Origin of the sequence: Salinibacterium sp. PAMC 21357, assembly GCF_000247645.1 — a bacterium.
In the GTDB taxonomy this organism is placed as follows: Bacteria; Actinomycetota; Actinomycetes; order Actinomycetales; family Microbacteriaceae; genus Rhodoglobus.
This window is the reverse complement of record NZ_AHWA01000002.1, coordinates 57,672-171,056: the sequence shown is the minus strand read 5'-3', so window position 1 is coordinate 171,056 and position 113,385 is coordinate 57,672. Positions and strand designations below refer to the sequence as shown.

Genomic DNA, 113,385 nt, shown 5'->3' with positions numbered 1-113,385 from the left:
GCATCCCACTGATCTGCGTCGTGGAGTGTTCCGCTCGTCTCGCCGTAGAAGTCGATCCCGGTTTTCTGCCCAAGACCGAATGCTTGCAAGTAATCGTGACGGGCAGAAGCGTTGAGCAAGTCGGTGTACTGCGCGATGGCGGTATTGGATGATTCGACCAGAGCACCCGCGAGGGTTAATCGTTGATCGGCGTGGTAAAACGAATCACTAATCACTCCGCCGCCATTGGACAGCTGCAGTGCGTACGGTGAAACCACTTGAGTGCGCTGGTTCGCGCTGCCGGAATCGATGAGAGATGCCGCTGTGAGGGCCTTAATCGTTGACCCTGGCTCATAGGGGGTGCTGAAGGCACGGGATCCGAGGTCGCCGACATCCGAGAGGTTGACGTTGTTCGGATCGACGGTGGGCCAGTCGCTGACGGCAAGCAAGTGTCCGTCGCTGACACGCATGACGACACCCGTTGCCCATGTTGCCCCTAATGCCTCGGCGGTCTGCGCCATCCGCTGTTGCACATAGAACTGAAGATCGCGGTCGATCGTCAGCTTCAGCGTTCCGCCGTCTACTTGCTCAAGGAGGTCGACGGAACTTCCGGGCAGAGCCACACCATCTTCACCACGGGCGTAACTCGCTTCACCATCTTGGCTAGCAAGGCATTCGTCTTCAGAAAGTTCGATGCCCGCTTGGGGGCCATCCGTACCGATAAATCCGACAAGGTTTCCGGCAATCTCGCCATTGGGGTAGCTGCGTTCTGGGCGAAGTTCGTAATAGAGCCAGGCGATGTCTAGCTTCAGAACAGTCTGGTAGTCCTCGAGGGTTATCCCCTTGGCTAAGTACTCAAAATCTGATTCCGGGTTCTCCAAGATCATCGAGAGCATGGCGTTCGGATCTCCACCGATAACTTCCGTGATCTTGGTGAGGTCCTCGAGGACGACAACGGACGCATTTTCTCGAAGCAGCGTCACGCGCGGAGAAATAACAATATCGAACCGTTCGACGCTATCCGCGAGAACCGCGCCTCGTGTGTCGACGATGTCGCCGCGGGTGCCGTACGTCACTTGAGTGAGAGTGCGCTTGGTATCGGCCTCGGCCGTGAGCGCTTCAGCTTGCACCACTTGCAGGTCGATAAGGCGAACGATGAATACTGCCGTCAACGCCAGAATGGTGAACACCACGAAGGCGACCCTGGCGCGGGTAGAGCGTGGCTTCATCGGTTCTCCCCTTGGTAGCTCAGTTCAATCATCGCGTCACAGGCGCGGGAATTGCGTTATTCGCTACCTCTGGCGCGGCGGTCGACGCAGAAACACTCGTCTCAGTGCCGGCGGATGCTGCGGTCGCGGCGGCAGCGGTGGCTGCCGCTTCTTGAGCTGCGGCAGCTTCCGCGCTGACGAGCGGCATGCCCGTCAGAAGCGTGTTTCCGACCAGACCACATACCCCACCGCAACCGGTCGGATCTGCACTGCCAGGAAGCTGAAAGACTGAGCCATCGGCCACGTTGAGAGAATAAGGGCTGGAATTGGGCACCATACCGAACCCTGCGGCCTGCGTGGCGAGGTTTTGAGACGACGACTGCAGTGCGAGCGACTCGAGTAGATTCTGCTCGGTGCGGTTCAAGAGCTTCTGTTCGCCTTGCAAAGAATCGATCTGGTACGCGCCCTGAGTGACCACAATGCTCAGTAGTAGCTGCGCTGCCAGAATGACAAACATGCTCGCCACAGTAACGACGGCATAGAGCGCCTTCGGACGAGCCTTTCGCTGTGCTCGTGTCGTGACGATCTCGATATGAGACGGTCGCTGTGCCGGAGTTTGCAGCGGCTGTGGCTGCGCATAAGCGAGGTTAGTGCTCATGAGATGACTCGCATTCGTTCAATTGCTCGCAGCCGGACGGGCTTGGCGCGGGGGTTGGTTAGTTGTTCTGCATCGCTTGCTTGCTCAGAGCCTCGAACGAGTAGTTTCAGCTCGGGCTTGTGTTCGGGAAGCTCCACGGGGAGCCCTGCCGGAGCAGTCGATCGTGACCGGCGCTGCAATTCGCGTTTGACGATGCGATCTTCCAGAGATTGGTAGGCCAGAACGACCATTCGTCCACCGACCTCCAAAGAGTTGATCGCAGCCGGGATCGCACGCTCGAGAACCGCAAGCTCTTGGTTCACTTCGATACGAAGTGCTTGAAAAACGCGCTTTGCTGGGTGGCCAGCTCGTTGAGCCGCCGCCGGTGTCGCCGCGATGATCAGTTCGACCAACTGCGCCGAGGTCGTCAGGGGCTGCTGTTCACGAAACTGCACGATGCGACTGGCGAATCGTGGCGCCAACTTCTCATCCCCGTAGGCATAAAAGATGCGGCGCAGTTCTAGTTCGCTATAGGTAGCGAGGATGTGCTCGGCAGTGACAGGAGTCGAGGCATCCATCCGCATATCTAGTGGAGCGTTTTGAGAATAGGAGAATCCGCGCTCAACGCGGTCGAGCTGGAGGGAAGAAACACCGAGATCGAAGAAGATTCCCTGAGCGTTCGGGAAGCCCAGCGAAGCGAGCGCTTTCGGAATTTCATCATAAACAGCATGAACAAAGTGCGTGCGGCTAGCGAAAGACTCAAGCCGGCGTCGAGCGATAGCAAGAGCGTCCTCGTCTCTGTCAATCCCCACGAGAGTGAGGTCGGGGAACCGCTGAAGAAATGCCTCAGCGTGGCCAGCCATGCCGAGCGTGCCGTCAACGAGAACGGCTCCAGGGGCATTGAGCGCTGGAGCGAGCAGTTCGATCGAACGCTCCAGGAGCACTGGGGTGTGGATGGTGTTGTCAGCCATGATGTTAGGGGCTAGTTCTCGGATGCTGATCCCCATCCGATGCGACCTGATATCGGGGAAGAAAATCAGGGCGTTCGGCTGGGAGTCAGCGTCGAAGAGCTAGAAGAGTCCCGGAATCACCTCCTCCGTGGTGTTGATGTAGTCGGCCTCGCTGGCCGCGTAGTAGTTGTTCCAAGCTTCGGTGTCCCAGATTTCAGCGCGATTTCCCGCACCGATGACGGTGAGGTCTCGCCCTAGTCCGGCGTACTCGCGCAGCCCGGCAGGAATAGTGACCCGGTGCTGCTTGTCTGGCGTCTCTTGGTTCGCCCCTGAGAGGAACAGACGGAGAAAGTCGCGCCCCTGCTTGCTTGTTACCGGCGCCTTGCGAATCGCTTCGTGCATGACTTCGAACTCGCGTTGGCTGAACACATAGAGGCACCGCTCCTGGCCACGAGTGACGACAACGCCGGAAGCGAGTTCCTCACGGAACTTTGCCGGAAGGATGATGCGTCCCTTGTCGTCGAGCTTGGGGGCGTAGGTGCCGAGAAACATGGCGCCCTCCCCTCATTCTCCGGCCCGGATTCTGGTTACCTCCACTTTACTCCACTTTCAACCACATATCTAAGGTTTACGAGCATTTATTTTCAGAATCAACAAAAAAGCCCAATAAACATAAGAGAAAATGGGGTGGAGGAAAATGGAGTGAAATCCCAATTTTGGGACCAGATCACCCCGTTTAGGGCACAAAAAAAGGACCAGCCCGAAGGCTGGTCCTAAAAGTGGAGGAAGTTGAGGTTTATCCGCGGCCGTCCTGGCGGCGATCCCAACGATCGTTAATGGTGTCCATGAATGATGGGCCACGCTTGCCTGATCGCGAAGATGAAGCGGCCGGAGCTGCTGCGTCTTCGACCGAACCAATCGCGCGCGAAGGAGACACGAACAACAGCACGCCAACGAACATCACGACGAAACCGAGCACACCTATAAGGGGCTGTTGGATGATGACACCCGTGAGAAGCGCGATGATGCCTGCCACTGCGACGAGAACACCAACAACCATCATTCGATAGTTGGGCTTGCCCCGATGAGGGTTGACGGTACTGACGAAATCGGCATCGTTTTGATAGAGACTGCGCTCCATCTCATCGAGGGCCCGCTGCTCTTGCTCTGAAAGCGGCATTTCGTTCCCCTCTCCTTGGGATTCACGGCTATTACTCCATAGTACGCCCCGTTTCAGTCGCTAGGGTAGACGAGTGCCTGAGAGTAACCAGTTAGTTGACCTTGTCCAGCAGAATATCGACGATTTTCTCGCCGAAAAGCGCGCTGAGCTGAACGCCATCGCGCCCGAGCTAGCTGCCCTCGTGGATGTCGGCGGTGCGCTTCTTTCAGGCGGAAAGCGATTCCGCGCCCTGTTTTGCTACTGGGGCTGGCAGTCTGTCGCCGGAATACCGTCGTCAGAGAACCCCCTCAATGACGATGCCGTCGCTCGCGAGTTGCCAGGCGTTCTCATGTCAGCATCAGCCTTGGAACTTTTTCACGCCGCGGCTCTCGTCCACGACGACATAATGGATCGCTCGGATACTCGCCGCGGCGCTCCCGCCGCACACCGTCGATTCGAACAGATGCACGTAGACGGAAACTGGGCTGGCAATGCTGAGGCTTATGGCGAATCGGCGGCATTATTACTCGGCGATCTCCTCCTGGGCTGGAGTGATGAACTACTTGGTCGTGGCATAGCGCTACTCCCCCGCCCGGCAGCGCTTGCCGCCCGAAAAGAGTTCATGACGATGCGCACGGAGGTCATGGCCGGTCAGTTTCTGGATATTCACGACGAGAGCGCTTGGGCAAGCTACCCAGAGTCAGAAGCGCTCGACCGCGCCCAGCGCGTGCTTATTTACAAGTCAGCGAAATACAGCGTCGAAGCACCTCTCGCCTTGGGTGCGAGCCTTGGCGCCGGCAGCGACGATCAAATCGCCGCGTTGCGCGCGTTTGGGCTTCCGTTAGGCGTCGCCTTCCAGCTGCGCGACGACATCTTGGGCGTATTTGGCGATCCAGAACTAACGGGAAAGCCGGCCGGAGATGATCTGCGCGAAGGCAAACGCACCGCGATCATCGCAATTGCGCGCCAGAAACTCTCGACTAGCGCGAACTCGATTCTGGATGAACTGCTCGGAGATCCTGACCTGACGACAGATCAGGTCGACATGCTTCGCTCTACTTTGCAAGACTCTGGCGCAGTGGATCAGATCGAGAAGGTTATCGCCCGCAATCTGGAACGTGCGTGTGAGGCGGTCGAAAACTCGAATCTCGCGGCGACCGCACGAGCACGACTTCTCGAACTGGCAACCGCGGCCACTACTCGAACTTCATAGACGCGGAGGGCACCGTCTAGAAGGCTGTGGTGCAGGCGAAAAGAAGGCTAGAAGCCAAGCGCCTGAGCCACGCGACGCACTTCGGCTTTTCTACCGGCGCGCAAAGCATCAACCGGCGAGACGCCCAAACTCGGCTCGCTGTTGAGCAGCCAGCGCATCGCCTCTTCGGAGCTAAAGCCAGCATCACCGAGAACGATGACGGTGCCTCTGAGCTCTCGAAGCGGTGCGCCATCGACGATGAACGCATCAGGCACCTGCCAAACGCCGTCTACTTTGCTTGCCAGGAGAGCGCCCTCTTCGATGAGACGGCGAACTTGGCTGACCTTCAGTCCGAGCAGCTCGGTGAGGTCAGGAACGGTGAGCCAATTTGTGGCGGGTGATTCAGTCACCCCTTAAGAGTGCCACGCTCTGTAGCCGAAACCTGACAGTTCGCACCGCATACGCAGAAATTTCACGAGTCGACTCAAGTCACATCAGTCACATTAGTCACACCAGCCCCACTGATTGACACGAGACTCCTTCTGTGACAGATTTGACCGGTGATCTAGGTGATTACACACACACCTTCTCGGGGCCGGGAGAGGAAGAAAATATGACAAATTTCACAATGGACGACACGGACAGTGTCGCCAACACCGTATTTGCTGGGCTAGTTCCAGTAGCAGCAAACGCTGGAGAGCGCGCACGTCGCGTCGCGAATCAGCGAGCTCGCGCGAATCGCAGCATCATGAGCACCGTTCCCGTGATCCTTGTAGGAACATTGGCTGCCGCCACCTTCAATCTCACCGGACCAGTCGAGCCCGTCAACGCAAAGACTCCCAACGACCCTCGTCTCTCTACCGAGCGCGCTAACAAACCAACAACGCAGACCCTCGCCGCAGCAAGCACATCTGTCGCCACCGTGGTGAGCCCAGCACCTGCCAGCTACACCGTGAGCGCTGGCGACACCGTTAGCGACATTTCGGCTCGCTACGGACTCTCAACGGCATCCGTTCTCGCCCTCAACGGCCTGAGCTGGTCGTCAATGATCTTTCCTGGGCAAGAACTCAAACTCACCAAGGGCACCGCAGCGCCATTGCCCAGCGTGAGTCACACCAAGACCACAAACGGTCAGTACACAATCGTCGCTGGTGACACAGTCAGCGGAATCGCCAACAAATTCGGCGTGTCGACTATCTCAGTGATGTCAGCGAACGGCCTTGGCTGGTCGAGCATCATCTACCCTGGTCAAACAATCGTTATTCCCGGCAACCTGAGCGCGCCGTCCGAAGATACTCAAGAGTATGACTTCGCGAGTGACGACATTGCTGGTGAAACTCCGGATGCTGGCACTGCCGAATCGACTAACGACGCCGAGACAACCGCCCCGGCGCCAGTCGAAGCTGAAATTGCTCCCGTTGACATTGCGCCCGTCGAAGTTGCGCCCGCGCCCGTCGTCTCCGCACCTGTCGTCTCTGCGCCGGCACCCGCCCCCGTTCCTGCGCCCGTAGCGGGCAGCAGTTATCTCGTAGTCTCCGGCGACACTATCTCGGGCATCGCCAAACGCCTCGGGGTCACAACGCAAGCGCTCCTCACCGCCAATGGCCTGAGCCAATCAAGTGTCATCTACATTGGCGACAAGCTCACCGTTCCTTCTACCGGCTCCACACCAGCGAGCAGTGGCGGCACCGTTACCTACCTCACCGCTGAGATGAGAACTAACGCCCTCACAATCATTCAGGTGGGCCGCGAGCTTGGCGTCTCTGACTACGGAATCACCATCGCACTCGCTACAGCGATGCAAGAGTCAAGTCTGCGCAACCTCACCTGGGGCGACCGCGACTCCGTTGGACTGTTTCAGCAACGGCCCAGCTCGGGCTGGGGAACCGTCGCACAGCTCACAACACCAGCACATGCTGCCCGCCTTTTCTACGGCGGGCCCAGCAACCCCAACAAGGGAATTACGCACGGACTGCTCGAAATTTCTGGCTGGTCGAACATGACTCTGACACAAGCTGCTCAGGCCGTTCAAATCTCCGGGCACCCCGATGCATACGCAAAGTGGGAGACTTCTGCACGCTCATGGCTGCAAGAACTCAGCTAACCCGTCGAACAGCCGTGTCTAGCGGCACTCTTGAAGATCTGAACTTTAGACTCGCAGGGTGAGTGCGAACATTACAGATCCGATGATCGGCCGTCTTCTCGACGGTCGGTATCAGATCCGTTCTCGGATCGCCCGCGGTGGCATGGCCACCGTGTACCTCGCGACCGATTTGCGACTCGAACGCAAGGTCGCCATCAAGATAATGCACGGCCACCTTGCCGACGACAGCAAGTTTAAAGAACGGTTCGTTCAAGAAGCTAGATCATCCGCTCGTTTGGCTCATCCCAATGTCGTCAACGTCTTCGATCAAGGTCAAGACAGCGACATGGCATACCTCGTCATGGAGTATTTGCCGGGGATCACACTTCGAGACCTGCTACTCGAGCACCGAATCCTCACCACCGAGCAGACACTTGACATCATGGAGGCGGTACTCGCGGGCCTCGCCGCCGCGCATAAAGCCGGCATCGTTCACCGAGACCTCAAGCCCGAAAACGTTCTGCTCGCAGACGATGGCCGAATCAAAATTGGCGACTTCGGGTTGGCGCGTGCCGCAAGCGCAAACACGGCAACCGGAGCAGCACTACTCGGCACAATCGCCTACCTCTCCCCCGAACTCGTTACCCGCGGCGTAGCTGACACCCGAAGCGACATCTACGCCGTCGGAATCATGATGTACGAAATGCTTGTCGGCGAGCAGCCCTTCAAGGGTGAACAGCCGATGCAAATCGCCTACCAGCACGCCAATGATGCCGTACCGAGCCCAAGTTCTGCCAACCACTTGGTGCCGGCCGAACTCGACGATCTCGTGCTGTGGTCTACGGCCCGCGAACCGGACGACCGCCCGCGAGATGCGCGGGTGCTGCTCGACCAGCTCTACCAAACGCACAGTTCGCTCATGACGGCGCTTCCGCCGACAGCATCCACCGCTGTGCAGCGCACAATGGTCTTACCGACAGCCCCCGCCACAGAAGTATTAGGCTCCACGGCGGATACGCAAATCTTCGGTGCAGAGCTACAGCACGTAGCCGCGCCAGCTCCAACACAGGTCTCCGAGAACACCACAACGCTCTCGACGCGCGCTACGAAACGCAAGTCACGAGGCTGGTGGCTACTCGTTCTAATCGTGCTGCTTGTCGGCGGTGCTGCCGGTGCCGGTTGGTACTTTGGCTCCGGACCGGGTTCTCAAGTGACAATTCCCGAGAGTATTCAGAGCACGACCCCCGAAGAGGCGCGAGCCATCCTGGAAGACTTAGGTCTCACCGTGAGCGACGAACTGGGCGAAACATTCGATCCCGTTGTCGCGGTTGATCTGGTTGCTAATTCAACACCAGAAGTCGGCGCGACAGTGCCGAATGGTTCACCGATCACACTATTGATCTCCCGAGGCCCCCAGCCCTTAGCGGTCCCTGCGTTCGCCGGTATGACTGAGCAGGAAGCTCGCGATGCGATCCAGGCTGTGCCGTTCACGCTTGTAGAACCTGTGATCAAGCAGTTTGACGGGGAGATCGCCGCCGGACTCGTCATTGATGTTCTTGGCTTCGACGAAACTACGTCGATTCTTGGCGCCGAGACCTATGGTGAATTGCAAGATGTTCACCTCATCGTCTCTGCCGGGCCATTGCCCAACGTAGGATGCTCGACCTTCGAACAGGCATCACAAACCCTGGCCGGTGTCGGACTGAGCGCTGAGCGCGGTAGCGAAGTGTTCAACGACTGCCCGGAAGGCACGGTTGTGGGAATCGACCTCGCGGCAGATAGTGACGGCAATGCCCCCACCTTCCGTGAAGGCGATGCCGCAACACTCATCATTTCACGCGGTCCAGATTTGGTGCAGATGCCCGATGTCGTCGGTGACAACATCGCTGCGGCGAAGCGTGAACTTGAAGAAGCAGGATTCGTCGTCACTGTCGATACGTCGATTCAGCAAATCTTCTGGAGCTTCCCACCAGCGCAGGTCACCGATCAAGATCCTGCTGGCGGCGAGATGGTTAAACGAGGATCCGAAGTCACCATCTACGGTTAGCGTCCTGCGTCGGTGCGCTTAGCTTCCTTCGGACGGCCTTCTCACCGAGCGTGAATCAGCGTGAACATACACAAACGCTCGCCAGCGGCTCAAGCACCCAAGAGTGAAGAACTACTGGCGAGCGTTGTGATTGCTCGAAGCAAAGTCGTTTAGAAAGCGCGAAGCTCCTCAGCAACGAGGAACGCCAACTCGAGCGACTGCATGTGGTTGAGACGGGGATCGCAGAGTGACTCGTAACGAGTCGCGAGCGTGGCTTCGTCGATCTGCTCTGACCCACCTAGGCACTCCGTGACATCGTCACCGGTGAGCTCGATGTGGATGCCGCCGGGGTAGGTTCCCGCTGCTCTGTGCGCCTCAAAGAATCCCTTGACCTCATCAACAACGTCATCGAAACGACGCGTCTTGTAGCCAGTGGGCGTAGTAAGACCGTTGCCGTGCATGGGGTCAGAGACCCACAGCGGCGTTGCCTCCATCTCCTTGATGGCTTCAAGCAGGGGTGGAAGAGCATCACGGATTTTGCCAGCACCCATTCGAGTGATGAACGTCAAACGACCAGGCTCACGGTCTGGATCGAGCTTATCGATTAATTGCTTCATCGTCTCAGGAGTGGTCGACGGACCGAGCTTTACGCCGATCGGGTTGCGCACACGCGAGAAGTAGTCGATGTGAGCGCCGTCGAGGTCACGAGTACGCTCACCGATCCACAAGAAGTGCGCGCTCGTGTTGTACGGCGTTCCCGTGCGCGAATCAATTCGCGTCATGGGGCGCTCGTAGTCCATAAGCAAGCCCTCGTGGCTCGAGTAAAACTCGGTGCGCTTGAGCTCATCGAAATCAGCGCCGGCTGCTTCCATGAAGCGAACCGCCTTGTCGATCTCTTTTGCCAGGCTCTCGTACTGGCGATTAGCGGGGTTGGCAGCGAAGCCCTTGTTCCACGAGTGCACCTGACGGAGATCGGCAAAGCCACCCTGCGTGAACGCACGAATGAGGTTCAAAGTGGATGCCGCGGTGTGGTAGCCCTCAACCAGGCGAGCAGGGTCGGCCGTCCGCGACTCCGGTGTGAAGTCGAAGCCATTGACGATGTCACCACGGTAGGCCGGAAGAGTGACATCTCCGCGAGTCTCAAAGTCACTCGAGCGCGGCTTAGCAAACTGGCCAGCCATGCGCCCCATCTTAACGATGGGCTTTGATGCTCCATAAGTGAGAACTACCGCCATCTGCAGAATCGTCTTGACGCGGTCGCTAATCTGTTGGGCCGTAGCGCCAGCAAATGTCTCGGCACAGTCGCCGCCCTGGAGCAAGAATGCTTCACCTTGGGCTGCGCGTGCTAGACGAGTACGGAGACGATCTACTTCGCCCGCGAAGACGAGGGGCGGAAGGGAAGCGATCTTGCTCGACGCTTCTCCGACTGCATCAGCATCCGGCCACTGTGGCTGCTGCTTGATGGGGAGAGTGCGCCAGTTGTCGAGACCAGCAATTACGGCTGGATCAGCGAGCACAACTGGTTCTGACGGGTCGACCACAGGGAGATTCCTTTATACATTTACTACGAAGATGGGCGGGCTTGTGACCCTCTATCAGCCTACCGGCACATCCGAGCCCCAAAGTCACAGTCAACGACGGCCAGCAGCGGGGCGTTCCTTCACCGAAGTGGCATAGACGTCCACATACTCCTGACCGCTAATGCGGTTCAATTCGTACATGATTTCATCGGTGATTGAACGGAGGATGAAGCGGTCGCCCTCCATGCCTTCAAAGCGACTGAAGTCGAGAGGCTCGCCGAACACAATTCCGATGCGGCCCATCCGGGGAATTTTGGTGCCGATGGGCATGACCTTTTCTGTGTCGATCATCGCGACGGGAACGACCGGGACGTGGCCCTCTAAGATCATGCGGGCGACCCCGGTGCGACCGCGGTACATCTTGCCATCGGGGCTTCTCGTGCCCTCGGGGTAAATTCCGAGTACCTCGCCCCTAGCGAGCACCGCTAGGCCTGTATTGAGCGACGCTTCAGAGGCTTTACCTCCGGAACGATCGATCGGCAGCATCCCGGTGCCGTTAAAGAACGCCCGGGAAAAGAAACCCTTGATCCCACGGCCAGTGAAATAGTCACTTTTGGCGAGAAAAAATATGCGGCGGTCCATCACCAGCGGGAGAAATACAGAGTCGATAAACGACAAATGGTTGCTGGCGAGAATCACACCGCCCTTTCGCGGCAGGTTCTCTAGCCCCGACACCCACGGACGAAACACTGTCTTGAGGATCGGGCCGGCGACCAGATTCTTCATAAACCAATAGAACATGGTGCCTCTTTCTCCTGCTCGCGGGAGCTACTACTCTATCGCGCACCGGAACGTACCCCACAAACGGGTGCAAATCTGCTTCCGCGCCAATGCGCGCATGGCTTGGCCCGCTAGACCTAGCTAGAGTGGAGTAGACCACCTTACCGGTGCCAAAGGAGTTGCCGTGAAACAGTTTGATGTACCAGCCATTGTTAAGGCTGACCCGGAAGCGAACGCGACCGATCTGTTAATAGATCGTGTAGCGGCTACGCCAAATAACGCCCTATTTTCACTCCCCACTGCCGATGGCGGCTGGAGCGATGTCACCTCATCTGAGTTCCTAGCTCAAGTGAAAGCAGTTGCTAAGGGCCTTGTTGCCGCTGGCATTCAGCCTGGTGACAAAATCGGGCTCATGTGCAAAACGCGCTATGAGTGGACCCTTATCGACTTCGCGACGTGGTTCGCGGGCGCAGTTCTGGTTCCCATCTACGAGACCAGCTCCCCCAGCCAGATCAACTGGAACCTGATCGACTCTGGGGCCATCGCAATCATCACCGAAACGCCAGATCACTTTGCGCGCTTCGACGAGATACGTGCGGACGTTCCTGCTGTCGTCAACGTCTGGCAAATTGACCTCGGCGACGTCGACAAGCTCGCAGCCTCAGGAAAAGATGTCACCGACGAAGAAATTGAGCGTCGCCGCAACCTCGCAAAGGGTTCCGATCTCGCCACTCTCATTTACACGTCGGGCACCACAGGAAAACCCAAGGGTTGCGTCATCACGCATTCCAACTTCGTCGAGCTGTGCCGCAACTCACAGAAGGCCATCCCTGAAGTTGTGAACCCTAATTCGAGCACACTGCTGTTCATCACTACGGCACACATTTTCGCTCGTTTCATTTCGATTCTGTGCATCCACGGTGGAGTCAAAGTGGGTCACCAGCCCGACACGAAGCTGTTGCTGCCATCGATGGCCTCGTTCAAGCCGACCTTCCTCTTGGCCGTTCCTCGCGTGTTCGAGAAGGTTTACAACTCTTCTGAACAGAAGGCGGAAGCTGGCGGCAAAGGCAAGATCTTCCGCAAAGCCGCTGAAGTCGCGATCGCGCATTCGAAGGCGCTGGATGCCGGTCACGTACCCCTCGGCATGAAGATTCAGTTCGCTATCTTCGACCGCCTCGTGCTGTCGAAGATTCGTGCCGCACTCGGCGGACGTGTGCAATACGCCGTTTCAGGTTCTGCGCCGCTTGGCCTCCGACTTGGACACTTCTATCGCAGCCTGGGGCTGACCATTCTCGAAGGTTACGGCCTCACCGAGACAACAGCCCCCATCTCAGTCAACAAGCCATCGAACTTCAAAATTGGCAAGGTCGGGCCACCGCTTCCCGGTGTCTCGGTACGAATCGCTGAAGACGGCGAAATTCAGGCCAAGGGCGTCTGTGTCTTCGACGGGTACTGGAACAACCCTGAAGCGACGGCCGAAGTCTTCGACGGCGAATGGTTCAAGACCGGCGACATCGGCAAATTTGATGACGAAGGTTACCTTGAGATCACTGGCCGCAAGAAAGAGATCATCGTTACGGCCGGCGGAAAGAACGTAGCTCCGGCGGCACTCGAGGATCCCATCCGCGCAAATCCGATCATTGGGCAAGTGGTTGTCGTTGGCGAGCAGCGCCCGTTCATTTCGGCGCTTGTCACCCTCGATGACGAAATGCTGCCCGTCTGGCTGAACAACAACGGTCTCGATGCAACGTGGACCGTCGAACAAGCAGCCAAACATCCCGCAGTGCTCGCAGAGGTGCAGCGGGCAATCGACGTCGGTAACGCGAAAGTCTCGCGTGCAGAATCGATCCGTAAGTTCCACATTTTGGATTCGGACCTTACCGAAGCCAGCGGCCACTTGACGCCGAAATTGACGATCAAGCGCAACGTCATCCTCGCGGATTTTGCTGACGTAATCGATTCGCTCTACTCGAACTCACCGGCGACCGAAGGAATCTCGCTCAAATAGTCGCTAACGAGGAGCCATGCTCCCCGAGAAGAAACCCCCGCAGCGTGCGAACGCTGCGGGGGTTTCTCGATTCGTCAACGAACAGGGGCGTGATTAGTACCAGGGCGCCTTGCGGATCTCCCGCATGGCTTCGCGCTTGGTATCAGCTTCGAGGCCCTCAATATAGAGATGACCATCGAGGTGATCGGTTTCATGCTGAAGCGCCTGAGCCATCAGCCCATCACCGCTCAACTCCACAGGTTCACCTGCCAAATCGACTCCGGTTACCCGCGCGAACGGGTAACGACGACGCAGAAAGTAGAAGCCGGGGACAGACAGGCAGCCCTCATCCACTAGGTCTGGCTCGCCTGACACCTCAGCCAGTACTGGATTGATGATGTAGCCGACCACACCGTCGATGTTGTAGCTGAAAGCGCGCAGGCCCACACCGATCTGATTTGCGGCCAAACCGGCACGACCAGGCAGCTGCACAGTCTCGATCAAGTCATCGATGAGCAACGTGGCACGCGGGTCACCAACGGTGATCGGGTCGCACGCGGACCGAAGGACGGGATCGCCAAAAAGACGAATCTCACGAACAGCCATAGTTTCAGTCGGTCCGAACCTCGGGAAGGCCGTCCATGACGACGGCAGCAAGTTCGAGCGCGGCATTCTTAGTCAGCTTATTGAGGTCGCGATAGTGCACGACAGAACCAGTTGCGAGGCTCGGGTCATATGGAACCCGAACAATCTCCCGCACGCGAGACTTGAAGTGTGCCTCGATCTCTTCGAGCTTGACCAGATTGGTGCCCTGAGTTGCCGTGTTCAAGGCGACGACAGCGTTCTTGACGAGATCGGCATGACCATTCGATTCAAGCCACGTGAGCGTCTCCGATGCCAGCCGTGCCTCGTCAACGCTGCCGCCAGAAACGATAACGATTGAATCGGCTCGCTGAAGGGTGGCGCGCATCACCGAGTGAACGATGCCAGTACCGCAGTCGGTAATCGCCACTGAATAGAAACGCTCAGCCATATCGGCGACCACATTGTAGTCATTCTCGTCGAAAGCTTCAGAAACGTGCGGGTCAGTGTCCGAGGCAAGCACATCAAGTCGTGTCTCATCGCGGGAGACCACGGTCTGGAATTCACTAAAAGTATGAAGCGACTCTGAGCGCATGACGACATCGCGCACCGTGGCACGAGTCTGCTTGTCGATTCGTTCGGCCAACGTTCCGCGGTCAGGGTTGGCATCGATCGCAATAATTCGGTCTTCGCGAGTATCCGCCAACGCCATCCCCAGAAGCGCGGTGATCGTGGTCTTGCCAACGCCGCCCTTGCGAGTGAGCACCGGAACGAAGCGAGTACCGCCGACAAAAGTTTTCGTGATGCGAGCCTCGAGCGACTTACGTTCACGCACGCGGTACGAATCCCCCATATTGACGAGGTGGAAAGTCACCGCATAAACAAGTTCTTGCACGAACCCTTCCGGTGCGGGCCGACGGTTCTTCTTGCTCTGGTTGATGAGGCGTTCAGCCGTCAGCATTGTTGCTGGCTCCGGTGCGGTACGAACCTCAGTTCGCTGGCGGCCACGGCGAGTCGTAGCGTGATCGACCGGGGGAAGTTCAGGAATCGATGTAGCAACTGACGCAGTCTCGGGCGGCTGCGTGACTACAGATTCCGGCACGAAAGAAATCGTTGTCGTGGCCATTGATGCCGGGTCAACGTGATGCGCGTTCACCGCAACATCATCGATCGCCACCGCGGCTTCGTGCTCTGGCGTCTCGCGCACCTGAGTAGGCAGCGAGAGCGTGAAAGTCAGACTTTCCGTGCTCGGTGTCTCTTCGACCGTCGAATCTTTCGAGTCGTGGTCGGCCATCGAAGTTTTGTCGTCAGCAGACGACTTCACATCGGGTTCATCGCGCTTAATAGCCACTTGTCGATCCCTTTCAGAAAGCAAACACACAACTTTACCGCGTAAACGGCCCAAACGTGACCGCCGCCCTAACAGCGGCCACGTTAGTAGCCAACGAAAACGGGTCTAACTGGGATCGATTTCTACCAAAAGGTCACCAGCATCCACCTGCTGAGTCTTCGGGATTGCAAGCCGTTTGACGGTTCCCGCGACCGAAGCAGTAATCGCTGCTTCCATCTTCATCGCCTCGATCGAGGCAACGGGTTGGCCAACTTCGACCTTCGCGCCTTCCTCAACCTGAAGAGTGACCACGCCGGAGAACGGCGCTGCAACATGGCCAGGCTTAGAGGTATCCGCCTTTTCTGCTGCCATCGTGTCGACCTTGATGCTGAGATCGCGAACGAAGACCGGACGCAGCTGGCCGTTAAGCGTGGCCATAACGGTGCGCATCCCCTTTTCGTCAGCTTCACCAATCGCCTCAAGCCCAACGAAAAGCTGAACACCCTTGGCGATCTCGACCACGTGTTCATGCCCCTGCTGCAATCCGTACAGATAATCGGTACTGGCGAGCGGGGAAAGGTCGCCGTAGGTCTCACGAGCTTTTTCGAAGATCTGAGTCGGACCGGCGAACAGGAGCCGGTTAAGAGCAGAACGGCGATCACTGGCGTCACCGTCAAGCGCAGCCTGATCCTCCTTGCTTACCTCTTCGACACCGATCTTGACGTTACGACCCTTGAGCACCTTGGAGCGGAACGGCTCTGGCCAGCCACCAGGAAGTTCTCCCAACTCCCCCGCCATAAAGCCGATAACCGAATCAGGAATGTCGTACTTGTCAGGATTCTCTTCAAAATCGGCGGGATCAGCGTTAGCCGCAGCCAAAGCGAGCGCGAGATCGCCAACGACCTTCGACGACGGCGTGACCTTAGGCGGCCGACCGAGCATCTTGTTTGCCGCAGCATAGAGATTCTCGATGGTCTCAAAGTGATCTGCGAGACCCAACGCGATCGCCTGTTGGCGAAGGTTCGACAACTGGCCACCCGGGATTTCGTGGTGGTAGACACGCCCCGTAGGCCCAGGAAGCCCTGACTCGAATGGCGCGTACGTGTGACGTACGGCCTCCCAGTACGGTTCTAGATTCGACACCGCGTCGAGCGAAATTCCAGTATCTCGTGATGTGTGCGCGAGAGCCGCGACCAGCGCTGACATCGACGGCTGGCTTGTTGTTCCTGCCATCGGAGCGCTCGCGACATCCACAGCATCCGCACCGGCACGCGATGCGGCAAGCAACGTCGCCAGTTGACCACCAGCAGTGTCGTGGGTGTGGACGTGCACTGGAGCATCAAAACGCTCGCGCAGAGCCGTCACGAGCGTCTCAGCGGCTTCAGCACGCAACAGACCAGCCATGTCCTTGATGGCCAGCACATGGGCGCCGCTTTCGATGATCTGGTCGGCGAGCCTCAAGTAGTAGTCGAGCGTGTACAAATCTTCCGCCGGATCAAGCAAGTCGCCCGTGTAGCAGAGTGCAACCTCAGCAACAGCCGTTCCCGTGTTGAGAACAGCATCGATAGCGGGACGCATCTGCGACACGTCATTGAGCGCGTCGAAGATGCGGAAAATATCTACGCCGGTATCTGTGGCCTCACGAACAAAAGCATCCGTGACCTCGGTCGGATACGGCGTGTAGCCGACAGTGTTTCGACCACGAAGAAGCATTTGGATGGCCACGTTGGGCAGCGCTTCGCGCATCGACGCGAGGCGCTCCCACGGATCTTCAGCCAAGAAGCGCAAAGCGACGTCGTAGGTCGCACCACCCCAAGCCTCAACCGAAAGTAGTTGCGGCGTCATCCGCGCAACATGCGGCATGACAGCCACGAGATCGCGGGTGCGCACGCGCGTCGCCAAGAGTGACTGATGTGCGTCACGGAAAGTGGTCTCCGTGACAGCGAGAGCCTTTTGCTCGCGAAGGGCCGAGGCGAAACCAGCGGGACCAAGTTCGAGCAGGCGCTGGCGCGAGCCAGCCGGAGCTTCGGCCGACAGATCAACAGTGGGGAGCTTGAGCTGCGGGTTGATGATGCCAGCACCATCGCCGTTCGGCTGATTGACGGTAACCTCAGCCAACCACGTGAGAATTTTGGTGCCGCGGTCTTGCGAACGGTGGGAATTCGCGAGCCATGGTCGCTCGTCGATGAAGGCAGTGCTCAGGTCGCCAGCAATGAACTCGGGATCATCGAGCACACCCTGAAGGAACGGGATGTTGGTCGTGACTCCGCGAAGACGGAACTCGGCGAGGCCTCGACGTGCGCGACGCACAGCCGAGGCAAAGTCACGACCTCGGCACGTCATCTTGACGAGCATGGAGTCAAAGTGGGGCGAAATCTGCGAACCGGCAGAAACTGTTCCACCATCTAGACGGATGCCGGCACCACCTGGCGAACGGTACGTCGTGATTTTGCCGGTGTCGGGCCGAAACCCGCTGGCGGGGTCTTCGGTCGTGATGCGGCACTGGAGAGCCGCTCCGCGCAGCTTGAGCTCGTCTTGACGCAGGCCTAACTCTTCGAGCGACTCACCAAAAGCAATTCGCATCTGCGACTGCACGAGGTCGACGTCGGTGACTTCTTCAGTGACGGTGTGCTCAACCTGGATGCGCGGGTTCATCTCGATAAAGACATGCTCGCCTTTGCGCTCCCCCGCGGTGTCCAGCAAGAACTCGACGGTACCGGCGTTGACATAGTCGATCGATTTCGCAAAAGCTACGGCATCCCGGTACATCGCTTGACGGGTTGTTTCGTCAAGGTTCGGTGCCGGAGCGATCTCGACAACTTTTTGGTGACGGCGCTGAACTGAACAGTCACGCTCAAATAAGTGGATGATGTTGCCGTGCGCATCAGCAAGAATCTGCACTTCGATGTGGCGTGGGCGCACCACTGCTTGCTCAAGGAACATCGTCGAGTCGCCGAAAGCACTTTCGGCTTCGCGCATTGCCGCCACTAGGGCATCGCGAAGATCTTCCTTCTTCTCAACCCGACGCATTCCACGACCACCACCGCCAGCAACTGCTTTAGCGAAGATCGGGAAACCGATAGCGTCGGCACCAGCAAGAAGCTCATCGAGGTCGGTGCTTGCCGGCGTCGAAGCTAAGACAGGAACACCCGCGGCAATCGCGTGCTCCTTAGCCGTGACCTTGTTGCCAGCCATCTCGAGAACCTTCGTCGGCGGACCGATGAACGCGATTCCGGCATCGGCTGCGGCATGGGCGAGTTCCGGATTCTCGGAAAGGAAGCCATAGCCGGGGTAGATCGCGTCGGCTCCGCTCTCTTTAGCCACCCGAATAATTTCGGCAACATCCAGATAAGCGCGAACAGGATGACCCTCTTCGCCAATGAGATACGCCTCGTCCGCTTTCAGACGATGAACCGAGTTTCGATCCTCGTACGGAAAAACGGCAACGGTTCGAGCACCGAGTTCGACGGCCGCGCGCATGGCACGGATCGCGATTTCACCTCGGTTAGCAACGAGAATCTTCTTAAACATTCGGTCCTTCCCGACAAAAACCAAGCCTAGAGTGATTGAACTCTGGCAGTTTCCTCAAGGGTGCGCAAAAGTTGGTGGAGTTTTAGGTTTCTCAACTGTACTGAAGGTATCGTCGTTACTCGTGCACGTACTTAGCGTTAGTTCCCTCAAAGGGGGCGTAGGAAAGACGACTGTGACGCTTGGGCTCGCTTCGGCAGCTTTTGCTCGCGGTCTTCGAACTCTCGTCGTCGACCTTGATCCCCAGTCTGATGTGTCGACCGGAATGGACATCGACGTCACCGGTCACCTCAATGTTGCCGACGTGCTCGCTTCTCCCAAAGAGAAGATCGTGCGCGCGGCAATCGCCCCCAGCGGCTGGACAAAGGGCCGCCCCGGCAAAATAGACGTGCTCATCGGATCGCCATCAGCCATCAACTTCGATGGCCCGCACCCGAGCATCCGCGACATTTGGAAGCTAGAAGAAGCTCTCGCGAACGTAGAAGCTGATTACGATCTCGTTCTCATCGACTGCGCGCCGTCTCTTAACGCCCTCACGCGCACAGCGTGGGCAGCCAGCGACCGGGTGGCGATTGTTACGGAGCCTGGCCTCTTTTCTGTGGCCGCAGCAGATCGCGCGCTTCGAGCTATCGAAGAAATTCGCCGCGGGCTCTCCCCTCGACTTCAGCCTCTTGGCATTATCGTCAACCGTTTGCGTTCGCAATCGCTTGAGCACCAGTTCCGTATCAAAGAACTGCGCGATATGTTCGGCCCGCTCGTCCTCTCTCCCCAGCTGCCCGAGCGCACCTCGCTACAGCAGGCACAAGGAGCCGCAAAGCCCCTTCACGTGTGGCCAGGCGAAAGCGCTCAAGAAATGGCGCGTTACTTCGACCAACTACTTGACCGCGTCATGAGGGCAGCCCGGATGGGCGAGTACAACAGCTAGCTCAGCGAAGTAATTGAACAGGGCATGTTTGCGCATGCCCTGTTTTTTACGCTCTCAAGTGAACCGCACACAGAGCACTGGGCAGAATTCGCTAGACAGAGATCCCTTCGCCTAGCGCAGAGGGAGCAACGAACTGTGCGCAACGAACTGTGCGCAACGCGCCGACAACGATCGGGCGCTACTGCGAGGTTGGCTCTAGGAAGCGCGGGATGCGCGGCGCTTAGCCAGCTCATCCATGGGGTCTTCGCCCTTGATGGTGTCGAGTTCAATGAGGCTCGTCTCGACCTCACGGAGCACCTTGCCCACGGCGATGCCAAAGACCCCCTGGCCGCGGCTGACGAGGTCGATGACCTCATCGTTTGACGTGCACAAGTAAACGCTCGCACCGTCGCTCATGAGCGTGGTCTGAGCCAAGTCGTGGATGCCCGATTCACGAAGCTGATTGACAGCGATACGAATCTGCTGCAGAGAAATACCGGTGTCAAGAAGGCGCTTGACAAGTTTGAGAACGAGGATGTCGCGGAAACCATAGAGTCGCTGTGAACCTGAGCCTGCGGCACCGCGAACCGTTGGTTCAACGAGTTCGGTACGAGCCCAGTAATCGAGCTGACGATAGCTAATGCCGGCGGCACGAGCGGCAACTGCACCGCGGTAGCCGGAGGAGTCATCGAGGTCAGGCATTCCGTCAGTAAAGAGAAGGCCAAGATCGTAGCGTGATGTTTCGCTACGGTTCAATTCACTCATGGCATTGCCCCTCTAGATTCTGATTTGGCCAACACGATAAGCAAGCAACCTTCATGTTGAAGTTGACGCTTAGTGTTTCGTGTTACCCCACGGTAGTCACGCCCGCCGCATCGATCAACGACATTCGCAAAAACTCGGCGGCGTGTCGGAATCAGTCGGGAAAACTGTGCCAACTTGAGTCAATTGCGATCGGCCAAAGCCGAAAAAACGATCAACAGATCGACCGTACTACGAATCGAGGCGGCTGAGGGCGGATCGGATAATACTGCTGCGAACAATCTCTAGCTGCCCCGCGATCTCGCGGGCCATCTCTGCTGCACGAGCACGGCTGGACGCATCCTTGCGTCGCGCCACGGGCATCAAAGCGCTCTCAATGAGCCCCAGTTCGCGCTCGGCGGCCGCGCGGAACCCGCGTAGGTGCCTGGGTTCAATGCCGCTGCGCTGAAGCTCGACAAGAGACTTGAGCACGGCAAGCGAATCTTCACCGAAAACATCGGACGCCACAATGAGCGAGGACGAAATTGCATCGCCCAACAACATCGGGCTGGCGCCAGCCTCGCGAATCAGCTCGTCACGAGTGAGTCGACGCTCAGCAGAGAGCATGGACGCTGCTGCGACAGCGCCACCAGGCAGCTCGGGGGTGCGGCCCGCATCCATCTCTTCGAGGTAGCCGCGAATAACCTTGAGCGGAAGATAGTGATCGCGCTGCATCGACAACACGAAACGCAGGCGCTCCATATCGGCCGAGGAGAACTTGCGGTAACCAGAGGCCGTACGGGCCGGCGCCACAAGTTTGCGTTCCTCAAGAAACCGAAGCTTCGACGGAGTGAGATCGGGAAACTCAGGACTGAGTTTTGCGAGAACTTGCCCAATGCTGAGAAGCACCGGCGCGGGAGCATGACGCGTCTGACGCGCAACCGCGGCCACTAATTACCAGCCGCCGCAGGAAGATCGCGGCGCGAAGCGTAAAACGTGAGCCTGTACTTTCCTACCTGAACTTCAGCGCGGTCGCGAAGAACCGCCGTTGACTCGATACGGTCACCACCAAGGTAGGTGCCGTTGAGCGAGCCCAAATCTTTCACATCGAACGAGGTACCCTGACGCAAAAACTCGACATGGCGCCGTGACACTGTCACGTCATCGAGAAAAATATCTGCCTCCGGATGACGACCAACTGTCGTGATGTCGGCGTCCAAAAGAAAACGTGCCCCCACGTTAGGACCGCGGCGAACGATCAACAACGCTGAACCCGAAGGTAGCGCCGCAATCGCTGACTGCTCGTCAACCGAAACATCGGCACCCATAGCAGCAACCTGCGCTGCGAACTCATGGCTATACGTAGCAGTGGTGTCGATACGCTCGACAATAGGCTGCGCGGACGTCTCGTTCGCTGACTGTGTGTCGGCGCCGTGACCATTATTCATTGACTCAACCATCGCAAACCTCCCTGACTGACCAGCGTATCGGATCGGAGCACTCCTCAACCCCTCGATAGGCGAGAAATCCGGACCGATTGTGCAACATAAATGAAGCCGGCCCACCAATATAAGAATGCACCCCACAATGCGAAGGCCCAGCCGATCGGATCCGTGACCCACGCAACGGTCGGAAACGCTTGCCCGAGCATCAGAATCGGAAGCGCATAGAACAGTGCAGCCGTGGCAACTTTGCCCAAATGATGAACTGGAAGAGGGCCAAAACCATAGTTTGCCGAAATCAGCCCCAGAACTACCAGCATGATCTCGCGGGCGACGATCACGAAGAAAAGCCACCACGGAATAACATTCCGCGCCGCTAAGCCGATGAGCGCCGCAAAAATGAACAGCCGATCGGCAGCCGGGTCAAGTAATTGCCCAAGTCGAGTTATTTGATTGAACCGGCGCGCGATCACCCCGTCGAGGTAGTCGCTGAGACTCGAGACAATCAAAACCACGAGCGCAAGTGCATCCTGAGCCGAAATAATCAGGTAGAGAAACAGCGGAACGAGAGCGAGTCTGATGAAACTCAGCACATTGGGCACAGTCCAGACACGATTGCTGATCTCGGGTGAACTGCTGACTGCCACACCCAGAGTCTAGCCAGCATCCGCTCATGAAATGCCGCCGCTAAGGCGCCAGTTTGTCAGGCATCGGGCGTAGCCTTGAGCGCATGTCATGCATTCGCTTTAACACTCCGGCGCAGCGGGCCCAAATGAGGGCGATGGCGCCAGCGATGATCACCGCAGAGGAAGCCGCTGAGTTGCACCCGGCTCCAGAAGTCACCGAGAGCAAGATTGCGCGGATCCGGCTTCTCGCTGCAGACACGAACCCCAAGATTAGGGAGAGTGCAGCCAGCAACCACAACACCCCGGTCGACGTATTCGAGGCGCTAGCCAACGACCCCGACGACGGCGTTCGGGCCTGCGTCGCTCGCAACGAACATGCACCGTGTGATGTGCTGCGGATGCTCGCGCACGACCCCTCAGACACCGTTCGCGGCTTCCTTGCGATAAATTTCTATGTACCGGAGGATGCGATGAGCACCCTCTCAGCGGACGACAGCGCCACCGTGCAACGACTCGTGCGCTGGAAGCGCGAGCTCGCTAGCGCCTGATGAGTGCGGGATCAGTTCGCGTCGACAGTTGGCTGTGGGCGGTACGTGTCTACAAAACTCGATCGCAAGCAACCGCTGCGTGCCGAGCGGGACACGTCAAGATCGGTGGCGCAAGCGTAAAAGCGGCACAAGCCGTCAAGATCGGCGATCAAGTGCGCATTCGAATTGCGGGGTTTGATCGGATCCTCGTGGTGAAACAAACAATCGTCAAGCGAGTCTCGGCGGTGACCGCCGCCGAGAGCTTCATCGACGAGACTCCCCCGCCACCGTCGCGAGAAGAAGTTGCCTTGGCCCCACGCCGTGACCGGGGTGCTGGCCGCCCGACGAAACGCGAACGTCGTGAACTTGAGAAGCTCCGCGGCCGCGACGAATCAGGCTCGACTAGCTACGACGACTGACGGCGCGCTGCGCTGCGAGGTGCGCTCACTCACACACCCGCCGCGCCTAACACGGCAACGCGAGCACCATCACGAAAACCCGAGCGAGAAGGTCAGCCTGTGCGCCGGCCGACTACGCTCGCGGTTTCGTCGCGACCCCGTCGAGCCACAGCGTGTCGGACTCGTCACTGTGACTTCCTCCGGTAGCCACATGCTTGGCGTCGATCAGAGCACCCTTCTTAATGACGTGAACCATTGCCATGCCATGACCGCGGCCAAGCTCGTAATCGGACTTCAGCCACTCCAAGATCTCCCCTGCCTTCACCGAGTGACCAGCGAGACCTTTAGCGGCCGCAATGCCGACCAACTGACGCGGAGTGAGACCCGTTTTCTTCTCGACCGCATCCAAATATGCCTGAAAAGACATAGCCAATTCTCCTTTTAGGATTCGTCCAAAATTTGTTGGATTTGGCCGACTGCCAGACGCATGCCCTCTTGCATGCCCATCTTCGCCATCTCTTCCAGCTGCTCGACAGACTCAAAGCCAGAAACGATTGTCATGCGCGTGCCATGCTCAATCGGCTCGAAAGTGATGTGGGCGGTTGTGACCCCCAGATCTCCGGAGGGCTCGCCTTGCTCGTCAGCGAACCCATCCTCGATCGAGAGTTCGCGTGGCTCGGCTATGGACACGAATCTCCACCAGCCATGTATTTTCTCGCCGTCAGGGCCCTGCATGAAATAGTGAGCGCGCCCCGCGGTCTCGAAATCGAATCGCACGAAAGTGGCCGGCCACTCCGGTGGTCCCCACCAGCGCTCCAGCTTGCGTGGATCGCTGACGAGCTGCCAGGTTCGCTCCAACGACGCCGAGAGCTCGGCTGTTGTTGTGAGGGTTAGTTTGTCAACATCGGTCGTTGTCGTGACGTTCATTTTTCCACCGCTCTTTCAGTCGTCGTCATTGAGCACGTCGCCCATGCGAAGTGCCCGTTGCTTCCACACCTCTTCGAAGTGCGAAAGCAGATGTTGGATGCGGTGAATTGACGAGAGGTTGCCGCGCACGATTTGCTCGCGACCGTTTCGTTCTTTGGAAACGAGCCCTGCAGATTGCAACACGGCGACATGCTTTTGAACCGCCGCGAAACTCATTTCGTAGCTGGTGGCAAGGCGCGACACTGATATGCCCTCGTTCATCACGCGAGTAACAATGTCGCGACGTGTGGCATCGGCTAGCGCGCGAAACATCGCGTCTACCTCAGCGTCCGTCAATTCACATACAACCATTTGGTTGTATATTATTCCGACGTAGAATCCAGCGCAAGAGCTAGTGAGAAATTTTTATGACCGCGCGCTAAAGCTTGCGCAGTGTGAGAATTTGCTCCGCACGGCCGAACGGACCACTCACATCGTGAAGAACCGTCGACGTCAGACCAACACCGTCAGAACCAAAATTAACGGCGTTCTCAAGCCCAAGCCACTCCCCCGTCGGCACCCGGTACAAGTGGACCTGGAGGTCGACATTCGGAAACGCGTAGCCACCGTCACCCGGCTTCACGCGCGTGGCGATCCCGTTGCTCGTGTCGACCAGGCCCGTGAGACGAGCAAAGTCGCTGACCGGCTCGCCAGAAAGCAAAGGGTACGGAGTGCGCAACCAAACCCGGCCACTGCCGGCAAGGTGCTCTGGCAAGGCACGCGCCTCGATCGATTGAATGTAACCACCGGGCCATTGAGCGAGGTTTACGGGCGCCCCCGCGACCTCAACCGGGGGCAACTGTGCGTCAACAATTCCCTCAACGTCTGAAGTATCGGAGGTCTGGAGGCGCCACGCTGTCGCCCTGACCGCCACTCGACCGCCCGCGATAAGCTCGGCCTGCACTAGCTCGATAGTGCGGCCCGGACGAACCACCGACGCGATGATCTCGAACTCGCCATCAGGAATCAGCCCAAGAATCTCATAACTGATTCGGGCGATTCGAAGGCCCGCTCGCACCTCGAACCCTTCAAGCACATGCGCCAAAATGCCGGCGACCGGAGCCATGTGCTGCTCGTGCGGATTCCAAGCGCCCTGGGAATGAACTGTCGACTCGAAGTGGGTATCGTCGTGCCGCACGTAGTACGACTGCGCTTGAAGGATCACAGCACCAGCCTATCCAGCCAGCAGGCGCAAAGTTTGCGAATGAACAGACTGCCACATAAGAAATGCGGGCGAGGGCAGCACTGGCTAGAACAACATCGGCTGGGGCATTGCCCGAGCCGCCAGCTCGGGTGGGAGCTCTTCGGCAATAAGAGAGCGCTCACCGTTGCCGTCGCGGGTACGAGGATGAGCTCGCGAGCCCACGATGCCCGTGGCGGGATCGAGCGCTGTTCGCTGCAAACCATGGCGAAGGATGATGGGCTTCAGCTTGGCTGCAAGCCACTTGCGGTATTCCTTGGGCGCGTAGGTTCCATGGGCATACATCGAGAGATACTGGGGCATCAGCTCCGGATGCGCGCTTTCTAGCCATTGGAAATACCACTCTTTAGTGCCGGGTTTGAGATGCAACGCCGAGTAGGCGATGGACGTGCCGCCCGCCGCTTTCACTTGCGCCACTGCACGCTCGAGATGATCCCGAGTATCAGTGAGAAACGGCAGAATTGGCATCAAGAAAACGGCGCAATCGAGGCCAGCGTCTCTCACCGCGGTGACGGTCGTTAGTCGTGCTTGTGCCGTTGGGGTCCCCGGCTCAACTGACTGTTGCAACTCATCGTCGTAAATCGCGATCGACATCCCGATATCGACTGGCACACGCTGACTTGCCTCGGCCAAAAGGGCAAGATCTCGACGAAGCAATGTGCCCTTCGTCAGGATCGACAGCGGCGTGCCTGATCCGGCCAACCCAGCGATAATGCCGGGCATTAAGCGATAGCGCCCTTCGGCCCGCTGATAAGGATCCGTGTTCGTGCCCAGAGCAACCGGATGTCGACCCCAGCTGGGTTTACTGAGTTCTTTAGCCAGAACTTCGGCCACATTCACCTTTACGATGATCTGGGTGTCAAAATCTTTGCCCGCATCGAGATCGAGAAACTCGTGTGTCGGGCGCGCAAAGCAATACGTGCACTGGTGGAGACAGCCACGCATGGGATTGATCGTCCACCCGAAGGGCATGTCGCTAGTGGTGGGAACCTTATTGAGTGCGCTCTTGGCGAGAACTTCGTAGAAAGTGACGCCATCAAATTCTGGTGTTCGCATGGTTCGCACAAGATTGTTGAGGCGCGCGAGCCCTGGCAAAGCGTTTGGCGCTTCGCTGCTGACTTCTTGCCCACTCCATCGCATTGCTCTATTCGAACATATATTCGAATGTGTTGCAAGCGGCAGCTACTGTAGTGCCCACATTGCTATTGGGACGCAACCAGGGCGCGAACGAACTCCGCAATCTGGCGAACTCCCGCGCGCGGGCCAGCCAATTTCGCTGCCGTGAGGGCTCCGTCGTAAATTACCGTGACGTTAGACACGAGGGCTTCTCCGCCCACACCAGCCAGCAATCCCTCAATGTGGCCGTGCAGCATTATGCGATACCGCTCTATGGACGCCGTGACGTCAGGCATGGCCGGGCATTCGATGGCCGCGTTGGTGAACGGGCAGCCATAGAAGGTGCCGTCATCCACTTGGTCAGCCAGAGCGATAAACAGCAACGCAACTCGATCAGCAGCGGTCGCGGTCGCGTCGTCGACCGCGGTCACTCGAACCAGCCACGCGTCGGCTTCAGCGTCGAGGTAGGCGGCGATGAGCGCCTCCTTGCTCGGGAAGTGGTGATACATACTGCCCTTGGCCACGCCCGCCTGAGCGATAACAGTGTCGATGCCTGTTGCGTTAATGCCGCGTGAGTAAAACAATTCCGCTGCCGTGTTGAGTAATTTTGCGCGCGAGGTGAGGCGCGTTTCCTGAGACGTAGTAGGCATGTTTGCAATTCTAGACGAGTCCGTCTATGTTTACTAGACGGATCCGTCTAGAAACGCTGGATGGCCGACCTAAGGAGCTAACACATGTCAGATCTCAAAATCGCCGTCGTCATCCTCGAAACTCTCGAGAACAACAATGCCCGCGTATACCGCGGCCTCAAAACTGCCCTCGAATTCAAGGCCGCTGGCGATGATGTCGTTGTCATGTTTGACGGCTCTGGCGTGGAAACGCTCGCCAAGATCGCCGACCCCAGCCACCCCATGAACGGACTCGTCGGAGCACTCGGCGACACGATCATCGGTGCGTGCGAATTCTGCGCCAAGTCGCACAAAGTATTCGAGCCCATTCGTGACGGCGGATTCCCTTTGCTCTCGGACAACGGCGGAGAAGCGAGCGTTCGCAAGCTCGTCGTCGCCGGGTACCAGATCATGAACTACTAGGCACTACCCCTAGCCTCCGAACCGAAGCGGACCCCGCCCCAGCCAGCTCCAGTTTGGCCGGGCGTGGGTCCCTGAGGAGTTAGCGTCGCGGAGAAAGAACCCGAACCGCAACAACACCAAGAATTGCGCCGTAGATCAGATGACCCATCAGCGAAAGCAATGCTGGGACGTTGATGGCAAAGAGCGCACCACCCAGCATCATTGGCATGAGCACTAGCGGTCCGAGAACCCACCAGATCGCGCCATAGACAAGCCCAACGATCAAGCCACGCAGATAGCTGGTCAGCAGCCGCGAGCCGAACAACACGGTGAGACCTAGTCCGATCCCGATCGAGATCATCATGTGAATAAGGAAGCCCACAACCGGTGACTCCGAGCCAACCATCATGGCCAACGTGGGAAGCATGCCCATCATTGCCATCATCATCCCGAAGACGATGCCGCCGGCAACGCCACCGATGACTCCAGCCATGGCACGACGGGCAAGAGAAGTAGAGGTTGAGGTAGACGCTGTTGCCGGATTTAGTTTCGTATCCATGATTAAGCCTTCCGAAAGATCGTGCGTGGTATCCCGATGGTGCGTGGTTGCCACTGACGCTACGGATTAGCTCGCTAGGACTCTGCGATCTCGGTTACACAACCTGAACAAACCATTTTTGGCGCTAGATACCGGCCCTGTACCGCGATGCACGTTCGGAGGGCTTCCGCACGCTGATAACGTCATAGGCGTGTTTTCTAAAGTGACGGTCCCGACAGTTCCCAGACGCGCGATGGGGAGATGACTCTTCGGTACTCGCAATTAGGAGATATCGACACCATCCTTCAGCTATTGGCGGATGACCCTGTCAGCTCGCTTCGTGGCGATAACGCCCGCCCTGAGGATCGCCCAGCATACGAAAAAGCCTTCCATGCAATCGCGACGACGCCGGCAAACGCGTTGCTCGTGGTTGTCGCCGCCTCCGGCGAGGTTGTCGCAACGATGCAATTGACCGCGATTCCCGGAATGGCTCGACGCGGCTCGCACCGCCTCCAGGTGGAAGCTGTGCGCGTCGCCGCGAGCCAACGCTCGTCAGGCATCGGCGGCGCGATGATGCGCTGGGTAATCGAAACGGCAGCGCCAGCACTTGGTGCTTCGCTCATCCAGCTCACGTCGGATGAAGCGCGCACTGACGCCCACCGTTTCTACACGAAGCTTGGTTTCGAAGCTTCGCACATCGGTTTTAAATACACCATCAAGCTCTAGCTACACGCTCACTCCTGGTTCGCGGTGCGACGGAAGCGGGCGCCTGCATGCTCGTCAGGTAGACGATTTCCTCTGCCATGCAGCTTGTGGCGCAAAGTGCCTTCGACGTATTCCTCGGGATAGAGCCCGCGCTCACGCAATACAGGAATGACATGCTCGATCACGTCTTCAAAAGTTCCCGGCGTGACTGCGTAGGCAAGGTTAAACCCGTCGACGTCGGTCTCTTCGACCCACTGTTGCAATTCATCCGCAATCTCTTCGCCAGACCCAATGATGAACGGGCCAAGCCCGCCAATCGCGCCGAGCCGCGCAATGTCGCGAACCTTCCACTCGGTACCGTCATCATTCGCCTGTTGAAAGTTGGCAACCGTTGACTGAATAGCGTTGCTCTTGACGTTGCCAATGGGCTCGTCGAGGTCGTACTGCGCAAGATCGATACCCATCCAGCCCGACATGAATACGAGCGCGCCTTCTTCACTGGCATAGCTCAAATACTCCGCGTATTTGGCGTGGGCTTTTTCGCTCGTCTCATCAGTAATCACGGTCAACAGGGTGTAGATGCGTGCGGAATAGCGATCGCGGCCAGCTTCTTCGAGCGCATCTCGAATGCGGGAGACCGTCGCCTTCAACCCTGATTTGGTGGGAGAAGCGACGAAAATTGCTTCCGCATTTCCTGCAGCGAAGGTGATGCCCCGCGGTGACGCGCCCGCTTGGTAAATCACCGGGGTGCGCTGGGTCGACGGCTCTGACAGATGGATGCCCGGCACGCTGAAGTGCTTACCCTGATGATCAATATTGTGCACTTTGTTTGGATCGGTGAAGATGCCCGATTCGCGATCGCGGATGACGGCGTCGTCTTCCCACGAGCCTTCCCACAGTTTGTAGAGAACCTCAAGGTATTCGTCGGCGTGATCATAACGATCGTCGTGCTCGAGCTGGTCGTCATTGCCCATGTTTCGTGCGGCCGACGGTAGGTAGCCCGTGACGACGTTCCACCCCACGCGGCCCTTCGTGAGGTGGTCAAGGGTGGACATGCGGCGGGCGAAAGGGTACGGATGCTCGTAGGCCGTGCCGGCAGTGATGCCGAACCCCAGATGTTCGGTCACGTGCGCCATGGCCGATACCAGCAGGAGCGGGTCGTTGACGGGAACCTGAGCACCATGACGAATCGCCGCCTCATTGGATCCCGCATACACGTCATAGGTGCCAAGAACGTCGGCGATGAAGATGCCGTCGAAGGTGCCGCGTTCGAGCAACTGGGCAAGCTCGGTCCAGTAGTCGAGGTCTTTGTAGCGCCACGACTGGTCGTCAGGGTGACGCCACATTCCGGAGGACTGATGGGCGACGCAGTTCATGTCGAAGGCGTTGAAGCGAATTTGTCTAGGCATGCCACCATGGTGCGCCGAGCGGCCATTCACCGCACCTGACAGTGCAACAAACCGCGCAACACAGAGAAACAAACCGACACATTCTCGCTTCGCAGGCAGATGCGGCGCACTCTTGTTCGCATCCCCCAAACCTTCGGATGGACGAATGCAGACAATAGTGAAACACCAGACACTCGCTCACCACGCGACTGACGGTTCCGATGAGCGAGCCTCATCCACCACCGACATTAGTCGCGACGATTTTGCTCACGTCTTCCGTCAATACCCTGGCGGCGTGGCAGTAATAACCGCGGACTCCCCCGATGGCCCTGTTGCGCTCACCGCGACCTCAGTTGTCTCGGTGAGCGCGGAGCCACCGCTGCTGGCATTCTCGATTAGTCATCGCGCTTCGACGGCAGCCAGCATCCGGAGCGCCCATTCGTACGTGGTGCATTTTTTGGGAAAAGACCAACTTGATATCGCACAGCTGTGCGCCACCAGCGGAGTCGATCGATTCGCTGACACACGATTGTGGGCGCGATTGGACACCGGCGAGCCGTATTTTCCGAGCGCGCCAGCGTGGGTGGCGGGAACGCAGGTTGATCAACTAGATGCCGGCGCCGCATCGATCATTTTGCTCCGCGCTACCCAGTCTGCGGTCGCACCACACGCAGACGGCACCCCACCGCTCGTGTACTTCAATCGTGGCTGGCACCATCTCGGAGAACACTCACAAGTGAGCTAATCGGCTGTGGCCACGCTGGCGCTGTTCACACCAGGGCCGTTCACACGGGCGCGGATCACACGGGCAAGACGCCGGCGGGGGAAGCATCATCGTCAGGCTCTTCGTCACTCCATGTTTCAACAAGAGAGATTCGACCCCGTGAATCTTTCGTGGCAAGAACCAGCGCGATGATGGCGGTCGCAATGCCCACCACACCCAGCGGATTCGCGATGCCAATAGCGATCCCTAACGCTGGCTCATTCGGGCCACTGAGTATCGTTTGCAGACCCTGCGGCGTGGAATCGGGAATCGTGAGCCCTAAAAGGAATCCGCAGCTGCCAGTCGTGATGAGTAAAGCGTGGGTGATGCCCCGGGTCTCAAAACCACGACGGGACGTTCGTCGCACTGCAAGCCCAGCGAGAACCAACAACACCGCGAAGATCACTCCCAGTGTTGCCACGTAGGCAATCGTGAGGTCACCACCGATGCCAAACAGGTGCCTGCCGAAAGAAATCCATCCGGCTACGGCAATGCCCGCCGCGATCACCGCAATGCCAGCGCGACCTGCTTGCGGAGCCCCCGGAGTGGCACGGACCCTTATTGCGCTGTACGTCATCACTCGCCTCACTCATTCTGCTCGCCCAATCGTACCGACGATGGTGCGTTCGACAGGACACGATCGCGCGGCGTGTACTGGTAGCGTGAGTCGAAGAAGCCTCAGTAAAGCCCTGCGCGAGGTCCACTGTTCATACCCGGAGGCCACATGCCCATCTCTACAGAGGGCCGCGTGGCCGTCTACATCGACTTCGACAACATCGTCATTTCGCGCTACAACCAGAAACACGGCAACGGGCAGTTTCAGAAAGACAAAGCTCGGTGGCACAACCCGAGAGGCACCACTACGAGCGCTGCAGGCACCAAACTAGCCGAGGCCGAAGTGGATGTCGAAGCCATCCTCGATTACGCATCATCCTTCGGAACGGTTGCCTTTAGTCGCGCGTACGCCGATTGGTCAGTGCCCGTCAATGCGGGATACCAGAAACAGCTCATTAACCGCGCGGTGGAGCTGGTGCAGCTCTTTCCGCTGACCGCCCAGATGAAAAATGGTGCCGACATCCGTCTGGCCGTCGATGTGATGGAAGATCTCTTTCGACTGCCAGATCTTACCCACGTGGTGATTGTTGCTGGTGATTCTGACTATGTGGCTTTGGCGCAACGCGCGAAGACTTTAGGACGTTTCGTGGTCGGCGTCGGCGTGGCCGGCGGCACAAGCCAGGCTCTCACGTCGTCGTGCGACAAGTTCGCAGACTACGACTCGCTACCGGGAGTCGAATTTGGCGGCAATTCGGTAGCCGCACCTGCGCCTGCAACGACACCTGCACCCGTCTCGGCCGCTTTAGCACCAACGAATACCGCAGCAACGCCGGTCAAGAAAACGGTGGCAGCGATACCACCTAGCCCTGCGCCTAAGAGATCGGCCGTTGCAACGTCGAAGCAACCGACCACAGCAACCAACAAGGTCAGCTCGACTGCGACCAGCGCAGCCAAGGTCGCTCCCGATCCGCCCGCAACAAAAGTCAGCCCGCTCAAGCTATTAGTGCGAGCAATTCGACTCGTGCAGCAGAAAGAGGATTCCGACTGGCTGAACAGTTCGGCAGTCAAGAATCAAATGCTCCGCATTGATCCATCATTCGACGAGGCATCGTTGAAGTTTAAGACCTTCAGCGACTTTGTGACCTCGCTCAACTCGAACGTTGAAATGCGGGAACATGAAAGCGTCCGTGAGCTGAGGCTCCGCCCCACGCAACGAACCCCAAATAGCAAGAATGGCGAGCGCTCAGCCGTTAGCACGACTGGCGGTTTGGGCACTATGCGAGCAGTTGCTCGGCCAAGAGTTCTAGCGCGCGCACCCGCGCGGGCGACGTGTTTGCCGCATCCGCATCGTGTGCCGAGAGTCCTGGCGTCACCATGACTTCGTCGACGCCAAACTTGGTAGCCAGCGCCCGGATGCGGGCTGCTGCCGCCACCGGCTCGTCGATGACCCAGCGCTCGGCCATGTCATCCACCATCTGCTGTTGCGGAGCAGCAAGTTCGGTCGCTGCCGCCTGCTCGATTGTCGCGAGGGGGCCGAGCGGCATTCCGCTGAGCAGTCGCGCCATTTGTTGCAATTGCGGAAGCGCTGCGGCTCGAGCTTCGGCTGCCGTTGCGGCTACCGCGACGTTGAGCGTTAAGAAGGTGCGGGGTTTTTTCAGCTGCTCAGACGGCACAAAGTTCTCGCGGTACAGCCCCAAGATTCGCTCGGTTCCTTGCCCCGAGAAATGATGGGCGAAAACGTACGGCATGCCCTGCGCTGCCGCGAGGCGTGCCGAATAGTCGCTCGACCCGAGCAGCCACAGTTCGGCAACCGAGGCGGCGCGTGGCGTTGCGGTGAGCTCATAGACCTGGCCAGACGGTAACTGAAGCGATGCACCTTCAGGATGCATGAGGCTGCGGATGTCGGACACGTTGCGCGGGAACGCATCGACGTCGCTTGTCGTTCCCGTCATCCGCAAGTAAGAGGTGATGACGGGGTCGCTGCCCGGCGCACGCCCGATGCCAAGGTCGATTCGACCGGGGAACGCTGCCTCGAGAATGGCGAATTGTTCGGCGACAACGAGCGGGGCGTGATTGGGGAGCATCACTCCCCCGGAACCAACCCGGATGCGCTGGGTTTGTGCCGCGAGAATGCCAATGAGCACTGCGGGGTTAGTGGAGGCGACCGCTTTCATATTGTGGTGCTCGGCCACCCAATAGCGTGAGAAGCCGAGGTCATCGGCACGCTGCGCGAGGGCTGTCGTAGCCGCAAGGGCATCGGCGGAGGTCTGGTTGCTGCGCACAGGAATCAGGTCAAGAACAGAAAGACGAAGTGGTGTAGTCATCACTTCTATTCAACCGGGAAGCACCACAGATATTCCTGAACGCCGCTGATCGAACCCGCTAACGGCGCGGATTCTCTAGACTGGGCCGATGCATGCCGCTGAGTCGAATCCATCCGAACCGAGTTCGCCTCGCGCGCCAGCGTCACGCCCCACGTTGCTATCTCGCCGCGGTCGCATTGTGCGTGTTCTCCTGATTTCGCTTGCGTCGCTCATTGTGTTCGCTGCGATCGGAATTCTGGTGTGGGCCAATGTTGGCGTCATGCAAGCGGAGCCTGATCCGCTCGAAAAGGTGAGCGCTAACCCCGCGGTTTCCTTGCACGAGACCCCTGATTCCTTCATCCTCTCCCCCACCGATGGAGCATCCGGCGTCGGACTGGTGTTCATTCCAGGGGCAAAGGTGAACGCCGAGGCCTATCTCTACAAGCTTTCGGGCGCAGTCGTAGAGTCGGGCTTGACTGTTGTCGTCACCAAACCGATTCTTAATCTGGCATTCTTCGATCAGCGCCCGCTGACCACGTTCACGGATACCGCACCGGATATCGACAGCTGGTTTGTTGGTGGACATTCTCTGGGTGGCGTGCGTGCGTGCCAGTACGCGGCCCAACCTGATGTGAGTGGCTTGGTGCTCTTCGCCAGTTATTGCGCCAATGATCTCGCGGACGTGGGCACCCGCGTTTTGAGCCTCAGCGGCAGCAACGATCTCCTCAGCACGCCGGATAAAATAATGAATGCCGCACACCTACTGCCGACTAATACAACATTCTTTCCGATCGACGGCGCCAATCACGCCCGCTTCGGCGACTACGGCGTGCAGTCTGGTGATGGGGTTGCTGATCTCGACAGTTCCGTAGTGCGTGACGTGATCACCGCCGAAATCGATAGTTTTGTTCGCAATGGATAGCGGCGAAGAAGTAATGGAGATGACCAGCTGGGGTCTTGTGCTCATTCCGATACTCGCCGTAATGGCACCGCTGTTAGCGCGTGCGCTCGCGCCAATAGTTCGAATTTCAATTGTTGTTTTTGAGCTCCTTCTCGGCATCCTGATTGGGCCAAGCGTGCTCGGCTGGGTCGGTGATTCAGAGTTCGTGGAACAGCTCTCTGACTTCGGCCTTGCGATGCTGTTCTTTATGGCCGGAAATGAAATCCGGCTGAGTGCCATTCGCGGGCGCAATGGCCGGCGGGCGTCACTCGGATGGCTCATCGGGTTGGCTGCGGGAGTAGCCATTGGATTTCTCATCGAACCAAGCTTCGGCGCTGTCGTGATCGGTATCGCACTGTGCTCGACCGCGCTCGGTGCGATCATGCCGATCCTGCGCGATGCCGGCGAACTTCCCACTCGCTTTGGCGGCGCCGCTGTAGCGCTAGGAGCCGTCGGTGAATTTGGTCCGCTGATCGCTATCTCAATCTTTCTCGGAGCGAGTTCACTCGGTGTCTCGACTATCGTGTTGGGCATTTTCATCGCAATTGCGATGATTCTGCTGTTCCTCGCTGCCCGCATTGAGCACAGCGGTCTTCACCGGATTGTCACCGGCACTCTGCACACCTCCGGCCAGTTCGCGATCCGTGTTGTGATCTTCATCGTTGCCGCCCTCGTAGTGCTGAGCATCGTGCTCGATCTCGACATGCTTCTGGGCGCATTCGTCGCCGGGCTGCTATGGCAGGTCATGATGCGCCAAGCGCCCAAGCGTGACAGAGCTATGGTCGACTCCAAACTGGATGCGATCGCCTTCGGGTTTCTCGTTCCCATCTTCTACATCAACACGGGAGTGTCCTTCGATTTAGAAGCCCTCACAACAGACTCGAGCGTGGCCCTGCTTGTCCCCATCTTCCTCGTGCTGCTACTCATCGTGCGCGGCGTCCCGTCCATGCTTGCTGCCCCGAAGGGTTCCAGCACCCGCGACCGTGCCGCTCTCGGTCTTTTAGGGGCGACCGGGCTCCCCATCATCGTCGCGGTGACAGCGATCGGCCTTGACAGCGAATACATCGACGCGGGTACTGCCGCTGCGCTTGTCGGCGCCGGTTTGTTGTCAGTGCTTCTCTTCCCGGTTATCGCTATGACGCTGCGTGGTGACGCAGCACAATTGCAGGCCAATAGCACCGGGGAGACCAAAGACGATCTGCCGAACGAGCCGCACATCGTCGAAGAAGCGTAGCGAGCCGTAGGCGACCGGGAAGCCGCAGCGAAAACCCGCGCTTCTAGGCGAGGATCGGAATCGTGCCCGTCGCGGTGTAGCCCGCGGACTGCGGCAATGGCTCGCCCAGAACATCTGACGTGTCGTGCGTAACCAGCGCCTCTTCGGCGCGGGTTTCGCCGTGGGTATGAATGATGGGAATCGATTCGGTGAGCGCGATCAGTCCGTCGCTAATCGTGACGAAAGGATCAGCATCCGTGCTGGAGAAAATGGGGAACGAGCGACCTTCATCAGGCAGTCTGCGGCCTCGACGAATGACGACGATCGTGGCTGCCGCAAGCGGAATAGCGATCACGCTCGGCGCCGCAACCCACAGTGATGCGCTGAGCATGCCATAAGCGCCCCAGACGCTATAACCGAGCACCAGCAACCACTGAGTGGTCTCAGAAATACCGGCAAGACGCACAGCATCGTTACGGCTCTGCCACGTGATTCTGGCCTGGGGAACCCACATCAAAAAGGAGAATGCGGTGCCCGCGAATCCGAGTGCGTTAATAGCGAAATCGGTGATGTTCATACCGAGTGCTCGTTCTTTCTGACGGCCCAAGGAAGAACTCCTGATTGGGCACAAATTGCTGGGCATCCACGCGATGTCTCGGTAATTCTAAACATAAAAAGGGTTGCGCGCCAGAATCTCTTTTACCCCCAGTTTTAGGCCAACATTCACGGGGTATTCGACGATCGGCGACAGCCCAAGTTTCGAGTTGCGCCACACACGATTTCGTGGAGTTTCCGCCAGCTGAGCCGTCTCCGCTAGTGCAGCGACTCATCTGCTTCCGTTTGGCGATACCCGGTAAAAGTGACGACGAGTCCAGCGCGGGTTGCACCACAGCAATACAGTCCAGCTTCGAGATTCACCTCGGGTGAAAAGTAGGCGAGGCGAACGAGCCGAAAATCTTCGTCGTCGACTCGCGCACGTACCGTGATCGCATCTCCTGTGCGACTCGCACGCATCGTAACCGTGCGTCCAGCCCACTCGGCGACCGGCGCAACCGACCAATCGGAGAAGCCGTGCGTGACAACGGCTCCCAGCTGGGGCGCACCATCCGAGACTTCGACGCCGGCTTTCATCCACTCGCTGTCAGAATTTCGTGCAAACAGACCCGCTTGGTCGAACGGCTCACTGAAATCGAGTAAGAAGCTCACTTCGATAGCGCTGTCGGCGGGCAGGGGCGAAATGAGCGCATGCTCTGTGTCGTGGACAAAGCCGTACGACGTTGTGCGCCACGCATCGCTGTTTTCAGCGGCCGTTACCCGCAGCGTTTCGTCACCGAACTCGACTGCAACAGGCTCGGTAGTCCACCGCGCGGTGCTCACCAAATGCTCGAGCGTCATACCGACTTCCACTTCCAATCAGCCACTGATGGCATATCTTCGCCGTGCTCCCGCGTGTACTGCTGCGCGTGAAGTCGAGTGTCATGCATCTCTTGCCAGAACGCGGCGTGCCGCGAGGTTAGACCAGGAACACGTTCAAGCACGTCGATAACCAGATGATACCGATCGAGGTCGTTGAGCATCACCATGTCGAACGGTGTCGTCGTTGTGCCCTCGTCTTTGTAGCCCCTCACGTGCAGGTTGGCATGGCCAGCGCGCTTGTAGGTGAGGCGATGAATCAACCAGGGGTAACCGTGGTGCGCAAAGATCACCGGTTTGTCGGTCGTGAAAATCGCATCGTATTCGGCATCGCTAAGACCGTGCGGATGCTCAGACTCGCTGTGCAACCGCATCAGGTCGATTACGTTGACGACTCGCACGCGCAACTCGGGGATCCGCTCGCGCAAGATTTGCGCGGCAGCCAGCACCTCTAAGGTCGGAACGTCGCCGGCACAGGCGAGCACGACATCCGGTTCCAGACCAACAACTTCGGTGCCTGCCCAGTCGAACAGGCCGATGCCGCGCGTGCAGTGCTCGATGGCCGCCGGCATATCGAGCCAGTTGTTTTCGGGATGCTTGCCGGCGATGACGACATTGATTTTGTCGACAGAGCGAAGGCAGTGGTCGTAGGTAGCAATCAGGGTGTTGGCATCACACGGTAGATAGGCGCGCACCACATCGGGCTTTTTGTTCATGACCAGGTCCAAGAAGCCGGGGTCTTGATGCGAGGCACCGTTGTGGTCTTGACGCCAGACGTGCGAGCTCAACAGATAGTTGAGCGACGCCACTGGTCGACGCCACGGAATCGCGTTTGCGCCTTCCAACCACTTGGCGTGCTGATTGAACATCGAGTCGACGATATGAATGAACGCCTCGTACGAATTGAACATGCCGTGGCGACCGGTGAGAAGATACCCCTCGAGCCAGCCCTGACACTGGTGTTCGCTGAGCATCTCCATTACGCGCCCCGCACGAGCAAGATGATTGTCGGAGTCGATTGGGAGAAATCCGGCATCCCACTGCTTATCGGTCACATCGAACACAGCACTCAGTCGATTGGATGCCGTGACGTCGGCCCCAAAGATACGGAAGTTGTCGGGATTGTCGCGCACCACATCGCGCAGCCACTCCCCCAGCGCGCCCGTTGCCGAGCTCGTTGTTTCACCAGGATTCGGAACGTCAACGGCGTAGTCCCGAAAGTCGGGCAGCCGCAGCGGTGCTCGCAGCAGACCACCATTGGTCACCGGGTTGGCGCTCATGCGGCGATCGCCCGTCGGCGCGAGCGCTGTGGTCAGCGCGCGCGGTGCACCGCTCTCGTCAAACAGTTCTTCGGGACGGTAGGACGCCATCCACTCCTCAAGCTGCCGCAAATGCTCCTCGGTGTCACGCACACTTGCGAGAGGCACCTGATGCGAACGCCAGTTATTTTCGACGGGATGGCCGTCGACCACTTGAGGTCCCGTCCAGCCCTTGGGCGTGCGCAAAATTAGCATCGGCCAGGCCGGGCGCTCCTCGAGCGTTCCTGCTGCTGCATCCGCTTTGATTCGCGCGATGTGATCGACGATGTCATCGAGAGTCGCGGCCATGCGCTCATGCACAGCGCGCGGGTCTTCATTGTCGAATCCGCCGGAGACGACGTAGGGCGTATGACCATAGCCACGCATGAGGTCGCACAGTTCGTCTTCGGGGATGCGCGACAGCACCGTGGGGTTGGCAATCTTGTAGCCGTTGAGGTGCAGAATCGGCAGAACAACACCATCACGCTCGGGATCGATGAATTTGTTCGAGTGCCAGCTCGTTGCTAGCGGCCCGGTTTCGGCCTCCCCATCGCCCACGACCGCCGCCACGAGAAGGTTCGGGTTATCAAACGCTGCACCGTAGGCGTGCGACAGCGCGTAGCCGAGCTCGCCACCCTCATGGATCGAACCCGGAGTTTCGGGGGCCGCGTGACTCGGAATACCGCCAGGAAAAGAGAACTGCCTAAAGAGCTTGCGGATGCCATCCGCGCTCTTATCGATGTCGCCGTACGTTTCGCTGTAGGTGCCATCGAGGTACGCGCTTGCGACGACCGCTGGCCCGCCATGCCCGGGCCCGGCGACGAAAATCGTGTCTGTGTCGCGCTCGCGAATGATGCGATTGAGGTGCGCCCAGACGAAGTTGAGGCCGGGTGTCGTGCCCCAGTGCCCCAAAAGTCGCGGTTTGGTGTGCTCGCGGCGGAGTGGCTCGCGCAGCAAGGGGTTATCGAGCAGATAAATCTGACCAACCGCAAGATAATTCGCTGCCCGCCACCACGCATCCAGCTGGTCGAAAGTCTCAGCCTCAATTTCATCCGTTCGGGGTGAGCACCAAGGGGTTCGGGGGGACGAAGGGGCAACAGTCACGAGGTTTCCTGTCTGTGATCGCGATGGATGGTGCTGGATGATCCGTACGTTGAGGTCGCGCTCGTCAAGGAGCTTGTTCGCTCAGTGTAGGAGCATTCACTGCATTGCCGTAGATCACAGCGCATCGATGGGTATGCCGTGGCCGAGCCAGCACGGTGCGCAGGTTACCCTCGGAGTATGAGTTCGCGACGCACACGCAGTGAAGGCGTCTTAGCATCGTGGAACGATGAACGCGGGTTCGGTTTCGTCACCCTCGATGACGGTGAGCGAATTTTCGCCCACATTTCAGCATTCCCTCCCCGTGACGCCCGCCCGGCGCCCGGTGAACGACTCAGCTTCGCCGTTGAACGCACGAACGAAGACAAAGTGCGGGCTCGCAACATTCGCTATCTCGCGGCCTCAGGCAGGCCGCTCCGCACGCGCAAAAGCCGCCCCGGAGGTATGAGCTACGTAGTCTTAGTGACCTTCGCCGTCGCGATCGGCATCGTCACCGCGATTGGTGCACTCCCGTGGTTATTTGCCGCGCTCTATCTGCTGATGAGCCTCATCACCTATGGCGCCTATGCCGCCGATAAAAAGGCTGCGCAGACAAAGCAATGGCGCGTGACAGAAAGCGCCCTGCTCGGCTTGGGACTCTTTGGCGGCTGGCCCGGAGCGCTTGTCGCCCAGCAACGCCTGCGCCACAAAACGCAGAAGGTTTCTTTTCGGCAAGCCTTCTGGGGCACCGTTGTGCTCAACATCTTGGTCTTCGCGATTCTCACCACAGCGCTACGCGGACCGATCCTCGAGCTCGCACGCCTCATCCTTGCTGCCAGCCCCTCCTAGCGATCACGCGAGAGACAGGAAGAGTTTCTCGATCTCCTCTGACTGAGGCGAGCCTTCAGCATCCGGGTTGATGAGGCATTCCCTCATCGCTTGAGAGATGACGAGGAACCCCGCCCGGTCTAGCGCTTTCGACACCGCGGACAGTTGGTGCACTACGTCACGGCATCCTGCACCGCTTTCTACCGTGGTGATGAGTGCCCCCAATTGTCCTTGTGCACGACGCAGGCGGTTCGCAATCTTCTTTTGCGTCTCAGCATCAGTGAGCATCGATGCTTCGGCTGCCTGGGGAACCATAGTTCTCTCGTTTCTCTCGTGTCTCGGGCGTCTTGGGTGTCTCGCGTGCGATTTGACAGTTTGGATACCCCGTGGGGTATAGTCTCATCATACCCCCTAGGGTATAAATTCGTACAGTCAGTCGATCGAAAGCAGAGTTATGTGCAGAGCAGTCACGTGCCGCGTATGCGGGAAAACAACGTGGGCCGGATGCGGAGACCACATCCAGTCCATCAAGCGCAGTGTGCCCGCATCCAACTGGTGCAACGGCAAACACACTCAGTCAGAGATTGACGCCGCCAAATCCAATAAAGGCGGCTTCTTTGCCCGCCTCTTCGGTCGTTAGGAGACCACATGTGCGCACAAGTCACCTGCCAGAACTGCGGTAAACCCACCTGGGCTGGCTGCGGAGAACATATCGAGGATGCCCTTGCGAACGTCGCCGAACGCGACCGTTGCACCTGCTAACTCAGCACCACCGCTAACCCAGCACCACCGCTACTTCGTCGCGCTGGGGACCCGACACCGTCGTTACCCCCCTTCCTCCCCCCGGACATAGCCTTCACTCAAAGGAGTAATAATGCTTCTCGAACGCATTTATGACACCGACCTCGCTCAGGCCAGCTACTTCATCGGTTGCCAAGCCAAGGGCGAAGCGATCGTCGTTGACCCCCGTCGCGACCTCGACATTTATCGTGAAATCGCTGCCAAAAACGGGATGACCATCACGGCCGTCACCGAAACGCACATTCACGCTGATTACCTGTCGGGCACGCGAGAACTTGCCGCCCGCACGGGTGCGCAGATTTTCGTATCCGACGAAGGTGGGCCCGACTGGACCTACGGCAGCGCCTTCGATGGCGCGGTGCGGATGAAGGACAATCACACCATCTCCCTCGGCAACATCACGCTGCGGGCCGTCCACACCCCCGGGCACACGCCCGAACACCTCTCCTTCCTCGTGACCGACGGCGCTCAGGCGGACGCTCCCGGCTTCATGCTCAGTGGCGACTTCGTCTTCGTTGGCGACGTTGGACGCCCCGACCTCCTCGATGAAGCAGCCGGCGGTGTCGATACTCGTTTTGACGGCGCCAAAGAGATCTTCGTGAGCCTGCGCGACCGGTTTCTCAGCCTTCCGGACTACGTGCAGGTGCTCCCGGCACACGGTGCCGGAAGCGCCTGCGGAAAAGCACTCGGCGCCATCCCGACCACTACGGTCGGCTACGAACGTGCGTTTGCGTGGTGGAGCCGCTACCTCGCGAACAACGACGAGCAGGGCTTCATCGACGAGCTGCTCAACGGTCAACCAGATGCACACGCCTACTTCGCCCGAATGAAAATTCAGAACCGTCAGGGCCCGCAGGTCATGGGCGCAGTCGCTGACCTACAGGAGTACACGACCGAAGAGGTCGCCGCGGCGCTCGACGCTGACAACGCGATCCTCATCGACACTCGCAACAACGCCGAGGTCCACCGTGGAACAGTGCCGCGATCACTCAATGTGCCCGGCCCCGAGAAAGCGGCAAGCTACGGTGCTTGGGTCTACAACCCCGAGACCGAGACGCGCCCCGTCATCCTGCTGGCAAGCGATCTCACGCACGCCGAGGAATTGCGCAACCACCTTGTGCGGGTCGGCATCGATACCGTCAGCGGATTCGTTCGTACCCTCGACGGCCTCAACCTCGTCGTGCCCGAGTTGGTATCCCCTGCCGAGCTCGATGATGTCGACCGAGTTATGCTCCTCGACGTTCGCAACAAGACAGAGTTCGCCGACGGCCACATCCCCGGGGCCCAACAGCTGAGCGGCGGCCGCGTCCTATGGTCGCTCGACCAACTGCCCAAGGAAGGGACCATCGTGACGTACTGCCAGAGCGGAGTGCGTAACAGCGTGGCCGCGAGTGCCCTACGTCGCGCTGGCTATCACGTTGCCGAACTCGACGGCTCCTACCTCAGTTGGCTCGCAACCCCTGGTGCCGTACCCGCGGTCTAGCGCGCCACCATGGAGCCGAATCTGATCATCGCGCTGTTCCTCGCCGTGCTCGTGGGCGTTTCCCTCGGGATGCTCGGCGGGGGCGGCTCGATTCTCACTGTGCCCATCCTGACCTACGTCGTCGGGATGGAGCCGCAGCAGGCAATCTCCGCCTCCCTCTTTGTCGTCGGAGTCACGAGCGCTGTGAGCGTGTTTCATCACGCCCGAGCCGGTCGAGTGCGCTGGCGCACTGGCCTGATCTTCGGTGTCGCCGGGATGGCGGGCGCGTTCACCGGAGGTATCGTCGGAGGCTTCATCCCCGGCACGATCCTCATGGTTCTCTTCGCGGCAATGATGGTTGCCACCGCAACCGCCATGATCCGCGGCCGCAGAAAGGTGCCAGCCGGATCGGTTGACGAGCCGGCGAAGCTTCCCGTCGTTCGAATTATTCGCGACGGCTTCTTCGTGGGAATTGCCGCAGGGCTCGTCGGCGCTGGAGGCGGATTCCTCATTGTTCCCGCACTAACCCTTCTTGGCGGACTCCCGGTTGCTGTCGCTATCGGCACCTCCCTACTCATCATCGCGATGCAGTCGTCGGCAGGTCTAGCCGCTCACCTTTTCACTGTTGAGCTGCCGTGGCCCACCATCCTCGCGTTTACGGCGATCGCCGTCGCGGGTTCCTTCGTCGGCGCAGCCCTCGCTGGCCGTATTCCCGAAACTGCTCTGCGCAAAGGATTCGGAATCTTCGTGCTCGTCATTGGTGCCTTCGTCCTTGTGCAAGAAATTCCGCAGTTGATCCCCCTCGCGACAGGAGGGTGATCGTTGGTACCGGCAACGCCGACACCGCCCCAGTACTGCCCCGGCGATACCTGCCGGGCATCCGAATAACCACTCGATTCACAAGGAGAAAAAATGTTTCGTCCCCTCACCGCTCTCGCCGGATCCCTCGTCGTACTGGCGTCGATCGCCGGATGCTCGGCAGCGAGCGATCCGATCGAACTCAGTGCTGACACCATCCTCATTGACGTGCGCACTCCCGCAGAATATTCGCAAGGCCACCTTGATGGCGCCAATCTGCTCGACCTCACGGGTGGCCAATTTGCTGCAGCACTTCCTACTCTCGACCCGGATGCTGAATACGCGGTCTACTGCAAATCGGGCAACCGCTCAGGTCAGGCCGTCGCAATGATGCAAGACGCTGGCTTTGAGAATGTAATTGATCTCGGCTCGATCGGCGATGCGGCCTCCGCAACGCAGATTGAGGTCGTGCAGTAGCGCGAGTGATACGGGTTAGTGGCGGTATCGCGAGCAAACTGCGGGCGTGAGGGCTACGAACTACCGTGTGTGAACTCGACACACGCCTCCACTACCCGCTACCGCGCCGGGGACCCCAGCGACCTCGCCACCGTGGGCTTTTCGCGCGTGGTCGTGCCCACCGTGCTCGGCGATGTCATTGTGCACGTTAACCCCAACGCTGTCGGCGTTTCCGACACTGCAACGCTGTTGCTGCACGGTGCCGCTGGTTCCTGGACCACCTGGCTGCCACTCATCTGCGCCGCTCACGATGTTGGCGAACCGCTGCAGAACGTCGTTGCGGTCGACCTCCCCGGATGGGGAGAGAGCGGCACCATTCAGGACGGCACAACCGTCGAAGACATGGTGGATGCCGTCGCCCACATCACGAGAACTCTGGGCTTTGCGCGTTGGAATGTGTTCGGTCACTCACTCGGCGGCCACCTCGCGCTGAGCCTCGCGGCCCGGTATCCGGAGCGCACGCTCAGCGTGACGGGAATCTCTGCGACCGGACCGGGAGCGCTGTCGGTGCTGCGGCATCCGCTCCGTCGTTTCTCCGTTCTTCCCTTGTTGGCCGGAATGATGGGGGCAATGCGCTTCCTCTCAGCGATCGGCCCCGCGGGCAACTGGTTGGTGCGTGGCCTTCATCGTTTGGGAGCGCTCGGCCCGTTGAGTAGTCCACTATTCGCGAACTGGCATGACATCGATGCCTCCGTAATCGATTCGCTAGCATCCGAGCTGCGGCCGCGTTCATTCGTACGCGGTGCCCAGGCCGCCGGTCAGTACGATGAAAACCAGTGGGCGACAATTCAGTGCCCCGTCACGTTAGTACGAGGAAAACGGGACGTATTTGTGAGTGACCGCGATGATGCCTGGTTTGCGAACATGCTTCCGCACGCTCAGCAGCAAGTGGCCGCACGGGCTGGGCACTTTGCCCACATCGAAACAGTTAGTCCGTCGCAGCCGTTAGTCGCGGCGTGAAGGCCAGCGACTAACAGAGCAGCCCGCCGGTTACTCTAGGGGCATGCGCACGGAAATCAATACGGCGACAGAGCCCCGCCCTGACGCCGCAACCCCGGATGCCCCAACACTCGACGCCGCAACCCCGGATGCCGCAGCACTCGACGCCGCAACCCCGGATGCCGCAGCACTCGACGCCGCAATTGTCCCGGTGGGGCGTTGGGATGTCGTTTTAGCGGTCGGTCTGTTTGTTGGCACAGCGTTGAGCACCGTTCTCTATCGCATCGCTGGGTTCTATGACGAACCCGCCGAACCGGTGCTTACTCTGGTGTGGGCGGCACTAATCGCGCTGCCCCTGCTCTACCGCCGTAAGTGGCCAGTACTCGTAGCGATTATCGTGTCTGCCGTCTTCATTTTTGGCGCAACAATCCAGGTTCCTGAGATCACCTTCAACAATATTGCGCTCTTTATCGGTATCTACTCGGTAGGGGTCTGGGAGCCCCGTCGTCGCATCGCAACACTCATCAGAGTCATCATCATCGCCGCGATGTTTGTGTGGCTCGCGATCGCTATCGCTCGTTCGACGACAGATCCTGATGCGCTCAGCGGACTTTCGCGGGCCGGAGCATTTTCCCCGCTTCTCGCGTACCTTGTCATCCAACTGCTGACCAACGTTCTCTACTTCGGTGCCGCCTACTATTTCGGGGAGCGCGCTTACCATTCGCGACTCGAACGGCAAGCGCTCAAAGAACGCTCACTCGAGCTGGTGCGCGAACGTGAACTTATTGCGGCGCAAGCGGTAACGATCGAACGACTACGAATTGCGCGCGAGCTGCATGACGTTGTCGCCCACCACGTCTCCATCATGGGAGTGCAAGCGGCGGCAGCCCGCACTGTGCTGAGAACGGATGCGGATGCTGCCTCCCAATCGCTTGAGGCCGTTGAGAGCGGGTCACGGCAGGCAATCGATGAAATGCACCGCCTGCTGGGCACCCTGCGCGATGCCGACGCTCGCGAGACGGACACCGCTGCGGCATCGACCTTGGGCCTCCACAGTATTAGGGAGCTCATTAACTCCAGTCGCGCAGCCGGACTCCCGACCCAATTTCAGGAACTCGGCGACGCGCATCCGATTAGTGCCGCCACCTCCGTCACCCTCTATCGGATTGCCCAAGAGGCCCTCACCAACGCGCGCAAACATGCCGGCCCAGCGGGTACGGCGGATGTGCGATTGCGGTGGAGCGAGCACAGCGTCGAGATCGAAATCAGCAATACGGGGCGCTCGGCGAGCAGACGATCATCCACTGGCCTCGGTCTGATCGGCATGGCGGAACGCGTCAATGCCGTCGGAGGAACGTTGGAACTTCGCACCCTGTCGCGAGGCGGGTATCTAGTGCGCGCAGAACTTCCCACAGCGCGAGAAAAGGCAGATGCTGCGCATGAATGATTCACCAATCCGGGTTCTGCTCGCCGACGACCACGAGTTAGTGCGGGCGGGCTTTCGGGTGATCCTCAGTGCGCAGCCCGACTTTGAGATCGTGGGAGAGGCGCGCAACGGTCGCGAAGCCGTCGATCTGGCAGCCAAACTTCATCCTGATGTGATCTGCATGGACGTACAGATGCCCGAAATCAACGGAATTGACGCCACGCGGATGATCGTTGCTGATCCAACGGCCGATGCTGCAGTGCTCATCCTCACCACCTTTGACAACGAGGAACACCTCTTCAATGCCCTCGACGCCGGCGCGAGCGGTTTCTTGCTAAAAAACTCTTCGCCTGACGATTTGGCAGCGGCAATTCGCACCCTCGCGAGTGGTGACGCACTGCTCTCACCCGCCGTCACTCGACGGGTTCTCCAGAGGTTAACTCGCGCCGATCGCCGTTCGGCCCCTCAGCCGGATGCCGCAACAACGGCCGACCTCACCGCTCGCGAACGCGAAGTGCTCGTTCTTGTTGCCGAGGGACTGTCGAATGCCGAAATCGCCAGTGCGCTCTTTGTCGGCGAGGCGACGGTAAAGACCCATGTTTCGAAGATCCTCCATAAACTGCGGTTGCGCGATCGCATTCAGGCCATTGTCTTCGCCTACGAGAATGCCGTCGTTGTGCCCAGCAGCAATCGGGGGTAGTTCGCTACGGATCGTGCCCACGCGTGTTAGCGCGGCTCAGCGGCTCGCATTCGCTCTCACCTCCCCCGCAGGGTGGAGAGCACAAACCCACCTGCAGACTGATTTCCGCAGGCGTTGTTGCCCGTAGCGTTGTTCGCAGAGAGATTCATTGCGAACTAAGGCGGTATTTGTGCTCCAACTCGACAACATCACGAAGAGTTTTGGGGCGCGCCCCGCCCTCAACAGGGTTACCTTTGCGGTGCGTGACGGCCGCATGACGGGCTTCGTCGGCGGCAACGGTGCCGGCAAAACGACGGCCATGCGCATCCTGTTGGGCGTCCTCAATTCGGATGCCGGCGAGATTCACCTCGATGGCAAACCTCTCGGTGCAGAACAGCGACGTCGCTTCGGCTATATGCCCGAGGAACGTGGACTGTACCCGAAGATGAAGGTTCGGGAACAACTCGTGTATCTCGCTCGGCTTCATGGGTTCACGTCGGCTGCAGCCGGTCGCAATGCCGACAGTCTGCTTGAGGAGCTTGGCCTCGGTGAACGTCGCGATTCCACCCTCGAGAGCCTCTCCCTCGGAAACCAGCAGCGTGCCCAAATCGCCGCGTCACTTGTTCACGATCCTGAGGTGCTGGTTCTCGACGAGCCATTCTCGGGGCTCGATCCTCTCGCCGTCGATACCGTGGTGGAGGCTCTCAAACAGCGGGCCGCGGCCGGAGCATCCGTGTTGTTCTCCTCTCACCAGCTCGAAATCGTTGAACGGCTGTGCGACGATCTTGTGATCATTGCGGAGGGCAGCATCCGAGCATCCGGAGAACGGGAAGCCCTGCGCGCTCAGCATTCCGCCCCGCGCTATGCGATCGAGTGCAGCACCGACCTCGGGTGGTTGCGCGCCGAACCCGACATCACCGTGGTCGAGTTTGATGGCGGCCATGCCACCTTCGATGCCGTGGAGCCCGCCGCAGCACAGCGAGTTTTGCGACGAGCTGTGAGTGATGGAGACGTCACCTCATTCGCACCGCAACGCGCGTCCCTCGCCCAAATCTTTCGAGAGGTCATCTAATGAACGCCAACACCACTGCTCGCCGCTCCCCCAGTTTCACGCAATCTGTTGCCCTCGTGGCAGAACGGGAAATCACCACCCGGCTGCGTTCCAAAAGCTTTCTCATCACTACCGGTATTCTTCTGCTGCTCGTTCTCGGCGGCGTAATCGCTGGTGGAATCATGTCGAAAAACGTCTCGACCACACCGGTGGCCGTCGTCAGTTCACTCGAATCTGAACTCTCGAACATCGACGGGCTCGAAATTACCATCGTGGAGAACCGTGCAGAGGCTGAAGACCTCGTCACCGCGGGAACGGTGGAGGCTGCGGTCGTTCCGTCTGCGGACGGCGCCACGGTCCCGGTAACCGTTATCGCCGAGAGCGAAGCGCCTTCGTCGCTCATGCAGGGACTCAGCGTAAGCCCGGAGCTTGTGTTGCTCGATCCCAGCGATACAAGTTTTCTTTTGAGCTATCTGGCTGCTTTTGGATTCGGCATCATCTTCTTCGCCTCGGGAATGACCTTTGGTCCAATGATTGCGCAGAGCGTTGTTGAAGAAAAACAGACACGCATCGTTGAAATTCTCATGTCGGCAGTGCCCGTTTCGGCTCTCATGGCCGGAAAAGTAATCGGCAACTCGCTACTGGCCTTCGCTCAGATCATCGCGATCGCGGTGCTTGCCATAGTGGGGTTGTCGGTCACAGGACAGGCCGAGCTTCTTACGCTGCTCGGCGCGCCACTGCTCTGGTTCGTCGGATTCTTCATCATCGGCTTCATCCTTCTGGCCGCACTTTTCGCCGCTGTCGGTGCGATGGTTTCCCGTCAAGAAGACTTGGGATCAACAATGACTCCGGTGACAATGCTCATCATGTTGCCGTACTTCGCGATTATCTTTCTCCACGACAACCCGGTTGCGCTCGCGATCATGTCGTACGTTCCGTTCTCGGCGCCGGTCGGAATGCCGATGCGGCTCTTCCTCGGCACCGCGGCGTGGTGGGAGCCCTTGATCTCCCTGGTGCTACTGCTCATCACCGCCGGGCTCGCCGTCCTACTCGGCGCCCGCATCTACAACAACTCACTACTGAAGGTCGGCAGCCGCGTGAGCTGGTCGCAAGCGCTCAAAGGCTAACGGACGGTGATGTGCTCATTGTCCGCGGGCATCGCGTCGCGCTCTTCTGATTCCTCGTCGACTGTCACGGATCCGAAAACTATCGGCATTCGTGCCCGGTCCAGGGCGAGGCTCGATCCATCAGTTGAGCGTGCACGTGGGGCTCGCTGGAGTTGCCTGAGTTTCCGCAGGCGCCAATGGTCTGACCCGCCGTGACCCTGTCGCCAACACGCACGATCGCCGATCGCTGCTTCACGTGGGCAACAAGAGCAAACACACCGTCGTCGCCACGGATCGTGATGTAATTTCCCACGATGAAGCGCGGACCGCCAAACTCTCTAATCGTGCCCTCGACCATCATGTAACCGAAACCAACGAGTGATGCACGGGCGCGGTGGTCTCGCTGAGAGTCAGTGACACGCACTACGACACCGTCGATCATGGCCCGCACCGGCTCACCAAACGCCGGATAGTCGGTCGGATAACGCAGCACGATGCCCGTGCCGAATTCAGGCCGTACACGATCTTCGGGGTCGAAAACGAGATCAACAGCATGCGTCTGGCCGTAGGCACGAACACCGTGGCTCGGCACACGCGTCGCGGGACTGTTCAACGCCATCCACCGACCGGTGATCGGTGGCGTCACCGTCAGTGGTTGCCACTGGGGCAGGAGTTTCACTCCGGGAATGACCACGGCGAGAACGAGCAACATTCCCAGAATGCCGACCACGGGCAGCACCGATAGCACCCTCATTAAAGGCACAAACGGAACAAACTGGGCACCAATTGTGCCCGTAAAGATCGCGATAATCGACACGAAGAGCAACACGCCCCGCCCACGATAAATCGCTCTGATGAGACGGTTCACAATTCCGTTAGGGTCGCTCGCCACTCCTAGTCCTCAACAACAGGCTGCGGCGGCAACTTGCGCACCTTTGCGCGACGGCGACGACGCGCCGGGATCATGGCGCGCATCTCTTCGAGCTTGCCAAAGCAGAGAAGGCGATCGTTCGCTTCGAGGACGGTGCGACGGTTCGGGTTCGGGACGACGCTCGAGCCACGGTGCAGCGTCAGCACCGAGATGTCTTTCTCGCCAAGCCCCGATTCGCCCAGCTGCTTGCCCACAAAATCCGCATCGCTGCCCACAACAATTTCAGCAACGCCATAGCCAGTCGACACGCTGAGGCGTTGGCGCACATCGATCTCGGGGAATGCCACCTGGTTGGCGATGTAGTCGATGATGGCGCCCGCGACATCCAGCCCAGTAGCGCGCTCAATGCCTTCAAGCCCTGGCGACGAGTTGACCTCCATCACGAGGGGGCCGTCTTTGCCCTCCAACATGTCAACGCCAGCAACCCGCAAGCCCATGATTTGTGCGGCCTTCACGGCGGCACGGTGGTATTCGGGCGTGAGCTCCACCGCTTCAACGTTGCCACCACGGTGCACGTTAGAACGGAACTCATCACCGACGGCAACCCGACGCATCGCCGCAACAACGCGGTCTCCAACAACGAGGGCGCGGATGTCGCGGCCCTTGCTCTCAGAGATGAAGCTCTGAATCAGCACGTTCTGCTTCGTTGAATGCAGCGTCTCGATGATCGCTTTAGCGACTTGAGTATCTGGCGCCAAAATGACACCGATTCCCTGGGTTCCTTCGAGCAACTTGATGACGACCGGCGCACCGCCAACGCGCTCAATCGCCATCTCAACATCAGCTCGATTGTGCACGAACGTGGTGGCGGGCATAGCGATGTCGTGGCGAGAAAGAATTTGGGTAGCCCGCAACTTGTCTCGCGAGTTCGTGATTCCGCTCGAAGTGTTAGGCGTGTACACATCCATTTGTTCAAATTGTCGAACAACAGCCGTGCCGAAGTAGGTGATGGAATTGCCGATACGCGGCAGGATGGCGTCGTAATCCGAGAGCAACTTGCCACGATATTGCAGGTCAGGTTCGTCACCCGTGAGGTCGATCGCGAAGCGCAGAGTATTGAGAATCCGGACCTGATGCCCACGTTCTTGCGCAGCTGCTTGCAGTCGTATTGTGGAATACGCCTGCGGGGCGCGCGAGAGAATAGCAAGTTTCATCGGAGGTCCTGCCAAGATAGGGGGGTGATAGAACCTACCCATTCAAACACTATTCTGGGCTGGCGTGAATGGGTTGCCCTCCGGAGCATTGGTGTGCCGTGGATCAAGGCAAAGATCGACAGCGGCGCTCAGAGTTCTGCCCTGCACGCCGACCACATCGAAGAATATGTGGGAGCCGACGGCAACGAATGGGTTCGTTTTCACGTAAAACCTTGGCAGAACTCGGATGCAGATTCCGTCGTCGTCGAACGCGTCATTCACGACCGCCGCGCAGTGCGCAGTTCCTCTGGCCACAGTGAAGATCGCATCGTCGTGACCATCGATGTCGAGCTTGCCGGCCGCACGGTCGCTGCCGAAACCAGTCTCACAAATCGTGACGAGATGGGATTCCGGATGCTCATTGGCCGCGAAGCTCTCAGCCAAGGCTTTCTCGTCGATTCCGACAAATCGTTCCTCGGCGGTCGAGCCCCGCGTGTTATTCGTCGACGCAATCAGGGACGTCGCTGATCGGCCTTACACGCCCAAACCCGATCAGAACCGAATAGACCCGATTAGAAGAATTTTCGTCGAGCACCACGCACAACATCGTTGTTCGCCCCGTCGATCTTGCTATTAGTGAGTCCACTCTTTGAGGCGACGAAGTCGTTAGCTTCCTGCATGTTGAACATGGCCGATTCCGTCTCGGACTCGTGATTGTGCCGCTTGTCAACATTCCGATACCGCACATAGATCACTGCATAGAAGATAAAGCCAGAAAGCAAAAAAACGAGTCCGAAGCCGCCAAATCCGTCATCGGAAGAACTGGCAGCAATGATCTGGCTGCTCTCCGCCATTCGAACAAAATCTGTCACCATCAGAATCCCACCACCACGAGCACTAGGCCGATAACAGTACCGACAAGCTGTACGGCTCCCGCTACGAGTAACAATTTGCTCTGGTTCAACGGGATGCTTCCCATCGTCTCCCCTGTCCGAGCATTTACAGCAACATAGTGCAGGAAAGATTTCCCACTCGAATTTCGCTGCTGGTAGCTATAGAGCCACACCGGGAGATAGGCCGAAACCCAGCGCTGACCGCGCACATCAACTTCTTCGGCAGTCCACCGTACGCCGCGGTCATAAAACGTGAGGGAATCATTGACGCGATGACGTGTGATGTCGCCGGCCTGTGTATGCGCGATCGGAGAGAGCTGATCGAGGTTGCTGTCGCGACGTTCTGAAGTGAACCCTGCGAGATAGTTTGAGTCGTATCGAACTGAGTTTTCAACGTCGAACGGCATGATCGTGTTGATGATGTTGTTCGAGTTCTGCGAAGTGTTCTGATCGAGTCGATCGCTTGACGATTCCACAGTGAGGTCGTTCACCTGGATGTCAAACTCTCGCACCACGTTGTAGACGTCGGCGTCGTAGCGTTGTTGCTCTTTGTCGCCGACCTTGACCGTGTATGAGCGAGTCTGGTGTTCGCCCTCTCCCGTCAATCGAGCGTGAGCATTGATATCAACGACCATATAGGGGAGGTAAACGCCCATCACGTTCTCGGCGTTGAACTCTGCCCTAAATTTCGGGTGCGCGAAGAACTTGCGCTTGCCGACGAAGCTTGCAATTTTTTCTACTGCTGTCGACTTCTCGACTCTAAACGGCAGGATCATGTCGGGAACGGCACCATTGGCGACCTGTTGGTTCATCGAAAGGGTGTTGCGGCACCAATGGCAGCGAGCCTGAGTGCTGTTGTTGGTGTCGATAACGACCTCAGCACCACAAGCGCTGCACTTGAAAGTAAGAATTTCTTCGGTCGAAGGAACAATATCGCTTGACCCCGACCCGACCAGAATCCCAGTGAGTCCACTGATGTCGCCATTGAGATTGAAAGCCTCAATCGCGTTTTCGGTTGCCCATTCGAAGCGACAAAAACCGCAGCGCAGATTTCCGGTGGCCACGTTGAGCGAGATCTCGGTCGCGCCACAACGGGCACACTTGGCAAGTCCGTCCTGTGCCCCTTCATCAGTGCGGAACACGTCAGGCGTGTTCTGGGGGCTCGCCTGCTGGTGAGCATCTGGCTCGACATTGTCCATCGGCATGACCGGCTACAGTCCGAGAACTTTAGCTTTAGCTGCCTCGTAGTCGGCTTCGGTGATCAGACCTTGGTCAAGCATCGTTTTGAATTGTTGCAATTTTGCCATGGGGTCGTCAGCTGCGGGCGCAGCAGCCGGTGCCGCGGCGGGCGCAGTGGGCTGTTGGGGAGCTGCATTGGGTTGCTGGAACCCTGCCGCGGCGCCACCGGCCGCATTCATTCCCATTCCGAGGAACGCCATGCCTGCTCCTCCCCCGCCGCCACCTTCATTTGATCCGGCAGCTTCAAAGCCACGGGCAGCAGCTTGCTGCATGAACGAGTTTCCACGGGCACCCCCGAGAGCATCCGCCTTCTTGACATCGCTGAGCAGAGCACGGGTGTCTTCGTCATATTCGATGGACTGTAGAGCGACCTTTTCGATGGTGAGTCCACGGTCCTTGGTCCACTGGTAGCCATCATCCACCGCCGCGCTCAGCGACTGGGCGAAGCCGATCGCGTCGCTCTGGATGCGCGCGATGCGGTTTCCCTTGCTGGGGTCATTCGTGTAGTACGAGAAGGCTGCGGCAAGGGAGCCGACCACTTCGTTAAAGAGTTGACTTGCGGCGTCATTGTCGAGGTCCGAGAAGTCGAAGACTTTGGGAGACTGACCAAGGTACGTGAGGGGAACAAAGTTCTTCACCAAGAGGATGGGATCGACGATCTTGAGGGAGTAGCTTCCGCGAGTGATGGCGCCAACTTGCGCACCGAGATAGGCGTCATCCCAGTAGATCTCAGACTGAGTGCCGAACTTGTTGTTGGGGATCTCTTTGAGATTGACGTAGAACGCGAGCTGCTGGGAGCCAGGCTGGCCGCCAAATTTGAAGCGCTCCCACGACGTTTTCAGCGTGGAGCTGATGATTCCGTCGCCGGCGAAGAATGACTCGGCGTTCTGATCCTCGGAGGTGAAGATAAATCCACCGGGTTCACCAACAAAACCGGTGAGTTGTCCATCCTGGAACGTCATCAGTCCATAACCCTCGGGCACCACAATCCGGCTGCCGTTAGTGATGATGTGCTCGGAACCTTGCGTATTCGATCCACGACCGGCGTTCGTGCCCTGTGTTACCGCCGGGAAGATCGCTGCGGTAGGAGCCAGATGAGCTGGCGGGGTGAGGAAGTCTTTCCACTGGTCTGCGAACGTTCCGCCGATCGCCCCTGCGAAAGCTTTGATGAATCCCATGCGTCTAATCCCATCGACTCGTTGCTGGGTCGGCCGCTATCGAACAACTCTCGCGCGGGCGCTGTAGGCAGCGCCGTTGTGGGGTAAAGACTTCAGCGGGCGACAATCTCTCAACATCGTATCGGGTAGGCCACTCCCATCGCGAGCGAGTGGTCTAGTCGCGCTGACGGTGTCCCTGCGATAACCGCAGACTCCTCGCGCTCGGGCACCTCAAAGTGCGGAGCGTGCTGGTGTCGGTTTTCAGATCGTTGAACCGAAGCCCTTCGGGTTCGCGGCTCGACCCTCAGTGCTCAGAAGAACGATCACGGATTCGGTCGTGAGTCCGAGCGCGGCCCGGCGATCAGGGTGAGAGAGCACGGCGCGGGCACCCGCCAAGGTCGAGGCACCACACGGCCCAGAGTCGACGCCCTGCTGCGCAAGGTCGCGCACGGCATCCGCTGCGTCGGAGTCAGCAACAGTGACGGATGCATCAAGTCCAGCCTGCAGGATGGGCCACGCAAGGTCAGAAACGGTGCCGCAATTGAGGCCCGTCATTATGGTGTCTGCGGTGAACACCGACGTGAGCTGTCCGGCGTTCAACGAGCTCGTTACTGACGAAGCTGTGTCAGGTTCAACCGAGAGCACTGCAGGAACATGTTCGGTGGAACGATAATGTGCGACGACCGCCTGCGCAAATGACCCAACGCCCGAGGGAGCAACGACGAGATCGACATGGTCGATCCCTGCTTCCCGCAGTTGCTCATCAATTTCGGCGAACATCGTGTCGTAGCCGTCGACGATCCACTGCGGAATGTCTTCATATCCGCTCCACGCCGTATCTTGAATCAGCACAACGTCGCCGGTCGAAACACTCTTGGCGTGCTGCACGACATCGTCATAGGGCACGTCGAGCACGAACAGTGTTGCGCCCTCCCCGACAATTGCATGCTTTGCCGCTTGAGAGACTCCGTCGGGAACATAGATGGTGGCAGGCAGGCCGAGCAAGTTCGCGACGTGCGCTACTGCACGGCCGTGATTTCCGTCGGTCGCGGCAGCAAGCGAGAGCTTTGAGGAAGATCCCAGCCGATCACGCAACTCCTCGAGCGATAGAGCACGATCGGCGGCATCCAATCGAGCAGAAAGAGCGCGCGAGATTGCATACGACGCCCCCAATATCTTAAACGCTGGCAACCCGAGCCGCTGCGATTCATCCTTCACGAACACAGACCCCATGTTCACCGTCGCCGCGATCTCGGGCACAGCAACCAGCGGAGTCGGCGCATAGCCGGGCAGCGACCGGTGAAACTCACGAATTGTCGAATCTAGCGGACTCGTGCGCCACGAACGCGCCGCCGCATTCACATACCAACCTGCTGTGGAGTCCACTGGTTTCACGGTCATTGTCGTCTTTCCCTCGCTAAAAGCACTGCAGCGATTCGGGCAGTAGCCCACATGCAGACTTCATCGTCTCGCATCCGCACGCGCGAGCGATAGGGCTGATTGTCGAGCGCACGTGTGACGTGGTTGGGGTGCACAAAAATTTCTGATGCGTTAAAGCACGGCTGGGAGTATCGTCCCCTACACGGTGCTGTCGACATGGTCCGTTGGCCGAGCCAAACACAGTACAGAACGCGTCACAGGGTGAAGCCGGGGGCTGAGCAATGGAGCACTAATGGTCCAGGAAACGCCTAAGGCGATTATCGCCGTCACAGCGCGCACCCATGTAGCCGCGGTGTGGCACGAACTATGGAAGGCCGGACTAACAATCGGTTTGGCAAGTGCCGCATCAGTCCTTATAACTCCGACAATTCAGAGCATTCTGACGGAACCAAGTTGTGATGACCCTGGCGACCTGCGCTTAGTGAGTCGTTCAGAGCTGACAGCGGAAGCCTCCAGCGTGAATGGCGAAGAGGCGGGCGCTACCTATGAAGCCTCGCGTGCAATAGACGGTGACTCGAGCACCTCCTGGGTCGAAGGCAAACTCGATTCAGACGAAAACAAGTACGGCGAGGGCGAGTATCTGACCATTACGCTCGCCGAGCCTCGCAACGTGCAATTGGTGTGCGTAATTAACGGATTCGCGAGAACACAAGAGTTGTATCTTCATAACTCTCGAGTTCGTCAGTTCAGTGTCGTAACCGATGCGGGAACCACAGATTCCGTGCTCCCCGAGAAACCGCTTGAACTTTACGCGGGATACCAGTCGCTCAATATCGCGAAAGGACTCACTGCGAGCATCCGCTTGACGATTGGCACGGCGAGAGCCGGTCAAGATTCTCAGCAGGAGTCAGACACATCGATCAGTGAGGTCGAGATTTGGGCGACAAATAATTAGCGCCACACAACCCTTTCCCCGGCAGCGAATTATGAAACGCACGAATGCGGTGGTTGTGAACACTGATTGAATTTCCATCTAAGCGGAGTATCGTGCCGCCATGGGCATAGACATCCCTACTAGGGAAGGCTTCGTAGAACTGTCTCAACAGCGCAATGATGGCAGTGTTTCGCTCTATTTAGGCTCGGGGGCAGGTGACTCTAGTCCACCGATCGGCCGCGATTCCGACGTCGCCCGCCTCGCACTCCGCTCTGCGGCGACCGCAGCACTCGCGCAGCTCACTAAGATCGACCTAGACAGCGCCGAACGCCAAAAGATCAGCGAATCTCTTGAGTCCCTCGACAACGACCGCGATTTTTGGGAAACTCCCGCCCGTTCGATTGCGGTCTTCGTTTCGCCGGAAAACATGCGCGCCTTCCGGTTGCGAAACGAGCTACCCAACCACACCGCGGTTGGCGACAGGTTCGATATCGGTCCGCTCTTGCGGGCAACATCGTTCACGCACAGCGGTTACGTTCTGGCTGTTACTGAGGGTGACGTGCGGTTGCTTGCACTTCATCCGGATGCGTCTATCCATCTCGTTGATCTTCCGAACCTGCCCGCTGACGTCGCTGAGACTCTCGAAACGACGGATACAGATGGCAGGTTTGATCGCCGTCGCGCCACAGGTGCGCTAGGCCCGAAGGTTGAACAGCGCCGCTATTGCTCGGCTGTGCAGGATGCGGTGCTTGATCGAATTGGTGATTCCGCACTTCCGCTAGTTCTCGCAGCCTCGTCAGATCTTGAGGCTGCGTACCGTGAGGTGAATAGCTACCGGGGTCTGCTCGAGCACGGTATTGCGGCGAACCCCAGCTCACTTTCGGCCTCTGATCTAGAAAAGCGAGGTCGTGAAGCGGTGAAGAAGCACTTCGATGACGAACTCGCTTCGTGGCGTGAGTCGTTCGGAACAATGAGAGCCAACGGCCACGCTAGTTCGCAGTTGACCGATGTCGCACGGGCAGCATCCGCCGGCCTTGTTGATACCCTTCTGTTCGATCTCGCATCCGTTGAGGAAGGAAGTATTGACGAGAGCGGCGCTGTCACTTTCGCAGCTGAGCCTAGCCCTACTACCTATGGCCTCGTCGATGAGATCGCGGTGCGTGTTCTCCGTACTGGCGGCACGGTGCGGGCGGTACGCCTAGAGGATCTCCCGGACGACAAGCCGGTCGCCGCAATATTCCGCGGGGCACTGTAGATTGCGGATTCGAGCGTTGCGCGCCGGTGACAGCTATCGTCGATGTCCAGATCGGGCCGTCATTATCGGTGTTACCAGTTAGTTGTACCCGGGCCACCCTTAAACGGTCCAACAATACGAGAGGTGATCCACCCGCCGTAGAAGTCACCGGCTTGAGTGCTCACGCGTTCGCCGTCGATTTCGCATAAGTCCATTTGACTCGGGTAGAGCGCTACTCGTGTCGCCAATTCCGCAAATCCTCGGGTCGGATCGGGGTAGGTCCAACCCGCTCGATCACCGACTACTCCCCCGGAAACAAGATCGAAGTAGTGGGCTTCTCCTTTGAACTCGCAGAAGCTTGTGCCCGCTACTGGCATCAGAACGCCGTCGGGGAACGCGGCGATTGGCACGTAGTAGACGGGTGGATGACTCGTCTCAAGCACCCGCACGGAATCCGTTGTGTCGACGATCACTTGGCCGCCCAACCGCACGATTACACGTTCATGCCGGCGTTCCACTCGTGGAGGCCGCGGATAGTCCCATACCGACTCTTGACCGGCGCGAGGCTTGATCGGCTTGGGGCGGGGGCGTGATCGGGGAAAACCGGCGGCTGGCGTCATCCGTTCATTCTGCGACTGGCCGCTGGGATGCGGCTGCGAATGTCCACAGGCGGGAGCCGAGACACGCGCGGAAAACCGGCTACCCCGAGACGACCGAGTGCGCACCAGGAGCGACTCGTGCTGTTCGATACGTGTCAACGGCGATCACTGTGCCGAGAATGACCAGCGATAGTGCCATCGACGCGAGAACATCACTAGTCCAGTGGTACCCCAAATAGAGGCGGCTGAGAGCAGTAGCGATCACCAAGAGCGCTGCTGCTACATAAGAAATTGCCGCCAATTGGGGAGTATTGCGCCGCGAAAACACTAAGAAAGTCAGAATGAGAAAGAAGTCGGCAACCCCAAGAACATGTCCTGACGGGAACGAGAATGTCGTGTCTGGGCCATACAACATGAGGTCTTCAGGCGGTCGGCTTCTTCCGACAACGCGCGTGATGATCTGCACGATGATCACCCCAGTGAGCGTGCCTGCTGCCAGAAGAAACGGTCGCCATGAGCGGTCAGACCTGACACCCCAGATCACAACCACAGCCAGCACAATGATGGGGAGTGCAATGGGCCCAAACATCTCCGTGAAGACGATCATCACAACCGTCAATGTTGCTGTTTGGCGTTCCTCGAGCCACTGCTGAATCGCGGTGTCCATCGCGGTAAGAACGTCCGGTTGGAGCACAGACCACCACAGAACCGAAAGGCTGGTGATGCCAACGAAAATCAGGGAGGCCGCAATCACATAGAGCCGCACCTTTGTCGCGGCAGGCACCGTTCGAGCGTCAACAAAGAGCCTTCTACGGAGGCGGGAGCGCCGCGTATCCGTTGATGATGAGCCTGAACCGTTCGTGGTAGCACTCATGAGTGCGCAACCCGTCCGCGTTCCTCGTCGAGGTCGTACTCCGGGCGAGGCCAGTTCATATCCAGCTCTTTGAGTTTGCTCATGATGATTTCTTGCGAAGCAAGGCGGGCATACCATTTGTGGTTTGCCGGAATAACGTACCAGGGCGCTTCAGCCGTGGATGTTCGTTCCAGAGCGATTTGGTAGGCGTCTTGGAGCGCTGTCCAACGCTCACGGTCGTCGACGTCGCTTGGGTTATATTTCCACAACTTTGACTTGCGGTGAAGCCTGGCGACTAGCCGCTTTTTCTGCTGTTCTTCACCGATCTGAAGCATCAGTTTGACAATCACCGTGCCGTTAGCGATGGCCTCCTGCTCAAAGGCGATGATTGTGTCGTAACGCGCTTCGATGGTGTCTGGGTCAGCAAGGTTCTGAACCCGGGCGGCGAGAACATCCTCGTAGTGTGACCGATCGAAGACACTAACCATCCCCGGTGCGGGAAGATGCTTACGTATTCTCCAGAGAAAATCGTGGCGTAATTCCTCGTCAGTCGGCGCCGTAAAGCCGTGAACGACGACGCCTGACGAATTCATGGCCGAGAGCGCATGTTTAACGATGCCGCCTTTGCCGGAGGAGTCCATACCTTGCAAGACGATCAACAGTGATCGTTTGCCTCCCACGGTGCTGTCGGCGAAGAGCTTGCCTTGGAGTCGTGCTAGCGCACGTCGGTTTTTGCGCAGCAGTGCCGTTCCCGACTCTTTTGTGGCAACAATTCCGGGAGTTGCTTCGGGATCTACTTCGGCAAGTCGGAAGCCCTTGTCAACCCGAAGCAGCTCGCTTGGCTTGCCAGACCACTCAGATTTTTTCATAGGAGATAGTAACTCTTTGATGCGCTCGCTTACACTATTCGTCATGAATGATGCATCCGTGTCGGGCACAGCCCGCAGCGCAAAGAACAGCACTGCCCTCCGCGTTTTGGCGCGACTAGGTTTCGCCGTGAATGGTTTGGTGCACGTTCTCATCGGCGCCCTGGCGGTGGGTATTGCGACGGGCGGCGGGAGCACTGACGCAGACCAGTCAGGCGCATTCCAGCAACTCGCGTCTACGCCGGGCGGTGTGTTCCTCCTGTGGACGGTGGTCGTTGGCATGTTCGCGCTGGGACTGTGGCTCCTCATTTCGGCGTTCCTGATGCCAGGTGGCGATTCCAAACGCAGATGGGCACGTCGCGTCGCTGAAGCGGCCAAGGGCCTGACGTACATTGCCCTAGGAGCAACCGCAGTGCCGTTTGCTCTCGGAGGCTCAACAAGTTCGTCGGGCAGCTCGAGCAGCCTCAGCGCCACTCTGATGTCGTCCCCGGCCGGCGTCATTGTCTTGATTGTTGTCGGCGTTGCGGTGGTCGGGGTCGGTGTCTATTTCATACGAAAGGGCGTCACCCAGAAATTCACGGACGACATTTCGCTCCCCCGCGAACCGATGCGAAAGAGTGTTCTCGCCCTCGGCATTTCAGGCTACGTCGCAAAAGGTATCGCCATTGGCATTGCAGGAATTCTCGTCGTCGTAGCGGCGGTGACGCACGATCCCAGCAAATCCACGGGGCTAGATGGTGCACTGACAAGCTTGGCGGCACTTCCGTTTGGGGCCGTCATCTTGATCGTCATCGCAATCGGACTGATCGCCTACGGACTATATTGTTTCGTCCGAGCTCGCTTCGCTCGGCTGTAGGTCGCGCACCCGGCCAGAACTGGAGCGCTTGCGGATGCGGCGCTCACCGTCGATCTTTGCGGCTAGCGGTGCTGCGACCACAACGGCAATTCCGATGCCGAGCAGCAATGCGCCAACAGTGTCGGTGAGCCAGTGCGCCCCTAAATAGGTGCGGCTGAGCATCATGACAACCGTGTAGATACTCGCTGCAATCCACACCCATACGCGAGGAAACAGGATGGACAGCAGGAGGGCCATCACTGCTGCGTTCGCTACGTGCCCTGAAGGGAATGAACCGAAGTCGACGGTAACGAGAATGGTGTCCGGGCGTGTTCGAGCAAAGAGGTGCTTGAGTAGCTGCACCGATCCACCGGTAACGACTGTGGCAATCGTGAAGTACAGCGCACCCCAGGGTCGCTTGATGAGAAGCAGCGCAATGATTATCGCGCCGGGCACGATAAAGCTGGCGACGACCCCCGCGCCCAGGTAGTTCATCACTAGCGATACCGATTGCCAGAGCGGATTGCGGCTATCGGAGAGCACCTTCATCCAGAAGGTGTCCACGGCGAGGGGCATCCCGTGGTCACGAACCACGATGAGGGCTCCCAAAGCCACGACCAGCCCAAGGGCCACTAGTCCACTCAAAAGTGGCCAAAAGCGACGGACGCGCCGTGCCCGCTCGGTGGCGGCGACCTCCGGATGTTTCTTCACCATGAGGTAATGCTAAAACTTTCTTTGGGCGAAAGGTAAACATACAGAACACCTGCCGCGATCACCCGCTATAGTCATTTCACTATCGGCTTCCGCTGACAGAATCCCATCACATCCGCCCGGTTAGCTGACGGATGAAGCCCCGAAAGTCTGAGGTGGATAAATGACCAAATCACCCCGTGCCACTACGTCACCAGCCTTGATCGCTGCCGTGGTTTACAACCCCGTAAAGGTCGATCTTGAAGCGATCAAGAAGGCCGTTGCGGTGCACGAAGAGGCGGCTGGCTGGAGTCCCACCCAGTACTTTCCGACGAGCAAAGAAGATTCGGGGCAGGGTGTGACGCAGCAAGCTCTGGATGCCGGTGCCGACGTGGTCATCGTCGCAGGCGGCGACGGAACAGTGCGTGCAGTCGCCGAGATCGTGCACGACAGTGATGCAGCGTTGGCGCTGATGCCATCGGGAACGGGCAATCTCTTCGCCCGCAATCTTGATCTCCCTCTGGATGACATCGAGGGTTCGGTTCAGACAGCTTTTGAGGGCGAGGATCGCCTCGTCGACATCGGCCTGATCGATATTCGCGACGAGAACGAAAAACTGTCGAAGCACGCGTTCGTGGTCATGGCCGGTTTAGGGCTCGACGCAAAAATGTTGGTGAACACTGATGAGGATCTCAAGAAGAAGATCGGTTGGCTCGCGTATGTCGGCGCAATCGTCAAAGCTCTCACTGATCAGAGCGAGCTTCAGCTGAAATATCGAGTTGATGGTGGGCGATCTCGCTCCGCGCGTGCCCACACCATCATCGTCGGAAACTGCGGCTCGCTCACAGCCAATGTGCTTCTCCTTCCCGATGCCGCACCGGATGACGGGTTCTTTGACGTTGCCGTCATGCGGCCTCAGGGGGTCATCGGCTGGCTGCAGATCATGGGCAAGGTCTTCTGGGAAAACGGGGTTCTTCGCCGAATCAAGGGCGGGGAAGCACTAACGACCAAAGACGTGCGCGCGTTGAACTATGTGAAGGCGAAGCAGATGACCGTGCGCCTGAATCACGCCGAAGAAATTGAACTCGATGGAGACAGCTTCGGAAAGGCGATCGCGTTCAAGACTCGCATCAAGCCGGCCGGACTGCGGATGCGCGTGCCCCTGCCATAATTCGGCAGAGGCGCTGATCGGGTCTCCGGTTCGACCTACTCTGCGGTCTCCGTCTCCGTCTCGGAGTCGGGGCCGGGGTCGGGGTCTTCCTGTTTCGCGGTTTGTTCGGTGCGGTCGTTCAACGCTGCGAGGATCCGGGCGAGGTCCATGGCGATTGCTGCAGAAGCTCCCATCGTTGTTGCGGTCGCGGTGGATTGTCGTTCATCCAGCTCCGCGGTTAGCGACGCCAGGGCTTCAACTGCTGCGCTGTGGGCCGTTTCACGCTCCTCTTCTGACTCCCAATCGTGCAGCAGCGTCGACAGTGCTTTGAGCGCCTCGCTGAGCACCGGCCGCAGTTCGGGGCGAAGCTGGATTTTGATGGGGGTGCCCCAGACGGCGCCGGTGAGAACGTCGGTGATGTCTCGTACGTGGAAAGTGACATTTTCGAGGGCGGCGAGGTCGTCGTAGTCGGCGCGCAGATCACGCCGATAGCGCCGGGCTCGCGGGTTGGCCTTACGGCTTTCGTCGGCGAGCTGCACCGCTGCTCGAACTTCGCCGGACACGCTGACAAGAGTGTCTTTAGCGGATGCCCAACCGTCACGTTCTGGCGGCCAACTTTCGGCCAGTGCCTCGGCAATCTCTGACAGATGGTCAGAGAGAACTCGGCGAAAGTTGGAGAGTTGTTGGTCAACTTCGTTGTGGCTGAGCGCCGGAAAGATGAGCACGTTTACGAGTAAGCCGACGATTATGCCGAGGCTGACTTGCTCAAGGTATCCGATCGAATAGTCGTCAGCATCCGGACCACCAATGATGAGTACGAACAGGACGGTGACGGGGATATATTCGCGGTTGGCTCCGAACCAGCCGGTGGCGGCGATGAGCGCGCCGGCCCCAACGGCGAGAGACATGGTGAGAAGGCTCGGCGAACTGAAGATAATCACGGCGCCCGCGAGAACAATAGCGACCGTAAGACTTCCGAGAGTTTGCAGCGCGTTCTTCATCGACCCCATCAGGGTGGGGTACATGCTGACGATGGCGCCAAGCGGGGCGTAGTAGGGATAGTTATCGGCGACTCCGGGCAGGTAGGGCGCGAGCGTCCAGGCAATGCCGACGGCGAGGGCAGTCTTTGCTGCTTGCAATATCCGCAACCTGGTGATGTCTGACTTCATTCGCCATGCGGTTCTTCTTACTGGCCTGAGCGTGTTGTCGGCCAGTTCGCGTCGCCTCATGGACGTGCCATCAGATCTACGCCGCCGCCGGGTGCAGGTTCTGGATGCTCGATCCTGACGCGATCGGGGCGAAAGCCGTGTTCGATTCCCCACAGCACGGCGTTGGTTCTGCTGCTCACACCGATCGTTCGGTAGCAGCTTCGAATGTAGGTTTTGATGGAGTTGATCGAGAGGTGGGTTCGCTCAGCGATCTCGGTATTCGAGAGACCTTGGGTGATGAGCGCTAACACTTCGGCTTCGCGTTCTGTCAGTCCCTCTTCTCGTCCCGGCCAGTCACCGCCAATAACACCGGAAGTGCCCGTCGCTCCGAGGTGAACGCGCTCGCCTCCATTGCGAATTGCTTCGAGGGCGGCAACAAGTTGGGCAGCTGGCAACCCTTTAGAGACGTAGCCGCCAGCTCCGTGAGTAATCGCAGTATTCACGAGAGTCGGATCAAGATTCCACGAGTAGACAACTACCGCAGCAACGAGAGGGTTTGCTGCGAGCTCCCGAACGGCAGCGCGGTCTTCCCGAGTGGAGGCGAAGGTGTCGTAAAGGGCAATGTCAACGTGCTCATTGACCTGCTTATTGAGGTCAAGCTCGACCACGTGAATCCGGTTTCGATAGGAGCGCAGCATGCTAACGACGCCGCGGGCGACAACCTCATAATCGTTGACTAGGGCAACTCGCACTTCATTCATTCGTCAACAATATTGCTGCCTAGCTCGAAGAATGCATTTCTTCACCCTTTAGGGTGAAGCCACTCAGCCGATTTCCCGAATATTCTCAGGTTGTGGGCGTGGTTTTCGGCTGCGCTCATGGCTTCGCTAACCCCCGTTCGCGAGCCTCCCCCAAGAGTAGGAGCTCAATCGTGAGTGCATCAGACAAGATCGAAAACTCAGCTGAAGATCTCAAAGGCAAGACCAAGGAAGCCGCGGGAAAGGCGACCGACAACGAAGAACTCGTTGCTGAAGGCAAGACAGATCAAGCAAAAGCTGACCTCAAGAAGGCTGCCGAGAACGTCAAAGACGCCGTCTCAGAATAACCAGCACCGACTTCAGCACGCCCTTCCCTCATCCGTTCGAAAGGACCACTCTTTTATGAATACTCTTCTTATCGTCGTCGCCGTTATCGCCGTTATTCTGCTTCTCACCGGCGGCCTTGTTCAGTCGCTCAACTTCCTCCTCTGGGTAGGACTCGTGCTGGCTGTTCTCGCCGTCATCGTCTTTCTCGCTCGCAAGCTCACGGGTGGTCGAGTCTAATAACCTCCATCCGCTGACTTAGCAGAAGCGGTTCATCGCGGTATTCCCCTCGGAACCGGATGAACTGATCGAGGGGTGTTGGGCTCGCACGGCCCAGCGCCCCTCTCCTTAAACCATTGCCGACTCGGGTTGAGCACTACGCTCCCCTAGTCGCGACGTACACGGTGTTGGACGACACCCCACCCGTTAGCGCATTATCAAAGTCCACGGCATGTGCGATGGGATTCTCGAAGACCTGGCCTAAGCGTTCCATGAATTCTTCGTCAGACGGGTCATCCGACCAGAGCGCGAATACTCCGCCGTCGGTGAGATGAGCCCGCACGCGGCGCAGACCATCAACGGTATAGAGGTCGGCATGGCTAGGGTCGAGCTGGTGCCGGGGTGAGTGGTCGACATCCAGCAGGATCACGTCGTACGGCAAGGTCGGTTCGGCACGCATCACAGCAAAGAAGTCGGCGTGGGTGAGGGTCGTGCGGCTGTCGCCCGTGAGCTCTGCAGACTCCGGAAGGAGTCCACGATTGTGCCAGTCGATCACTGTGGGCAACGCGTCGATCACCTCGAGTGAGGTCACGCGCGGATCGGCTAGAGCAGCAACGGCTGTATAGCCGAGCCCGAGTCCCCCGTTTACGACGCGCAATTGGTCGCCGCTGGCGGCTGCAAGCCCGAGGTCGGAGAGGGCAATTTCGGCAACCGTGAAGAGGCTCGACATGAGGTATTCCTCGCCGAGTTTCACCTCATAAACATCAACGTCGAGCGTGGGCTCGCGTCGGCGTCGCAGAGTGAGCTCCCCCATCGGTGTTTCTTGAAAGTCGAGCTCTTCGAAGCGGGAGATAGCCATGGGTTGAGCCTACGTGCAGTGGATGCTTGCGCAATGCAGACGCGACGCGCAGCGTGCCTAGCCGAAGATCCACACCCCAATAAGGATCAGACCACCGACAGCAACCACGATTGATGCCGCCACGCTGCCGAAAGTGATTAGGGCGGTACGGGCCGAACGGCGCGCCACGGAGGGCAGTGCCGCCGGATTCTCGCGGGCAATCGCGGCACCCGTATCAATGTTCCCCGCCAATGGAGGCGACAGAATCTCTCGACTGGCGTAAGTCGCGATAGCACCAGGGCCAGCAGCCGGCACTGCCCGATCGAGCATCTCTACTGAGACTGGTGCTGGCCTCAGCGTTCCGCGACGCCGCGGTGGCGCCTTTTTGAGTGCTCGTTGGTTACCCCGATCGACGGCACGAGTCGCCTCAGGATCATCATCGGCGCCGTCGTCGTCGTCAGCAACGATGTCGGCCTCCGACTCCGTCAGCCGAGGTTTCGCCGCTACAACCACGGTTGCTTCGGGGTCTGGGGCGTGACGATTCACGACCACGGTAGATTCATCAGCCTCATCTCTGTGACGAGCTACAACGACGGTAGCCTCATCGACCTCGGAAGAAGAGCTGCTTCTGCGGTCGACAACTACCGTCGACTCGTCCACTTCGCTGACAGAGATATGCCGACGGTCGACAACGACAGTGGATTCGTCGACTTCGTTTAAGGAAGCATTCCTGCGGTCGACAACTACCGTCGACTCATCCACGGACTCGCCATAGTCGACAGCCTCAGTCACGCCCGGCCTGCTGATAGTGATTTCACTATCCTCGTCGTCGATCATCGGCGCCCCACGGGGATCGTAGTTTCGTCGTTTTCGTCCTCAGCGCTCAAACCCACACGCATCCAGCTGCCCGTCGAACCGTCCCGTGCCACATCTCCCCCACCAGAAATAACATCGATGACGATGACGGTGATGTTGTCTTTGCCACCAGCGCGCTTGGCAAGATCAACGAGTCCCCAGGCCACAGAATCAGGCACGCCGCCCATCGTGAGGCTGGCGCGAATGGTTTCATCCGCAACCTCCGACGTGAGCCCGTCGGAACAGATCAGTAGCCGTTCGCCGTTGACGATGGGTGTGATCCAGCTGTCGGCGGTTGAATCGGGGGCACCGATAGCCCGCGTGATCACATTGCGGTCGGGAAAAGACGCAAACTCTTCGGCCGTAAGCTCGCCAGCATCGAAAAGTTCCTGACCAAGGGAATGGTCAACAGTGATTTGCTGAAGCAAGCTTCCGATATTCCGGTAGACCCGTGAGTCACCGACGTTAAAAACCAGCCAACTGGGCACTCCATCGTGATCGACAATCGCTGCGCCAGTGACGGTCGAGCCTGCACCACGAGAAGTGGTTCCGGCTACAGCGGCGACGAGTTCATCGGCTCGTTCAAGGGCTGCCGAGATGAGCTCGACGGTGGCTACTGTATTGCCCCGCAGCACTGTCTCGAAGGCGTCGACGACCGCAGAACTTGCCCGATCCCCTGCCTCATAGCCGCCCATTCCATCAGCAACGACATAGATGGGGGCTTGGGCCACATAGCTATCTTCGTTGAGTTGACGTTTCATACCGACGTCGGTGACCACTCCCACTGAGAGCGTCACTCCACCGACTCGGTGAGTTCGGGTCACGCAGTCCTACCTTCGGCATCGAACTCGATTGAGAGACGCAACTCTCCGAGGATGAACGACAATGCGATCGGCGCACTCGCACCGGAGGCAAGCTCGGTCTCGACCCCGGACGCATCGATCACGACAACACCATTGGTGGCGTTGAGGTCGGTGATCGTCCACAAATCATCGGTTCGAGTGAGCCGTGCGTGCACTCGCGACAATGTTTTCGTGCTGTCGGGCACTGGCAAGGGTGTTCCGCCATCCGCGGCAGTAGGTTTACGCCCGAGCACAACGTTGTCACTCGCCAGCGGCAACCGTTGGCCCGTTGAGGTCACCAAGTTCCAGTGGATGATCGGCTTGCGGTTCACGACAACGGTACGTTCGTCTTCGTCGTCGTCGTCATCGAAGTCATCACCGGCAGGCTGGGGAGGCATCGACGTGGCTGCGTGCTGATCGCGGGCCCACGAATCTGCGGCGGGTGCGGCCGGCGCGCCTGAGAACGCCGGTGCGGCCGGTGCGGCCGGTGCGGCCGAGAATACGGGCGGCACTAATGGTGCAGGTGCCGCAGGTATCGCCGGTGCTGAAGGCATCTCGGGAGAAGCCTGTGCCGCGAATGGAGACGAAGGACTGTGCTGGGCCGGAGCTGCCGCTTCGGGGAATGACGTCGGCATCGGCATAATGAACCCCGAGCTTGGCGGCTGCACCGGCGGTGCTGGGGGTGCCGTGGGCCCGGACTGAAGTTGTTGCGCTGGCGCGGATCGTAGAGTCCCTAGCGGCGCTGGTTCCGGATACGGCTCTGGATCCGCTTCTGCTGCAGCGGGGTTTCCGGGTGATCCAAAAGGAGCGAATGATGCTGGAGCCGGAGCGTTGTTCGGTATGGCAGGCGATCCGCCGAAGGCGTTCGTCGAAGCCTGACCGGCGGGTGCTCTCATCTCTCGGTTTCCCGACATGAGGCCGGCAATTCGGCGGTCGGCCGAGCCCACCGGTTGCGCCTGGCCGAAGCCAAGAACTGTGGCCCAAATGGGAAAGGCGATCGCACCGAGAACGGTCATACCCGCTCCGAGGGCGAATCGTTCGTTGATGCGGTGAATCGAGATGATCAGCAAAACGACGCCGTACGCATTAAGCAAGGGGACGAAGAACCACACAATGTTCCACGCCTCATAGCCGCCAAGACGCAAGAGCTCAATCGTGTTGACGAAAGGAACCCATGCCTTCCAGGTGGGAATGCCGAGCTTGGCAAAGAGTTTACTGAGCGCCAGTGAAATCCACACATAGACCGCGGCAAACACCACGAGATACACGAGAGAGCTCACGAGGATCAAAGTAAGGGTGTCCCCGGTGTCATTCATCTCTTACTCCTTCTCCTGTCAGGCGGCGCCGCGAAGGCGCACCTGTGCTTCTTTGATGTGTCGAACAAAGGATGCTGTGCTCAGCGTGACGGCAAGACGCTGGCGCCACGACGCTAACTTCGCGACCTCGCCGCGTTCCGCTTCGACAATGTTCCACACGGCGTCTGCTGTCGCAGGCAACGATGCCGAAACGTTGAAGACGGCAGTATCTGCCGCCTCTGCGACAGCAAGTGCTGCCGGACGACCGGTCGCGAGAGCAATCTGACGGCGGGTGCCCCGAGGCGAACTAATAATCCCGGCATCAATATAGCGGTCAATGAGCTCGTCCCAAGCTCCGACGATCGCAACTTCAGGAATGGGGTCTGCGCGGCGACGACGACGTTGTAGCGTCTTCGCCCCGGCGAGAACAACGATCGGCAGTAGTGGCAGCAGCACGATTGCGACAGCTAATGCGACCCAACGCACGATCTCCCACACGCGTTGCCCGGCCGCAGAGTTCTCGGCGGAGGCCGGCGGCTCATCCGATTCGGCGCGAATCGATACGGGAGGTGCCAGCACTTCGCTTGACGGTTCGTCAGGCTCGGTCGGATGCTCCGGAAGAATCTCTCCCACCACAACACGCGAGAGAGGCTCGGAAAACTGCGGTGTGGCATCCAATTGCACCCATTGACCGTCGGGAGAACGCACTTCAGTCCACGCTGTGATGTTTGCACCGGTGCAGACGCCATCAGCGCTGCACGGCACTACTGAGGGTTGGGACTCATCAGAAGCGAGCAGCACCCCAAAAACAATGCGCGAATCGAACCCGAAATAGCGTGCGAGCAACGCCGCCGCTACCGAGAACTGTTCGTCATCCCCCACCGCAGAAATCAACGATTCTTCGGATGCGTCCTCGCCGGCCTTAACTTCCTGATCAGTAAGGCTCGTGAACAGTGTCTCGATTCGCGCCGTCGAATGCCCGGCAAGACTCGGCTCGAAGAGATAGTCCGCGCGTGACGATAGCGCCGTGATCCACCCCTCAGACGCAGTGTCCTCGGTGCGGGCGTGCGAAAGGAATCCGCGCTCACGCAACTTGCTGACGGCATCCAACAGACCATCGCCGGTGCGCGGGAGTTTTTGGCGGTCAACCCAGTCAGCGAGAGCAACGTGCACTTCGCCGTCGATGAGCGGTTCACCGCCCTGGGCACCCTCGAGCACCCCCGATTCGGGCAGCGGGCTGCCGCTGACGACGAACCGATCCCCCGGAGAAAGAGTTGCAGTGATGATCCCTGCGTCTGCCGTCTGGCCATCGACGACGACCGCCGAAATACCACCCGGCGCGACAAAAAGGCCATCGGTCAATAGCTCGCTTCGTTCTCCGGAGAACGACGGCGCGGCACTCGTGACACCAGGCAAAGGAAGCCACGGCCCCGCGTAGCCTTCACCGATCGTGACAGCAACCTCAAGATCGGTTGCCGCCGGCACAGAATTGGCTAGGCGCGTGAAGTTGGCGGCTGCAGAATCAGTGAGTTCGAAACGCGTGCCATCGAACCCGGTGAGGGTAGCTAGTCGCAGCCGATCAAGATTCTCCGGCGCATCCGTGACAGTGAACAGCTCTGTCGTGAGAGCATCTCCGGCAAACCAACCACGGTAGGTGATGAGCGGCGACTGAACTCGACTGATATTGAGGAACGGTTCGACGCCATCGCGCACTGTTGTGCGCTGCAGGGTATTGGCCGCCAGCGGCGCGACCGCGAAGCCAACACTGATTGCGACGATGAGAATCGCCGCGCCGAGAGCGTTCCGGCGCACAATTGGCCACGTTGTCTCACGCGCCTGGCGAATGCCTACCGCAGTACCGCGCGCACGTTTGAGTGCCTCGACTCTGGCGAGCCTCGAGCGCCCGATGAGCCACGACATGCTGAGCGTAATAACCGCGACACCGAGTAATACGAGTGCCCCACCGGGAAGACTCCACCACAGCACGGGCACCGGAGCACCGAGGGCGCTCGACCCGAATGCAAGGCCAAAGGCAAACATTCCGAGTACGACTGGTACGGCCAGCACCGAGATTTTTCCGGGACGCAGCGCGAGGGAAAGCGCGCCAAAAGCGCCCAAAAAGATGACCACGAAGAGGGGAACAAGGACAGCCTGATAGTCGCCGAGTGGCAACTCGATCGTCACGAGTTGTTTCCAGCCGAGGACGATTCCCGCGAACCCATCCCGAATTCCTGCTAACACTCGCAGCGGAGACTGCAGGGCAGCCGGTATCGCCAACGGGACCACAAGAATGCCGTAGACAAGAAGCACAGCGAGAGTGGCTGCCCACCAGCTCATAGCCCGTCGGGCGGCAAGGTAAGCGATCCCCATTCCCGCAATGCCCGCGACGACCGCTAGGAGAATAACGCGCGGCGTCTGATAGATCGGCCAGGCTGCCGCTGCCGCGATAGCGATTCCGAGCGCGACGAATCCGACAGACCACAGGGTACGACCGAGCGAAGGCAGAGTGTTGCGACGACTCATCCGAGAGCTCCTCTCGCGATGAGGTGACCAAGATCGCCAAGAACGCCAATAGTAAGAATGGTGTAGTCGCGAGTGGATTTGACGGTCGGTTCAGCACCGAGTTCGCAGCGGATTATCACGGTGCGAACGTTGGTCGGAAACGCAAACGCCGCAAGCCGCAGTCGATCAAGCGGAATTTGGCTTCCCGTGAGCACGAACGCAATTGATAGTTCGGGAAACGACTGAGAGGTAAGTTTTGTGACTTCTTCGATGCGCACCGCAGTATCACTGGAGTCAATGCGGCTTGTGGCATCGAGAAAGGCGCGCGGTGAAATTGTTGGCAGGGTGCGGATCGATAATGAGCCGTCGCGGCCCTGTGCTGCAGCAAGCGAGACGAGCACCTCCCGACCTTCGGTGATCCCTTGAACGGAAAGCGAGGCGGCGGCGCTCACCGCCATCTCAAATTCATCGTCATCGGTGAACTCGGTGATATTCACATCAAGCACAACAGCGATACGGGCACGACGAGTCTCTTCGTACTGGCGCACCATGAGCTTGCCGGTCTTGGCGGTGGACTTCCAGTTGATATGGCGGGGTGAGTCACCCGTAACGTATTCACGAATCGCATGGAACGCGAGATCTGAGTCGACAATATTTTTGGTCGACGAACCCTCGATGTCACGGATGAAGCCCGCCGAGGTTGAAGGAACGACAGCAGTCACCGGATGCACGTTGATGTGTTCCACTTGCGGCCACGACACTTCACGGCGGAGTAGCCCGACGGGGTCTCCCCGCGCAATCGTCATGGGCCCCACCGAAATCACGCCGCGTTTGGTGGCCGCAATGGCGACGGTTTCAACGTGATCGGCTTTGCCAAGCAACAGAGGAACGTGCACCTCAACAAGGCCATCGCCCACAGGAATATCAATAATGCTTGGCAGGGCGATCCTCACCGAGGCGTTCTGCATGTGGAGTTGTGCCGTCACACTGCTGCCCGCAACGACGCGATCACGATCGATTTCGAGGCGCACCGCTAAGGTCGCACCACCGAGAAGAAAAGGGGTCGCCGCGATGAGCAACACGGCCGCAATGGCGGCAACGACCCATCCCTCAACCATGCCGAAGGTGAAGCCAACCGCTGCGCCACCGACGAGGGCAAATAGTACGAGCCAACCGGCCGCGGTTACCGTCTCGCGCAGCCAGCGGCTGGCCGCGGCGAGCGTGCGAACGACGACAGAAAATGCACGCCGCCCCGCTGCTACTCCCCCGCCGACAACACCAACGCGCGTCGAAGCGTGACGGGTTACCGTCGCCCCGCCGAAGCGCGACCAGGTGCCGGTGTGTTCGGCCCTGGTGCTGGTGTGTCCGTTGACTTCGTTATTCACGCCGCGCCGTTCTCCCTTGGTGCGGGAACGTCAAGAAGAACCTGCCCCACGATGTCGACCGCCGTTACGCCATCAAATTCGGCTTCTGGTTCGAGGATGATGCGGTGCGAGAGTGCCGGAATTGCGAGTTGGGCGACATCATCGGGTGTCACAAAGGTACGCCCGTGCACAAGAGCCCACGTCATCGCGAGGCGGGACAGCGCAATCGCTCCACGAACGCTCACGCCGAGACGAACCTCGGTTGCCAGTCGCGTGGCATTGACGATGCGCATGATGTAGTCGAGTACGAGTGGGTTGACATAAACCCCCCGAGCTAGTTCCGTCATGGCGCTCAGGGTGGAAAGTTCGACAATTTTTTCGACGACCTTTTTGCCGCCGCCAATGCCACCGAGGATGCGCAGAAGCGCCGCGTCATCCGGGTACCCAATTGACGTTTTGATCATAAAGCGGTCGAGTTGTGCCTCAGGAAGGCGGTACGTTCCGGCCTGCTCAACGGGGTTCTGAGTTGCGATCACCAGAAATGGCGTTCCGACGGGGCGGGTGACACCATCCACGGTCACGTTGCCCTCTTCCATCACTTCGAGAAGAGCGGATTGCGTTTTCGGGCTCGCGCGGTTGATCTCATCGGCGAGCACAATGTTGGCGAAGATGGGGCCAGCGTGAAAGTCGAACTCGCCGCGCTTCTGGTCGTACACGGTGATACCGGTCACGTCACCCGGAAGCAGATCCGGCGTGAACTGGATGCGCGAAGCAACACCATCGACCGACTGCGCGAGCGTGCGAGCGAGGGCCGTCTTTCCGGTGCCCGGCACATCTTCGAGGAGCACGTGACCCTCGCTGAGAGCAGTCGCGAGCACGAGCTCAATGACGTGACGTTTGCCGAGGATCGCCTGTTCGACGTTTCCCGCGAGCACGGAAAAAGATTCGGCAAACCAGGCAGCCTGTTCTGGCGTCGTGGTCATGGGGTCCTTTCGAAGGGGTGAAATATCGTGATGGTCTGAGTTACGGGGTGCACACGAAGCTGACAGCGGCCGTGTTTGCGTAGGCTCCGAAGAACGACGCAGTGTAGGTCCACGCCCCAATCATGGGATCCCACTTAGCCTTCGCGTCAGTGAAGGGTTTTGCCGCTTGGCTGACAACGATCTTTTGCGTTGCTTCAGCGTCGTCAGCGGCGAACGACAATGGATTGATGCCATCGTCAACGCCGAGCGGAGCTTGAAGACATCTACCCGGGACAAATTGCACAACAATCGCGGTCGGCGCACTTCCGGCTTCCGGAGTGATCGGCGATTCGGGCCCGCAGCGCGAGTTGTTGAAAATACAGCCCTTCACGGTGTAATTCGGCACGACGTCTGGGTCGAGCGAACTGGGGAAGGGGTGCGGATTCCACACCAAACTGAAGAAGGGCGGAGCAGTCGGATTCGGACCAGACTCCAGATTCCAGCTGTATGCGCCACCTCCGTTATCCGTCGCAGCACTGGCAACCCGATATTCAAGGTCGCCGCCCGGTGAGCCCGGCGAATTGAACGTGAAGTCTGATTTGATGTCCGACGAGGCGATCCCGTAGCCATTGCCGTAGCACGCGATAACCCAGAATTGCTTGTTGTTCTCGAGACCGGTAAACGCCCCAGTGCCTTGTGTGAGCGACGCACCATTCACGGTTGGTGCTCCCGTTGGCGAGCCGGTGCAGGAGAGGTTCGAGTTCTGCGCAATGCCGTACACCGTCGGGAACGGCGCTGTTGCCCCGTTCGGGTTTTGTGTTCCGAAGGTTGCCGTGATGCTCGTCGCTGTTGCCGAAATACTGCCTCCGGCACTGATGCTCGGTGAGCCAGCAACAGTTACTGCCGCCGACTTTGACCCGTCGTGGGCACGCGGTATCGGCGGGGCGATTGTTCCACTGTTCGGCTCAACCGTCACGGTGCGAGTCCCGGTTCCGGTGATGGCCACGCGCTGGCTCGTGACGGGGCCGGCGGTAGCCAGGGTTGCGATAACGCCGCCGTCGACCAGCACCCGGAACTCTGTTGCGGTCGGCCCGGCAGTGATCGTGAGGTCGACTGCTCCGGCGGTGGCTGAGGTGATGCCAGCATCGTAGGCAGGGGCCCCGCTGACGGCATTCACTACCGGGAAGTCGTACGACCATGTTTCGTGCGCTGACGTGTCGAGCGACTCTCCGACCGAGTTCACCGCGCGTGCAGTGAAGAAACGGTGTGCACCGTGGGTCAGTCCGTTGACTCGGCAGATGTAAGCCCCTGATGCTGAGGAGCAGGATGCCGCAACGGCGCTTCCTCCTTCATAAATCGCTACGCCGCTCAGGCTGGGGTGCGCCAATGAAGCCTCGCCAAGTGACACCGTGAGATCGACCCAGGTCGGTCCAAAATTGGTGGTCACGACGCTGGAAGGGCTGGCCGGGTAGCCGAGCACATCAAGGCGCAGCTCTCCGAGCCCGGCACGACCCTGAGCATCCTTGACGGTGAACGTGGCCGTACAGTCGCCACCGGCCGGTCTCGGTCCGCCCGGCCAGGTCGCCAGCAAATTGTTGGCACCAGAAACGGAGATGGTGGCGACAGAACACGATTGGGAGACAACATTAACGAGCGTCAGCCCACCGCCAGTTTTGCCGGCGAAGGGATCATATTCGCCACCGATTCCGATGGCAGTGATGACGCAGGATGGGCCTGCGCTCACGGTGCACTGATGAGCGAACGATGCGCCCTTGGGGGCATCGGGCGGCGCAATACCGACGACGAGCGAGATGGTCGAGCTGAGCCCGCCGAAGCTTGTTACGCCAACAGTGATTGTTTCGCGGGTGCCGGGCACCGCGTCAGCGTGCGCTTCGAAAGTGACCGAATCCCCCGCCTGAGTGACAGTGAAGACTGAGCCGGAATAGGTCGTCGAGTAGTCGAGGTCGGCACGCTTTCCTTCACGACCGCCCTCCCACGTGGTGACATTGTCGTAGAGGTTGACTTTCTCTGTCGCCCCGGGCGCTACGGTGCGCGAGATTGGGTTGAGGATAGCCTGCGGGTCTTTCGGAAGAATAGTGATCGGGATGGTGATGACCGTCCACGTTGATTGACCGTCCACGCGCACAGCGAGAGTGCAGGTGTCAGACCACGGTGCTTCGCGACCGGCACTGTACGTAACCGTCGCACCTTCTCCGGGCGTGCAGGTTGCGTTGGTGCGCTGAACCGCGAATGGTTCGTCGTCTCGCACCTCTAGCCGGTCATCCGAACCGATTTGCACGTAGTCAGAGACGGAGATCGACTTCGTCGCTTCTTCGTTTACTTTTACTGGTTCGGCGCTGGCGCGCGACTGCACACGCATGTCGTCGAAGGAAGGGATGCGCAGAAATCCGTAGGCCACGACGTCGTCGCCATTCGGAGCTGTGCCCGTGAGCTGAAAGGGAACAAGGGTTCCGGCTTTGGGCAGAGGGCCAGAAATGCTTCCGCCCTTGGCAGTGTATTTCTCGGCGGCGCTACCCCACACGCTCAGCGTTAGGGCACCAGCATCGCCGGTGATCCACTGAACTTTGTCGCTGACAACGCTGAGCCCCGACTTGAGCTTGTCGCGGGTAACAAGAGTCACGGTCGTGTCGATAACGGTGGGGTAATCGGCAGCAACGTTCTCAGAGACACTGACGACGATAAGGCCTTGCGCCGTTGACGACGACTTCGACGACTGAACGGTATAGATGTAGGAGTGCGACCCGACAACGTCGCCGGCGCGCAGCGAAACGATGCCCTTGTCGAGGTTAGTCGCGGGATCGATGAGCGACTTGAGCCGCGCATATTCCGGGTTTTCTGTGTTCGCCGGTGCGTTGGGTACAAGATCGATGAGACTGAGTGTTCCGCCAGCAGGGTCGCTATCGGTGAGCAACGGAAGAATTGTCAGAGGCGCCTGCGATCCGACCTGGGCTCGCACTTGGGTGCTGAATGTCAGCGGCGTGAGGTCGGCGTTCTCGTCGCTGAGCACTCCCATGCGAACGGTGCCGCGGCCGGACTCCCCCTCAGAATCGCGCAGAGTGTAGGTGAACGACGTTTGGCCATCGGCGACGCCAGCGGCGGGCGCACGATAGATAAGGGAAGTGCCCTCGGCGGAGATGCTCGCGGAGCCCTCTCCTGCGGCGGGTTGCGTCACCGAAACGAGAGACACCGCATCCCCGTCGGGGTCGGCGCCGACCAGAGGCACGACAACAGTTGTGCTGCCGCCGGCTAGCGCGCGACCGACGAGGGTGCGGGGTTGTGGCGCGCGGTTGGAGCCGGGCGCCAACACCGTGATGGTGATCGTGGCAGCCGCCAGTCGCTCGGGGGCGCCCTCAAGATAAGCGTTATAGGTCACGCTGTAGTTGCCGGGTACCGTTGGTGCGAGATAGCGCACAACGCCGCTCGCAACGAACGCGAGCTCTCCCGCGGTTGCCGAAGTGACCAAGTCGGGCGAGATGGCAAGTTTCTCGCCGCGAGGGCTTACATCATTGTCGAGAACCGGGATGTCAATTTGGGCTCCTGCGCGCACCGTGACGGTATCGGGTACCGCGATCGGGGCGATGTCGCGTGCCGGCTGCACCAGGAAGACGGCAATCTCTCCTTCGGCAAAGGTGCCAGCACCATCCGTGACAGTGACGCCGACAGTACCGATCGGGCCGGGCAGGCCGTCGGTTGTGGTGCCGCGCACGCGCACACTGGATTGCCCGACAACGCTCGCGGTGAGCTGCGGTTGGCGAGGGTTAGCTTGATAAACGATCAGCACACGGCCGGTGTCGTTCTGAACAGCATCGAGTACTCCGACGGTGACGTCTTCACCGGGCCGCACGAATGCCGTAAGGGGCGCTAACGCGATGGTGGAGGTGACAGGAACAACAGTCACTCGAACAATCGCGGTTTTCTCGGCAAGGGTGAGAGTGTCTTGCACCGCAAACGTGACAAGGTACTCCCCTGGCGTCGCAGCGGAAACATCGATCAGGTTGGTCGACGAGTTCGGCGAGACACTAAGACTCCAGGCGTTGCCGATGAGTCGATAGCGTCCACGAGTCGGTACGAGCCTGATCCGCTGCTAACGAGGTCGGCGACTTTAATCGTCGCGAGCTCTCCGACTGCCGCGCTAATGGCCGAAGGACGTAATTCGAGTTGCGGCGCCGAACTGACCGAAACGGTCATCTCCTTCTCGGCTACGGCACCGAAAGAGTCCATCACTGAGATCGTGATGACCATCGAACCAGAGGGTGCGTTGGGGTCGGTGTGACGGATAGCGACTGAACCATCCGCGGTAGCGACAACGGCGATGGGGTCCGAGGCGTCCGCTTTGCTTACGTCGGCGAGCACGAACGCGTCGCCCTCGGGGTCGACCCAGCCGTTCAAGACCGGAACGGTTATTGTGCCGCCAGAGGCGAGCACTGGTGTCGGCCAGGTTTGAGTGCACGCCTCAACACCGCACCACACCGGAGCAGAGTTAATGTCGTTCGGTACGACGGTGAGCGACACCGGAGCGGGAGCCGAAACGGCGGCACCGTCGCTCACGGCGTAGGCGAAGGTGGCGGTGCCAGAAGCTGCCCCCACTCGCACCGTCGCGGTTTGAGAGTTTCCGACCAGAGCAATGTCACCGAATGCGGGATCGGAGAGCCCGCCAAGACTAGTGCGATCGATTGTGAGCACGTCAGCACGGTTGGGGTCATGGTCGTTGAACAACAACGGCAACGACACGAGTGCTCCCGAACGCACCCCAAAGGAGTCGGCTACCGCTGTTGGCGGTTCTTGTTCGTCAGCGTCGTCAATCACCACGGTGTCGTCTTCGACGTCGTCATTGTTGTCTAGGTTCCACTGCTCGGTGGAAATCAGACGCCCGTCGGGAATGGTCCATAGCATTCCGCTGGCAGTCTCATTGAGCACAGCCCGATCCCCATTGCTGCGGATGACGGGAAGTACCGCCGAGACATCCTCGAGCGGTTCGGGTTCCGCCTCTAGGGTGACGATCTCGCCGGTATCACTCGCATAGAGCGAGCCGCCGTCTTTGTTTAGCCACGCGCCATAGGCAGTGCCATTGATGACGATGGGTGCCGCCGGTGTTGCGCCGCCGCCGACCGCCGTGCTGACCTGGCCGGTAGCAAGATCGATTGAGACGATGCCTGTCGCATCGGCTAACCAGACGGCGGGGCCGGATGTTGTGGGTTCTTGGAGCAGGGCATCCGCGCCGAGGCTGGTCGCGATCGGTTCGCCGCGCCCGTCAATCCAGACGAGTTGTTCTCCCGGCGCATGCAATACCCAGTCGGAGCCGATCATGGTCATTGTGACGGGTTCTGAGGCATCTGGCGGCGAATCAATCTCGATGAGCTCGCTGGTGAATTCGCGGGTCACCGCATCGAATCGTCGAATACCGTTCTCTGCTGACGAGTAGACGACGACCTCGCCGGTGGGGCTTACGGACGCGGCGGTTGCCACAAATGTCGGGGGGTCTTCACCCTCGGCGACCTCGACGCTCGCGAACGGATTTACGGCGACAAAGCCGTCACCGGGCGCGCTCAGTGAGCCGACGAAGACAGCTCCGAGCTCCGTGAGAGCTACCGAATAGTCCCCTGCTGTCACGATCGTGCGAGTACCAACCGGCGTTGCCGTCGCTGCTTCGGTCTGAGAGCTGGTGTCGCTTTCGGTTTCGCTTTCGATGGGGGCGCCATCGGCGATGAGATCTGCCGGAACGGCGGGGTCGATTGTCCAGAATTGTCGGTTGCCTTGCCCGAACACCACGGCGTCGGCCCCTGATTGGGCGATGGTGCTGGGATCGTCAACGGAACGCACCGTGTCGATCTCGCCGAGGTCAGTGTTGACCCGGGCGTATTGCCCCGAGTCGCGAACAACCCACACACTCGATTCAACGCGAGGTACCTCTTGGGCGTCGTACCCTTGCGCCACTACAGCGCCAGTAACCAAGAGCGTTGCGACAGCGACACCGGCCACAATCTTGGTCACGGGGGTGCGCCACCACGCAACGCGTGGTGCGGATGAAGTTGAGGACACTTAGCCGATCACCCCGGTGAGCCACAGCACGAGAGCGCCAACCAGCAGAAGTCCGGTAGCGCCAATAACGCCGCCGATTATGGCGGCGCGCATGGGCGACGTTGCGGATGCCGGAGCGGCTGGCACTTCACCGCGTCGCGCTGCTTGCGGTGAAATTTTCTGCGCGCGGGTTGCCCGTCGCGAATTCTTGTTAACGGTGGTGAGTACTGGTCCGCGGGGAGCGTTATCGGCGAACGAGACGGGGGCTGCAGCAGCCCACTCGGCGGCAGCAACCTCGATCGTGGTGGGAGGCAGCCCAAGCTCGTACTGCATCCAGCGAACCTCTTCGGCAAACGCAAGCATGCTTATGGGCCGCTTCGCGGGGTCGCGAGACATGGTGCGCGCGAGAAACTGTTCGAAGGCCATGGGAACGTCGGTTCGGCCCAGCGGAGTGTAGGCCGCTTTGTAGATGCGAGCTCGCAATTGGTCGTGAGAATCTTTTGCGCGGTCGGTGGTGGCGAACGGGCTGTGACCGGCGAGGAGCGTGTAGATCGTTGCTCCGAGGCTCCACACTTCGCTAGCAACGGTTCCGGTTGTCGATTCTTGCAATGCTTCTGGGCTCGACCAGGGAACGCTCATCGCAATGAGGCTGTCGGTGTCTTCGACGCCACCCAGCGACATCGCGATTCCAAAGTCGGCAAGAACGGGAGTGCCGAGCGTAGTAATGAGGATGTTCGAGGGCTTGATATCGCGATGCAGCAGCCCGGAGCGGTGTGCAGTTTCTAGCGCCGCCGCCATCCGTACGCTGGTATCGAGAACCGACGCTAACGACAATGGAGCCTCTTTGTAGCGGGCACTCATTGAGTCGGCGCAATACTCGGTTGCGAGGTAGGGGCGGCCATCTGACGAGATGCTGGCTGAAAGATTGTGAGCACTGACGGGTGAGAGCTGAGGCGAGCCATGACATCCGCTTCGGCATTGAAAAGACGTCGCACTTCGGAGTTAATGGCGTCGGCGAGCAGCACTTTGACGGCGACGACGCGACGCGGCATGTCTTGTTCGTACAGGAACACGTCGGCGAATCCGCCAGATCCCAGAGGGCGCACATAAGTGAACCCCGCGAGCACTGGCGGCAGCATTGGTGAGCGTCGCGCCAACTTAGATGTCCTTCGGGTTGTTGAGCGAGTTCATGAGCATTGCGGTGCGCGAGCTGAGTTCTGTTGCGGCACTCGAGCGAACGATACTGACCCGGTAGCTTTCGCCAAGATCGAGCGTGTCCCCCGCAAGCAGCACGGTCGTGCTTCCTTCGTGGAGGAGCCACGGCGGGCGGCCGAAACGGATGACGACGGTTCCGTTGGTGGAGTTGAAGTCTTGAGCGATGACCTGACCCTCTGTTGCGGTCAGCAGTAGATGGCGTGCCGAGATCTGCCGTTCGGGTGATTCTGCTGTGACGTGAAAGCGGGAGGCATCTTCGGTGGCGTTGTTCCACGGGCGTCGCCCCACGAGCACTGGGGTTCGCGGGTCGAGCCGGTTGCCGTCCGGAAGTTCGATTACGAGGAGGTCACTTGACGATGGGGCGGAGGATGCGTCTGAGGATGCGTCCGGCGCGGCAGGTGCGGGTGTGGCCAGCGAGGGCGCAGCCAGCGACTCTGCGGCCGGTGACTCTGCGCTGCGTGCCGACCTTTGCGGTGTCGGCTCAGAAGGTGTACTCAGCTGGGGCAGCACGATCGGCATAGTGGCGGGGTGTGCCGGAGCCTTGCGGATCGGCGCTGACGCGTGAGATTCGTCAATCAGAATCGAATCAGCGGGTACAACGCCGCGGGCGATCGGCAGCCGCGCCGGTGATCCTGGTTCGCCGCCGAGCGACATGACAATGGACCTAATCTCGCGGGCCTTGCCAATAACCCACGTGGCCCCGGGAGGGCCAGCGATTGTGGTTGACGCTGCACCGTCAATGTCGACTCGAGCGCTTCCGCTTGCGGCGATCGCCACAGCAACGGGGCTCGCAGTGAGCAACTCAACGATGGCAAAAGTAGGAATGTTGCGTGCCGAAACGGCATCAAGAAGGTCGTCGATGGTGGCATCGGGGCCAGCCATAAATTCGTACAGCTCAGAAGCGGCCGAGATGTCGACGCCAGCGACAAGGGCGACGAATCTGTCGGTAATGGCAGCGAATCCGGGGGTGCCTTGCGGCGCGAGGGAATAGCTGAACATCCCTCTATATTATGGGGTTTCGGTACTGGCCCGTGCCACAATTTCCGTCATCGGTTACCCCCAAAGCGGAGGACAGGCAACAGCCGTTACTAGTTCACCAGCGCGTTCAATCGAGGTGCCGTGAACGTCGAGCCCTTCGAAGCGGGAGATAGCCACGAGTAGAGCCTCCGTGGCCGGGATGCCCAATCGTGTCCCGGTCACCGAACCGCGGAGGGGCGCCGCGCTACCTGCACGTTGACACCCTTTTCTCGCAACCTGTTGACGTGACGCATATCGATATCGGCATCCACGATAACGACGTCGAAATCAGAGAGCGGGAGCATGGCATGCAGTGCTCGCTTCTCAAACTTGGTCGAGTCAGCGAGGAGCACCCTCACGCTGGCAGCCTCAAACATTGCGCGTTTGACATCAACAGTCTCTAACGTCTGGTGAAAACAAATGTCGTCAACGATGGCCGAGGTGGACATCACAAAAAGGTCAGCACGCAGCTCAGCGATTTCGCGAACGGTCATCCGGCCCATAAAGGCGCTGCACCAGTTGAAGTACTCTCCGCCGAGGCCGATCATCTCGATGCCCCGCGTACCGCGGAGTTCGTTCATGATCGTGAGCGTATTAGTAATGACTTTGAGCGGCCCCTTCGTGCTCAGATGGGGAACGAGGTGCAACACAGAAGTCGAATCATCGAGCATGATTGCCTGGTTCGGCTCGATGTATTCCATCGCCGCAAGTGCCATTGCTTCTTTCTCGGCGTGCTGACGGCCAACACGATAGGCGTCGCTCGATTCGACGAGGGCAGTGGATGTCGCAGTGGCTACACCTCTGCTCTTGCGCAACAGCCCTTGGTCCTCGAGCTCGTCAAGGTCACGGTGAATGGTCATTGCGCTGATACCGAATTGCTCAGCGAGCTGTTCGATCCGCACTGAACCTTCTGCCATAACAACCTCGCTTATCGCCAGTTGTCGCGAATGCTGTCGGCCAGCTCGTGAGGGCAAGTTTGAAGACATGCTCGCCATTTAAAGCCTCCTGGTTTTCACTACCGCAGCCCCGCTGCCTCATCGATAATGCTCGCAAACGCTGCCGGATCGTGGGCAAACCTGCCCAGAAAGAGCCCGTCTACTCCGCCCCCGAGGGTGCGCAGCAGGCCGGGCTTCGCGCTGCCACCATAGATTACCGCGGCATCGGCCAATCCAAGCCCGTCGACGTGTTGCCGCAATTTTTCGATAACGGCCACTACATGCGCCGATGGTGCTGGCTCGGCTTGCCCGATTGCCCACTCAGGCTCGTAGGCCACGACAAGGTCACGCAATCCAGTCGAATTCGACATGGCTGAATCAAGCTGGGCAATACACAGTTCTGCTGCAGTCTCGGCATCGATCTGGGCTGTCTCGCCGACGCACAACACCGGAGTTAGCCCGTTGCGCAAGGCCGCGGCGAACTTGAGTCGAATCGTGAGCTCATCCTCATTGAAGACGCGGCGCCGTTCAACATGACCAACTTCTACATATGTGCAGCCGAGACGGGCAAGATCCGCTCCACTTACACCTCCCGTATAGGCGCCACGATCTTCCCAGAAAAGGTCCTGCGCTCCGACCGCGATCGGCGAGCCAGCAAGAACATCAATGACGGCGCTGAGGGCGGGAAACGAGGGAAGCACGAAAAGGCGCACATCCCCTGAAATCACGGACGGATGCTCTTGTGCCGTCTCTCTGAGCGCTGCGGCCCATTCGACGCTGGCGTCCACATCGAGATAGAGCTTGAGACTTGCTCCTAAAGTTATGGGCGTTCGATGATCAGCCACAGGATCCAGTGCTCTCGTATCTTTCGATTTCTGCGACCTTGTCTGCCGAGGCGGAAAACGAATCGAATTCGTACCCCAACCACTCTTTGGCAAGTCTTCGCGCGAGTTCTAAGCCAACGACGCGTTGACCAAAGGTCAAAATTTGGGCGTTGTTGCTGAGCACACTTCGCTCGACACTGAAGCTGTCGTGTGCCGTGACAGCACGGATACCGGGCACTTTGTTGGCCGCGATGGCAACACCCAGACCTGTTCCGCAGACCAAAAGCGCGCGGTCGGCGCCCCCGTCTCGTACTTTCTCTGCTGCGGCAATAGCGACCGCCGGGTATGCGGTGGAGCCTTCGGCGTCAACGCCGACATCGATTACTTCTGAAACTCGCGGATCATTCTCAAGATCGGCCTTTAGCGCTTCTTTGTACTGGAATCCTGCTTCGTCAGATCCGACGACTACACGCCATGTGGGGGCCATAATGCTGTCCTTAGTTTGTAGTGGTTGTTGCGAGCACGTGTCCAGCGACGGTCACCGCTCGAGCAAGAGAGATCGCGCCGGGGTCGGGAGTTCCGAGGCTTTTTTCCATGTGCGGGCGAGCGCGTCCCATTCGAGGGAGCAAGTTGCTGGTGGCGACGGCGGCTCGCGTCGATTCACGCGCCGCTACGATCCACGCTGCAGCAAGCGACTCTCCGGCTGCGACTTGCGAGGCAAGTGTTTCTGCGAATGGCACGAGTGCGTCCACCATTGTTTTGTCGCCGACTTCGGCTTTTCCATAGCTCTGGATGGAGGCGCAGGCTGCGCTCACTGAATCTGCAATGTCGGATGCGGAGGGAGCGTTGTCGTCGCCGATTCGCTCGCCAGCAGCCCGAAGCGCAGCGCCCCAGAGCGCACCAGAGGTACCGCCCGCTTTATCTGCCCAGGCATCCCCGGCGAGTATCAATACCGTTCCGGTGCCGGCACCGCCCGCGATAGCCGCATCTGCTGCGGCAGAGGCTGCTCGAGTCCCCCGCTGCATGCCGATGCCGTGGTCTCCGTCGCCGGCGATTGCATCTAAGCGGCCAAGCTCGTCGGCGTCGCGCTCGATCATGTCTCGGATAGCGGCGATCACTGCTTGAGCAATCGGTGCAGTTGCGGCGGACTCAGCGGAGGCCGTCGGAATCGGTTCCGAGAGCTCGCTGTTGATCGATTCCTCTACAGGAGCGAAGGTTGCATTAGCGGGCGCGACGACGCCTTTGCGGTAGGCGGGCGTATAGCTGGGTGACGACCATGCTGCTTCGAGATCCTCGTCGAGCCAGAACAACGTCAACGAGACACCAGCCATTTCGAAACTCGTGGCGTACTCGCCGACCTCAGGCTCGATCACAGTGATGCCCGCCTCGGTGAGAAGTTTCTCGACTCCGGCATAAATTATGAACAGTTCTTCGGATTTAACAGACCCGAGGCCATTGACTATCACTGCCGCGCGGGCCCCTGCCGCGGTAACGTCGCTTGGAAGTTCTTTGAGCAGCCCAGCGACGAGTCGTGCGGCGATCTCATTGGCGGTGGGTAGCGCCACAGTTTCGATACCTGGTTCACCATGAATTCCCATACCGACGGCCATGTGGCCTGCCGGAACGGTGAAGAGCGGTTCACTCGCACCGGGGAGCGTGCAGCCGGAGAATGCCACGCCGAGCGATCGAACTCGCGCGTTTGCGTGAGTCGTAAATTCAAAGACCGCGTCAAGACTCAAGCCTTGTTCGCTGCCCAGGCTGCCGCCCGAAAGACTGCGAGGTCTCCGGCGATACCCCGACGTTTGGTGTGCTCTGCGGGAGACGCGCTGTAGACGTCATCCGTCACCCGTACTGTGCGGCAAGGGATTCCTTCGTCGTTGAGTCGCCTCTCTGCCTGATCAAAGTTCAGGACGTCACCGGCATAGTTGCCGTAGCTAAAGAGGACTCCAGCCTCAGTCGCCACAGATTTGGCGACCGCGTAGATTTGTTGTGCGCTCGGGGACGCGAACACGTTGCCCATAGCTGCGGCATGGGCAAGGCCAGCACCGACCAGCCCGGCAAAAGCGGGGTAGTGACCCGAGCCGCCGCCTATAACAACGGCGACCTCTCCGGGTGGTCTCGCCGTTGCTCGTGCGACTCCCCCAGTCACACGGCGCACGAGGGTTCTATGGGCGGCAACGAATCCGGCCGCGGACTCATCGGCGAAATCTGCCGGATCATTCAGAACGTAGCTCATGGTGTCTCTCGTGACTCAAAGTGGATGGTGTGGATGGGTTACGCGATGGTGGGGCGGATGCTCGTGTGAACGCTCATCCGCCCCACCTGGTCACCCGAAGGATGACCGACAGTGCGGTAGGACTAGCCGCCGTAGGTGAACGGCTCCGTCATCTTGTCGACGTTGTCGACGGTGATGAGGATGCAGTCGAACGACTGCTTCTCGGTCTCAGGAGCCTCGCCCGTCTTGATGAACTTGTCGGCCAACATCACCGCTTCCTTCGCAAAGACTGCTACCGGCTGCAGCACGGTGTAGGCGAGTTCGCCTGCAGCCACTGCATCGACTGCGTCGGGTGATCCGTCGAAGCCTCCGACGATAACGCCGTCAAGCTTCCCTGCTTCTTTGAGGGCAGCGATTGCACCGAGCGCCATCTCATCGTTTCCCGAGATCACGCCGGTGAGTGCAGGGTTCGACTGGAGCAAAGATTGCATCTTGTCGTGGCCTTTGGTGCGGTCCCAGTCCGCTACTTCGCTGCCTGCCTGAACGAGGTCGGGGTACTGGCCGATAACCGTGGTGAATCCGTTGGATCGTGTCTGAGCGTTGTTATCGGAAGGTGCACCGAATAGTTCGACATAGTCGCCGACTTCACCCATTTGGGCGACCCATTCTTGGGCGCCGATAGCGGCTCCCTGGGCGTTGTTCGAAACGAGTTGCGCCTTCGCAAGCCCCGTCTCGTTGATCTCTGCGTTCACCAGGAACACGGGGATCCCGGCAGCATCAGCCTTTTGTACGGCAGCCACTGACCCGTCGGCGTTGGCCGGGTCGAGGATGATCGCGACTGACTTGTTCGAAATTGCGGTGTCGATCAGGGTGTTTTCCGTGTTGGTGTCACCCTTGTGGGCTCCCACGGTTGCCTCATAGCCGAGCTCCTCTGCTGCGGCTTTTGCGACGTCCCCTTCCGTCTTCCAATAGGGGTTGGCGGGGTCGTTGACAATGATCGTAATCAGACCGCCGCTTTCTCCGCCAGCCGTATCGGAAGAGTCAGGTTCCGCCGCAGAGCATCCTGCGATCGTCAATACGACTGCGCCCACGGTGATGAGGGCGGTGATTGCCTTCTTGCGCATCATGAGATGCGTCCTTTCTGTTGTTTTTCCCTTGGTGGTTCTTTGAGTTGTGCAGCACAGAGAATCGCGCGCTGCACGGCGAATCAGTCCTTGCCGACGGGGGTCGGCAGGTTCTGACTCGACGTTGCGGGTGGTGTCGTGGATGGAGTTGCAGTCGCACTCTTGGCCTTGGCCGGACGCCGGCGGCGGCCATATTGCAGGCTGTTCAAGAGAACGGCGATGACAATGACGGCACCGATGAATACCATCTGCCAGTAGGCCGAAACACCGACGATTACGAGACCGTCGGAGAGGAATCCGATAACGAAGGCCCCGAGAAGAGTGCCCTTGACACTGCCGCGGCCGCCCATGAGCGAGGCCCCGCCGATAACCACGGCCGCGATGGCGGTGAGTTCGTAGGTGTTTCCCGCGGTGGGGCTGGCGCTTGTTAGCGTCGAAGCGAGGATGAGTCCTGCGATAGACGCGCAAATTCCTGAGACAACATAGACCCAAATTTTGACTCCACGAACAGGGACACCGGAGAGTTCTGCCGCTCGTTCGTTTCCACCGGAGGCGTAGAGCCAGCGTCCGAACACTGAACGGCTAAGAATGAGGCCGAGCACGATCGCGATGATGCCCATGATGAGCACGCCGATGGGGATGTTGAAGATGCGGTTGAACCCGAGCCACGCGAACCCGGTGTTCCCGAGTTCTGAATCGCCAGACAACTTGTTGATGGTGAGACCGTTGGTCATCAGCAGAGCGAATCCGCGGACAACGTAGAGCATGCCCAGCGTGGCGACGAAGGGTGCGACGTTGAATCGAGAGATGAGGAAGCCGTTGACAAATCCGATGGCGGCACCGACACCACACGAGATAATCACCACGACCGGCACGCTGGGGTAAAGAACGACGCCAAAGATTGTGAGCGGCACGCCTTGCATTAAGAAGCCCGCGATTACTGCGGAGAATCCGAGCGTAGATCCGACCGAGAGGTCGATCCCACCGTTCAGCACTACAAGCAGCATTCCCATGCCCAGGATCGCGTAGATCGCCACGTGCGATGCCATGATCAGCACGTTTCCCGTGGTCAGATAGTTCGGCGAGAGCATCGAGAAAACGATGATGATGAGAATCAGCGCGAGGAACGCTCGGCCCTCAATCAGTAGTTTGGTGATGGAGAACTTCTTCTTGTTCTCCGTAATGGTCATAATTGTCGTCGTCATTGTCGATCCGTCCTGGGGTGCGCTACGCGGCCACGGCTTCGCCTGAGGCGGCCATGATCATCTCTTTGGTTGCATCGGGGCCGAACTCGGCGGAGATTTGTCCGCGGCGGAGCACAATGATGCGATGGGCAATACTGAGGCACTCGCCAACCTCTGAGGTGGAATAAACCACCGCGAGGCCCTCGCGGGCTCGATCTGCAAGCAGATTAAACACTTCGGCTTTGGCTCCGATGTCGATTCCGCGGCTGGGCTCGTCGAGCAGCATCACTCGTGGCTCAGTGGCAACCACTTTTCCAATGACCACTTTCTGCTGGTTACCGCCCGACAGCGAGCCGATGGGGAGTTCTGGCCCGGGAGTCTTGACCGTCACGGTGCGAATGAGGTGCTCGGATCGGCTCTTCTCAACTCGAGGTGAGATGAGTCCTTTGACGACGGAGTCGCGCAGACTGGCGAGCGTGAGGTTAGATCCGACATCGAAAGTTTGTACGAGCCCATCACGCTGACGGTCTTCAGGCACGAGGCCAACGCCGAGCGCGATTCGCTCGGCTATCGACTCTCTAGCCAGTGGTCGACCATCCAACTCGATCGTTCCGCTTTCGACTGGTTCACGGCCAGCAATCGCTTCGAGCAGTTCGGTTCGCCCGGCACCCATCAGCCCGTAAAGACAGACGATCTCGCCGGCACGAACACTAAGGTCGAGGTCGTTGACGACAACACGTTCGGCATTTTCCCGATCCAGAACGCGTAACCCTTGAACGCTCAACACTGTCTCGCCGAATTCGTACCCGCTTGGTGGCGAACCGAGGTCAAAATTTTCACCAACCATATTGCGCACGATCCACTCAAGATCGATGTTTGCGCGCTCGTCCTTGGCGGTCATTGCACCGTCGCGTAGGACAACGGCGTGGTCGGTAACTTCCAGCGCTTCCTCAAGGTGATGAGAGATGTAGACGATTGCAACACCGCGAGCGGTGAGATCGTGGATGATCGTAAACAAGATTTCGACTTCGGCCGCTGCTAGCGCCGAGGTCGGTTCGTCCATGATGAGAATTCTGGAGTTAACCGAAAGGGCACGAGCGATCTCGATGATCTGTTGCTGCCCGACTCTGAGGTCAGATACTAGAGTTTCTGGCTCGATTCGAAACTGCATCTCTTCCAAGAGCACACGAGTTTGGCGAGTTTCCTCGGCATAGTCCACGCCGAAGGGCCCTCTGATTTCTCGACCCATAAAGATGTTGTCGCGCACCGAGAGGTTTGGCGCCAGACTGAGCTCCTGGTGAATAATTGAGATTCCCCGGTCGCGAGCATCCGTTGTGGAAGTAAACACCACTGGCTCACCATCGAGAACGATGTCTCCCGAAGTCGGCTGCTCGACTCCAGACAGAATCTTCATGAGCGTCGATTTTCCGGCACCGTTTTCCCCGAAAAGGGTCGTGACAGTGCCGGCCCGAATTTCGAAGTTCACCCCTTTGAGTGCGTGAGTTCCGCCGTACTGTTTCACGATGTCTCGCGCTTCGAGCACGACCTCGTCGAGCCCGCCAGTCACTGGATCGTCATTTCGACCGGAGTGACCAACCAAGAACTGGGGTTGATCAGAGTAAAGGCGCCGGTGATCTCGACGGTAGCGCCGGTGAGGTTCGTCGTGTCTACGTCTGCAAGTACTTGCGCCTTGAGTTCTTCGTTAAGCGCGGCGGCCGCATTTTGGTAGTCGATCTGGTTGACGAACTGGCCGAATTCGATTTCGCCGGTCGCGTCGCGAAGTTCGGTGCCGTTGATCGCTGGTCCGGTCTGGATGCGAATCAGGAGGTTGCCGGGGATACCCTCGACGGCAACCTCATAAATCCCTGATTTCCCTTCGCCGACGACGCCAGTAAAGGTCGTGCTGTAGACAGCGCCACCCGAGCTTTGTACAGCGTATTCTTCGGCTGCTGCTGCAGGGTCTTCGGCGATAGCGGCGGCGAGGGTCTCAGCATCAGTTGCTTGATCGGCGATAGCAGATTGCACTCCGGGGAAGGTCTCTCCCCCGTAGCTTGCCGCGTCGAACTTTTGAGTTCCTTGGGCGAGCGGGTCGTCGGCAGGCACGATCTTGGTGCCCAGAACCATCGCAATGAGTACAACGACAATGGCGCCTATTCCGATATACCGTTTGCTTGCCTTGGAGAGTGGGCTCCGCGCTGACTTCACATCCGTTGCTGGTGCAGTGGGGGCGCTCACGGGATCAGGACCTTGGACTGAGCATCGTTGGGGCGAATCTGAAGCTTCCGACCGGTGCCCGCACGGAACAGGTCGAGCGCTTGTTGGTAGTCATCAAGAGTGAACGAGTGACTGATCATTGCGGTGGCGTTCACCGCTCCGGCTTCGAACATTTCGACAGCACGGCCGAAGGAGTTGAGCACGGCCATGGTTCCGACAATGGAGATCTCATCGCGGTAGATGCGGAACGGCGAGAACTTTGCGGTGCCATCTGCTGGCGCAACGCCGAAGTCCTGGAAGAAACCGGCCGGCTTCACCCGGGTGAGCCCATCTTCGATCGCACGAAGATTGCCGGTGCAGTCAATGACGACATCCCACTTCTCGCGGTCGGCGTCGTTGGCCGAGGTGTAGCGCAGGTCGATTCCGCACTCTTCGGCGACACCAAGACGGTCTTCGTTCAAGTCGATGATGGTGACGGATGCCGCACCGGTGCGGGTGGCTAGTTGCGCCATGAGGAGCCCCATGGTTCCGGCACCGTACACCAGGACGTGGTCGCCGAGACGGCGAGGCAGAACATCCCACCCGCGGATCGCGCAGGCGAGAGGCTCGATGAGTGCGGCCTCAAAGATGTCTGTTTCGGGTTTGAGTTTGTAGACGTTGCTAGCTGGTGCAACGAAGTATTCCTGCGAGGCTCCGTCTGAGGCGACAACACCGAGTCCGTTCCAGAAACGACAAAGGTTCTGGTGGCCGTTGATGCAGAATTCGCATTCACCGCAGGTCGTGCTGGGGTTGATGGCGACGTTGTCGCCGACCTCGAAGTCAAAGACTTTGTCGTTGACAGCTTCGCCGAGCGCAACAATCGTGCCGGTGGCTTCATGGCCGGGAACCAGTGGAAAGACGGTGCCTTCGAATTCCCCATCGAACACGTGGGTGTCGGTTCCGCAAATGCCCACCGCGGCGGTCTTAATCAAAATTTCTTTGTAGCCGGGGGTAGGTCTTGGCCGCTCTTCTAGAGCGAGCTCACCTTGAGAAGTGAAAACTACTGCGCGCATCGTTGCTCCCGTTTTACGTTTCCCTCGGCGCAATCACTTCGCGTCATTGGGAGGTTATGAGTTTCCACGAAAGAGAATATTTCGTGTGGCATTCGCGCATTCATCTAACATGAACACGTTACAAACAACATAGTTGGCGTTAAGAACAGTGTCAAGATGACAGCGAAAATGACACTGGCAATGCGCAGCAGGGCTAGGCGTTTGCTCTGCATTTCGGCTCCGAGCACGCCAGTTCACACCAGAGCGGCGAACTCAGAGTCCACCGGGAGGTCCGTCGATCTCGACACTGCTCACGTCGGAGACAGCATTCAGCGACGACTCGATTGTTGCCAGATGTTGCGCCGCATTCGCCCCAGCATTGTCGGGTGCTGAGACACACACTGACACAGTCAGTCACAGTCGGTAATCAACGTCTCCCCCGGTCGAATTCACCTCTATGTTTGCGGAATCCCTTTCCACAAAGATCGCAGCACAAAGATCACACCGGAGGCGTTTCCCATGATTCGAGTCGACAAACTCCGCAAAGAATTTGGTCACGGCTTCGAGCGCGCTGTCGTGCTCGATGGCCTTGATTTGAACGTCGAGACACGAGAAATTTCTGCCGTTGTTGGGCCAAGCGGTGCCGGCAAAAGCACGCTGGCACAGTGCGTCACCCTGTTGGAGCGCCCGACATCCGGTTCAGTCATTGTCAACGGTGAGTCCCTCTCTGAGCTGAGCGAACGAGAGTTGCGAGTTGCCCGTCGCCGTATCGGCACGATCTTTCAATCGGATGGTCTTTTCAGCCGGCGCACCGCGGCGGCGAACGTTGCGCTCCCGCTCGAATACCTCGGGGTCACCGCAGCCGAGTCCCGTCGGCGAGTAAACGAACTGCTCGACCGGGTCGGACTTGCCGATAAGGCCAAGCACTACCCGCATCAGTTATCGGGTGGCCAGCGTCAGCGAGTGGGAATCGCCCGAGCACTTGCACTCCGCCCCACCGTGCTGCTGTCGGATGAGGCGACTTCGGGTCTTGATCCCGAAGCAACAGTGTCAATCGTTGAGCTGTTGAAGGAACTCCGTGACGACCTCGACCTGTCGATTCTGTTCATCACCCACGAGATGGACACCGTGCTGCAGATCGCAGATTCTGTCTCGCGCCTCGATCACGGTCGCATCGTCGAATCGGGGAAGGTGCTCGACTTACTTGCCGACCCTTCCTCGAAGTTGGGTCGCGCTCTGCAACCACGTCGTTCTCATCAGCCAGCCCCGGAAGGCGCGACCGTCTGGGCGGTGACGTATGGATCAGATCCGGTTCCCTCCGATTGGGCAGGGCTACTCGCCGAACGCCTCGACACAACCGTCTCGCTCTTGGGGGCATCCATTGAAACGTTGAGGGGAACCACCACGGGCCACGCGACGATTGCCGTCGCCACGGCCCATCATGACCTCGTCGACGCTGAGCTACGGATTCTCGGCCTCGACGCCGCGCGGGCCAACGACAGCTCCAGCTCCGGCACTGCTACCACCGCCGCTGGTGCTTCGGCTACTCCGCCACAGATTCGAGAGTCGGTCGACGCATGAACACGCCAGCAATAGTGTTCACAATCAACGTGCCGATAGAGGAAATCCCGGCTCTCCTGCTTCCCGCCCTCGGGGACACCCTGACCATGGTCGGCGTCGTGATGGCGATTGTGGTGCTTGTGGGGATTCCGCTCGGGAGTTTCATCCACAATCTTGCTCCTGGCGGCCTGTTTGAGAACCGGGCCACCCACACAGTACTCAGTTGGGTAATCAGCATCGGCCGGTCGCTGCCGTTTCTCATTTTGATGGCCGCGATAGTCCCATTCACGCGTTTTGTAACGGGAACCAACATCGGCATTCCGGCCGCGGTCGTTCCGATGTCTATCGCCGGCATTGCGTTCTTCACGCGCATTGTCGAAAACTCGCTTCGGAGCGTTCCCCCTGAGCTCACTCGGGTTGCGCGCAGTTCGGGAGCGTCACCATTTCAGATCATCCGCACCGCGCAGCTGAGCGAGGCAGTGCCGTCGATTATCGGCGGGCTCACGATTAACACGATTGCCATGATCGAATACTCCGCTATTGCCGGAACGATCGGTGCTGGCGGCATTGGCTATGTCGCGGTGACCTACGGCTACGCCCGTTTTGATCACGGCGTGATGCTCGCCACCATCATCGTGCTCATCGTCCTCGTCGCCACCGTGCAGTTAGTCGGCGACCGACTTGTGCGCTTTACGACCCCTCACTCGACAGAATCGGCGCGACGTCGTCCGCGCGGCGCAAACCCCCGGCATCATTTCCTGCCATCCCCCGCTGCCTCAAGCGAATCTGCCACAACCTCATCCAAAACCCCCACAAGGAGCACCCGATCATGAGTAACGACACCGCCACCCCACCCACAGCTTCACACGACGAACCGGTGCATGGTTTCGAGCTGAAGCGCAAACGACAGTGGCCCTGGATCGCCGGCATCGCCGTTGTTGCTCTCGGCGTGACAGCGGCGGTGGGAGTTCCGTTATTGAACCCTGCGAAGTCTGCCAATGAGATCCCCGGAGCGACACTTCTGGTCGCTACCGCCGAAGGTAATGCGGCCGAACAGGCTCTCGTCAATTTTGTGGCCGAGAATGTTGCCCCAAAATATGGCATCACGATCGACTTCAAGGGACTCTCTGACAGCAACACCATCAATCGTGCGGTGAGCGAGGGCGAAGTTGCCGGCACCATCTACCAGCACAAGCTCTGGCTCGGCCAGGTTCTTGAATCGAACCCCGACTTTGCGCTGACGGCAGCAGTTCCCGTGTTTCGTTGGGGCTTTGGGCTCTATTCCGAGAAGTACGCCGACGTTGACGACATCCCCGATGGCGCCACGATTTCCCTCTACTCTGATCCCGCCAATGAATCTCAGGGACTATGGGTGCTTGAGCAGGCTGGTCTCATCACCCTCCAAGAGGGCGTCGACGAGTCGCGGGCGACTCAGGATGACATTGCGACGAACCCCAAAAATCTGCAGTTTGTATTGCTCGATTTTGCAGCGCAGTCGCGCGCACTGCCCGATCTCGATGCGGCTGTGGGATACACCGAATACTATTTGGCGGCGAATATCCCGCTGTCAAAGCAAATCTTTGCCCCCGCAACCCCGGATGACTTCGCAGGGCAACTCACAATCGGAACCGACTACGCCGACACAGAGAATGTGAAGAATTTGGTGGCTGCATTCAATGATCCAGCGGTGCAGGAATTCCTAGCGAACGATCCTTCGGTCAAAGACATCCTTCTCCCACTCAAAGCCCGCTAACGGTGGATGCGCGCAAACATCCGAATTTGCCGTGACCCGTGACCCTGCTCTGGTCGAAATCTCGGCCCCTCCGTATGCTGAGGAAATGACAACACTGACGTGGGATGGCTATATCAATGCTCGAGACCTGGGCGGGCTTCCCACCGAATTGTCGAGCACCGGGGTGACAGCGTCAGGTCGAGTTGCCCGCGGGCCGCGTCGAGAACGCCTGACCGAATCAGGCTGGAAAGATGCTCGCGCCTGGGGCTTGGCATCCGTGATTGATCTCCGCTGCGCGTATGAGGTAGGCCCGGGCGAGGGCGACCATGTCATTCCTGATGAAGTGTTTGCTGGCATCGCGATCGTCAATGCGCCGACCGAAGATCAGAATGACCCCGAGTTCATGGAGGTCTGCACCCCCATCCTCGACTCCCCCGAATACTGGGCCCACAATTGGCGGCTGCAACCCCAATTTGTGCTCGGCACCCTCGAAGCAATCGCGTCTTCGCAACCGGGAACGTTGGTGCATTGCAGTGCGGGGCGAGATCGCACTGGGATGATCAGCGCCCTACTCCTCGGTAATGCCGGTGTCACTCCTGCCGCTGTTGCTGCAGACTATGCCGCTTCCGTGCACGCTATGGCCACCATCGAGCAGATCGCCCCAGGGACCGAGCCAGAAGAAGTCCGGTCCCCCGCTGAGGTTGACGAGTGGATGCTCGACAAGCTCCCTATCGTTCACGACACCGCCGAGCGCGCTCACGAAATCTTCGACCTGCTCGGGGTCTCGATTGCGACTCGTTCGAGGTTGCGCAGAATGCTCATCGAGCAGTAACTCACAGCCGCAGCTCTTCCTAGATGCCTCTATTCGATCGGCGGCACGGCGGGCCGCGTCTCCGTGTGGCGCCGACCGAGTTGCGGTTTCTGGTGACCCATTTCGCCTCCCATTCGACCGCCATGAGGGCGACCATGGTCGGCGTATTCTTCGCGGAAGAACCCTATTCGCCACGGGCCCATCTCCATCCGCGCTCCCGTACGCAGGGTGCGGGAACCTTCCTCTTGGCCTGCGAGAGGACGCGATCCCCCTCCGACGGGGCCAATGGCGTGGAGTACGTACTCGTCTTCGTCATCGTGACGAATTTCGGCGTGGATCGGTTCGAGACCGGGAAGCTGCAGGTCTGCTGCGGAGGATGACCCAATAGTGGTGACATCCGACCGCAGTTCACACTCGCGCGGCATTTCACCGTTCCAGTTCTCTGACCCCACAACAAAAAACAATCGAGGTCGTCCCGCGCCAGCCGTGTAATGCGTCGTGGTGATTTTGCGGCGGATGAGACGGTCAAACGTCGGCACCAGCGGAAACAGCGTGCCGGGCGGAAAGCGCATTTCGGTGGAAGTCGACGCCGCAGCCTCGCGGCGTCGTAGCAACGGGGCCAGAGCGTTACGACTGCCAAGCGCAATGTGGGGCGAACCTGTGAGCACCCGCTGCGCGACCGACGGCTTAATCGCACCGACGCGGCCGATTAGTCCCAGAGGTCCTGAGAGCGAGATGGTGAGTCCGCGCTCAGCCAAGGCTTTAGCGGCGATGCGCACGTCTTTGAGCTTCACCGTTCGCGCCTGCACGAAGAGCTCGGGATTGCTGGAGAAAACTTCGATGTCTTGGCCGCTGGCGGTGATGGTGCCCGTCATCTTTTCGGTCTCGAAGGTTGATGCTCCGGAATTCGCGTAACCCGGCGACGCGGCATCCGCACCGTCGAGTAATGGTTCGATGAGCGAGAACGACAGCTCAATGTCGAGTCGCGTTGTGGTACTCATCGTTACGGAGCGAGCGGTTCGGAGCCGGATCCCTCGCTGGTGGTCACCCTGAGGGTGCCATTGAGTTTCCACGTCGCGCGCGGAGCATCTTGGCCAACGTCACGGGGAACTTCGACGGTCATGTCGATGAAGTTGTAATCGATAACGGCGCTTCGACCGGTGAGATACGACCACATTTCTTTACCAAGATCGGTCCAGTCTTGGATGTTGTGGGCGTCAGGACCGGAGCCATTTTCGGCGGCTGCGGGGCTGTTGATATCAGACATGATTTGTCCTTTTCGCTCGCGTTGAGGAATCGGGCAACCATCGTGTTCGTTAGCCGCCCACTGTAATGCCACGATAATCGAGAGCCAACGGCGTAGGAAGAGTTGCCGTCGAGGTCACGGCATTCTCACTGGGAAGGGCACCCTGCGCAACTTCAGGCTGATGCCTTCGGGCCAGATACTCTCGGCCGAGCACGGTGTAGTGAAACATCAGTCCCTCAAGCGAACCGGTCGACAGGTTTGTCGATTTCACTGACGAGCGTTACCCCGAGAGGGTCGGTAGCTTCGACCGAGGTGATGGTGATGGGATCATCGTCGGGAGCACCCTCCTCGCACTGGGGTCATGATTTGGTGGGCGCCCCCAAACGCTCGATGTTACGTTCAGGAAGCACACAGATAATCACGCACCTGATATTAGGGATTTCCATGGCACGTAACGGCAGCTTTACCTTCGACGGAGGGGCTGGCACCTACTTCGGCACCGCACTTCTCGGTGGTCTCATCACATTCTTTACGTTAGGAATCTGCTACCCGTTCAGCTTGGTGCTCACCGAACGTTGGCGTGCGAAGCACTCCTTCATCGACGGTCAGCCGTTGATCTTTACGGGCACCGGATTAGGGCTCTTCGGTCTCTGGATCAAATGGTTCTTTCTCATCGTGATCACTCTCGGCATCTACGGCTTCTGGGTCGCACCCCGAATCGCCAAGTGGAAGTGGGAGCACACCAGCGTCTCCCTCTAATCGGCAGCGGCGGCCCGATCGATTCTTACGTCAAGGCGCGACCAGATTGCTGCCGTGCTCTGCATCAGAGCGGGAAATGGCAGCCCGCAGCAATGACGTAAAGGTACGGGCCGTGGACCGCCGTTGTTGCCACGGCACAAGTGATCGCCAGAACACCAAGAGCGGCAATGGGGGCGACGGCCGTACGAATCGATGGCGGTGTAATCAGGTGGCCGATGCGATTGGGGCCTGCGGCGTGGAGGAGAGTGCCGACGGTGTAGCGATCCGGCTGAGCGGTGATGCCGGCTGGCGGCTCCCCCAGCTTGACCAATGCGCTCGCTAGCGCTGGTGTTCCTACCGTGCGGCGAGCCGCGTCATCCGCTGCGATTTCAAGGTAGTGCGGCACTGCATTGATCACAGCCGCCATGAGCGGTAACCAGCGTAGGGGCGCAACCACCACATCGAGAGCGGCATGGATGAGGTGGTGATGTGCACGCACGTGCTCGTGTTCGTGGGCAAGAACCGCCACGAGTTCTTCGGTGCGGAGTGCTGCAATCAGGCTGTCGGAGATCACGATTCCGCCGCGGTGTTGCGGAAGGGAGAACGCGGTCGGATCCTGGTCTCGAATAACCAGAACCCGGTGCCCCTGGAGGCGTGCAGGCTGCGCCCGCGCCGCAATGTCACGCGCGGTTGCTGCTGTTGTTCGCCCGCGATGCAGCCCGCGAACGACGGCGACAGCAACGAGTGCAGCCAGAGCGAGAGCAGGTAGGAAGATGAGAATTGCCGAGGGAATGACGGTGGCGACTACGCCAGTCGAGGGGAAGGGTGTGGCCGCAGCGATACAGCGTTGACAGATTCCAGCGACGGCCTCCGGCAGAATGGCGGGGCCGGTGAACATCCACGCCAGCATGAGGCTCAATGCGGCCGCGGCCATTAGCCAGAGCGCGACGGCGCCGAGCAGCAGCGCGATCGCTGCGCGGGGTGCCCGCATGAGGGCGGGAGCTGCTGCCTGCACGAGCTTCGGTCCGGCCAGCATGGTCGCCGCGAGTGCTGTGGCGAGGAGAACGGGCAAGAGGAATGCGGTCACGCGAGTTTGTCCTGCTGGGCGAGGTAGTCACGAAGGAGTTTGAGGTCGTTCGGGGCGATCGAATCGACAAAGTGCAGAATCGCCGTGGCACGATCGCGACTGGTGTCGAGGGCGACCTCCATCAGGCGCGCCGTGTGTTGTTCACGCGTACAACGGGCAGCATATTTCACGGCTCGACCTTCGCGTTCGGAGACCACAAGCTCCTTGCGGTCAAGGTTTCCCAGAACCGTGGCAATGGTTGTATAGGCGTGCTTTTCGCCGAGACGCGTGATGACGTCGCGGATGCTCAGCGGCCCGCCATCCCACAGCGCATCCATCACGTGCTGTTCCAAACTGCCCAAAGGTAGCGGCCGGCACTGTGGTTCGGAGCGTGGTTCGGAGCTCTGTTCGTCACTCATACGGCGACCACTTCGCGAGGGATAGTGACCGGGCAGGCAACCTGACCGCGCAGTCGCCACACCATTGCCACAGCAGTAAGAATGAGTGCGGCTCCCGCCAGAAATGGCTGGAGCGGAGCAAACCAGGTCAGTGCGCCCGTGTAGCCGAGGGCGAGCAGGGCGATCTTGTTGCAGACCGGGCATCCAACGGCGAACCAGGCGAGCATTCCGCCGGTGAGGGCGAAGCGTCCGGTGCGGCGTTCTTCGCGGTCGGCTGAGGCTGGCAGCACCACCGGCTCTTCAGTATCCGCTGTGCCTACGTCGGCGCTCGCCGCTCGGCCGTACGGGCGAACATAGGTGGCCATAAGGATGCCCGACATCACAGAAGTGACGATCCACACGGGGTAATTCCACCATACCGGCGGAATCTCGCGGGTGAAGAGGCTGTTGGGGATGAGTACTGTCGCGATGCCGATAACGACGCCAACCACAATCGTTGCGAGAACCGCGGCGAAAATCTGCCGCGGTGTCCACACCCGGAGCGCCTGCCCGGCGAACGCAAGGGACTCCTGGGAAGCGACAAGCCAACGCTGGGCGAAATTCATACTCACCACTATGCCTGATTCTTTACTATCCCGCATAGTCGACTATGTTGGATAGTTGATGTCGCCCCGAGAGGATTATCGATGAGTAAACAAACAAGCTCCACCGGCCGAAAGAATCGCGGAGCACGGAGCTGGCTCGTTCCCATCGGCATCATCGTGATCGCCGGCGTGCTCCTCGCCACGGTGATCCTGCAGTTTCGACCAGACCAGACTCCAGCCGATACGGTCGCCGACGCCGGCGACAGCAACACCGCCCCCTCTGAGCAGCCTGACCTCACCCAGCTCGAGTATCGCGACCCCGCCGATGTGCAAGCGGCGGGCCCCGTCGATGCCCCGATCGGCCTCATCGTCTACGCCGACTATCAGTGCGCCTTCTGCGCAAAGTGGACCCAAAACTCGCTGCCGACGATGATGGAATACGCCGATGCCGGAGATCTTCGCATCGAATGGCGAGACATAAATATGTATGGGGAACCATCCGAGCGCGCCTCTCGTGCAGCCCACGCTGCGGGCCTCCAATCACAGTTTTGGCAATTCCATGACGCGCTTTACCGCGGCGGCGTGCACCTGCCCGAAGCAGAGCTCACCACAGACGCACTCGTCGCGCTTGCCACTGAACTCGGCTTAGACGCTGAGCAGTTCGCTGCTGATATGGACTCCCCTGCCGTCGTCGAAACAATCAACATGCGTGCCGCGGAAGCACGCCAAATTGGCGTCACTGGCACCCCAACGTTCATCCTCAACGGGGTACCAATTGTCGGCGCTCAACCAACCGAGGTGTTTGTGGATGCGATCGAAAGTGCACTCACTGCAGCAGAAAACGGGCAATAAATGGAGATCGGTTTACTGACCGCGTTCCTCGGGGGAATGCTCGCGCTGCTGAGTCCGTGCAGCGCGCTTCTCCTCCCCGCATTCTTCGCCTCCACCGTGGGCACGAAGATGCAACTGCTCGTCCACGGCGCCGTCTTCTATCTCGGGCTCGCCCTCACCCTCGTACCTTTCGGTCTTGGGTTGGGTGCGCTGGGTTCGCTTCTCATCTCTGAGCGCGGCCTCATTATCGCGGTGACCGCGGTGGTGCTGGTGATTCTCGGTCTCGCGCAGATCTTCGGATTCGGATTCGATCTATCGCGCATGCTCCCCGGCGCGACCAAGCTACAAGAGTCAGCATCCACCCGTACGGGACTGCTTCGCACTCTGTTGTTAGGTGCGGTGGGTGGCGTCGCCGGATTCTGTGCCGGACCAATCCTCGGCGCCATCCTCACTCTTGCCTTTGGCCAGAGCAACCTCTGGAATGCTGGAGCGTTACTCGCCGTCTACGGGCTCGGGATGGTCGTGCCGCTGGTCATCATCGCGGCTCTGTGGCAGAAAATGAGCACGCGCGCGCGGCGTGCGCTTCGCGGACGAACCTTCACCGTGCTCGGCCGCGAATTTCACAGCACCTCGGTCATCACCGGGACCCTCATCGTGGCGGTGGGTGCCCTGTTCTGGTTTACCAACGGGCTCGTCAGCCTGCCATCTCTCATCCCGACCGACGTGCAGGTATGGATGCAGGAACGCGGAACCGTTCTCGCTAACCCCATCGTCGACATGGTCGCGATCGTGGTGCTGGCTGCTATCGCGCTGACAGTGTGGGGTGTTAGGCGTCGACGGAATGAGTCGGCGACACCGCAGGAATCAGCTGTCGAGCAGTCACAATAACGAAGACGATGAGCGCCAAAAATATGGCACCGTCGGCGGCGATATAGAAGTAGTGCCAGAGTGAGCCGGCAGTTTCTTGCCCGGCGAGCAGCGCATCCGTTCGCGCATTAAGCGGCGGGCGGATGATCAGCACTTGGGTCAAGAGAAGCGCCCATAGCCCGAGCAGCAATCCCCATTGCAGTCGCGAGGCTCGCGGTCGGATCATGGCGAGAGTCAAGATCGCGGCCAACACCAACGCGGTGATATTCATAGCGAAGAAGACGAGGCGACCGATGCCAAGGCCCAGCTCAAGAGTGATACCCGGGGCTTGAAACTTCAACGGTGTTTCCACGAAGGAAATGGCGATGATCAGTCCTAGCCAGATTGCCGGGATGATCAGGCGGAGAGTCAGGCTCGTGCGTTGCATGCCTCCAACTTATCGGAGCAGGTCATACGCGGCGCGGTTAGCCCGGCGTGGGGTCGTTTCGCGAGCTAGGCCGCGGTGCGACCGCGACCGCGACCAACCAGCCCGGCGCGCACGAGCAGCACGTAGAGCTGGCAACCGAGGCAGTAGTCAAATACTGAGTTGAGGAACGCGGCGATGAACGCCAGGCCGGCGAAGATCACGAGAGCGTAGGGCACGGCGGCGAGGTGAAGCACGATGCCGATCACAGTGATGGCGAACCCGACACCCTGCGAGAACGAGGGTGGTCGAGGGTCTTCGAGGTGGCTCGGTGCGCTCAGTCTCGGGCGAATTGCTGCTTTGAAGAACAGACCGTAGGGGTGACGCCGGATGCCGGCAAAAGCGCCCCACGCGAAGAGTGCAGCAATCGCGGCAAAGAGAATGAATGCTGGCTGGCTGGCACGCTCGGCGAGCGTGGCCGGGAGTGCTGCCGCAGCATCCAGTCCGAGGCCGATCACGGTGAGCAACAGCACTGCGGTGATGCCGGCGCCGAAGCGTGGTCCGCGGGGGTCGATTCCTGTCTGGCCAGGCTTGGCGGCGAGGGCAGCTTTGGAGTCAGAGAGCTGAGCGGTTCCGGCGGAGCGGGTGTCATTCGTAGTCATTGGTGTCGCTATCTGTGTTGCTCCGTACCGGAGCGCTGTCTCGGGGTGAACGGGTGCCTTGGCCGACCGTTAGACCAACACCGGGCCGAGCATCCGATCGAGTTCGGCACGGAGGTCGTTGATCTTGGGGGCGCCGCCGATGCGGGCCTGCAAAACACCGTTGCCGTCGAGGATGAACGTGGTCGGAGACTGCAGCAGGTTGAACTGGTTGGCGATCTCGGGACGCGCGCTGACATCCACCTCGACATGAACGACTGAGCCGGTTCCGTCATCGAATTCGTCGGCAAGGGCGCCCAACTGCGTGTGGACCGTTGGGCAGATTGCACAGGCAGCGGTGGAGAACTGGAGCAGGGTGATGCGGGTTCCGAAGGGCTCTGCACCGGGAATCGTGATGCGATTCTCGTCGGCGGCTGCTGCGACGGGGGTTTTGCTTCGCTGGATGCGGCCAGTTCGGGCGCGCCAGACCAGGCCTAGCGCGGTGGCGAGTGCCACGAGGCCAAGAAGCACAGTCAAGGTTTCCACGGCGTTCACCTTTCAAGAGTATTGGGGCTTCTGTTGCGTCATCGTTCTGTGACGAGAAGTTACTCAGACGACAAGGCGAATGGGGCGTCGGATATTCCGAGGGGCGCCAGAAACCTGGCGCCCCTCGGAACTGTGACAGCTAGATGCTGTTGTGATCCTTTACTGCAGCTTCCATGTCGGCGAGGCCGGGCGCCATTGCAGCATCCACGGCGAGGGGGTCAGAAGCGTTGAGCTCCTGCATTCCGCGGCCGTCGGGTGCTGAGGCGTTGATCTCGTGCTCACCAGCGGTGAGGCCAGTCATGACCTGAGCGACAACGTCGGAGACGGGGCGGCGCTCCCAGTCTGCGTTCTGGCTGCTCATCATCTCGGTGTCGGTGGCACCGGGGTAAACCGTGGCCACGTGCACGCCAGTGCCGTGCAGTTCGCGACGCATTGCTTCACCGAACGCGGCGAGGCCAGACTTGGTGGCGGCGTAGACGGCGTAGAACGGCATCGCTACGAGGGCGATCTCGCTGGAGATGTTCAGGATGAGGCTGCCGTTGGCTGCCCCGCTGGTGCGCAGTTGTGGCAACAGTGCCTGCGTGAGCAGTACTGGCGCGGTGAGGTTGAGATCGATCATCGCGGTGGCTTCTGCGGCGGTGGCTTCTTCGAGTCGTCCGGCACGCACGTTTCCGGCGTTGTTGACGAGAAGGTCGATGTGTCCCAGGACTTCACGGCGTCAGCGACGTTCTGTGCGCCATCCGCTTGGCCAAGGTCTTGAACCAGGATTTCGGATGTTCCACCGGCATTCTTTACGAGGTCTGCAGTCTCCTGCAGTGTGGCTTCCTTGCGCCCGACGAGCAGCAGGTGTGCGCCCTTGGCAGCGAATTCGAGGGCGAGTGCTTGCCCGATTCCTTGGCCAGCTCCGGTGATGATTCCGCGGCGGTTGTTGAGATCCATTGTGGGGATCCTTCCTATTGTGGGGACGGGCCGCGAGGGCGACCCGGAAACAAACTCTCGTTATGTACCGAACGGTAGCATAAGGTTCTGGGCTTTGTTACCGACAGGTTCCAAACTGGCTCGATACACCGTAGGATGAAGAAATGAGCTCCACCGTCACCGCCGCAACCGGCCGCCCTCGCCTCTTCGATGAAGATGCGGTGCTGACCGAGCTCACAGCCATGTTTTGGCGTCAAGGCTACGGAATGACCTCCATGAACGACATCGTGCAGGCGAGCGGCGTTCACAAACCAAGCCTGTACCGCACCTTCGGCAATAAAGAGGAACTCTTCGCCACCGTCTTGCGCCGCTACCTGACCGAACGCATCACCGCATTCGCGAGCATGATCGAACAGGCCGGCACCGGCATCGACGGCGTACACCAGTTCCTCACCCTTTTCGAGGCGGATGCTGTCTCCGAACACGGTCGCGACGGCTGCCTCATTGTCATGGCCTCAAACGAGTTGCGCGGCTCGCTGCCCGGCTACGAATTTGCCTCCGACTACCGCCAACGAATGGGCGAATGCCTCACCACCCTGATTTCTCAGGCCAGGCCCGACACCGCTCCTGATCTCATCCAAGCGCGCACCGATCTGTTGAGAACTTACCTTCTCGGTCTCGAGGTCGTCATGCGTTCCGGGGCCACCGCCGAAGAGATTCACCAGCAGCTCCACGCGATGCACATCACGGTCGACAGCTGGTAAATGGGCTCTGGTGAGTTGTTTCTGGTGAGTTGTTTCTGGTGAGCGATCACCTGCCACACGACCTAGCGCCGGTCGCGCCACTATTGTGTGAGCATGCCGAACCGCATCCTCATCTCTGGCCCTGTGTCGTGGAACAGCATCGTCTATCTCGAGCACCTGCCTGAACCTCGCCCGCACATGCAGTTCGTGTTAGAGGATTTCGAGACCGTCGGCGGAACCTCCGCGGGTAAGGCTTTGCATCTGGCCGGGCTGGGCCACAAAGTCGCCTGTCACACAGCGGTGGGTGACGACGCGGCGTCTATCCGGCTGCGCTCCGTTCTCGAAGCGGCCGACATCGAGCTGGATTGCGTCGTCGCGCCCGGCGCTAGCGAACGCCATCTGAATTTGATGACCCGGGCAGGCGAGCGGGTGTCGCTCTACCTGTCGACTCCCGCTTTCGTCGAGCCGGATGTTGCGCAGTTTCGCACGCTGACCGCCGACGCAGACGCACTTGTCATGGACCTATCCGAGATATCTCGAGCCCTTCTTCCTGAGGCTGTGGGATCAGGCATCCCTATCTGGACTGATCTCCACGATTACGATGGCCGGTCTGACTTTCACGATCCATTCGTTCAGGCGGCGTCGTACCTCTTCATGAACGCCGATGGGATGCCGGACCCGCTGCCCTTCATGCGCGCTCGGGTGAACGCGGGCGCCACCGCGGCGATGTGCACGCTGGGTGCCGAGGGAGCTATGGCCGTCGACGCCGACGGACTCCACCGAGTGGATGCGGTGCCTGCCGAGATCCGCGATACGACGGTGCCGGTGACGCATTTTTCGCAGGCTTTCTGCACTCAACGTTGTCGGGTGCATCCACGGTTGAGGCACTTGCTTCGGCAGCCTCGCAGGCGGTCGTTGCTCTGGAGTCGAAGCACCTTCATCCCTGCGTTGAGGAGGCGCTCGCTTAACTGGTGAGTGTTCGACTACCGCGGCGTCCGCGACCGCTTCAGCGCGAGCATTGCCGCGCGGTCGAATCCGAAGGTGCGTCGAGCAACGAATCGCGCTAGGGCCGCCTACTGAGCATTTCGCCATGCAAAGTAATTGCGATTCTCTGTCGTGAATGCTCGCGCTACTTTGCCTTCAAGCGATTTGGCGAAGAGTCTCAACGACGAAGTTTCGTCATAGTTGCCACGAAGGCTGATAACACCGTCAATGCCAACGTTCAACAGGCCCATTTCGAACAGCGCGTCACAGCCAAAAACGCACGCGGGCATGACGATGTTCTTCCAGTCGACCCGCTCTTCTAAGGTGCACGCACTCCGCGATTTTATATGCGCGGTGTGAAGGAACCGCACTGGGTACTCCCGCGAACAGATCCCACACTGCGCTGTGGCTCGATTACCGAACAAGAGCGATCGAAGCCCTGATTGCTCTTTGCGATAGGTAACTGTTGCTGTGCCGTCGGTCTCATTCAACCGAAGAAGGCGTTCGGAATGCGAGTCACCGTCATACGCTTCGATCGAAGGCTCGAGCTCAGTTGACGTGTCTTCAAGGAGCCCGTTGGCGCCGAATACCGCCGCAGCAATCGTTGGCATGATCGGGAAGAAATACCCCTGTTGCACTTTACCGCTGTGTTCAAACGGGCTGCCCTCCCCTAAATCGTCTTTTCTCAGCTCTAACGGAATGTGCTCGAGCGAGACAGGCACATCAAATTCCTGGAAGTGATCGAGCCAGACCTCTCGACCAGTGTCGCCCGTGAATTCGCCGGTCTCGAAGTCTGGCGGACGCACCGCTGAACGGTGCGTTTGAGCAACCTCGCTCGTCCCAATCACAAACCTATGCGCATAGTGGACAACGATGTCGCCACGAGATGCAGCTTCGAGTGCGTCCCAATGCCGCATACGCCGACCATCGGCCGCGCGAATCGGAGCCCAGAGATGTCGGAAATTCTGGCCACGATCTGCGGTGCCGCCCTGGTTGACCCACCAAAAATGACGTAAAGTCGTCGACTCGCGCACTATGAGGGATCGGATCGTGTCGGGCACTCTCATGCGACCTTGTGGGGCCCCTTTCATCCCATGACGCTTCATAGTGTCGAGCGACAGCGCCTCCCGCTGCTCCGCTGAAAAAGTTTGAACTAGCCGCAGGCGCATCCAGCTGCGGCCCTTTCGTTGAAGAAACGCGCTGTCGTCTCTCCAAAATTCCCGATCGTCGATCACTGATTCGAAGGGAACTCCGGTCTGCACCACTTCACACTTGTGGGTCAGCGCGCTTGTGGGTGCTGTCCCGTAAAGAAAAACGGTATCGCCGGTCTTAATGCCGGCCGAAGTTGTCTCGCTCCAGTCGATTTCTTCGCGAGCTGCGAATGCGGCGATGGAATCAAACGTGCCGCCGTTAGACGGGATAATCCACGCGACTTCGTGGTCACGCGATGTTGCGGACCCTGCACCACCAACTTTTTCCCGACGCTCTAGGCGTTTCGCTACTTTCGACGGCAGCGCTGGAACAGCCCCTTGGGCGGGGAAATTGCTCGCATAGCGCCGATAGCACTCAAGCCGATCTTGAGCCGCGATCTCTTCGCGGACAGATTCGTCAGCAATGCCTCGCGACCAGGGGTAACCATCACCGATTGACTCATCAGCATGGAGACATAGTGAGGTTAGGCGAGGCTCGCCGTCGCGGGCAGCATCTTCAGAGACTTCCTCCAGCAACCCACCGATCCAATAGTTCAGTTGTTGCTTGGCGATAACACCGGTTCTATTTTGGATCGCGTCAGCTAATTCGGTGTAGGTGATCCAGCCACCAAATGTGCTCGCTGCTTCGATGAGTGTCTGCCTAGCGACAGGACCCCAGACTTTAAAGGCCTCTGAATTCGACATTGAGCGGCCATCTGTAGTTTCGGGCATTCTCCTGCGCTCCTCATTCGTTGCGATTCACTGAGCGAAGCTGGCAAACGACGCTGTCCTATTCATATAGACGAAAGCACTACCGCGGCGTCCGCGACCGCTTCAGCGCGAGCATTGCCGCGCGGTCGAATCCGAAGGTGCGTCGAGCAATGAATCCGCCGATGGTTGTGCCGGCGGCAAGGCCGAGTCCGGTCGCGAGTGCCATGACCATGGACGGCAACGCTTCGGTCACCCCAAATTCGGAATCCATGAGCGCGTAAATACCGCGGTAGAGGGCAAGGCCGGGCAGCAGGGCGATGATGCCGACCATGTTGGTGGCGCCTTCTGGCACTTTCAGCCAGCGGTAGAGCAGGTAGCTCACGATGCCGGCGGCAGTTCCGGCGATGGCCGGGGCGAGACCGGGCGAGGAAACCAACGGCAGTATTACCCAGTAGACGGCGAACACGAGGGCGGCGCCGATCGCCATGATGGGGAGCAAGCGCATCCGCACGTATGAGGCTAGGGCGAAGCCGACGGCGATGATGGCCGAGCCGACCATGCCGGAGACAACGCTGCGACTGTCACCGAGCGAGTCACCGACTGCTACGGGGATGCCGAGGCGCAGCGAAATGCTGAGCACTATGGAGATTCCCACGGCCAGGCCGACGGTCATCATGATCACTTCGAGGCCGCGCGCAGTGGCGGTGACGTAGTAGCCGCCAATCGCGTCGCTGGCCGCAGACGTGAGGCCGACACCGGACAGCAGCATGATGATGCCGGAGATCACGATCACGGTAGGGCTGTTCGATCCGGGAATATCGATGCCGACCGATCGAAGCCAGAACATGAACACCGCGATGATGGTGATTACCCCGGCCGCCGCAATCTGAGCGAAGAACGCGGGAACCGAGAGTCGTTCGAGACGCCGCGTGAGCACGTCTGAGATGGCGGCGGATGCTGCCGCCACGAGCACGAGCACAAAGCTCACGTCGAAGATCACTACGACACCTGCCGCGAGAAGCGCCTTGCCAGCGGTGACCATCCAGCGCCGGTACGGGTGCGGCGTGGTGAGAATCACGCCGAGTTTGTCGCGCGCTTCGTCGACGTCCCCGGGGCCGTCAGGGCCGGTGAGTTCATCGATGAGCCAGTACACGTTTTGCAGGCGCGTGTAGTCGATGGTGCGCACTTTGACGATGCGCATGATCGACATGGGGTCTTCGTTCATCCCGCGGTGAATGGACACGGTAAGAGAGGTGAAGGTGATGTCGACGTGCATCCCGCTGACGCCATAAGCCGTGCTGAGGCGCAGCACGGTCGCGACAACGTCGGCGGCGGAGGCACCAGTCGCGAGCATCGCCTCACCGGCCCGCAAACACAGGTCGATAACCGAGCGTGCGTGCCGCTGCGAAAGTTGCTGCTCATTGCCGGGAATCGAGAGCAGCTGGGTGGGCGCATTGTTGGTGCGCAGGGCTCCCCCGGCCATCGCGATCAGGGATCGCCCTAGTCGCTGTCGATATGCCCGCATGCGGGAGTCATTGCCCTTACTCACCACTCAAGGGTAGGGGTTGCGGACGCAAATTGTTTCAGAAAGCGGACACAACGGGCCTCGTAAAAAACGCTACCGGGAAAACGAGTCGAGACGTATGCTGAACCATCGAAGGCGAGACGACATGGCCCAATCGGTTTTCACAGCACAGCGGCGTTTAGCCGCCCTTGAGTGGCTGATCATTGCCGCGCTGGTTGCCGCAGGCTTATGGCTCGGTGCTCGGGGAACTGACACTGCACACGTCGATCTCCCTGTCGGCGTGGGATGGGACATTGAGATCGGCCAGACCGGCGACGAGAATCAGCTAACCACCGCCGTTGATAGAGATCTCGTTGTGTCGTTCATATGGACGATGACGTCGAGTGGCTTCGTAGAAATCACCGCGCGTGCACAAAGCGCGTCTGACCTCTCCGCTGCGCCGATCACCCTCATCCTTTATTGCGGCGCTCAGCTCGACATTGCTAACGGTGACATCGTCAGCGGGGACGGGGTCGGGTTTAGGGACGTCACAGTTCTCGGCAAAGCGTCTGCCTGCCGCAGTTCTGACCCTGAAATATTCAAAGAAAGGGAGCGCCAAGTTATTCGCGTGGTTGATTTCACGCAGCTTCGTGGATTTCCAAAAGGAACATGGACCGACTCGCAAGCGGGCCAACGGCTCGCCCGGACACCATCTATAGGCTTCTCCTACGACAACGCTGGTCTGTGGGAGGTATCAGCCCTGTCGACAGCGATGACAGTTTTAACCTCGTCGATCACCGAGCAATTCGACAGTGCCACCCCGCCGGAGGTGAGCGAGGGCGAAGTGATCTATGGTTCCGGATTTCCGGTGTTATACGAAAACCAGAATCGCGAAACGGCTGCGGTTCAATGGGAAACTTCAGCCAAGCCCGAAAATACCCAAACTATGCCCCTCACTTCCGGGATCGCTAGGTGGACCCTCGCTGATGGCCAGGCCCTGCCACAGTGGAGTCTGTTATTTTCGGGCTTACTACTTGGTATCGCATCTGCACTCGTAGTTGAATGGCCCATCGCGGCGTATCGTTCACGCCTCAAGTCGCGAGCGGACGCTGTATCGAGGGTCGACGGCTAGGAACACCAGCATTGGTGCACCGCCGGGCAAATGAGGTTAGGCAGCCGCACGTAGATGATTCTGACGTAGCGGCTTCCCATCACGAATGACTTCCTACCGTTAAGACTCCGCCGCTGCGAGCGTCTGGGCCGCGGCGTCTCGCTCGATCCTTCTTGCGGCGACCCGTTCAGCCGGCGCGCCCTAAACTAGATCGACTTCCCGTGCGAGGCCATCGATCTGCCTCTGTTAGCGCCACACACCCACGACATGAGAACGAGCACGCAATGACCCGAGTACACCCCGTCATCCGCACTGTCGGTGATGCCTTGCGCGGCATGCTCATCGGCTTCGCTGAGATCGTTCCCGGCGTCAGCGGCGGCACCATCGCGCTACTCGTCGGCGTCTACGATTCCCTCATCGACGGAGCCGGGCACCTCGCTCGCGGTGTGGCGCTCACGGTTGCGGACGGCATCCGAGGTCGCGGCCTCTCCCGCGCTGCCGCCCACTTTCGTTCGGTGCGCTGGAACGTCGTTCTCCCCATCGGTATCGGGATGCTGCTCGCCATCGTCCTGGGCGCCGCTCTCCTTGCGCCCCTCATCGAGCAGTACCCCACCGGAACCCGCGCGGTCTCCGCCGGCCTCATTGCGGCGTCGCTCATCGTGCCGGCACGCATGGTCGGAGGGCGTTGGACGTTCCGCGAAATCCTTATCGGCCTCCTCGCCGCCGGCGTTGCCGTCGCGCTCACGAGCTTGCCGAAAGCGGCGGATGCCGACCCCGCGCTGATCATCGTCTCTCTCGCGGCCGCGCTGGCGGTCTGCGCTCTCGTGTTGCCCGGAGTCTCCGGCTCCTACCTACTGCTGATCCTCGGCATGTACGCCCCGACCCTCGCCGCCGTCAACGACCGCAACCTCGGCTACCTCGGCGCCTTCATTATCGGCGCCATCATCGGCCTCGGCCTCTTCGTCTCCGCCCTGCAATGGCTACTCAAAAACCGCCGCCGCGTCACCCTCGTCATCATGACGGGCCTCATGCTCGGCTCGCTTCGCGCCCTCTGGCCCTGGCAGACCGAGGAAGGCGCAGTCTTGGCACCCGAAGCCGACTTCGGAATCGTGCTGCTTCTCATCGCTCTCGGCGCCGTGGTCGTGCTGGCCATTTTGGCGGCAGAAGCTGCGCTTGTGAAGCGGCGGATGCTGTCGCCGGAGGTATTGGCCGATCCCGAGCTGGACGACCCCAACTCCGACATTCTCGAGAAGTAGCATCCGCGTTCTTAGCTGATCCTCACCTCACTCCGCTAAGAGACGAATTCTTCAATTAGTCGGCTGCCGAACCATCCGCGCAGGATCAATATGAGTACGATTCCTGACGGGAGGCCGTCGGCGATTCCGGCGGGCAGTAAGAAGTCCATCAAAGTAAGGGTGACGATGCAGTTGATTATCAACAGCGTCAAGCCCCGCATCTTCCTTTGCCACAGTGCAATAGCACCGACGATGCGCAGTACAGCGAGGATTCCGCTCATCGACATCATCAGGTAGACGTTCTCTTGCGAGTAGGGGGGGGACCTGGGCCTGCGCAGTCACAGATCCTTGCGGGAGCCCTACCGCGACGAGCGCGAGCAAACCAATGAACACTACGGGTTCCATGAGCATACCCTGCACGAGCAGAAGCGCGGAGGCCCATCGGAAGTACCGACCGCAACAATGGTGAGGTTGAGTTATCTACCAATCGTAGCCACCACTGAACGATACGCATCCAGTCAGTGAACGAGGCAGCAACCAACGATCGATTGACGATCCTGCTGCTGATCCTCGGCATGTACGCTCCGACCCTCGCCGCCGTCAACGACCGCAACGTCGGCTACCTCGGAGCATTCGCCATCGGCGCCATCATCGGCCTCTTCGTTTCAGGGACTGCAGTGGCAATTAAGAACCAACGCCGCGTTACCCTCGTCATCATGACGAGCCTCACGCTCGGCTCGTCGCGCGCGTTGTGGCCGTGGCAGACCGAGTCCGGCGAAATCCTGGCACCCGAAGCTGACTTCGGATTCGTGTTGCTTCTTCTCGTAATCGGCGCCGTGCTCGTGCTGGGCATCCGGGCGGCAGAGGTCGCCCTGCTGAAAGCGGCGGATGCTCTCTCCTGATGTCTGGCAGGTCTTGAGCCGCGCGGCGTGTGATCCTCGCTTGCGGTTTAGCGCCTTTCGCTGGCCTTATCTGGGCAGACTGCGCTGAGTGGCACCGCCGAACGTTGCACAGCT

Annotated in this window: 116 protein-coding genes and 2 pseudogenes (1 of these 118 cut by a window edge); 41 read left to right on the top strand and 77 right to left on the bottom strand. The window is 59.4% G+C overall.

The annotated features are described in order from the left end of the window. The 5 genes from ON14_RS00850 to ON14_RS00830 form a co-directional block, all read right to left on the bottom strand. Positions 1-1,208 carry the 5' portion of a peptidoglycan D,D-transpeptidase FtsI family protein gene (locus ON14_RS00850; protein WP_010202329.1) on the bottom strand. The gene continues 490 nt to the left of window position 1, outside the view, so only the first 1,208 of its 1,698 coding nucleotides appear in the window; it begins with the start codon at positions 1,206-1,208; its stop codon lies off the left edge, out of view. 28 nt (positions 1,209-1,236) lie between these two features. Further along, entirely contained in the window at positions 1,237-1,845 is a 609-nt protein-coding gene (locus ON14_RS00845; protein WP_010202328.1) for a hypothetical protein, read from the bottom strand. Beyond that, on the bottom strand, positions 1,842-2,795 hold the full coding sequence (gene rsmH / locus ON14_RS00840) for a 16S rRNA (cytosine(1402)-N(4))-methyltransferase RsmH (protein ID WP_010202327.1): 954 nt from the start codon (positions 2,793-2,795) through the stop codon (positions 1,842-1,844). Before rsmH ends, ON14_RS00845 begins: the two co-directional genes overlap by 4 nt. 99 nt (positions 2,796-2,894) lie before the next feature. Continuing rightward, complete coding sequence (gene mraZ / locus ON14_RS00835) at positions 2,895-3,326, bottom strand: division/cell wall cluster transcriptional repressor MraZ (protein WP_010202326.1); 432 nt, start codon at positions 3,324-3,326, stop codon at positions 2,895-2,897. A gap of 244 nt (positions 3,327-3,570) precedes the next feature. Further along, positions 3,571-3,954, bottom strand: coding sequence for a DUF3040 domain-containing protein (locus ON14_RS00830; RefSeq protein ID WP_010202325.1), 384 nt, complete (start codon positions 3,952-3,954; stop codon positions 3,571-3,573). A 73-nt stretch (positions 3,955-4,027) separates the two neighbouring features. Between ON14_RS00830 and ON14_RS00825 the strand changes: the two genes are divergently transcribed. Continuing rightward, entirely contained in the window at positions 4,028-5,146 is a 1,119-nt protein-coding gene (locus ON14_RS00825) for a polyprenyl synthetase family protein (RefSeq protein WP_010202323.1), read from the top strand. A 47-nt stretch (positions 5,147-5,193) separates the two neighbouring features. Here ON14_RS00825 and ON14_RS00820 read toward each other — a convergent pair whose 3' ends face one another. Continuing rightward, the gene (locus ON14_RS00820; RefSeq protein WP_010202322.1) at positions 5,194-5,535 is read right to left on the bottom strand and encodes an Rv2175c family DNA-binding protein; all 342 of its coding nucleotides are present in this window, start codon (positions 5,533-5,535) and stop codon (positions 5,194-5,196) included. A 338-nt stretch (positions 5,536-5,873) separates the two neighbouring features. Here ON14_RS00820 and ON14_RS15060 point away from each other — a divergent pair, with 338 nt between their 5' ends. Beyond that, positions 5,874-7,229: a LysM peptidoglycan-binding domain-containing protein gene (locus tag ON14_RS15060; protein WP_081503506.1), complete on the top strand. Its 1,356-nt coding sequence runs from the start codon at positions 5,874-5,876 to the stop codon at positions 7,227-7,229. Between the two features lie 82 nt (positions 7,230-7,311). Continuing rightward, positions 7,312-9,255 (top strand): Stk1 family PASTA domain-containing Ser/Thr kinase, encoded by a 1,944-nt coding sequence (gene pknB / locus ON14_RS00810; protein ID WP_192812258.1) that lies wholly within the window; start codon positions 7,312-7,314, stop codon positions 9,253-9,255. A 149-nt stretch (positions 9,256-9,404) separates the two neighbouring features. Here pknB and ON14_RS00805 read toward each other — a convergent pair whose 3' ends face one another. Both ON14_RS00805 and ON14_RS00800 read right to left on the bottom strand, forming a co-directional pair. Next, positions 9,405-10,775 (bottom strand): class II 3-deoxy-7-phosphoheptulonate synthase, encoded by a 1,371-nt coding sequence (locus tag ON14_RS00805; protein ID WP_010202319.1) that lies wholly within the window; start codon positions 10,773-10,775, stop codon positions 9,405-9,407. A gap of 90 nt (positions 10,776-10,865) precedes the next feature. Further along, on the bottom strand, positions 10,866-11,555 hold the full coding sequence (locus tag ON14_RS00800; protein ID WP_010202318.1) for a lysophospholipid acyltransferase family protein: 690 nt from the start codon (positions 11,553-11,555) through the stop codon (positions 10,866-10,868). 163 nt (positions 11,556-11,718) lie between these two features. Between ON14_RS00800 and ON14_RS00795 the strand changes: the two genes are divergently transcribed. Beyond that, positions 11,719-13,542, top strand: a complete 1,824-nt coding sequence (locus ON14_RS00795) for an AMP-dependent synthetase/ligase (RefSeq protein WP_010202316.1) — start codon at positions 11,719-11,721, stop codon at positions 13,540-13,542. Between the two features lie 93 nt (positions 13,543-13,635). Here ON14_RS00795 and ON14_RS00790 read toward each other — a convergent pair whose 3' ends face one another. From ON14_RS00790 to ON14_RS00780, 3 genes are all read right to left on the bottom strand, one after another. After that, a complete protein-coding gene (locus tag ON14_RS00790; protein WP_010202315.1) occupies positions 13,636-14,127 on the bottom strand; it encodes a peptide deformylase in 492 nt (163 codons plus the stop codon). Positions 14,128-14,131: 4 nt separating this feature from the next. Then, positions 14,132-15,454 (bottom strand): MinD/ParA family ATP-binding protein, encoded by a 1,323-nt coding sequence (locus ON14_RS00785; RefSeq protein ID WP_010202314.1) that lies wholly within the window; start codon positions 15,452-15,454, stop codon positions 14,132-14,134. A 105-nt stretch (positions 15,455-15,559) separates the two neighbouring features. Then, complete coding sequence (locus tag ON14_RS00780; protein WP_010202313.1) at positions 15,560-18,964, bottom strand: pyruvate carboxylase; 3,405 nt, start codon at positions 18,962-18,964, stop codon at positions 15,560-15,562. Positions 18,965-19,085: 121 nt separating this feature from the next. Here ON14_RS00780 and ON14_RS00775 point away from each other — a divergent pair, with 121 nt between their 5' ends. Next, positions 19,086-19,886: a ParA family protein gene (locus tag ON14_RS00775; protein ID WP_026037442.1), complete on the top strand. Its 801-nt coding sequence runs from the start codon at positions 19,086-19,088 to the stop codon at positions 19,884-19,886. 195 nt (positions 19,887-20,081) lie between these two features. Here ON14_RS00775 and ON14_RS00770 read toward each other — a convergent pair whose 3' ends face one another. From ON14_RS00770 to ON14_RS00755, 4 genes are all read right to left on the bottom strand, one after another. Then, the gene (locus ON14_RS00770) at positions 20,082-20,630 is read right to left on the bottom strand and encodes a MerR family transcriptional regulator (protein WP_010202311.1); all 549 of its coding nucleotides are present in this window, start codon (positions 20,628-20,630) and stop codon (positions 20,082-20,084) included. A gap of 228 nt (positions 20,631-20,858) precedes the next feature. Next, entirely contained in the window at positions 20,859-21,557 is a 699-nt protein-coding gene (gene ftsR, locus ON14_RS00765) for a transcriptional regulator FtsR (protein ID WP_010202310.1), read from the bottom strand. Next, entirely contained in the window at positions 21,557-22,066 is a 510-nt protein-coding gene (locus ON14_RS00760; RefSeq protein WP_010202309.1) for an FHA domain-containing protein, read from the bottom strand. The genes ftsR and ON14_RS00760 overlap by 1 nt, the downstream gene beginning before the upstream one ends. Positions 22,067-22,110: 44 nt before the next feature. After that, positions 22,111-22,695 carry a CDP-alcohol phosphatidyltransferase family protein gene (locus tag ON14_RS00755; RefSeq protein ID WP_010202308.1) on the bottom strand — a complete coding sequence of 195 codons (585 nt, stop codon included), beginning with the start codon at positions 22,693-22,695 and terminating at the stop codon, positions 22,111-22,113. An 83-nt stretch (positions 22,696-22,778) separates the two neighbouring features. Here ON14_RS00755 and ON14_RS00750 point away from each other — a divergent pair, with 83 nt between their 5' ends. Next, positions 22,779-23,222 (top strand): hypothetical protein, encoded by a 444-nt coding sequence (locus ON14_RS00750; protein ID WP_050992974.1) that lies wholly within the window; start codon positions 22,779-22,781, stop codon positions 23,220-23,222. Next, on the top strand, positions 23,222-23,620 hold the full coding sequence (locus ON14_RS00745; protein WP_010202305.1) for an RNA-binding S4 domain-containing protein: 399 nt from the start codon (positions 23,222-23,224) through the stop codon (positions 23,618-23,620). The genes ON14_RS00750 and ON14_RS00745 overlap by 1 nt, the downstream gene beginning before the upstream one ends. A 112-nt stretch (positions 23,621-23,732) precedes the next feature. Here ON14_RS00745 and ON14_RS00740 read toward each other — a convergent pair whose 3' ends face one another. From ON14_RS00740 to ON14_RS15055, 6 genes are all read right to left on the bottom strand, one after another. Continuing rightward, positions 23,733-24,026, bottom strand: coding sequence for a DUF4287 domain-containing protein (locus ON14_RS00740; RefSeq protein ID WP_010202303.1), 294 nt, complete (start codon positions 24,024-24,026; stop codon positions 23,733-23,735). Positions 24,027-24,040: 14 nt separating this feature from the next. Continuing rightward, entirely contained in the window at positions 24,041-24,526 is a 486-nt protein-coding gene (locus ON14_RS00735; protein ID WP_010202301.1) for an SRPBCC family protein, read from the bottom strand. A 15-nt stretch (positions 24,527-24,541) separates the two neighbouring features. Beyond that, positions 24,542-24,877, bottom strand: coding sequence for an ArsR/SmtB family transcription factor (locus ON14_RS00730; RefSeq protein ID WP_026037441.1), 336 nt, complete (start codon positions 24,875-24,877; stop codon positions 24,542-24,544). 67 nt (positions 24,878-24,944) lie between these two features. Then, the gene (locus ON14_RS00725; RefSeq protein ID WP_010202299.1) at positions 24,945-25,730 is read right to left on the bottom strand and encodes a thioesterase family protein; all 786 of its coding nucleotides are present in this window, start codon (positions 25,728-25,730) and stop codon (positions 24,945-24,947) included. 84 nt (positions 25,731-25,814) lie between these two features. Next, positions 25,815-26,906: an Rv2578c family radical SAM protein gene (locus ON14_RS00720; protein WP_010202298.1), complete on the bottom strand. Its 1,092-nt coding sequence runs from the start codon at positions 26,904-26,906 to the stop codon at positions 25,815-25,817. Between the two features lie 62 nt (positions 26,907-26,968). Beyond that, positions 26,969-27,532: a TetR/AcrR family transcriptional regulator gene (locus ON14_RS15055; protein WP_010202296.1), complete on the bottom strand. Its 564-nt coding sequence runs from the start codon at positions 27,530-27,532 to the stop codon at positions 26,969-26,971. An 84-nt stretch (positions 27,533-27,616) separates the two neighbouring features. Here ON14_RS15055 and ON14_RS00710 point away from each other — a divergent pair, with 84 nt between their 5' ends. Continuing rightward, positions 27,617-27,973 carry a hypothetical protein gene (locus ON14_RS00710; RefSeq protein ID WP_010202294.1) on the top strand — a complete coding sequence of 119 codons (357 nt, stop codon included), beginning with the start codon at positions 27,617-27,619 and terminating at the stop codon, positions 27,971-27,973. Between the two features lie 79 nt (positions 27,974-28,052). On the opposite strand, the gene ON14_RS00705 is transcribed toward ON14_RS00710, so the two are convergent. Beyond that, positions 28,053-28,511 (bottom strand): hypothetical protein, encoded by a 459-nt coding sequence (locus tag ON14_RS00705; RefSeq protein ID WP_050992973.1) that lies wholly within the window; start codon positions 28,509-28,511, stop codon positions 28,053-28,055. 240 nt (positions 28,512-28,751) lie between these two features. Between ON14_RS00705 and ON14_RS00700 the strand changes: the two genes are divergently transcribed. Further along, positions 28,752-29,216 (top strand): GNAT family N-acetyltransferase, encoded by a 465-nt coding sequence (locus tag ON14_RS00700; protein ID WP_010202290.1) that lies wholly within the window; start codon positions 28,752-28,754, stop codon positions 29,214-29,216. Between the two features lie 8 nt (positions 29,217-29,224). Here the strand turns inward: ON14_RS00700 and ON14_RS00695 are convergent, their stop codons facing one another. After that, positions 29,225-30,604, bottom strand: a complete 1,380-nt coding sequence (locus ON14_RS00695) for an LLM class flavin-dependent oxidoreductase (protein WP_026037439.1) — start codon at positions 30,602-30,604, stop codon at positions 29,225-29,227. Positions 30,605-30,761: 157 nt separating this feature from the next. Between ON14_RS00695 and ON14_RS00690 the strand changes: the two genes are divergently transcribed. Then, the gene (locus ON14_RS00690) at positions 30,762-31,328 is read left to right on the top strand and encodes a flavin reductase family protein (RefSeq protein WP_010202287.1); all 567 of its coding nucleotides are present in this window, start codon (positions 30,762-30,764) and stop codon (positions 31,326-31,328) included. Positions 31,329-31,383: 55 nt separating this feature from the next. On the opposite strand, the gene ON14_RS00685 is transcribed toward ON14_RS00690, so the two are convergent. Beyond that, positions 31,384-31,923, bottom strand: coding sequence for a hypothetical protein (locus ON14_RS00685; protein WP_010202285.1), 540 nt, complete (start codon positions 31,921-31,923; stop codon positions 31,384-31,386). A gap of 147 nt (positions 31,924-32,070) precedes the next feature. On the opposite strand from ON14_RS00685, the gene ON14_RS15340 reads away from it, so the two are divergent. Then, positions 32,071-33,279 (top strand): NYN domain-containing protein, encoded by a 1,209-nt coding sequence (locus tag ON14_RS15340; protein ID WP_010202283.1) that lies wholly within the window; start codon positions 32,071-32,073, stop codon positions 33,277-33,279. Here the strand turns inward: ON14_RS15340 and ON14_RS00675 are convergent. Then, positions 33,176-34,225 carry an MsnO8 family LLM class oxidoreductase gene (locus tag ON14_RS00675; RefSeq protein ID WP_010202281.1) on the bottom strand — a complete coding sequence of 350 codons (1,050 nt, stop codon included), beginning with the start codon at positions 34,223-34,225 and terminating at the stop codon, positions 33,176-33,178. The two genes, ON14_RS15340 and ON14_RS00675, sit on opposite strands and share 104 nt — an antisense overlap. Before the next feature lie 88 nt (positions 34,226-34,313). On the opposite strand from ON14_RS00675, the gene ON14_RS00670 reads away from it, so the two are divergent. Both ON14_RS00670 and ON14_RS00665 read left to right on the top strand, forming a co-directional pair. Next, on the top strand, positions 34,314-35,126 hold the full coding sequence (locus ON14_RS00670) for an alpha/beta hydrolase (protein ID WP_010202278.1): 813 nt from the start codon (positions 34,314-34,316) through the stop codon (positions 35,124-35,126). Continuing rightward, positions 35,119-36,378, top strand: a complete 1,260-nt coding sequence (locus ON14_RS00665; protein WP_237719640.1) for a cation:proton antiporter — start codon at positions 35,119-35,121, stop codon at positions 36,376-36,378. Before ON14_RS00670 ends, ON14_RS00665 begins: the two co-directional genes overlap by 8 nt. 43 nt (positions 36,379-36,421) lie before the next feature. On the opposite strand, the gene ON14_RS00660 is transcribed toward ON14_RS00665, so the two are convergent. The 3 genes from ON14_RS00660 to ON14_RS00650 form a co-directional block, all read right to left on the bottom strand. Next, the gene (locus tag ON14_RS00660) at positions 36,422-36,934 is read right to left on the bottom strand and encodes a hypothetical protein (RefSeq protein ID WP_010202276.1); all 513 of its coding nucleotides are present in this window, start codon (positions 36,932-36,934) and stop codon (positions 36,422-36,424) included. Positions 36,935-37,170: 236 nt separating this feature from the next. Continuing rightward, positions 37,171-37,752, bottom strand: a complete 582-nt coding sequence (locus ON14_RS00655) for a DUF1349 domain-containing protein (protein WP_010202275.1) — start codon at positions 37,750-37,752, stop codon at positions 37,171-37,173. Then, positions 37,749-40,172, bottom strand: a complete 2,424-nt coding sequence (locus ON14_RS00650; protein WP_010202274.1) for a phosphoketolase — start codon at positions 40,170-40,172, stop codon at positions 37,749-37,751. The genes ON14_RS00655 and ON14_RS00650 overlap by 4 nt, the downstream gene beginning before the upstream one ends. A gap of 177 nt (positions 40,173-40,349) precedes the next feature. On the opposite strand from ON14_RS00650, the gene ON14_RS00645 reads away from it, so the two are divergent. After that, positions 40,350-40,997 (top strand): DUF1294 domain-containing protein, encoded by a 648-nt coding sequence (locus ON14_RS00645; RefSeq protein ID WP_010202273.1) that lies wholly within the window; start codon positions 40,350-40,352, stop codon positions 40,995-40,997. Positions 40,998-41,000: 3 nt separating this feature from the next. On the opposite strand, the gene ON14_RS00640 is transcribed toward ON14_RS00645, so the two are convergent. Continuing rightward, positions 41,001-41,291: a metal-sensitive transcriptional regulator gene (locus ON14_RS00640; RefSeq protein ID WP_010202267.1), complete on the bottom strand. Its 291-nt coding sequence runs from the start codon at positions 41,289-41,291 to the stop codon at positions 41,001-41,003. Between the two features lie 559 nt (positions 41,292-41,850). Between ON14_RS00640 and ON14_RS00635 the strand changes: the two genes are divergently transcribed. The 8 genes from ON14_RS00635 to ON14_RS00600 all read left to right on the top strand — a co-directional run bounded on the left by ON14_RS00635 (position 41,851) and on the right by ON14_RS00600 (position 49,775). Continuing rightward, positions 41,851-43,260: an MBL fold metallo-hydrolase gene (locus ON14_RS00635; RefSeq protein ID WP_010202266.1), complete on the top strand. Its 1,410-nt coding sequence runs from the start codon at positions 41,851-41,853 to the stop codon at positions 43,258-43,260. A gap of 9 nt (positions 43,261-43,269) precedes the next feature. Beyond that, a complete protein-coding gene (locus tag ON14_RS00630) occupies positions 43,270-44,058 on the top strand; it encodes a sulfite exporter TauE/SafE family protein (protein ID WP_010202265.1) in 789 nt (262 codons plus the stop codon). Between the two features lie 93 nt (positions 44,059-44,151). Further along, complete coding sequence (locus ON14_RS00625) at positions 44,152-44,514, top strand: rhodanese-like domain-containing protein (protein ID WP_010202264.1); 363 nt, start codon at positions 44,152-44,154, stop codon at positions 44,512-44,514. A 69-nt stretch (positions 44,515-44,583) separates the two neighbouring features. After that, entirely contained in the window at positions 44,584-45,513 is a 930-nt protein-coding gene (locus tag ON14_RS00620) for an alpha/beta fold hydrolase (protein WP_010202263.1), read from the top strand. Positions 45,514-45,556: 43 nt separating this feature from the next. Further along, entirely contained in the window at positions 45,557-46,939 is a 1,383-nt protein-coding gene (locus ON14_RS00615; RefSeq protein WP_010202262.1) for a sensor histidine kinase, read from the top strand. Then, on the top strand, positions 46,923-47,618 hold the full coding sequence (locus ON14_RS00610) for a response regulator transcription factor (protein WP_010202261.1): 696 nt from the start codon (positions 46,923-46,925) through the stop codon (positions 47,616-47,618). Before ON14_RS00615 ends, ON14_RS00610 begins: the two co-directional genes overlap by 17 nt. A gap of 169 nt (positions 47,619-47,787) precedes the next feature. After that, positions 47,788-48,669, top strand: coding sequence for an ABC transporter ATP-binding protein (locus ON14_RS00605; RefSeq protein WP_010202260.1), 882 nt, complete (start codon positions 47,788-47,790; stop codon positions 48,667-48,669). After that, positions 48,669-49,775 carry an ABC transporter permease gene (locus ON14_RS00600; protein ID WP_010202258.1) on the top strand — a complete coding sequence of 369 codons (1,107 nt, stop codon included), beginning with the start codon at positions 48,669-48,671 and terminating at the stop codon, positions 49,773-49,775. Before ON14_RS00605 ends, ON14_RS00600 begins: the two co-directional genes overlap by 1 nt. Positions 49,776-49,854: 79 nt before the next feature. On the opposite strand, the gene ON14_RS00595 is transcribed toward ON14_RS00600, so the two are convergent. Together ON14_RS00595 and ON14_RS00590 are read right to left on the bottom strand one after the other, a co-directional pair. After that, complete coding sequence (locus ON14_RS00595) at positions 49,855-50,646, bottom strand: M23 family metallopeptidase (protein WP_010202257.1); 792 nt, start codon at positions 50,644-50,646, stop codon at positions 49,855-49,857. A 2-nt stretch (positions 50,647-50,648) separates the two neighbouring features. Then, the gene (locus ON14_RS00590; RefSeq protein WP_010202255.1) at positions 50,649-51,839 is read right to left on the bottom strand and encodes a RimK family alpha-L-glutamate ligase; all 1,191 of its coding nucleotides are present in this window, start codon (positions 51,837-51,839) and stop codon (positions 50,649-50,651) included. A 24-nt stretch (positions 51,840-51,863) separates the two neighbouring features. Between ON14_RS00590 and ON14_RS00585 the strand changes: the two genes are divergently transcribed. After that, the gene (locus ON14_RS00585) at positions 51,864-52,346 is read left to right on the top strand and encodes an ATP-dependent zinc protease family protein (protein ID WP_039741425.1); all 483 of its coding nucleotides are present in this window, start codon (positions 51,864-51,866) and stop codon (positions 52,344-52,346) included. Positions 52,347-52,390: 44 nt separating this feature from the next. Here ON14_RS00585 and ON14_RS00580 read toward each other — a convergent pair whose 3' ends face one another. The 4 genes from ON14_RS00580 to ON14_RS00565 all read right to left on the bottom strand — a co-directional run bounded on the left by ON14_RS00580 (position 52,391) and on the right by ON14_RS00565 (position 56,508). Next, the gene (locus ON14_RS00580) at positions 52,391-52,672 is read right to left on the bottom strand and encodes a growth/differentiation factor (RefSeq protein ID WP_141629900.1); all 282 of its coding nucleotides are present in this window, start codon (positions 52,670-52,672) and stop codon (positions 52,391-52,393) included. Positions 52,673-52,692: 20 nt separating this feature from the next. Further along, positions 52,693-53,916: a TFIIB-type zinc ribbon-containing protein gene (locus tag ON14_RS00575; protein ID WP_237719638.1), complete on the bottom strand. Its 1,224-nt coding sequence runs from the start codon at positions 53,914-53,916 to the stop codon at positions 52,693-52,695. Positions 53,917-53,922: 6 nt separating this feature from the next. Further along, complete coding sequence (locus tag ON14_RS00570; RefSeq protein ID WP_010202249.1) at positions 53,923-55,128, bottom strand: SHOCT domain-containing protein; 1,206 nt, start codon at positions 55,126-55,128, stop codon at positions 53,923-53,925. 240 nt (positions 55,129-55,368) lie between these two features. Then, positions 55,369-56,508, bottom strand: a complete 1,140-nt coding sequence (locus ON14_RS00565; RefSeq protein WP_010202247.1) for a diaminopropionate ammonia-lyase — start codon at positions 56,506-56,508, stop codon at positions 55,369-55,371. 271 nt (positions 56,509-56,779) lie between these two features. Here ON14_RS00565 and ON14_RS00560 point away from each other — a divergent pair, with 271 nt between their 5' ends. Together ON14_RS00560 and ON14_RS00555 are read left to right on the top strand one after the other, a co-directional pair. Beyond that, positions 56,780-57,442 (top strand): NADase-type glycan-binding domain-containing protein, encoded by a 663-nt coding sequence (locus ON14_RS00560; RefSeq protein WP_010202245.1) that lies wholly within the window; start codon positions 56,780-56,782, stop codon positions 57,440-57,442. A 100-nt stretch (positions 57,443-57,542) separates the two neighbouring features. Beyond that, a complete protein-coding gene (locus ON14_RS00555; protein ID WP_010202244.1) occupies positions 57,543-58,676 on the top strand; it encodes a baeRF11 domain-containing protein in 1,134 nt (377 codons plus the stop codon). A 71-nt stretch (positions 58,677-58,747) separates the two neighbouring features. On the opposite strand, the gene ON14_RS00550 is transcribed toward ON14_RS00555, so the two are convergent. The 3 genes from ON14_RS00550 to ON14_RS00540 all read right to left on the bottom strand — a co-directional run bounded on the left by ON14_RS00550 (position 58,748) and on the right by ON14_RS00540 (position 60,976). Continuing rightward, positions 58,748-59,275 (bottom strand): DUF427 domain-containing protein, encoded by a 528-nt coding sequence (locus ON14_RS00550; protein WP_026037433.1) that lies wholly within the window; start codon positions 59,273-59,275, stop codon positions 58,748-58,750. A 79-nt stretch (positions 59,276-59,354) separates the two neighbouring features. Next, positions 59,355-60,038 (bottom strand): phosphatase PAP2 family protein, encoded by a 684-nt coding sequence (locus tag ON14_RS00545; RefSeq protein WP_202800880.1) that lies wholly within the window; start codon positions 60,036-60,038, stop codon positions 59,355-59,357. An 86-nt stretch (positions 60,039-60,124) separates the two neighbouring features. Next, entirely contained in the window at positions 60,125-60,976 is an 852-nt protein-coding gene (locus tag ON14_RS00540; RefSeq protein ID WP_010202240.1) for a PPK2 family polyphosphate kinase, read from the bottom strand. Between the two features lie 43 nt (positions 60,977-61,019). Here ON14_RS00540 and ON14_RS00535 point away from each other — a divergent pair, with 43 nt between their 5' ends. Beyond that, entirely contained in the window at positions 61,020-61,829 is an 810-nt protein-coding gene (locus tag ON14_RS00535) for a DUF1206 domain-containing protein (protein WP_026037432.1), read from the top strand. Here ON14_RS00535 and ON14_RS00530 read toward each other — a convergent pair. Continuing rightward, positions 61,791-62,522 carry a phosphatase PAP2 family protein gene (locus ON14_RS00530; protein WP_010202238.1) on the bottom strand — a complete coding sequence of 244 codons (732 nt, stop codon included), beginning with the start codon at positions 62,520-62,522 and terminating at the stop codon, positions 61,791-61,793. The two genes, ON14_RS00535 and ON14_RS00530, sit on opposite strands and share 39 nt — an antisense overlap. Positions 62,523-62,682: 160 nt before the next feature. Between ON14_RS00530 and ON14_RS00525 the strand changes: the two genes are divergently transcribed. Continuing rightward, a complete protein-coding gene (locus ON14_RS00525) occupies positions 62,683-63,669 on the top strand; it encodes a diacylglycerol/lipid kinase family protein (protein WP_010202237.1) in 987 nt (328 codons plus the stop codon). A 35-nt stretch (positions 63,670-63,704) separates the two neighbouring features. On the opposite strand, the gene ON14_RS00520 is transcribed toward ON14_RS00525, so the two are convergent. Further along, positions 63,705-64,817 (bottom strand): FUSC family protein, encoded by a 1,113-nt coding sequence (locus ON14_RS00520; RefSeq protein WP_010202236.1) that lies wholly within the window; start codon positions 64,815-64,817, stop codon positions 63,705-63,707. A gap of 56 nt (positions 64,818-64,873) precedes the next feature. Then, the gene (locus tag ON14_RS00515; protein WP_010202235.1) at positions 64,874-65,557 is read right to left on the bottom strand and encodes a helix-turn-helix transcriptional regulator; all 684 of its coding nucleotides are present in this window, start codon (positions 65,555-65,557) and stop codon (positions 64,874-64,876) included. Between the two features lie 170 nt (positions 65,558-65,727). Here ON14_RS00515 and ON14_RS00510 point away from each other — a divergent pair, with 170 nt between their 5' ends. Together ON14_RS00510 and ON14_RS15910 are read left to right on the top strand one after the other, a co-directional pair. Then, positions 65,728-65,901, top strand: a complete 174-nt coding sequence (locus tag ON14_RS00510) for a CsbD family protein (protein WP_010202234.1) — start codon at positions 65,728-65,730, stop codon at positions 65,899-65,901. A gap of 55 nt (positions 65,902-65,956) precedes the next feature. Continuing rightward, complete coding sequence (locus tag ON14_RS15910; RefSeq protein WP_010202232.1) at positions 65,957-66,118, top strand: hypothetical protein; 162 nt, start codon at positions 65,957-65,959, stop codon at positions 66,116-66,118. Between the two features lie 136 nt (positions 66,119-66,254). Here the strand turns inward: ON14_RS15910 and ON14_RS00505 are convergent, their stop codons facing one another. The 23 genes and pseudogenes from ON14_RS00505 to ON14_RS16270 form a co-directional block, all read right to left on the bottom strand. Beyond that, positions 66,255-66,956: a hypothetical protein gene (locus ON14_RS00505; protein WP_010202231.1), complete on the bottom strand. Its 702-nt coding sequence runs from the start codon at positions 66,954-66,956 to the stop codon at positions 66,255-66,257. 57 nt (positions 66,957-67,013) lie between these two features. Beyond that, positions 67,014-67,772 (bottom strand): hypothetical protein, encoded by a 759-nt coding sequence (locus ON14_RS00500; protein WP_010202230.1) that lies wholly within the window; start codon positions 67,770-67,772, stop codon positions 67,014-67,016. Further along, complete coding sequence (locus ON14_RS00495; protein ID WP_010202227.1) at positions 67,769-68,614, bottom strand: PP2C family protein-serine/threonine phosphatase; 846 nt, start codon at positions 68,612-68,614, stop codon at positions 67,769-67,771. Before ON14_RS00495 ends, ON14_RS00500 begins: the two co-directional genes overlap by 4 nt. After that, positions 68,611-69,948 carry a DUF5684 domain-containing protein gene (locus ON14_RS00490; protein ID WP_010202225.1) on the bottom strand — a complete coding sequence of 446 codons (1,338 nt, stop codon included), beginning with the start codon at positions 69,946-69,948 and terminating at the stop codon, positions 68,611-68,613. The genes ON14_RS00495 and ON14_RS00490 overlap by 4 nt, the downstream gene beginning before the upstream one ends. An 18-nt stretch (positions 69,949-69,966) precedes the next feature. After that, positions 69,967-72,450: a DUF3488 and transglutaminase-like domain-containing protein gene (locus tag ON14_RS00485; RefSeq protein ID WP_010202218.1), complete on the bottom strand. Its 2,484-nt coding sequence runs from the start codon at positions 72,448-72,450 to the stop codon at positions 69,967-69,969. Beyond that, on the bottom strand, positions 72,447-73,814 hold the full coding sequence (locus tag ON14_RS00480) for a DUF58 domain-containing protein (RefSeq protein WP_010202217.1): 1,368 nt from the start codon (positions 73,812-73,814) through the stop codon (positions 72,447-72,449). Before ON14_RS00480 ends, ON14_RS00485 begins: the two co-directional genes overlap by 4 nt. Beyond that, a complete protein-coding gene (locus ON14_RS00475; RefSeq protein WP_010202216.1) occupies positions 73,811-74,776 on the bottom strand; it encodes an AAA family ATPase in 966 nt (321 codons plus the stop codon). Before ON14_RS00475 ends, ON14_RS00480 begins: the two co-directional genes overlap by 4 nt. 40 nt (positions 74,777-74,816) lie before the next feature. Then, positions 74,817-78,719 carry an Ig-like domain-containing protein gene (locus ON14_RS00470; protein ID WP_026037431.1) on the bottom strand — a complete coding sequence of 1,301 codons (3,903 nt, stop codon included), beginning with the start codon at positions 78,717-78,719 and terminating at the stop codon, positions 74,817-74,819. A 47-nt stretch (positions 78,720-78,766) separates the two neighbouring features. Continuing rightward, positions 78,767-80,767, bottom strand: coding sequence for an Ig-like domain-containing protein (locus tag ON14_RS00465; RefSeq protein WP_141629898.1), 2,001 nt, complete (start codon positions 80,765-80,767; stop codon positions 78,767-78,769). Positions 80,768-80,815: 48 nt separating this feature from the next. Next, positions 80,816-81,655: a protein kinase domain-containing protein gene (locus tag ON14_RS00460; RefSeq protein WP_272943374.1), complete on the bottom strand. Its 840-nt coding sequence runs from the start codon at positions 81,653-81,655 to the stop codon at positions 80,816-80,818. Beyond that, on the bottom strand, positions 81,652-81,933 hold the full coding sequence (locus ON14_RS16275; protein ID WP_272943373.1) for a protein kinase: 282 nt from the start codon (positions 81,931-81,933) through the stop codon (positions 81,652-81,654). Before ON14_RS16275 ends, ON14_RS00460 begins: the two co-directional genes overlap by 4 nt. 19 nt (positions 81,934-81,952) lie before the next feature. After that, positions 81,953-83,008: an FHA domain-containing protein gene (locus ON14_RS00455; RefSeq protein ID WP_010202215.1), complete on the bottom strand. Its 1,056-nt coding sequence runs from the start codon at positions 83,006-83,008 to the stop codon at positions 81,953-81,955. Positions 83,009-83,205: 197 nt separating this feature from the next. Next, complete coding sequence (locus ON14_RS00450; RefSeq protein WP_272943376.1) at positions 83,206-84,012, bottom strand: DeoR/GlpR family DNA-binding transcription regulator; 807 nt, start codon at positions 84,010-84,012, stop codon at positions 83,206-83,208. Between the two features lie 29 nt (positions 84,013-84,041). Continuing rightward, entirely contained in the window at positions 84,042-84,806 is a 765-nt protein-coding gene (locus tag ON14_RS00445; protein ID WP_010202212.1) for a triose-phosphate isomerase family protein, read from the bottom strand. Then, complete coding sequence (locus tag ON14_RS00440) at positions 84,799-85,272, bottom strand: ribose-5-phosphate isomerase (RefSeq protein WP_010202210.1); 474 nt, start codon at positions 85,270-85,272, stop codon at positions 84,799-84,801. Before ON14_RS00440 ends, ON14_RS00445 begins: the two co-directional genes overlap by 8 nt. 10 nt (positions 85,273-85,282) lie before the next feature. Continuing rightward, positions 85,283-85,810, bottom strand: a complete 528-nt coding sequence (locus ON14_RS16355) for a DAK2 domain-containing protein (RefSeq protein ID WP_337459748.1) — start codon at positions 85,808-85,810, stop codon at positions 85,283-85,285. A 285-nt stretch (positions 85,811-86,095) separates the two neighbouring features. Beyond that, positions 86,096-87,021, bottom strand: a pseudogene (locus ON14_RS16350) (dihydroxyacetone kinase subunit DhaK); the annotation flags it as partial. 122 nt (positions 87,022-87,143) lie between these two features. Further along, on the bottom strand, positions 87,144-88,127 hold the full coding sequence (locus tag ON14_RS00430) for a D-ribose ABC transporter substrate-binding protein (protein WP_141629897.1): 984 nt from the start codon (positions 88,125-88,127) through the stop codon (positions 87,144-87,146). 80 nt (positions 88,128-88,207) lie between these two features. Continuing rightward, complete coding sequence (locus tag ON14_RS00425; RefSeq protein ID WP_010202208.1) at positions 88,208-89,329, bottom strand: ABC transporter permease; 1,122 nt, start codon at positions 89,327-89,329, stop codon at positions 88,208-88,210. A 22-nt stretch (positions 89,330-89,351) separates the two neighbouring features. Then, the gene (locus tag ON14_RS00420; protein WP_010202207.1) at positions 89,352-90,875 is read right to left on the bottom strand and encodes a sugar ABC transporter ATP-binding protein; all 1,524 of its coding nucleotides are present in this window, start codon (positions 90,873-90,875) and stop codon (positions 89,352-89,354) included. Beyond that, a complete protein-coding gene (locus ON14_RS00415) occupies positions 90,872-91,543 on the bottom strand; it encodes a DUF2291 family protein (protein WP_010202196.1) in 672 nt (223 codons plus the stop codon). Before ON14_RS00415 ends, ON14_RS00420 begins: the two co-directional genes overlap by 4 nt. Further along, a complete protein-coding gene (locus tag ON14_RS00410; protein WP_010202194.1) occupies positions 91,540-92,574 on the bottom strand; it encodes a zinc-dependent alcohol dehydrogenase family protein in 1,035 nt (344 codons plus the stop codon). The genes ON14_RS00415 and ON14_RS00410 overlap by 4 nt, the downstream gene beginning before the upstream one ends. Positions 92,575-92,826: 252 nt before the next feature. Beyond that, entirely contained in the window at positions 92,827-92,955 is a 129-nt protein-coding gene (locus ON14_RS16270; protein WP_272943372.1) for a hypothetical protein, read from the bottom strand. Between the two features lie 117 nt (positions 92,956-93,072). Here ON14_RS16270 and ON14_RS00405 point away from each other — a divergent pair, with 117 nt between their 5' ends. The 4 genes from ON14_RS00405 to ON14_RS00390 all read left to right on the top strand — a co-directional run bounded on the left by ON14_RS00405 (position 93,073) and on the right by ON14_RS00390 (position 96,677). Next, complete coding sequence (locus tag ON14_RS00405) at positions 93,073-94,134, top strand: methionine ABC transporter ATP-binding protein (RefSeq protein ID WP_010202193.1); 1,062 nt, start codon at positions 93,073-93,075, stop codon at positions 94,132-94,134. Further along, positions 94,131-94,946 (top strand): methionine ABC transporter permease, encoded by an 816-nt coding sequence (locus ON14_RS00400; RefSeq protein ID WP_010202187.1) that lies wholly within the window; start codon positions 94,131-94,133, stop codon positions 94,944-94,946. The genes ON14_RS00405 and ON14_RS00400 overlap by 4 nt, the downstream gene beginning before the upstream one ends. Then, positions 94,943-95,866 carry a MetQ/NlpA family ABC transporter substrate-binding protein gene (locus tag ON14_RS00395; protein ID WP_010202185.1) on the top strand — a complete coding sequence of 308 codons (924 nt, stop codon included), beginning with the start codon at positions 94,943-94,945 and terminating at the stop codon, positions 95,864-95,866. Before ON14_RS00400 ends, ON14_RS00395 begins: the two co-directional genes overlap by 4 nt. 85 nt (positions 95,867-95,951) lie before the next feature. After that, a complete protein-coding gene (locus ON14_RS00390; protein ID WP_039741564.1) occupies positions 95,952-96,677 on the top strand; it encodes a tyrosine-protein phosphatase in 726 nt (241 codons plus the stop codon). A gap of 29 nt (positions 96,678-96,706) precedes the next feature. Here the strand turns inward: ON14_RS00390 and ON14_RS00385 are convergent, their stop codons facing one another. From ON14_RS00385 to ON14_RS00375, 3 genes are read right to left on the bottom strand one after another with little or no spacing between them, the layout of a single operon-like run. Then, complete coding sequence (locus ON14_RS00385) at positions 96,707-97,657, bottom strand: hypothetical protein (RefSeq protein ID WP_010202182.1); 951 nt, start codon at positions 97,655-97,657, stop codon at positions 96,707-96,709. Positions 97,658-97,659: 2 nt separating this feature from the next. Continuing rightward, positions 97,660-97,923, bottom strand: coding sequence for a hypothetical protein (locus tag ON14_RS00380; RefSeq protein WP_010202180.1), 264 nt, complete (start codon positions 97,921-97,923; stop codon positions 97,660-97,662). Between the two features lie 49 nt (positions 97,924-97,972). Further along, the gene (locus ON14_RS00375; protein ID WP_010202179.1) at positions 97,973-98,173 is read right to left on the bottom strand and encodes a hypothetical protein; all 201 of its coding nucleotides are present in this window, start codon (positions 98,171-98,173) and stop codon (positions 97,973-97,975) included. 173 nt (positions 98,174-98,346) lie between these two features. Between ON14_RS00375 and ON14_RS00370 the strand changes: the two genes are divergently transcribed. Continuing rightward, positions 98,347-98,661: a DUF898 family protein gene (locus tag ON14_RS00370; RefSeq protein ID WP_010202178.1), complete on the top strand. Its 315-nt coding sequence runs from the start codon at positions 98,347-98,349 to the stop codon at positions 98,659-98,661. 64 nt (positions 98,662-98,725) lie between these two features. Here the strand turns inward: ON14_RS00370 and ON14_RS00365 are convergent, their stop codons facing one another. The 3 genes from ON14_RS00365 to ON14_RS00355 form a co-directional block, all read right to left on the bottom strand. Next, complete coding sequence (locus tag ON14_RS00365) at positions 98,726-99,727, bottom strand: M56 family metallopeptidase (protein ID WP_010202169.1); 1,002 nt, start codon at positions 99,725-99,727, stop codon at positions 98,726-98,728. After that, on the bottom strand, positions 99,724-100,059 hold the full coding sequence (locus ON14_RS00360) for a BlaI/MecI/CopY family transcriptional regulator (protein WP_237719636.1): 336 nt from the start codon (positions 100,057-100,059) through the stop codon (positions 99,724-99,726). Before ON14_RS00360 ends, ON14_RS00365 begins: the two co-directional genes overlap by 4 nt. 62 nt (positions 100,060-100,121) lie before the next feature. Then, complete coding sequence (locus tag ON14_RS00355; RefSeq protein WP_010202166.1) at positions 100,122-100,709, bottom strand: hypothetical protein; 588 nt, start codon at positions 100,707-100,709, stop codon at positions 100,122-100,124. Positions 100,710-100,790: 81 nt separating this feature from the next. Between ON14_RS00355 and ON14_RS00350 the strand changes: the two genes are divergently transcribed. Beyond that, a complete protein-coding gene (locus tag ON14_RS00350; protein WP_010202165.1) occupies positions 100,791-101,540 on the top strand; it encodes a DsbA family protein in 750 nt (249 codons plus the stop codon). Beyond that, complete coding sequence (locus ON14_RS00345) at positions 101,541-102,407, top strand: cytochrome c biogenesis CcdA family protein (RefSeq protein ID WP_010202164.1); 867 nt, start codon at positions 101,541-101,543, stop codon at positions 102,405-102,407. It abuts the gene before it with no gap. Here ON14_RS00345 and ON14_RS00340 read toward each other — a convergent pair. The 4 genes and pseudogenes from ON14_RS00340 to ON14_RS15050 all read right to left on the bottom strand — a co-directional run bounded on the left by ON14_RS00340 (position 102,346) and on the right by ON14_RS15050 (position 104,912). Next, positions 102,346-102,813 carry a hypothetical protein gene (locus ON14_RS00340; protein WP_010202163.1) on the bottom strand — a complete coding sequence of 156 codons (468 nt, stop codon included), beginning with the start codon at positions 102,811-102,813 and terminating at the stop codon, positions 102,346-102,348. The genes ON14_RS00345 and ON14_RS00340 overlap by 62 nt on opposite strands. A gap of 65 nt (positions 102,814-102,878) precedes the next feature. Further along, a complete protein-coding gene (locus ON14_RS00335) occupies positions 102,879-103,451 on the bottom strand; it encodes a DUF4395 domain-containing protein (RefSeq protein ID WP_010202162.1) in 573 nt (190 codons plus the stop codon). A gap of 69 nt (positions 103,452-103,520) precedes the next feature. Further along, complete coding sequence (locus ON14_RS00330) at positions 103,521-103,973, bottom strand: thioredoxin family protein (RefSeq protein WP_010202160.1); 453 nt, start codon at positions 103,971-103,973, stop codon at positions 103,521-103,523. A gap of 139 nt (positions 103,974-104,112) precedes the next feature. Further along, a pseudogene (locus ON14_RS15050) lies at positions 104,113-104,912 on the bottom strand (SDR family NAD(P)-dependent oxidoreductase). Positions 104,913-105,055: 143 nt separating this feature from the next. On the opposite strand from ON14_RS15050, the gene ON14_RS00320 reads away from it, so the two are divergent. Together ON14_RS00320 and ON14_RS00315 are read left to right on the top strand one after the other, a co-directional pair. Further along, positions 105,056-105,655: a TetR/AcrR family transcriptional regulator gene (locus ON14_RS00320; RefSeq protein WP_010202157.1), complete on the top strand. Its 600-nt coding sequence runs from the start codon at positions 105,056-105,058 to the stop codon at positions 105,653-105,655. Between the two features lie 93 nt (positions 105,656-105,748). Next, complete coding sequence (locus tag ON14_RS00315) at positions 105,749-106,609, top strand: carbohydrate kinase family protein (RefSeq protein ID WP_010202155.1); 861 nt, start codon at positions 105,749-105,751, stop codon at positions 106,607-106,609. 98 nt (positions 106,610-106,707) lie between these two features. On the opposite strand, the gene ON14_RS15040 is transcribed toward ON14_RS00315, so the two are convergent. Then, positions 106,708-108,540: a hypothetical protein gene (locus ON14_RS15040; RefSeq protein ID WP_010202154.1), complete on the bottom strand. Its 1,833-nt coding sequence runs from the start codon at positions 108,538-108,540 to the stop codon at positions 106,708-106,710. Positions 108,541-108,619: 79 nt separating this feature from the next. Continuing rightward, the gene (locus ON14_RS00305; protein WP_202800879.1) at positions 108,620-110,068 is read right to left on the bottom strand and encodes a threonine/serine ThrE exporter family protein; all 1,449 of its coding nucleotides are present in this window, start codon (positions 110,066-110,068) and stop codon (positions 108,620-108,622) included. 16 nt (positions 110,069-110,084) lie between these two features. Between ON14_RS00305 and ON14_RS00300 the strand changes: the two genes are divergently transcribed. Continuing rightward, on the top strand, positions 110,085-111,155 hold the full coding sequence (locus tag ON14_RS00300) for a hypothetical protein (RefSeq protein ID WP_141629896.1): 1,071 nt from the start codon (positions 110,085-110,087) through the stop codon (positions 111,153-111,155). 263 nt (positions 111,156-111,418) lie between these two features. Continuing rightward, complete coding sequence (locus ON14_RS00295; protein WP_010202150.1) at positions 111,419-112,390, top strand: DUF368 domain-containing protein; 972 nt, start codon at positions 111,419-111,421, stop codon at positions 112,388-112,390. 35 nt (positions 112,391-112,425) lie between these two features. Here ON14_RS00295 and ON14_RS15035 read toward each other — a convergent pair whose 3' ends face one another. Next, on the bottom strand, positions 112,426-112,659 hold the full coding sequence (locus tag ON14_RS15035; RefSeq protein WP_010202149.1) for a hypothetical protein: 234 nt from the start codon (positions 112,657-112,659) through the stop codon (positions 112,426-112,428). A gap of 231 nt (positions 112,660-112,890) precedes the next feature. Between ON14_RS15035 and ON14_RS00285 the strand changes: the two genes are divergently transcribed. After that, entirely contained in the window at positions 112,891-113,271 is a 381-nt protein-coding gene (locus ON14_RS00285) for an undecaprenyl phosphate translocase family protein (protein WP_010202148.1), read from the top strand. The last annotated feature ends 114 nt before the right edge of the window (positions 113,272-113,385 follow it).

What these genes read in the sequence shown, in the direction of transcription:
- ON14_RS00845 (WP_010202328.1), bottom strand. Translation starts at nt 1,845, where the DNA reads ATGAGCACTAACCTCGCTTATGCGCAGCCACAGCCGCTGCAAACTCCG.
- rsmH (WP_010202327.1), bottom strand. Translation starts at nt 2,795, where the DNA reads ATGGCTGACAACACCATCCACACCCCAGTGCTCCTGGAGCGTTCGATC.
- mraZ (WP_010202326.1), bottom strand. Translation starts at nt 3,326, where the DNA reads ATGTTTCTCGGCACCTACGCCCCCAAGCTCGACGACAAGGGACGCATC.
- ON14_RS00830 (WP_010202325.1), bottom strand. Translation starts at nt 3,954, where the DNA reads ATGCCGCTTTCAGAGCAAGAGCAGCGGGCCCTCGATGAGATGGAGCGC.
- ON14_RS15060 (WP_081503506.1), top strand. Translation starts at nt 5,874, where the DNA reads ATGAGCACCGTTCCCGTGATCCTTGTAGGAACATTGGCTGCCGCCACC.
- pknB (WP_192812258.1), top strand. Translation starts at nt 7,312, where the DNA reads ATGATCGGCCGTCTTCTCGACGGTCGGTATCAGATCCGTTCTCGGATC.
- ON14_RS00800 (WP_010202318.1), bottom strand. Translation starts at nt 11,555, where the DNA reads ATGTTCTATTGGTTTATGAAGAATCTGGTCGCCGGCCCGATCCTCAAG.
- ON14_RS00790 (WP_010202315.1), bottom strand. Translation starts at nt 14,127, where the DNA reads ATGGCTGTTCGTGAGATTCGTCTTTTTGGCGATCCCGTCCTTCGGTCC.
- ON14_RS00780 (WP_010202313.1), bottom strand. Translation starts at nt 18,964, where the DNA reads ATGTTTAAGAAGATTCTCGTTGCTAACCGAGGTGAAATCGCGATCCGT.
- ON14_RS00770 (WP_010202311.1), bottom strand. Translation starts at nt 20,630, where the DNA reads ATGAGTGAATTGAACCGTAGCGAAACATCACGCTACGATCTTGGCCTT.
- ON14_RS00760 (WP_010202309.1), bottom strand. Translation starts at nt 22,066, where the DNA reads ATGGTTGAGTCAATGAATAATGGTCACGGCGCCGACACACAGTCAGCG.
- ON14_RS00750 (WP_050992974.1), top strand. Translation starts at nt 22,779, where the DNA reads ATGTCATGCATTCGCTTTAACACTCCGGCGCAGCGGGCCCAAATGAGG.
- ON14_RS00745 (WP_010202305.1), top strand. Translation starts at nt 23,222, where the DNA reads ATGAGTGCGGGATCAGTTCGCGTCGACAGTTGGCTGTGGGCGGTACGT.
- ON14_RS00740 (WP_010202303.1), bottom strand. Translation starts at nt 24,026, where the DNA reads ATGTCTTTTCAGGCATATTTGGATGCGGTCGAGAAGAAAACGGGTCTC.
- ON14_RS00735 (WP_010202301.1), bottom strand. Translation starts at nt 24,526, where the DNA reads ATGAACGTCACGACAACGACCGATGTTGACAAACTAACCCTCACAACA.
- ON14_RS00730 (WP_026037441.1), bottom strand. Translation starts at nt 24,877, where the DNA reads ATGGTTGTATGTGAATTGACGGACGCTGAGGTAGACGCGATGTTTCGC.
- ON14_RS00720 (WP_010202298.1), bottom strand. Translation starts at nt 26,906, where the DNA reads ATGCGATGGAGTGGGCAAGAAGTCAGCAGCGAAGCGCCAAACGCTTTG.
- ON14_RS15055 (WP_010202296.1), bottom strand. Translation starts at nt 27,532, where the DNA reads ATGCCTACTACGTCTCAGGAAACGCGCCTCACCTCGCGCGCAAAATTA.
- ON14_RS00710 (WP_010202294.1), top strand. Translation starts at nt 27,617, where the DNA reads ATGTCAGATCTCAAAATCGCCGTCGTCATCCTCGAAACTCTCGAGAAC.
- ON14_RS00705 (WP_050992973.1), bottom strand. Translation starts at nt 28,511, where the DNA reads ATGGATACGAAACTAAATCCGGCAACAGCGTCTACCTCAACCTCTACT.
- ON14_RS00700 (WP_010202290.1), top strand. Translation starts at nt 28,752, where the DNA reads ATGACTCTTCGGTACTCGCAATTAGGAGATATCGACACCATCCTTCAG.
- ON14_RS00695 (WP_026037439.1), bottom strand. Translation starts at nt 30,604, where the DNA reads ATGCCTAGACAAATTCGCTTCAACGCCTTCGACATGAACTGCGTCGCC.
- ON14_RS00685 (WP_010202285.1), bottom strand. Translation starts at nt 31,923, where the DNA reads ATGACGTACAGCGCAATAAGGGTCCGTGCCACTCCGGGGGCTCCGCAA.
- ON14_RS15340 (WP_010202283.1), top strand. Translation starts at nt 32,071, where the DNA reads ATGCCCATCTCTACAGAGGGCCGCGTGGCCGTCTACATCGACTTCGAC.
- ON14_RS00675 (WP_010202281.1), bottom strand. Translation starts at nt 34,225, where the DNA reads ATGACTACACCACTTCGTCTTTCTGTTCTTGACCTGATTCCTGTGCGC.
- ON14_RS00670 (WP_010202278.1), top strand. Translation starts at nt 34,314, where the DNA reads ATGCATGCCGCTGAGTCGAATCCATCCGAACCGAGTTCGCCTCGCGCG.
- ON14_RS00665 (WP_237719640.1), top strand. Translation starts at nt 35,119, where the DNA reads ATGGATAGCGGCGAAGAAGTAATGGAGATGACCAGCTGGGGTCTTGTG.
- ON14_RS00660 (WP_010202276.1), bottom strand. Translation starts at nt 36,934, where the DNA reads ATGAACATCACCGATTTCGCTATTAACGCACTCGGATTCGCGGGCACC.
- ON14_RS00655 (WP_010202275.1), bottom strand. Translation starts at nt 37,752, where the DNA reads ATGACGCTCGAGCATTTGGTGAGCACCGCGCGGTGGACTACCGAGCCT.
- ON14_RS00645 (WP_010202273.1), top strand. Translation starts at nt 40,350, where the DNA reads ATGAGTTCGCGACGCACACGCAGTGAAGGCGTCTTAGCATCGTGGAAC.
- ON14_RS00640 (WP_010202267.1), bottom strand. Translation starts at nt 41,291, where the DNA reads ATGGTTCCCCAGGCAGCCGAAGCATCGATGCTCACTGATGCTGAGACG.
- ON14_RS00635 (WP_010202266.1), top strand. Translation starts at nt 41,851, where the DNA reads ATGCTTCTCGAACGCATTTATGACACCGACCTCGCTCAGGCCAGCTAC.
- ON14_RS00630 (WP_010202265.1), top strand. Translation starts at nt 43,270, where the DNA reads ATGGAGCCGAATCTGATCATCGCGCTGTTCCTCGCCGTGCTCGTGGGC.
- ON14_RS00625 (WP_010202264.1), top strand. Translation starts at nt 44,152, where the DNA reads ATGTTTCGTCCCCTCACCGCTCTCGCCGGATCCCTCGTCGTACTGGCG.
- ON14_RS00615 (WP_010202262.1), top strand. Translation starts at nt 45,557, where the DNA reads ATGCGCACGGAAATCAATACGGCGACAGAGCCCCGCCCTGACGCCGCA.
- ON14_RS00610 (WP_010202261.1), top strand. Translation starts at nt 46,923, where the DNA reads ATGCTGCGCATGAATGATTCACCAATCCGGGTTCTGCTCGCCGACGAC.
- ON14_RS00600 (WP_010202258.1), top strand. Translation starts at nt 48,669, where the DNA reads ATGAACGCCAACACCACTGCTCGCCGCTCCCCCAGTTTCACGCAATCT.
- ON14_RS00590 (WP_010202255.1), bottom strand. Translation starts at nt 51,839, where the DNA reads ATGAAACTTGCTATTCTCTCGCGCGCCCCGCAGGCGTATTCCACAATA.
- ON14_RS00580 (WP_141629900.1), bottom strand. Translation starts at nt 52,672, where the DNA reads ATGGCGGAGAGCAGCCAGATCATTGCTGCCAGTTCTTCCGATGACGGA.
- ON14_RS00575 (WP_237719638.1), bottom strand. Translation starts at nt 53,916, where the DNA reads ATGCCGATGGACAATGTCGAGCCAGATGCTCACCAGCAGGCGAGCCCC.
- ON14_RS00570 (WP_010202249.1), bottom strand. Translation starts at nt 55,128, where the DNA reads ATGGGATTCATCAAAGCTTTCGCAGGGGCGATCGGCGGAACGTTCGCA.
- ON14_RS00565 (WP_010202247.1), bottom strand. Translation starts at nt 56,508, where the DNA reads ATGACCGTGAAACCAGTGGACTCCACAGCAGGTTGGTATGTGAATGCG.
- ON14_RS00560 (WP_010202245.1), top strand. Translation starts at nt 56,780, where the DNA reads ATGGTCCAGGAAACGCCTAAGGCGATTATCGCCGTCACAGCGCGCACC.
- ON14_RS00555 (WP_010202244.1), top strand. Translation starts at nt 57,543, where the DNA reads ATGGGCATAGACATCCCTACTAGGGAAGGCTTCGTAGAACTGTCTCAA.
- ON14_RS00550 (WP_026037433.1), bottom strand. Translation starts at nt 59,275, where the DNA reads ATGACGCCAGCCGCCGGTTTTCCCCGATCACGCCCCCGCCCCAAGCCG.
- ON14_RS00540 (WP_010202240.1), bottom strand. Translation starts at nt 60,976, where the DNA reads ATGAAAAAATCTGAGTGGTCTGGCAAGCCAAGCGAGCTGCTTCGGGTT.
- ON14_RS00535 (WP_026037432.1), top strand. Translation starts at nt 61,020, where the DNA reads ATGAATGATGCATCCGTGTCGGGCACAGCCCGCAGCGCAAAGAACAGC.
- ON14_RS00530 (WP_010202238.1), bottom strand. Translation starts at nt 62,522, where the DNA reads ATGGTGAAGAAACATCCGGAGGTCGCCGCCACCGAGCGGGCACGGCGC.
- ON14_RS00525 (WP_010202237.1), top strand. Translation starts at nt 62,683, where the DNA reads ATGACCAAATCACCCCGTGCCACTACGTCACCAGCCTTGATCGCTGCC.
- ON14_RS00520 (WP_010202236.1), bottom strand. Translation starts at nt 64,817, where the DNA reads ATGAAGTCAGACATCACCAGGTTGCGGATATTGCAAGCAGCAAAGACT.
- ON14_RS00515 (WP_010202235.1), bottom strand. Translation starts at nt 65,557, where the DNA reads ATGAATGAAGTGCGAGTTGCCCTAGTCAACGATTATGAGGTTGTCGCC.
- ON14_RS15910 (WP_010202232.1), top strand. Translation starts at nt 65,957, where the DNA reads ATGAATACTCTTCTTATCGTCGTCGCCGTTATCGCCGTTATTCTGCTT.
- ON14_RS00505 (WP_010202231.1), bottom strand. Translation starts at nt 66,956, where the DNA reads ATGGCTATCTCCCGCTTCGAAGAGCTCGACTTTCAAGAAACACCGATG.
- ON14_RS00500 (WP_010202230.1), bottom strand. Translation starts at nt 67,772, where the DNA reads ATGATCGACGACGAGGATAGTGAAATCACTATCAGCAGGCCGGGCGTG.
- ON14_RS00490 (WP_010202225.1), bottom strand. Translation starts at nt 69,948, where the DNA reads ATGAATGACACCGGGGACACCCTTACTTTGATCCTCGTGAGCTCTCTC.
- ON14_RS00485 (WP_010202218.1), bottom strand. Translation starts at nt 72,450, where the DNA reads ATGAGTCGTCGCAACACTCTGCCTTCGCTCGGTCGTACCCTGTGGTCT.
- ON14_RS00475 (WP_010202216.1), bottom strand. Translation starts at nt 74,776, where the DNA reads ATGACCACGACGCCAGAACAGGCTGCCTGGTTTGCCGAATCTTTTTCC.
- ON14_RS00460 (WP_272943374.1), bottom strand. Translation starts at nt 81,655, where the DNA reads ATGAGTGCCCGCTACAAAGAGGCTCCATTGTCGTTAGCGTCGGTTCTC.
- ON14_RS16275 (WP_272943373.1), bottom strand. Translation starts at nt 81,933, where the DNA reads ATGCTGCCGCCAGTGCTCGCGGGGTTCACTTATGTGCGCCCTCTGGGA.
- ON14_RS00455 (WP_010202215.1), bottom strand. Translation starts at nt 83,008, where the DNA reads ATGTTCAGCTATTCCCTCGCGCCGCAAGGCACCCCCGGATTCGCTGCC.
- ON14_RS00450 (WP_272943376.1), bottom strand. Translation starts at nt 84,012, where the DNA reads ATGTCTTCAAACTTGCCCTCACGAGCTGGCCGACAGCATTCGCGACAA.
- ON14_RS00440 (WP_010202210.1), bottom strand. Translation starts at nt 85,272, where the DNA reads ATGGCCCCCACATGGCGTGTAGTCGTCGGATCTGACGAAGCAGGATTC.
- ON14_RS16355 (WP_337459748.1), bottom strand. Translation starts at nt 85,810, where the DNA reads ATGCAGCGGGGGACTCGAGCAGCCTCTGCCGCAGCAGATGCGGCTATC.
- ON14_RS00430 (WP_141629897.1), bottom strand. Translation starts at nt 88,127, where the DNA reads ATGATGCGCAAGAAGGCAATCACCGCCCTCATCACCGTGGGCGCAGTC.
- ON14_RS00425 (WP_010202208.1), bottom strand. Translation starts at nt 89,329, where the DNA reads ATGACGACGACAATTATGACCATTACGGAGAACAAGAAGAAGTTCTCC.
- ON14_RS00410 (WP_010202194.1), bottom strand. Translation starts at nt 92,574, where the DNA reads ATGCGCGCAGTAGTTTTCACTTCTCAAGGTGAGCTCGCTCTAGAAGAG.
- ON14_RS00405 (WP_010202193.1), top strand. Translation starts at nt 93,073, where the DNA reads ATGATTCGAGTCGACAAACTCCGCAAAGAATTTGGTCACGGCTTCGAG.
- ON14_RS00400 (WP_010202187.1), top strand. Translation starts at nt 94,131, where the DNA reads ATGAACACGCCAGCAATAGTGTTCACAATCAACGTGCCGATAGAGGAA.
- ON14_RS00395 (WP_010202185.1), top strand. Translation starts at nt 94,943, where the DNA reads ATGAGTAACGACACCGCCACCCCACCCACAGCTTCACACGACGAACCG.
- ON14_RS00390 (WP_039741564.1), top strand. Translation starts at nt 95,952, where the DNA reads ATGACAACACTGACGTGGGATGGCTATATCAATGCTCGAGACCTGGGC.
- ON14_RS00385 (WP_010202182.1), bottom strand. Translation starts at nt 97,657, where the DNA reads ATGAGTACCACAACGCGACTCGACATTGAGCTGTCGTTCTCGCTCATC.
- ON14_RS00380 (WP_010202180.1), bottom strand. Translation starts at nt 97,923, where the DNA reads ATGTCTGATATCAACAGCCCCGCAGCCGCCGAAAATGGCTCCGGTCCT.
- ON14_RS00370 (WP_010202178.1), top strand. Translation starts at nt 98,347, where the DNA reads ATGGCACGTAACGGCAGCTTTACCTTCGACGGAGGGGCTGGCACCTAC.
- ON14_RS00355 (WP_010202166.1), bottom strand. Translation starts at nt 100,709, where the DNA reads ATGAATTTCGCCCAGCGTTGGCTTGTCGCTTCCCAGGAGTCCCTTGCG.
- ON14_RS00350 (WP_010202165.1), top strand. Translation starts at nt 100,791, where the DNA reads ATGAGTAAACAAACAAGCTCCACCGGCCGAAAGAATCGCGGAGCACGG.
- ON14_RS00345 (WP_010202164.1), top strand. Translation starts at nt 101,541, where the DNA reads ATGGAGATCGGTTTACTGACCGCGTTCCTCGGGGGAATGCTCGCGCTG.
- ON14_RS00340 (WP_010202163.1), bottom strand. Translation starts at nt 102,813, where the DNA reads ATGCAACGCACGAGCCTGACTCTCCGCCTGATCATCCCGGCAATCTGG.
- ON14_RS00335 (WP_010202162.1), bottom strand. Translation starts at nt 103,451, where the DNA reads ATGACTACGAATGACACCCGCTCCGCCGGAACCGCTCAGCTCTCTGAC.
- ON14_RS00320 (WP_010202157.1), top strand. Translation starts at nt 105,056, where the DNA reads ATGAGCTCCACCGTCACCGCCGCAACCGGCCGCCCTCGCCTCTTCGAT.
- ON14_RS00315 (WP_010202155.1), top strand. Translation starts at nt 105,749, where the DNA reads ATGCCGAACCGCATCCTCATCTCTGGCCCTGTGTCGTGGAACAGCATC.
- ON14_RS15040 (WP_010202154.1), bottom strand. Translation starts at nt 108,540, where the DNA reads ATGCCCGAAACTACAGATGGCCGCTCAATGTCGAATTCAGAGGCCTTT.
- ON14_RS00295 (WP_010202150.1), top strand. Translation starts at nt 111,419, where the DNA reads ATGACCCGAGTACACCCCGTCATCCGCACTGTCGGTGATGCCTTGCGC.
- ON14_RS15035 (WP_010202149.1), bottom strand. Translation starts at nt 112,659, where the DNA reads ATGATGTCGATGAGCGGAATCCTCGCTGTACTGCGCATCGTCGGTGCT.